Here is a 93,299-nt window from a genome sequence, read left to right as displayed (position 1 = left end):
CTCCTCGCTCGTTCCTCGCTGCGATGCTCACGCCCCTGTCCGCTCGACATCGCCGGTTCGCTCCCGCGGGGCGCTCCGCTCCTCGCTCGTTCCTCGCTGCGATGCTCACGCCCCTGTCCGCTCACTGATCCGGCAGGACCACGACGCGGCGGTTCGGCTCCTCGCCCTCGGACTCGCTGCGGACGCCGGCGACCGCGGCGACGACGTCGTGCACGACCTTGCGCTCGAACGGGTTCATCGGCGCGAGCCGCTCGGGCTGGCGGCTGTCGGCCACCCGCCGGGCGGTCGCACCTGCCAGCGCGGTGAGATCGGCCCGCCGCCGCGCGCGGAACTCCCCGATGTCGAGCATCAGCCGGCTGCGCACCCCGGTCGACTGGGCGACGGCCAGGCGGGTGAGCTCCTGCAGCGCCTCCAGCGTGGCGCCGTCCGGCCCGATCAGGTCGTCCAGCCCACCGCCCACGATGGCGACGGAGGCCCGGTCACCCTCGACGTCGAGGTCGATGTCGCCGTCCACGTCGAGGATGTCCAGCAGCCGCTCGAGGTAGTCGCCCGCCACGTCACCCTCGCGGACGAGCAGGTCCTCGTCGGCACGCCCGGCCGCGCCGCGCGCGCGTACCGGTTCGGTCTCGACCGGCTCCACGAGGGCGTCGTCGCTGCCGGCGTCCGCGTCCGGCAGCACGGGCGGCCCCGCATCGGACGACGGAGCAGGAGCGGGGCTCAGGACGGCACCGGAGGTGGCCTCGGCGGTCACGAGGCTGTCGCCCGGACCGGGATCGGTGCCGGGCTGGTGCTGCGGGGACGTCATGGGGGGTCCTCCAGGTCGGTGCGGCGGCGGGACGTGCCCGGTGGGTCGGAGGGGCCGACGGTCGGCCGGCGGGCCGGCGGTCGGCTCAGCGGCGCTTGCGCTTGCCGCGGTTGGCCGGCGCCTGGCCACCCCGCCCGGCGGCTGCCCGCGGTCGGCCCTGCGGGCTCCGGCGGGCCGGGGTACCGGCGGCCTTGCCATCGGGCCTCCCGTCGCTGCTGCCGCCGGCGGATGCCGCGTCGGCGGGGGACGGCGTCTCTGACGGCGCCTCGTCGCCGGCCGCGGCGGTGTCCCCGGACGCGGCGGTGTCGCCGGCCGCGGCGGTGTCGCCGGACGCGGCCGCCGGGGGCTGCGGGCGGCCGGCCTTGGGCCGGACCGGCTTGGCGCCCGGCTTGGGGGCGAGGGTCTTCGGGTCGACGACTGGCTTGCCGGCCTCGGCCTTGGCCTTGGCGGCGGCCGAGCCGGGCGGGGGCATCTTGCGGAGGATGAAGAACTGCTGACCCATGGTCCAGAGGTTGTTCGTCATCCAGTAGAGCAGGACGCCGATCGGGAAGAAGAAGCCCGTCACGAACAGCGACAGCGGCATGCCGTACAGAAGGAACTTCTGCACCATCGCGGCCTGGCCCTCGACCGGGCCGGACCGCCGCATGATCTGCTTCTGGGTGAAGAAGGTCGTGAAGCACATCGTCACGATCAGCACGAACGCGACGACCCGGATCTCGGTGTACCCGACCCCGGGCAGAGCCAGGATCGCGTCCTCCTTGGCGCCGGTCATGTCGAACGACGCGGAGATCGGCGCGCCGAACAACTCGGCCACCGAGGCCTGCTGCGTCAGCTCCGTCGACCAGCTGTAGAGGCCCTCCTTGCCCGGTGCGAGCCGGCGCAGCACGTGGAACAACGCCAGGAAGATCGGGATCTGCGGCAGGATCGGCAGGCAGCCGGCCAGCGGGTTCACGCCGCGCTCGCGCTGCAGGGCCATCACGGCCTGGCTGTAGCCCTGCCGGTCGGCGCCGTACTGCTGGCGCAGCTTCTGCAACTCCGGCGCGATCTCCTGCATGGCCCGCTGCGACTTGACCTGCTTCACGAACAGCGGGAACAGGATCAGACGGACGGTGACCACCAGGAAGGCGATCGACAGCGCCCAGGTGATGCCGCCGGCCGGGTCGAGGAACGTGGAGAACAGCGTGTGCCACTGCTTCATCACCCACGCGATGGCGGTGTAGAGCCAGTCAAGCAACGGAGGACTCCTCCTGGGTGGCCCGCCGGCGGGCCTGCGGGGTGGCGGTCGGTGGGCTATCGGGACCGGACGTCGGCGCCGGAGTGCTCGACGAGCGGGCGGCGTGCGCGGTTCCGGCCCGCTCCCCCGGGGACGGGTCCGCCGGCGGCGGGACGGCCGACGGCGGAGCCGGCGGGACGAGGTCGACGCCGCCCGGGTGCCATGGCGCGCACTTGGCCAACCGGCGCACGGCGAGCCAGCTGCCCCGGGCGGCGCCGTGCCGCTCGATCGCCTCGACCGCGTAGGCGCTGCAGGTCGGGTGGAAGCGGCAGCGTGGCGGGAGCGCCGGGCTCACCGCCCGTTGGTAGAACCGCACCACTGCCAGCAGGCCCCGTCCGACGCGGGAGGGCCCATCGCGACGGCCGCGGCGGCCCGGCGCCGCGCTCACGGCCGGGCTCCCGTCCCGTCCGGGCGCACCGGCGGTGCGGCGAGCACCCGGTCGAGCGCGCTGCGCAGGTCGCGGCGCAGGGACTCGAAGTCGGCGTCGGCCGCCTCCGGGCGCGCGCGCACCACCAGGTCGGCGGTCGCGGGTAGCCGCGGCAGCTCGTCGCGCACGAGGGCGCGCAGCCGCCGGGTGACGCGGTGCCGGGCGACCGAACCGCCCACCGTCCGGCCGACGACGAAGCCGGCGCGTGCCGAACCCGCGCCGCCGGCGGCGCCGCGTCCGGGCAGGAAGTGGATCACCATGGTGGGGCGCCCGACGCGTCGCCCGGACCGGACGACCGCGGTGAACTCCGGACGCCGGCGCAGGCGGGCCTGCGCGGGCAGCACCTCAGGCGGAGAGCTTCTCGCGGCCCTTGCGCCGGCGGCCGGCGATGATCGCGCGGCCGGCGCGGGTGCGCATCCGCAGCCGGAAGCCGTGGGTCTTCGACCGGCGGCGGTTGTTCGGCTGGAAGGTGCGCTTGCTCACGAGGTACTCCCACTGCAGACGTCGGCGGTGCCCGCCCGCCGGTGGACGGGCGCGCAGGGGGTGCCGGACGGACGGCGGGAGCCGCACCCCGGTGACCCCCGGAAGCTGATCGCCGCGGCCGGTCCACTCGCCTCGAGGGCAGGGACGCACCTGCTCCGACGTGCGGCTGCCGGCAGGCAGCACGGAACCGGCCACGGACTGCCCGCCAGCATAACCGAGGTCGGCGACGTCCCGGCGGCCGGCGGGGGACCGACCGGACATGCTCGCCCTCCGACCGGGTCGGCCGGCGGCGGCACGCCGCAGCCGGAGCGGCACCTCCTCGCGTCGACGCGCCGGGTCGAACCGCAGGATCGTTGCCGGGCTGTGGACAGGGCTGTTAGCGTCGCCGTCGCTCCGTGCCGGGCGAACCAGGATCCGGCGCGCGGGCCGACCCCGGTGGCCGAGCGGTCGCCGGCCCGCCCGATCCACCTCCGGATCGGCCCGTGACCTGCAGCGACGCCGGTCGCGCGGACGCATCCGGACGGAGGTCCGGTCACCTCCTCCCCGGCCGTGCACACCCTGTGAACACCGGTGTGGACGTACTGTGTCCACCTGTCCACAGGCGGTCACGGGCGGAGCCGGCAGTCCACGCGCACCGGGCGCGCCGGCGGGGACGGCGCGGGAGGTGGCGGGCCGGCGAGTGCCCGCCGCCTGCGTCGGGCACGGCCGCGAGCGGCCGCCGGGAGCGGGTCCTGCGGGGCCCGGCTCCTCCGGAGCCAGAGCCGGGCGCGACCGCCGCGCAGTGACCGGCCGCCGACCGGGGCCGACAGCAGGGGAGGACGACACCGCATGGCCGACGCCACGCTCGACCTGACGGCGGTTTGGGACCAGATCCGCGCGCGGCTGGCGACGAGTCTCTCGCCGCAGCAGAACGCCATGCTCAACCTCACCCGGCCGTTGGGGCTCTTCGAGGACACCGCGGTGCTGGCCGCCCCCAACGAGTTCACCCAGACGGTGCTCGAGTCACGGATGCGCCGCGTGCTCGCCGAAGCGCTGTCCGAGCGTTTCGGCCGGGACATCCGCGTCGCCGTCCAGCTGGAGGACCTGCCGCCCGAGCCGGCACCCCGCGAGGAGCAGCCGGTGCGGCGTCCGTGGTCGGCGGTCGAGACGTCCCTCACCGAGGAGGACCGGGCCATCCGCGACCGCGCCGACGACGGGCGCAGCGCGTTCGGCGTCCGCACCGACGCCGGCAGCCCACCGTGGGACCGCGAGCTGCCGGATGCGTCGTCCGCCGGGCACGAGGACGCCGCCGCCCTGCGCCGAGCCGACCGGCCGGCGTCGGTCGACCGCGGCGCCCCGGAGGACTGGGGCGGGACGGCGTGGTCCGGCGCGCAGCCGACGCCCGCGGACCCCGACAGCGCGCCGGTCGACAGCGGCCCCGGTGTCGGCGTCGCCGCCGTCCTGCCGTTCGACACCGAGCCGGCGGCCGCTCCCGAGCCCCTCCTCCGACCCGAGCGCGGCACCGGCCGCGAGGGCGCGGGCTTCGTCGAGCGTCGTCCGGCCGGCCAGGACCCGGGGCTGAACCCCAAGTACGTGTTCGACTCGTTCGTCATCGGCAACAGCAACCGCTTCGCGCACGCCGCGGCGGTGGCGGTGGCCGAGGCGCCGGCCCGCGCGTACAACCCGCTGTTCATCTACGGCGAGTCCGGCCTCGGCAAGACGCACCTGCTGCACGCGATCGGCCACTACGCCGCCCGGATGTTCCCCAACGTGCGGGTGCGCTACGTGAGCACCGAGGAGTTCACGAACGAGTTCATCAACCTGGTGCACTCCGGCCGGGCCGAGGACTTCCGCCGCCGCTACCGCGACATCGACTTCCTGCTCATCGACGACATCCAGTTCCTGGAGCGCGCCGAACGGACGCAGGAGGAGTTCTTCCACACCTTCAACACGCTGCACAACGCCAGCAAGCAGATCGTCATCACCTCCGACCGGGCGCCGAAGAAGCTGACCACGCTGGAGGACCGGCTGCGCACCCGCTTCGAGTGGGGCCTGATCACCGACGTCCAGGCGCCGGACCTGGAGACCCGCATCGCGATCCTGCGCAAGAAGGCGTGGGGCGAACGGTTGCAGGTGCCCGACGCGGTGCTGGAGTTCATCGCCAGCAAGGTGCAGACCAACATCCGCGAGCTCGAGGGCGCGCTGATCCGGGTGACCGCGTTCGCGTCGTTGAACAAGCAGCAGGTCGACCTGCCGCTGGCCGAGCTGGTGCTCAAGGACCTGATCAGCGACGAGCAGGGCCCGCAGATCACCGCGGCGATCATCATGGCCGCCACCGCCGAGTACTTCAGCGTGACGATGGAGGAGCTGCAGGGTGCCAACCGCAGCCGCACGCTGGTCAACGCCCGGCAGATCGCCATGTACCTGTGCCGGGAGCTCACCGAGCTGTCGCTGCCGCGGATCGGGGCCTCCTTCGGCGGCAAGGACCACACCACCGTCATGCACGCGGTCAAGAAGATCACCAACCTGATGAGCGAGCGCCGGGCCACCTACACCCAGGTCACCGAGCTGACCGCGCGCATCAAGAGCCGCGCCCGGTCCTGACCCGTTCCCGACCGCAGCTCGGGTGGTCCTCCGGCCCCGGAGGCCGTGCCGGCCGCGGCCCGCGAGGAACGCACCGGATGGTCCTCGGCGCGGCGGCGACGCTGCGTGAACCCCGCCGGGGGCGCCGTGCACCGGCCGCCCACGGACTTGTCCACAGGTGGGGATGTCGACGGCGAGTCGTCGACGGCCAGTCCGGCGCGGTCGCGCCGAGGTTGCCGCCCCGCCGGCGGTCGACTGGTCGAGAAGTTGTCCCCAGGGATGTGCACAGTCTGGGGACGGACGGATGCCCGCCGGGTCACCTCGTGTCACGACCTTGCCGGCCGCCGTTCACCGCCACGTCGCCGGCGGTGGCGGGCAGCAGGCCGCTGACCTGCGACGACGTCGCCCTGCGAGGTCTCGCGCACGCAGCGCCCGGGTCGCCTGGCCGCTGGGCTCGGCGCCGCGTGCAGAGCCTGGGGACCGGCCGTGAGTTCACCGGGGACAGCGGGTGGACGGCGCAGCCACCCGGTGCACAGCCGTCGAGATGTCCACGTGTCGACAACAGGACGACGCCCACCGCCCACATCCGGCCAACAGCCCGATCCGGCGGCCGACCTGCGCAGAGGGCCCCGTTCCCCAGCTTCCACACCGGTGATGACGAGGATGAAGGAGAGATCCCGAGGCTTTCTCGAACAGCAGGCAGGGTGGGGACGGTGCGCCCGGAGGGGCCGCTGGGCGTGCTGGCACGGTTCCTCCGGCATCTACCGGTGGACGGGGGTTGCCCGACGGACCGGGGCTGCGGGCACGATGTGCTGCGCACGGGCAGCGCTGCGTCAGCGACCGGACCCGGCACACGGAGAAACGAGCGACGGGTGGGGTGGGTCGAGTCATGAAGTTCCGGGTGGCACGTGAGGTGCTCGCAGACGCCGTCGCCTGGACGGCGCGCAGCCTGCCGCCGCGGCCGTCGGTGCCCGTGCTGGCCGGCATCATGCTCGACGTCGACGGCAGCCAGCTGTCGGTCTCCGGCTTCGACTACGAGGTGTCCGCGCGCGCCGAGGTCGACGTGACCGCCACCGAGGCGGGCAAGGCGCTGGTGCCCGGCCGGTTGCTGGCGGAGATCACCCGCGCGCTGCCGCCGCACCCGGTCGAGATCACCGCCGAGGGGCCGCGGCTGGCGCTGGTCTGCGGCAACGCCCGGTTCAGCCTGCCGACGCTGCCGGTCGAGGACTACCCCGCCCTGCCGGCCATGCCCTCGTCGGCGGGCGTCGTCGACAGCGACGTCTTCGCCGAGGCGGTCGGCCAGGTGGCCGTCGCTGCCGGCCGTGACGACACCCTGCCGATGCTCACCGGCGTCCGGCTGGAGATCGAGGACGACCTGATCACCCTGGCCGCGACCGACCGCTACCGCCTGGCGGTACGGGAGTTCGGCTGGCGACCGGAGAGCCCGGGGACGTCGGCGGCCGTGCTCGTGCCTGCGCGGACCCTGGCCGATGCGGCGCGGACGCTGACCAGCGGCCCGGAGATCGTGGTGTCGCTGTCGTCCGGCGGCAGCGGCGAGGGCATCCTCGGCCTCTCGGGCAAGGACCGGCAGACCACGACCCGGCTGCTGGACGCCGAGTTCGTCAAGTACCGGGCGATCATGCCGACCGAGTCGGCCGCGCACGCGGTGCTCCCGGTCGCCCTGTTCACCGACGCGGCGAAGCGGGTCGCGCTGGTCGCCGAGAGGGGCACCCCGCTGCGCTGCGAGTTCACGCCGGGTCAGGTCACCCTGCGTGCCGGGGGCACCGACGACGAGGGCCAGGCCGAGGAGCGCTGCGACGTCGAGTTCGACGGCGACCCGCTGACCATCGGCTTCAACCCGTCGTTCCTGCTCGACGGGCTGGCCGCGGTGCACACCGAGCGGGCGCGGATGGACTTCACCAGCCCGCTCAAGCCCGCCGTCCTCTCCGGGGTCGACGAGCCGGCCGCCGACGACCAGCCCGCCGCGCCCGCGGAGCGGGCGGGCAGCTACCGGTACCTGATCATGCCGGTGCGCCTGCCGGGCTGATGGCCCCGTCCCGAGGCTCGCCCCGAGCCGGCGGGGGGTGAGGAGGCCCGCCTCCTCACCCCCCGCGACGCTCGACGCGGGGCCCTGGGATGGGCCGAAGGGGGCCGAGGTGTCACGGCGGCGACGCTCGGGCACCGCGCAGGGACGGACGTCACGACTCGCTCGGGAGGGGACTTCGCCGTGCAGCTGGGATTGATCGGGCTGGGCAAGATGGGCGGCAACATGGCCGAGCGGCTGCGTCGCGCCGGCCACGAGGTGGTCGGCTACGACCGCGACCCGGGGAAGCGGGACGTCGACAGCCTCGAGGCGCTGGTCGACGCCCTCCGGTCCCCGCGGGTGGTCTGGGTGATGGTGCCTGCCGGTGTGCCGACGCAGCAGACCATCCGCCGGCTCAAGGACCTGCTCGGCGACGGCGACGTCGTCGTCGACGGTGGGAACTCCAAGTTCACCGAGGACCAGGTGCACGCCGACGACCTCGCCACCAAGGGCATCGGCTTCATCGACGCCGGCGTCTCCGGCGGCGTCTGGGGGCTGGAGAACGGCTACGCCCTGATGGTGGGCGGCAGCGCGAACGACGTCGCCACCGTGCAGCCGATCTTCGACGCGCTCAAACCGCCGGCGCCGACCGACGAGTCCGGCGAGGAGCTGCCCGGCGCCGGGTTCGTGCACGCCGGCCCGGCCGGTGCCGGGCACTTCGCCAAGATGGTGCACAACGGCATCGAGTACGCGCTGATGCAGGCCTACGGCGAGGGCTACGAGCTGCTGCACGCCTCCGAGCTCATCGAGGACGTCCCCGGCGTCATCGCCTCGTGGACCCAGGGCACGGTCATCCGCTCCTGGCTGCTGGACCTGCTGGTCCGCGCGCTGCGGGAGGACCCGGGCCTGGAGAAGATCTCCGGCTACGCCGAGGACTCCGGTGAGGGCCGGTGGACCGTGGAGCAGGCCATCCAGCACGCGGTCCCGATGCCGGCGATCGCCGCGTCGCTGTTCGCCCGCTTCTCGTCCCGGCAGGAGGACTCGCCGACCATGAAGGCGGTCGCCGCGCTGCGCAACCAGTTCGGCGGGCACGCGGTGCAGGCGGTGCGGACCCACGAGGTCGAGGAACCCGCATGACGGAGGACCCCGTCCTCCCCGCCCCTCGCAGGCCCGGGGCGGTGCACGGGACGGGGCCTGTCCCGGAGCAGAGCCGTTCGAGCACGTCACCCGGGCCAGGTGGCCGCTGAGGTGTGGGTCCGGCACCTCCAGGTCGTCTCCTTCCGCAACTGGGCGCAGGCGGACCTGGCCCTGCGCCCCGGTCCGGTCGTGCTCGTCGGGCGCAACGGCGAGGGCAAGACCAACCTGGTCGAGGCGGTCGCCTACCTGGCGACGATGAGCAGCCACCGGGTCGCCACCGACGCCCCGCTGGTGCGGCACGGCGCGGACCAGGCCGTGGTGCGGGCGGCGCTGCGGCGCGGCGACCGGGAGCTGCTGGTGGAGCTGGAGATCAACCCGGGCCGGGCCAACCGGGTGCGGGTCAACCGCGCCCCGCTGCAGCGGCCGCGCGACCTGCTCGGGCTGGTGCGCACGGTGCTGTTCGCCCCCGAGGACCTCTCCCTGGTGCGCGGGGACCCGACCGAGCGGCGCCGCTTCCTCGACGAGCTGCTGGTCACCCGCACCCCGCGGCTGGCCGGCGTCCGCAGCGACTACGAGCGGGTGCTCAAGCAGCGCAACGCCCTGCTCAAGACCGCGCGGATGGCGCGGGGCCGTGCGATCGAGACCCTCGACGCGTGGGACGGTCACCTGGTGGCCCTGGGCGGTGAGCTGCTCGCCGCCCGGCTCCGGCTGGTCGCCGACCTCGCGCCGCACCTGGCGTCCGCGTACGCCGCCGTCGCCGGGGAGGGCGCGGTGACGGCCACGCTCGGCTACGCGAGCACGGTCCCCGCGGCCGGCGACGGCAGCCCGCGCCCGTCCCGGGGCCCGTCCGGGGCCGCGCCCGTCCCGGCGCTGCCGGACGCCGACGCGCTGCCGGACGCCGACGCGCTGCCGGACGCCGACGCGCTGGCAGCGGCGCTGCGCGACCGGCTGGTCGAGCGGCGGGCCGACGAGCTCGACCGCGGCGTCACGCTGGTCGGGCCGCACCGCGACGACCTGGTCATCCACCTCGGCCCCGGGCCGGCCAAGGGCTTCGCCAGCCACGGCGAGTCGTGGTCGCTGGCGCTGGGGCTGAAGCTGGCCACCTTCGCGCTGTTGAGGGCCGACGGCGAGGACCCCATCCTGATCCTGGACGACGTCTTCGCCACCCTCGACGCGGGACGCCGGGCGGCGCTGGCCACGGTGGCCCGGTCGGCGGAGCAGACGCTGGTCACCGCGGCGGTGCTGGACGACGTGCCCGAGGAGCTCCGCGGCGTCCGGGTCGAGGTGGGCGGCGGCGCGGCGACCGTGCGGGACGGGACGGCCTCCGACGGCGGCGGGTCGGACGGGTCCGTCGCCCCGAGCTCGGCGGCCGGCGCCCCCGGCGGCGGGCCGGAGGAGGAGGGCAGGTGACCGAGGAACGACCAGCGCGGCCCAGCGACATCGCCCGGGCCGCGCTGGAGGCGGCGCGCGCGGCGTCGGCGGCCCGGCCGCGGCCGACCCGGCGGCGCGTCGCCGGGCCGCGGCGCAGCTGGACCGGCGCCCATCCCGGCGCCGACGATCCGCAGCCGCTCGGCCGGCTGGTCGACCAGCTGGTCACCGAGCAGGACTGGTCGGCGCACACGAAGGTTGGGTCGGTGTTCGGCCGCTGGGACGCCCTCGTCGGACCCGACATCGCCGCGCACTGCCGGCCGGAGACGCTCACCGAGGGGGAGCTGCTGGTCGTGGCCGAGTCGACGGCGTGGGCCACGCAGCTGCGGCTGCTGGCGCCGTCCATCCTGGCCAAGCTGCGCGGCTCGGTCGGCGGGGACGTGGTGACCCGGTTGCGCGTTGTCGGACCGACGGCGCCCAGCTGGAAGAAGGGTCCCCGGTCGGTCCGCGGCCGTGGACCGCGCGACACCTACGGATAGGGGCCGGCGCGCCGGCCGGCCCGGAGGACGATGCAGCGATGAGCCCACGCGACCGGTTCGACGACGGACCCGACGACGGCCGCGGCTGGCAGGAGCCGGCCCACCTCGGTCGGGACGACGACGGTGCGGCTCGCGAGCCGGAGGGCGCGGGACCGACGCGCGACGACGAGGAGATCGACCGGCCGAACTTCGCTGACCGGCGCCGGCACCCCCGCGAGGACATCTCCGCCCCCGGCTGGGAGCCGCCCGGCTGGTCCATGCCGCCCGCCGACCCGTCGACCCGGCCCGCTCCGCCCCCATCCGCCGAGCACCCGGAGGAGCCGCCGCCCGCGACCGGGCAGCCGGTACCGCCGCCGTCGGACCGGACCGGACCGCCGTACCCGGACCCGTCGCCGGCCGGGCAGCCGGGGACCCCGCCGCCCGGGTCCGGGTGGGGCGCCGGACGACCCCGCGGCGCGGCCGCGGAGGTCTTCCGCGACCAGGGCGACCCCTTCGGCACCCAGGCCTGGGCCGCCCACCACGGCTGGACGGTGTCCGACGGCAGCGCACCGCAGGACGCCGTCCTCGCCGAGCTGATCGCCTCGGCGCCGGTGCAGCGGGCGAGCCGCGACCACCGGCCGGGCAACGTGCTGCGCGGCCGCGCCGACACCCTCGACCTGGTCGCCTTCGACGTCGTCTACGCCTCGGGCGGCTACCTGGTGCCGCAGTACGCGATCACCGCCGCGCCGCTGCTGCTGCCGCTGCCGTACCTCCGGCTGTCCCCGGCCCGGTTCTGGCGGCACCGCACCGGCGGGCTGGTGCCCGTGCCGACCGGCGACGCCGAGTTCGACGCCCGGTGGGTGCTGCTGACCGCCGAGGACGGCGAGCCGGTCCGCCGGTTGGCGGCCGATGCAACCGTGCGCGGCCTGCTGCTCGGCACCGACGACGGCGACGAGTTCTGGGCCGCCGCCGGGCACGTGGCCGCGATCCGGCCCGACGCCCACCGTCCGCTGCTCGTCGAGCACCACGCCCGGATGCTGACCGCCGTCGTCCGCGCCGTCACCGGCGGCGCCTGACGAACCACGCGGTGCTCCCGGGGCGCCGACGAGACCAGGAGGACGGGATACGGGGCGGCCGGCGGCGGACCGACGGATGACGGGCCGGCGGGCGGCGGGATCAGGCCGCCGCGCGCCGCTGGTCGGGTCCGGCCGACCGCGCACTGCCCCGCCCGGCCGCGGTGCCCGCCTCGGCCGCTCGGCAGATGTTGCGCAGCATGCCGCCGAAGACGATGCCGTGGAACGGGGCGACGCTCCACCAGTAGAGCTGGCCGAGCAGGCCGGACGGGTGGAAGGTTGCCCGCTGCCGCAGCCGTGCGCCTCCCCGCTCGTCGTGTTCCACGTGGAACTCGAGCCAGGCGAGGCCGGGCACGCGCATCTCCGCCCGCAGCCGCAGCAGGGTCCCCTCGTCGAGCTCCTCGACCCGCCACCAGTCGACGGCGTCGCCGAGCTGCAGGTCGGCGGGATCGCGGCGGCCGCGGCGCAGGCCCACGCCACCGGCGAACCGGTCCAGCCAGCCGCGCACCTCCCAGGCCAGCGGGAAGGAGTACCAGCCGCTGTCACCGCCGATGGCCTCGACCACGCGCCACAGCTCCGCGGGCGAGGCGCTCGTGCTGCGGGTCCGCTCGTCGACGTACAGGCTGCCGCCGGCCCAGTCCGGATCGGTGGGCAGCGGCTCGGACGGTGCGCCCGGCACGGACGCCGACGACCACCGCGTCTCGACCTGGCGATCCTTGATCTTCTGGAGGGCCAACCGGACGGCGTCCTCGAAGCCGAGCAGACCCTCGGGCGGGTCCGGCACGTGCTCGGCGATGTCGTGCTCGACGCACACGACGTTGTTCTTGAGCGACTCGACGAGGTTGCGGCCGAGCGACGCCGGCACCGGGGTGATGACGCCGACCCAGTGGCTGGACAGGCCCGGGCTGAAGAACGGCACCGGGATGATCCGTCGCCGGGGCAGTCCGGAGACGGCGGCGAACCGCTGCATCATGTCCGCGTAGGTCATGACGTCGGGCCCGCCGATGTCGAAGCAGCGGTGGACGTCGGCCGGCAGCTCGGCGCAGCCGACGAGGTAGCGCAGGACATCGCGGATGGCGATCGGCTGGATGCGGCTCTGCACCCACCGGGGCGTGATCATGACCGGCAGCCGCTCGGTGAGGTAGCGCAGCATCTCGAACGACGCCGACCCCGAACCGAGGATGACCGCGGCGCGCAGCACCACCGTCGGCACCCCCGAGGCGAGCAGGATCTCGGCCACCTCGGCTCGTGAGCGCAGGTGCTTGGACAGCTCCTCGCCGTCCGGGGTGAGGCCCGACAGGTAGACCACCCGCCCCGCGCCGGCCCGCTCCGCGGCCTCCGCCATCACCTCCGCCGTCCGCCGGTCGGTGTCCTCGAACGACGAGCCGCTGGACAGCGCGTGGATCAGGTAGTAGACGACGTCGACGTCCCGGCAGGCCTCGGTGACCTGGTCGGCGTCGGTGGCGTCGGCCTCGACCACCTCCACGCGGTCGATCCACGGGTGGTCGCGCAGCTTGCGCGCCGTCCGGCTCATCACCCGGACCCGGTAGCCCCGCTCGAGCAGCAGGGGCACCAGCCGGCCCCCGATGTAGCCGGTCGCGCCGGTGACCAGGCACAGCTTGCCGGTCGGCTCGGGCAGGGGTTCGCGCAGCGGACGGTCGCCGGTGCGGGCGACGGGGTCCGGCCCGGCGGAAGCATCGCTCATGCACCGAGTCTGCGGCCGCGCCGGCCGGCGCGCCCGCCCGGTCGCCTGCGCGGGCCTCCGGCGGGGTGCGGCTCGACAGCGGACCGGCCGACGACCAGCATCGGTGCAGGGCGGGCAGCGACCTGGGTCCTGCCGCACGGGCCGGGGAGGCACGGCATGTCCGACACCGGGGTCACCGAGCAGGAGACCGGCGGTCACCCGAGCCTCCGGCGCGTGATGGGCCCGGGGCTCCTGCTCCTGTTCATCGTCGGTGACGTCCTCGGCACCGGCATCTACGCGCTGACCGGCACCGTGGCCGCCGAGGTGGGCGGCGTGGTGTGGCTGCCGTTCCTGGTGGCCTTCCTGGTCGCGCTGGTCACCGCGTTCAGCTACCTCGAACTCGTCACCAAGTACCCGCGGGCCGCCGGCGCCGCGCTGTACACGCACAAGGCCTTCGGCATCCACTTCGTCACGTTCCTCGTCGCCTTCGCGGTGATGAGCTCGGGCATCACGTCCGCCTCGACGGCGTCCCGGGCCTTCAGCGCCAACTTCGGCAAGGTCGTCGGCCTCGACCTCGGCGAGGGGATCGGCATCACGCTCGTCGGGCTCGCGTTCATGGCGCTGGTCGCCGCGGTCAACCTGCGCGGTGTCGGCGAGAGCGTCAAGGCGAACGTCGTGCTCACCTGCGTCGAGCTCAGCGGATTGCTGATCATCATCGTCATCGGCGCCTGGGCGCTGGGCATCGGCGAGGGGGACTTCTCCCGGGTCACCGAGTTCGACACCGGCGACCGCTCGGTGCTCGCCGGGGTGATCGCGGCGACCGGCCTGGCGTTCTTCGCGATGGTCGGCTTCGAGGACTCGGTCAACATGGCGGAGGAGTGCAAGGAGCCGCGGCGGATCTTCCCCAGGGTGCTGCTGCTCGGCCTGGGCATCACCGGCGTCATCTACGTGCTGGTGTCGATCTCCGCGATCGCGCTCGTACCCGCCGACCGGCTCAGCGAGGGCGAGACGCCGCTGCTGCAGGTGGTCGAGGCCGGCGCCCCGGCCTTCCCGGTCGGGCTGTTCGGCCTGATCACCATGTTCGCCGTCGCGAACACCGCGCTGATCAACATGCTGATGGCGAGCCGGCTGGTCTACGGCCTCAGCAACGAGCGCGTGCTGCCGTCGGTGCTGGGCCGCGTGCACCCGCACCGGCGCACGCCCTGGACGGCGATCCTGTTCACCACCGCCCTCGCCTTCGGCCTGATCACCTTCGTCGGCGAGGTGCCCGACCTGGGCGGGACGACGGCCCTCCTGCTGCTGTGCGTGTTCACGGTGGTCAACGTGGCCGTGCTGGTGCTGCGCCGGGACGAGGTGGACGCCGGCCACTTCCGGACGCCGACCGTGCTGCCCGTCGTCGGCGCGCTCGCCTGCGCGTACCTGGCCACGCCGTGGGCGGGCCGGCCCGTGGTGCAGTACCAGATCGCCGGCGTCCTCCTCGGCATCGGCGTCCTGCTGTGGGCGGCCACGGTGCTCGCCGGGCGGCGCGCGGGCCGGGGGTCCCCGCGGCTGGACCCGACCCACGTCAGCGGCGAGGGCCCCGAGGGGTCGCGCGACTGAGGAAGGACCCCGTCCTCCCCACCTCGCGCCCGCGCGGGGCGGGACCGGGACGGGGCCGACGGCAGGTCCGCGGGGCACGGCGGCGGCGCCGCCAGTCCGCCGAGGACGGCGTGTCGGTGCGGGGGGCGGCACCCGTGGTGGTGGAGCGCGCCGCAGCGGCGCAGACACGGCGTGAGGGCGTGCACGACGGCATTCCTGTCGGCCCACCCGGTAAACTGGGGTGCAGGAACCGCCAGCAACCGGCTCAGCGCCCTTCTGCGCCGTTCTGCCCCTGTCGCCGCCCACCGCCGCGCGCCGGCCCGGGGGCCGGACGCGGGCACCGGTTGCGCGAGAGGAAGGCCCCACGTGGTCGCTCGACCCCAGCCCGACGCTGCCTACTCCGGCAGCTCCATCACCGTCCTCGAAGGGCTCGAGGCGGTGCGCAAGCGCCCCGGCATGTACATCGGTTCGACCGGTGAGCGGGGCCTGCACCACATGGTGTGGGAGGTCGTCGACAACTCCGTCGACGAGGCCCTCGCCGGCCACTGCGACACCGTCAGGGTGACGCTGCTGGCCGACGGCGGGGTCCGGGTGGAGGACAACGGCCGCGGCATCCCGGTCGACATGCACCCGGTCGAGAAGCGCCCGACCGTCGAGGTGGTCATGACCATCCTGCACGCGGGCGGCAAGTTCGACGGCAAGAGCTATGCGGTCTCCGGCGGCCTGCACGGCGTCGGCGTCACCGTCGTCAACGCGCTGTCGACCGCCCTCGACGTCCGCGTCTGGCGCGACGGCACCGAGTGGCACCAGCACTACGACATGGCCAAGCCGGGCCCGCTGGAGAAGGTCGGGCCGACGAAGAAGCGCGGCACCCAGATCACCTTCTGGGCCGACGGCGACATCTTCGAGACCACCTCCTACTCGTTCGACACGATCAGCCGCCGGCTGCAGGAGATGGCCTTCCTCAACAAGGGCCTGACCATCGTGCTGCGCGACGAGCGGCCCGGGCACTCCAAGGCCGAGACCGGCCTGGTCGACGGCGCCGCGCCGGTCGTCCCGGTGTCGGAGGCGGCGCCCGCGCCCGGCACCGAGGACAAGGCCTTCGAGCCGACCGAGATCACCTACCGCTACGACGGCGGGCTCGAGGACTACGTCCGGCACATCAACGCCAAGAAGTCACCGATCCACAGGTCGGTCATCGGCTTCGGCGCCGAGGGCGTCGGCAGGAACGACATGCGCATGTCGGTCGACATCGCCATGCAGTGGTCCGACGCGTACTCCGAGTCGGTCTACACCTTCGCCAACACGATCAACACGCACGAGGGCGGCACGCACGAGGAGGGCTTCCGCGCGGCGCTGACCTCGATCGTCAACAAGTACGCCGTCGACAAGAAGCTGCTCAAGGAGAAGGACGAGAAGCTCACCGGCGAGGACATCCGCGAGGGCCTGGCCGCGATCGTCTCGGTCAAGATCGGCGACCCGCAGTTCGAGGGCCAGACGAAGACCAAGCTCGGCAACACCGAGGTCAAGGGCTTCGTGCAGAAGGTCTGCAACGACCAGCTGACCCACTGGTTCGAGGCCAACCCGACCGAGGCTAAGCTGGTCATCACCAAGGCCGCCTCGGCCGCCCGCGCCCGGCGCGCCGCGCAGGACGCCCGCAAGCTGGCCCGCAAGAACCTGCTGAGCAACAACTCGCTGCCGGGCAAGCTGGCCGACTGCCGCTCGACCGACCCCCGCAACTCCGAGGTCTACATCGTCGAGGGTGACTCGGCCGGCGGATCGGCCAAGTCCGGCCGCGACTCGATGTTCCAGGCGATCCTGCCCATCCGCGGCAAGATCATCAACGTCGAGAAGGCGCGCATCGACCGGGTGCTGAAGAACACCGAGGTCCAGTCGATGATCACGGCCTTCGGCACGGGCATCCACGACGAGTTCGACCTGTCGAAGCTCCGGTATCACAAGATCGTGCTGATGGCCGACGCCGACGTCGACGGCCAGCACATCCGCACCCTGCTGCTGACCCTGCTGTTCCGCTTCATGCGGCCGCTGGTCGAGGCCGGGCACGTCTACCTCGCCCAGCCGCCGCTCTACAAGATCAAGTGGGGCGGCAAGTGGGGTGACGAGTACGCCTACTCCGACCGCGAGCGCGATGCCCTGCTCAAGGCCGGCAAGGAGGAGGGTCGCAAGGTCCGCGAGGACATGATCCAGCGGTTCAAGGGGCTCGGTGAGATGAACGCCACCGAGCTGTGGGAGACCACCATGAACCCGGAGACCCGCATCCTGCTGCAGGTCACCCTCGAGGACGCCGCCACCGCCGACGAGCTGTTCAGCGTCCTCATGGGCGAGGACGTCGAGGCCCGCCGCAGCTTCATCACCCGCAACGCCAAGGACGTCCGCTTCCTGGACGTCTAGGAGGACCCGTCCGCCCCGCCCTCGGCCCGCTCGGGGCGGGACGGACGGGGGCCGCCCTGCCCCGCCGCGAGCGCGCGGCGGGACCCCGCAGGGGCCGTACCCGAAGCACGTACGACAAGCCGCCCGAGGCGGGAGGTGGATGGATGCGCCGGCCACTCGCACGCTCCTGGCCTGCGGCTCCATCCACCTCTGTGCACCGACCTGTGGAGACCTGAACCGTGACCGAGACACCTGCCCGCGACCGGATCGAACCGGTCGACCTCCAGCAGGAGATGCAGCGCAGCTACATCGACTACGCGATGTCGGTGATCGTGGGCCGCGCACTGCCGGAGGTCCGCGACGGTCTCAAGCCAGTGCACCGCCGGGTGCTCTACGCGATGTACGACCAGGGCTTCCGCCCCGACCGCGGCTACGTCAAGTGCGCCCGCGTCGTCGGCGAGGTCATGGGTAACTACCACCCGCACGGCGACGGCGCGATCTACGACGCCCTCGTCCGGCTGGCGCAACCCTGGTCGATGCGCTACCCGCTGATCGACGGGCAGGGCAACTTCGGCTCCCCCGGCAATGACCCAGCGGCCGCGATGCGCTACACAGAGTCACGGCTGACGCCGTTGGCGATGGAGATGCTGGCCAACATCGACGAGGAGACCGTCGACTTCCAGCCCAACTACGACGGCAAGAACACCGAGCCGCTGGTCCTGCCGGGGCGCATCCCCAACCTGCTCATCAACGGCTCGGCCGGCATCGCCGTCGGCATGGCCACCAACATGCCGCCGCACAACCTCCGCGAGGTCGCCGAGGCCGTGTACTGGGTGCTCGAGCACCCGGACGCCGAGCCGGAGGAGGCCCTCACCGCCTGCATGGAGCGGATCAAGGGCCCGGACTTCCCGACCCACGGCCTCATCGTCGGCCGCGACGGCATCGAGGACGCGTACCGCACCGGCCGCGGCTCGGTGCGCATGCGGGCCGTCGTCACCGTCGAGGAGGACGCCAAGGGCCGCGTGCAGCTGGTCGTCACCGAGCTGCCCTACCAGGTCAACCCGGACAACCTGGCCGAGGCGATCGCCGAGGCGGTCAAGGACGGCCGGCTGCAGGGGATCAGCGAGATCGCCGACGAGTCCAGCGACCGCGTGGGCCGCCGGCTGGTCATCACCCTGCGCCGCGACGCCGTGGCCAAGGTCGTGCTGAACAACCTGTACAAGCACACCCAGCTGCAGACCTCGTTCGGCTGCAACATGCTGTCCATCGTCGACGGCGTCCCGCGGACGCTGCGGCTGGACGAACTGGTCCGGCTCTACGTCGACCACCAGATCGACGTGATCCAGCGGCGCACCCGCTACCGGTTGCGCAAGGCCGAGGAACGCGCGCACATCCTGCGCGGCTACGCCAAGGCCCTCGACCAGCTCGACGCGGTCATCACCCTGATCCGCAACAGCGAGTCGGCCGAGGCCGCCCGGACCGGGCTCATGGAGCTGCTCGACGTCGACGAGATCCAGGCGACGGCCATCCTCGACCTGCAGCTGCGCCGGCTGGCCGCCCTCGAGCGGCAGCGGATCGTGGACGAGCTGGCCGAGATCGAGCTCCGCATCGCCGACCTGCAGGCGATCCTCGACTCCCCGGAGCGGCAGCGGCAGATCATCCACGACGAGCTGGCCGAGATCGTCGAGAAGTACGGCGACGACCGCCGCACGAAGTTCGTCGCGAACGACGGCGACGTCTCGGTCGAGGATCTCATCGCCGAGGAGGAGGTCGTCGTCACCATCACCCGCACCGGGTACGCCAAGCGGACCAAGAGCGACCTGTACCGGTCGCAGCGCCGCGGCGGCAAGGGCGTGATGGGCGCGACGCTCAAGCAGGACGACATCGTCGACCACTTCTTCGTGGGGTCCACCCACGACTGGATCCTGTTCTTCACCAACAAGGGCCGGGTGTACCGCGCCAAGGCCTACGAGCTGCCGGAGGCCAACCGCACCGCGCGCGGCGCGCACGTGGCCAACATCCTGGCGTTCCAGCCCGACGAGCGGATCGCCCAGGTCATGCAGATCAAGGACTACGGCGTCGCCCCGTACCTCGTGCTGGCCACGGCGAACGGCCAGGTGAAGAAGACCCGGCTCACCGAGTTCGACTCCCCGCGCAGCGGCGGTGTCATCGCGATCAACCTCCGCGACGGCGACGAGCTGGTCAGCGCCGCCCTCATCGGGCCCGAGCACGACCTGCTGCTGGTCACCCGCAAGGCCATGTCCATCCGGTTCACGGCCGACGACAACGCGCTTCGCCCGATGGGCCGGGCGACCGAGGGCGTCCGCGGGATCTCGCTCGCCGACGACGACCGGCTGCTGTCGATGATCGTCGCCGAGGAGAGCGTCGACGTCCTGGTCGCGACCGAGCGCGGCTTCGCCAAGCGCACCGGCATCGAGAACTACCCGAACCAGGGGCGCGGGGGGAAGGGCGTGCTCACCGCCGACCCGAAGGCGCGCAAGGGCGCCCTCGTGGGTGCGCTGGCGGTCCGGCTCGGCGACGAGCTCTACGCGATCACCTCAGGCGGCGGGGTCATCCGGACGCCGGTCAACGGGGTCCGGCACAACAAGGACCGCGCCACGATGGGTGTCAAGCTCATGAACTTGCCGGAGGACGTGAGCATCGTGGCGATCGCCCGTACGACGGACAACGACGAGCCCTCCGCCTAGGGTGGGTGCGATGACAGGCGGGTCGTCCCGGGTTCGGCCGTCGCAACGGCCCCGGGATCTCCGGCTGTCCGGTGATGGATCCGACCGGTTCGCCAGCGGCTCGACCCGCTGCGTGCCGGTACCGAGCGAGCGGCAGGGGCCGCCGGGGAACGGGAGACTCGCATGAGCGACCGGACGCAGGGTTCGGTGCGCACCGGGTCCCGGGCCGGCGACACCGGCACGGACCAGGACAACGACGCTGCGGCCGGGGGATCGTCGGCGTCGTCGACCCAGGCCATCCCCACGACGGGCAGCCAGCGGGCGCAGAAGGCAGCCTCGGCCGGGAAAGAACCGTCCGGGACGGCGTCCCGCGAGCAGTCCGGCGGGCAGAAGGCGGCTCCGTCGGCCGGCTCCCGCCGCCAGGCAGCCCCGGAGCCGTCGTCCACGGGCGACCGCCCGGCGAGCGGGAACGCCGGCAAGGCCGAGGCCGCCGGGTCCGGCGCTGACCGGTCAGGCCCGGGGCAGGGACGCGGTGCCCACGCGGCCGCGGTCCAGTCCGCAACGGCCCAGTCGGCGCCGGTGCAGCCGGGCACGGGGCAGGGACGTGCCGTGCACGCGGCCCCCGCCCAGCCCGGTGGGGTGCCGTCCGCCACGGCCCCGGTCGGCCCTGCGCGCGCGGCCGGGCCGACGTCCGGCGCGGCTGCCGCCGTCCAGCCGGGTGCCGCCCGCGGACCGGTGAAGGCCGGCGGCCGCGGGCCGCGGCGAGCCCGGCTGCAGCTGCGGCACATCGACACCTGGTCGGCCTTCAAGATCTCGCTCGTCCTGTCGATCGCACTGTTCTTCATCTGGATGGTCGCCGTCGGGGTCCTCTACGGCGTGCTCAGCGGCCTGGGCGTCTTCGACACGCTGAACGACCTCTTCGGCCAGCTCGGCACGGCCTCCGGGTCCGACGTCGGCGGCTCGGTCATCACGCCGGGCATCGTCTTCGGCGGCGCGGCGGTCATCGGTGCCATCAACATCGTGCTGCTGACGTCGCTGGGCACCGTCGGCACGTTCATCTACAACCTGTGCTCCGACCTGGTCGGCGGCCTGGAGGTCACCCTCTCCGAGCGGGACTGACGACAGGACCTCGTCGTCCCCGCGCCACCGCGGCCGGTCGTGCCCCCCGCACCGGCGGGCCACGAGCGGCCGCTAGACTGATCGAGGTTCACGGGCCTGTAGCTCAGGCGGTTAGAGCGCATCCCTGATAAGGATGAGGCCGGAGGTTCAAGTCCTCCCAGGCCCACCCGTGTGCCGGTGCTCCCGGCGCCGCGAGGCACGGCGGTCACCGCTCGGTGTGCCGCACCGAGCGCTCGAGGAGGTCCCCACGTGCTCAAGAAGCTGGCCCTGGCTGCTGCCGCCGCCGGCGCCCTGGCCGTCGTCCGCCGGCGCACCAGCGCCAAGGGCGAGGCGGACCTGTGGCACGAGGCCACCCGTGGCCCCGATGCGGTGAGCACCCCGACCCCCATGACCCCGACGCGGTGACCGGCCCGACCACCCGCTGACCCCGCGGGTGCGTGGTACCACCCACCCGCCCCACCCGGGGACGTAGCTCAATTGGCAGAGCACCGCCTTTGCAAGGCGGGGGTTAGGGGTTCGATTCCCCTCGTCTCCACCTCCGGTCCTCCTTCCGGTCGGTACGAGTCCTGCGGACCACCACGTTCCACAGGGGCGCACGTCCGGGGTGTCCTGCGGTACCGTCCTCGCCATCGGCACGGGTCCCGTCATCGACGGCACGTCGCCCCGCTGCCGCAGGCACGACATCCGGCGCCCGTCCGGACGCCGTTCGGGGAGTCGACGTGGGCATCCGATCGCGCTGCACGGTCCGCACGGCCCGTGGCCACCGACCGACCCTGCGCAGCGCTGCGCTCGCGGCGGCCCTGGCCGTCGCCGGTGTGTCCTTCGCCGCCCCATCTGCCGCCGCGGCACCCGAGCAGCGCAGCCGGGTCATCGTCCAACTGGTCCCGGGCAGCGACGCGGCCAGCGAGTCGCGTCAGGCGCTCGCGCGCGGCGGCGCCGTCCGGCACGTCTACGACGCGGCCGTGTCCGGCTTCTCCGGCGAGTTCACCGACGCGGAGATCGAGGCGCTGCGCCGCGATCCCGAGGTGGCGCTGGTCGAGCCCGACGGCGTGGTCACGGCCACGGCCGACACGCCGCTGTGGAGCCTCGACCGGCTCGACCAGCGTGCGCTGCCGCTGAGCGGCACGTGGACCGCCCCGGGCGACGGCGCGGGCGTCACCGCCTACGTCGTCGACACCGGCATTGCGCCGCACGACGAGCTGGCCGGCCGCATCGCCCCCGGCCACACGGCCTTCGGTGAGGAGTCCGGCACGTCCGACTGCAACGGCCACGGCACCCACGTCGCCGGGACGATCGGCGGCACCCGGTCCGGCGTCGCGTCCGCGGTCACCCTGGTGCCGGTGCGTGTGCTCGACTGCGCCGGTGCCGGCAGCTGGTCCGGTGTCATCGCCGGGCTCGACTGGATCGCCGAACACCACTCGGACGGCGCCCCTGCGGTGGCCAACCTCAGCCTGGGCGGGCCACGCAGCCGCACCGTCGACGCCGCTGTCTCGCGCATGGTCGAGGACGGCATCACGGTCGCCGTCGCTGCGGGCAACACCGGTGACGACGCCTGCTCGGTCTCGCCGGCGCGCGTGCCGGAGGTGCTCACCACCGGCGCCACCGACCAGTCCGACCGCCGTGCCCCGTTCTCCAACCACGGCCGCTGCGTCGACCTCTTCGCCCCCGGCGTCGACATCGTGTCGACCTGGGCCGACGGCGGCATGCACAGCCTCTCGGGCACGTCGATGGCCGCTCCGCACGTGGCCGGTGCGGCCGCGGTGCTGCTCGGCCTGCAGCCGTCGGCCTCGCCGGAGACCGTTGCCGACCGGTTGGTCGAGGCAGCCACCCCGGAGAAGGTCCTCGACCCCGGCGACGGATCGCCGGATCTCCTGTTGTTCGTGGGCTGACGGGTCGGTGCCGTCGAGTCGGTGCCGACAGGGACCGGTCGCGGCCGGGTGACGTGAGCCACCGCCGTCGCCCGCCGCGCGGCGGTGGGAGACTGGCCGTCGTGACCTCATCGACCCCCGCCGCACGGCGTGCCGTCCTGCACACCAACCACGGCGACATCACCGTCGACCTGTTCCCCGACCACGCGCCGAAGACCGTGGCCAACTTCGCCGACCTGGCGGAGGGCCGCCGCGAGTGGACGCACCCGGGGACCCGGCAGCGGACCACCGACCGGCTCTACGACGGGACGGTCTTCCACCGGATCATCGACGGCTTCATGATCCAGGGCGGCGACCCGCTGGGGCAGGGCGTCGGCGGCCCGGGCTACCAGTTCGACGACGAGATCCACCCGGAGCTGCAGTTCGACCGGCCGTACCTGCTGGCGATGGCCAACGCGGGGCCGGGGACCAACGGCTCCCAGTTCTTCATCACGGTGGCGGCGACGACCTGGCTCAACCGCAAGCACACCATCTTCGGCGAGGTCGCCGACCAGGCCAGCCGCGAGGTGGTCGACCGGCTGGCCAAGGTGCCGACCGCGCGCGGTGACCGCCCCGTCGAGGACGTCGTCCTGCAGTCGGTCGAGGTGCAGCGCAGCTGAGCGAGCACCAGCCGGCGCCCGCGACCACCACCTGCTACCGGCACCCGGACCGCCCGACGGGCATCTCCTGCACGCGGTGCCGCCGGCCCATCTGCCCGGAGTGCATGACGCCCGCGTCGGTCGGCTTCCAGTGCCCCGAGTGCGTCCGGGAGGGTGCGGCCACCGTCCGCGCCCCCCGGCGCACCTCCCCGCTGCGCAGCGCCGGCCGGCGCTGGGGCACCGTCACCGTCGGCCTCATCACGGTCAACGTCGCGATGTTCGTCGTGACCGCGGCCTCCGCGGCGCTGGTCGGCAACTCGCCGCTGGCCAACTACCGCTCCCCGGTCTTCGCCGCCCTGTCGCAGGTCCCGGTCCTGGTCGACCTCGGGCAGGTCTGGCGGCTGGTGACCGCCGCCTTCCTGCACATCGGCGCGCTGCACCTGGTGCTCAACATGCTCGCCCTGCTCGTCTTCGGCTCCGAGCTGGAACGGCAGCTCGGCCGGCGACGCTTCGCTGCGCTGTACCTGCTGTCGGTGCTCGGCGGAGCGGCGGCGATCCAGCTGTTCGGCTTCCCGGACGCGGCCGTGGCCGGGGCGTCGACGGCCATCTACGGCCTGCTCGGCGGCCTCGGCGTGCTAATGGTCGTCAACCGGCAGGACGTGCGCGGCATCCTCACCCTGCTGGCGATCAACGTGGTCATCAGCTTCCTGCCCGGCGTCTCGCTGCTCGGCCACCTCGGCGGGCTGGTGGCCGGCGCCGTGACGGCGCTGCTGCTGGTCCTGACCCGGCGCGCACCCGTAGTGCAGGCGGTCTCCCTGGCAGTCCTCGGTCTGGTCCTGCTCGTGCTCGCGCTCACCGTGACCACGATGGTGGTGGTCGGGTTCTAGCCCGTCCGAGGGGCCAGCCCGCGCAGCGTGCGGGCCACCTCCTCGGGGTCGGCGCCCAGGTCGCGCCGGCCCAGCAGCACGAGCACCCCCGTGTCGTCCGGCCCGGCGGCGGTGTCCAGCTCGAGCAGCCGGCTGCGCAGGCCGAACCGCCGCGTGGCGCGCACCCCGATCCTCACGTGCGCCCAGGGCAGGTGCCGCCGTCCCGTGCCGGTGCGGACGACGACCCCGTCGGCGTCGACCGCCAGCCGCGGCCGGGCGACGACGTCGCGCCCCGCCACCCCCAGGGCAAGCAGCGTCGCCGCGCCCACCAGCAGCCGGCCGGCGGCGTCCAGCGACAGCGCGGCCGCTCCGAGCACGACCGCCGCGACCACCAGCGTCGCCGTCCCCAGGGGGTGCGGTGACCAGGCCATGCCGCCGGCAGGCGAGCGGCCGCACACCGGTGGCTCGCACCCCTCGGGAGGAGCGGTCGACCGGTCGTCGTCCACGGACATGTCTCCTTGTCCCCAGGTGTGTGCACAGCTGGGGACAGACTCACACACCTGTAGTTACGCGGGTGGCCGGGTCGTCACATCCGCACCAGCACGGGCATCCGCGCAGGTCAGCGGTGGACGGCGAGAGCCCGTCGCTCCACACCCGGTGGACAACCCTGGGGGTGGACCGCCAAGTCGACCTGTGGACACCAGGTCGCGGTACGTGCACAGCACGACCGGGAGCCGGGGACGACGACGGCCCCCGTCCCCGGGTGGGGACGAGGGCCGTCGAGGATGTGGATCCGTGCGGCTGCCTGGCGCCGGTGCAGCCGCGCCGGGTCGCGGCTCAGCGCCAGCGCATCGACATGACCAGCCCGGCGACCATGGCGCCGAAGCCGATCGCGAAGTTCCACGGGCCGAGGGCGGACAGGAAGGCGATGCGCTCGTTCGCCACGTAGTAGACGACGATCCACAGCAGGCCCAGCAGCATGAGCGTGACCATCACCGGGGCGTACCAGCGGGGGCTGGGCCGGGCGGCGCGGGCGGACGCGGCCCGGGACTGCAGCACGCCCTCCGGCGGCGTGTACACCGACTTCTTGCGCACCTTCGACTTGGGCACCGTGCCTGCTCCCTCCGGGCCGGGTCGTCGTCCCCGGCTGTGACGCTTTCCAGCCTAAGCTGCGAGGGGTCCGAGGCGGTGGTGACGCCGCCGATCGGGGGACGGCCGGACCCGCGAGGGGCGGTGACGGGACCGTCCGCCGTCGTCGCGACGGCGGTCCGCCGTCCGTCCGCGTCCGTCCGGGGGAGGTGCCGTGCGCCGCTCGTTCCTGCGGGGTCGCCGGCCGTCCGGCTGGGGCGCCCTGGTCCCGGTGGTCGCGCTCGCGGCCGGACTGCTGTTCGCCACGTCGGGGCGCACCGCCGACGGCACGGACATCCGAGGGGAGATGACCGAGCTGTCCGGCCTGGTCGCCCAGCGCAACGCGGACATCGCCCGGCAGTCCGAGCAGCTGGCCCAGCTGCAGGCCGAGGTCGAGCGGCTGACGGAGCAGGCGGCCAGCCAGGACGGCGCGGTGGCCGCCGCACGCTCCTCCGGCGACGCGGGCGCGGTCGACGCGGCGCTGGTGGCGGTGTCCGGCCCGGGCGTGGAGATCACCCTCGACGACGCCCCGCAGCGCCCCGACGGCAGCCGGCCGGCCGACGCGCGACCCGACGACCTGGTCATCCACCAGTCCGACGTGCAGGCGGTGGTGAACGCCGTGTGGGCCGCGGGCGCCCAGGGCGTGGCCATCATGGACCAGCGGCTCATCGCCACCAGCGCCGTCCGGTGCGTCGGCAACACCCTGCTGCTGCAGGGCCGCACCTACTCGCCGCCGTTCGTCATCACGGCGGTCGTCGACGCCGACGCCGTCCGCCAGGAGCTGGCCGCCTCCCGGCAGGTGGCCATCCTGCAGCAGGCCGTGGAGGCCTTCGGCCTCACCTTCCAGGTGAGTGCGCGCCCCCAGGTCCAGCTGCCCGCCTACGATGGCTCACTCGACATGGAGTACGCGGTCGTCGGCTGACCCCGCGGGCCTGTCGGGCCGCGCCGGCGGCCACCGGGAACCCTCCAGACGGGAGAAGCACCGCCGTGTCGAGCTCCGCCGCCGCGCCGGATCCGGCCGCCGCCGACCGCCCGGTCCTCGTCGTCGACAACTTCGACAGCTTCGTATACAACCTGGTGCAGTACCTCGGGCAGCTCGGCGTCCGCTGCATCGTGCGGCGCAACGACGCCGTCGACGTCGACGAGCTGCCCGACCTCGGTGTCGCCGGCGTCCTGCTCTCCCCGGGGCCCGGCACGCCGGCCCAGGCCGGCGTGACCGTGCCCATGGTGCGGGCCGCGGCGGAGGCCGGGACGCCGGTCCTCGGTGTCTGCCTCGGCCACCAGGCGATCGCGGAGGCCTACGGAGCAGTGGTGGTCCGCGCGCCCGAGCTGCTGCACGGCAAGACCAGCCAGGTCGTGCACGAGGGGGAGGGCGTCCTGGCGGGCCTGCCGTCCCCGTTCACGGCCACGCGGTACCACTCGCTCGCCGTCGACCCCGCGACGGTGCCGGCGGAGCTGCGGGTCACCGGGCGCACGTCGTCGGGCATCGTCATGGCGCTGCGCCACCGGGAGCTGCCGATCGAGGGCGTGCAGTTCCACCCGGAGTCGGTGCTCACCCAGTGCGGGCACCGGATGCTGGCCACCTGGCTGGCCGCCTGCGGGCTGGCCCCCGACCCCGCGGTCGTCGACGCCGCCGCGGCGACGGTCACGCGGCTGGCGCCCGCGCCCGCCTGAGCTCCCCGGCCGGCCGGGGGTCCGTGCCGGGGGTCCGTGCCGGGGGTCCGGCCGCCGGGCTCGCGGCCGGGCTCAGGGTGTCGGTGTCCCGGTCGGCGTCGCGGTCGGGGTCGCCGGGCCGGTCGGCGCCGGCGTCGTGGGCGTGGCCTGCGTCGGCCGCGTCGGCTGCGTGGTCGCCGTCGGTACCGGGACGGCGACCAGCAGGGTGATCTCCTGGTCGGCCGTGACGGCGCTGCGCGGGCCGGGACGGGTCTCGACGACCGTGTCGGCCGGGACGTCGTCGCGCTCGACGCTCTCGGTGACGATCTGGTTCTCGGAGAAGCCCTCGGCCACCAGGAGCTGGCGGGCCTCGGCCTCGCCCACGTCCGTCACATCCGGCAGCGGCAGGCTGCCGGTGGAGATCCGCAGCGTGAAGGCGGTGTCGGGAGAGGCCTGCGACCCCTCGCCGGGCTCGACCTCGACCACCCGGCCGGCGTCGTCGAGGGAGGGCACCTGCTCGGTGCTGATGCTGCCGGTGAAGCCGGCCGCCTGGAGGTTGGCCCGGGCGCCGTCGGCCGTCAGGCCGATCACGTTGGGCACCGTGAGCGTGTTGGGCCCGCCGCTGACCCGCAGGGCGACGGTGGAACCCTCCTCGACCCGGGCGCCACCGGCGGGCGTGCTACCCACCACGACGCCGACCGGGGCGTCGCTGGCCTCCGGGGTCACCTCGCCCACCCGCAGGCCGGCCTCCTCGATGGCGGCCACCGCGGCGGCCTGCTCCTGGTTGACGACGTCGGGCACGGTGACCTGCTGGGCGGCCGCCTCGGTGCCCGGCTCGCCGCGGAGCGACAGGGCGAGGGCCACCACCCCGGCCACGAGGAGCACCCCGACGACGGCGAGCACCGCGAACAATCGGCGGCGTCGGCGCCGCTCGGCGTCCTCGTCGTCCCACGCCTCGTCGCGGCCGTAGCCGTACGAGCCGGGCGTGGCGGCGAGGATCGTGGTCTTGTCCTCGTCGTTCATCACCGGGGTGGCCTCGACCCGCTGCCCGGCCAGCGCCCGGAGCAGGTCGTTGCGCATGTCCGCGGCCGACTGGTAACGGTTGGCCGGGTTCTTGCTCATCGCCTTGAGCAGGATGGCGTCGAGCTCGGCCGGGATCTCCGGGTTGATCGACGAGGGCAGCTTCGGATCCTCGCGCACGTGCTGGTAGGCGACCGCGACCGGGGAGTCGCCGGTGAACGGCGGCGCCCCGGTGACCAGCTCGTAGAGCATGCAGCCCACCGAGTACACGTCGGACCGGGCGTCCACGCCCTCGCCGCGCGCCTGTTCGGGGGAGAGGTACTGCGCGGTGCCGATGACCGCGGCGGTGGAGGTCATCGTGGCCGCCGAGTCGGACACGGCGCGGGCGATGCCGAAGTCCATCACCTTGACCGCGCTCTGCGGCGTGATCATGACGTTCCCGGGCTTGACGTCGCGGTGCACGATGCCGTTGCGGTGGCTGAAGTCCAGGGCACCGCACACGTCGGCCGACACGCGCATCGCCCGCTCCGCCGACAGCCGGCCCTCGCGGCGGAGCACGTCGCGCAGCGTCTCGCCCTCGACGTACTCCATGACGATGTAGGGCGTCGCGCCGGTGCTGGTGCGGTCCTCACCGGTGTCGTAGACCGCGACGATCGACGGGTGGTTGAGCGACGCCGAGGCCTGCGCCTCCCGGCGGAACCGCACCTGGAACGACGGATCACGGGCCAGGTCGCTGCGCAGCACCTTGACCGCCACCTCGCGGCCCAGCCTCAGGTCGCGGCCGCGGTGCACCTCGGCCATGCCGCCGCGTCCGAGCACCCCGCCGATCTCGTAGCGCTCGCCGAGCACCTGCGGGGTGGTCATCGGGAGTCCTCTCGGGCGGTGCGGTGCGTCGTCCGGGGGTGCGCCGGTGCCGGCCGGGCGGGTGCGGACCAGGCCTGCCGTGCGGACACGGGGCCATCGGGCAGCCTATCCGCTGGACGACGCGGTTCCGGGACGGCGCGGGGGTGTCGGCTCACCCGGCCGGGCTCCGCGCCGCCTGGCCTCCTGCTTCCTCGGGCGCCGCGCTGCCCGGTGCCTGGCCGGCCGTCGTGGACGGCGGCGTGTTCGCCGGGCTGCCCGGGGCCTGGTCGGTCGTCGGCGTCGACGAGGTCTGCGCGGCGCTGGTCCGGGTCGCCGTCGCGGTCGGACCCTGCGGCGCGCTCGTGGTCGGTGCCGCGGCCGAGGTCGAGGGCTCCGCGGTCGGCGGAGCCGGCGCCTCGGACGTCGCCTCGGGCGCCGGGGCGGGCGCCTCCGGGGCCTCCTCCGGCGGGTAGGCCTCCTCGGCGACGTAGAGCACGACCTCGGTGCCCGGGGGGACGGTGCCGGAGCCGGGGGAGAGGGCCGCCACGTCGCCCGCCTCGAGCGGCTCGCCGGCGCCCACCAGCTGGTCCTCACCGGCGGCCTCGCGGGACACGGTCAGCCCGAGGTCGGTGAGCGCGGTCTCGACGGCGTCGACCGGCTCCCCGACGTAGGCGGCCGCGTCGAGGGCGACGCCGTCGGCCGGCGCGCTGGTCGCGGTGCCCGTCGGGTCGGAGGCCGGGGTGGTCCCGCTGCGCTCGTCGGCGTCGCCGCCGAACGCCAGCCAGGCGCCGCCCCCGAGCAGGAGCACCAGCAGGACGACGGCGGCCCAGATCCAGGGCGGGCGCCGGGACGGAGCCCCGTGGGCCCGCCGCGCCCGCCGGACGTCGCCCGCGCCGGTCCCGGGCCCGGTGACGGGACCGCGGTCGGCGACGGCGTCCTCGTCGTCGGACGGGGCGCGCAGCGGTGGCATGGGCCGGTCGGCCTCGGTGCCCGGCGTGGCGGCCCCGGCGGCCGCGCCCGGAGCAGCCGCGGCCGCTCCGGTGGGGGTCGCGAACACCTCGGTCCGGCCGTCGGCGGCACCCACGACCGGCGTCGGCGTCGTCAGCGTCGGGGTGGCGGAGAGCGCCCCGCCGTTGGCCACCCGCCGGATGGCCTCGGCGAAGGCGGCGCCGTCCGGGAAGCGGTCGGCCGGGTTCTTCGCCAGAGCCCGCTCGACCAGCAGGCGCACCGCGGGCGGGATGTCACCGGGCAGCGGCGGCGGCGGCCGGTTGATGTGCGCCAGGGCGATGGCCACCTGGGAGGTGCCGTCGAACGGCCGGACGCCGGCCAGGCACTCGTAGGCGACGACGCCCAGGGAGTACACGTCGGAGGCCGCGGTGACCTCCATGCCCTGGGCCTGCTCGGGCGAGAGGTACTGCGCCGTCCCGACGACCATCCCGGTCTTGGTCAGCGGGGTGGCGTCGCGGGCCTGGGCGATGCCGAAGTCGGTCAGCTTGACCACGCCGTCGGGCCGGACCATCAGGTTGCCCGGCTTGATGTCGCGGTGCACCACGCCGCCGCGGTGGGCGGCGGACAGACCTTCGGCGGACTGCTGCAGCACGTGCAGCGTCCAGTCGACCGGGAGCCGGCCCTCCTGGTGGAGGATGGTGACCAGCGGGTGGCCGTCGACGAACTCCATCACGAGGAAGGCCAGCTGCCGCGTGCCCGTCTCGTCGAGCGTCTCGCCGTAGTCGTAGACCGAGGCGATGTTCTGGTGGGTGAGCGCCGCGGTGTGCCGCGCCTCGTTGCGGAAGCGGGCCAGGAAGCTGGGGTCGCCGGTGTACTCGGCGCGCAGCACCTTGGCCGCCACCGTCCGGTCGAGCACCCGGTCGCGGGCGCGCCAGACCTCGCCCATCCCGCCGGTGGCGATGTGGGCGGTGATCTCGTAACGGCCGGCGAGCAGGCTGCCGGTGGCCAGTGCCATCAGCCCCCCTGCCCGGCGAGCAGGGCGGCCATGACGTCGCGGCCCATCGGTGCGGCCACGCCGCCGCCGGTGCCGCCGCCGTTGGCGACGAAGACGGCCACGGCGATCTGCGGGTCGTCGGCCGGCGCGAAGCCGATGAACCAGTTGTGGTCGGGCACGCCCTCGGCGACCTGGGCGGTCCCGGTCTTGCCGGCCACCTGGATGCCGGGCAGCCGCGCGGCCCGGCCGGTGCCGTTGTCGACGACGCTGCGCATCATCTCGGTCAGCTGCTCCGCCACCTCCGCGGAGACGGCGCGCTGCCGCTCCTCGGGATCGGTCTGGTCGATGACCGACAGGTCCGGGGCGCGGACCTGTTCGACCAGGTAGGGGGACATCAGGACGCCGCCGTTGGCGATCGCGGCGGCGACCATGGCCGCCTGCATGGGGGTCAGCTGCACGTCCTGCTGGCCGATGGAGCTGACCGCCAGCTGCGCGTCGCCCTCGATCTCGCCGAGCGTGCTGGCCTCGACCTGCAGCGGCATCTCGAAGCCCTCACCGTCGATGCCGAAGGCCTCCGCGGTCTCCCGCAGCCGCTCCTCACCCAGTGCGACACCGAGTTCGGCGAAGGCGGTGTTGCAGGAGATGGTGAGTGCCTCGATCAACGGCTGGTCCGCCCCGCCGTTGCAGCTGGAGCCGTCGAAGTTCTCCAGGGTCGCCGAGCTGCCGGGCAGCTCGTAGACGTCCGGCGCGGGGACGGCGGTGTCGGGCTCGTAGCCGTCGGCGAGCGCGGCCGCGGAGACGACCACCTTGAACACCGAGCCGGGCGAGAAGCTGCCGCTGATCGCCCGGTTGAACAGCGGCTCGGGGTCGGCGGCCTGCAGCTGGTCCCAGTAGGCGCGGATGGCGTCCGGCTCGTGGCTGGACAGCTGGTTGGGGTCGTACGTCGGGGTGCTGGCCTGGCCGAGCACGGCCCCCGTCCGGGGGTCCAGTGCCACGATCGCGCCGGTCCGGTCGCCGAGCGCGGTCATCGCGGCCTCCTGGACGGCGGCGTCCAGGGTGAGCAGGACGTCGCCGCCGGCCGGGTCGCGGCCGGTGAACAGGTCGGACAGCCGGCGCAGGGTCAGCCGCGGGTCGTTGCCGGAGAGCACGTCGTTGGCGGCGTACTCGGTGAGGGCGTTGCCGTAGACCAGGGAGTAGTAGCCGGTCACCGCGGCGTACTCCGGGCCCTGCGGGTACTGGCGCAGGTAGGTCAGCCGTCCGTCGGTCGGCACCGACAGGGCGACCTCGGTGCCGTCGACGATGATCGAGCCGCGCTCGCGGTTGTACTCCTCGGCGAGCACCCGGGTGTTGCCCTGGTCGCGGCGCAGCTCGTCGGAGCGAACGACTTGGATGTAGTTGACGTTGACGATGAGCAGCGTGAACAGGACCAGCACGCTGATCGCGACGCGGCGCAGCGGGGCGTTCACGGCCGCACCACCTCGGTGGGCGCGTCACCCAGCTTGGGCAGCGGAGCGGCGGCGGGCGTGGCCGGCCGGCGGGCGGCGTCGCTGATCCGCACGAGCAGTGCGACCAGGCCGAAGTTGGCGACCAGCGACGACCCACCGTAGGCGAGGAACGGCGTGGTGAGGCCGGTGAGCGGCAGCAGGCCGGTGACCCCGCCGAGGACGACGAAGGTCTGCCAGGCCAGCGAGAAGGCCAGGCCCGCGGCCAGCAGCTTGCCGAAGGAGTCGCGCACGATCAGCGACGTCCGGAGGCCGCGCTCGACGAGCACCAGGTAGACGATGATCACGGCGACCAGGCCGAACAGGCCCAGCTCCTCGCCGATCGCGGCGGCGATGAAGTCGCTCTTGGCGACCGGCACCTGGTCCGGGCGCCCGCCACCGAGCCCGGCGCCGAACAGGCCACCGGTGCCCAGCCCGAACAGCGACTGCACCAGCTGGTAGCCGGCCCCGTCGCGGTAGGCGAAGGGGTCCAGCCAGGTGTCGACCCGGGCCTGCACGTGGCCGAAGATCTGGTAGGCGACGAGGGCGCCGCCGGCGAACAGGCCCAGGCCGATGAGCAGCCAGCTGGAGCGCTCGGTGGCCACGTAGAGCATCACGACGAAGATGCCGAACAGCAGCAGCGAACTGCCCAGGTCGCGCTCGAAGACCAGCACCAGGATGGAGATCACCCAGGCCAGCAGGACCGGACCGAGGTCGCGGCCGCGGGGCAGCTCGATGCCGATGACCCGGCGGCTGGCCAGCGCCAGCACCTCGCGCTTGTCGACCAGGTAGGCGGCGAAGAACACGATCAGGCAGATCTTGGCGAACTCGCCGGGCTGGATGGAGAAGCCGGCCACCCGGATCCAGATCTTGGCCCCGTTGACCTCGGAGATCGACGCGGGCAGCAGCGCCGGGACGGCCAGCAGCACCAGGCCGACCAGGGCCAGGGTGTAGGCGAACCGGGACAGCGACCGGTGGTCGCGGACGACGACGAGCACCGCGACGAACAACGCGACGCCGATGGTGGCCCAGAGCAGCTGGACCGGGGCGTCCTCGCGCGTGACGGGGGAGTCGACCTGCGTGGCGGCGAGGTCCAGCCGGTGGATCACCGCCAGACCGAGGCCGACCAGGAGGGCGACCGTGGGCAGCAGCAGCGGGTCGGCGTAAGGCGCGAACCGGCGGACGACGAGGTGCGCCACGACCCACAGCGCGGCGATCCACGTGCTGAACGTGGCCAGCTCCGGGCTCAGCGACCCGGTCACCGTGAGGTCGACGACGCACTGGGCCACCACCGTGATCAGCACGGCGAAGCCGAGCAGCGCCAGCTCCGTGCCGCGCCGCTTCGGCGGCGCCGTCCCGGCCGCGGGGGCCCGCGGGTCGGTGGACGGCCCGGTCATCGACGCACCTCCGGTGGGGTTCCGGAGCCTGCGGCGCTCACCGACGCACCTCCGGTGGGGTTCCGGAGCCTGCGGCGCTCATCAGTCGGCCTCCCGGCAGTCGACCCCTGGCTCGAGGGACGGCGCCGCGCGGGTCGGCGCGGGCGCCGTCTCCGATGGTGCCGTGTCCGGGGCCGGAGCGTCGGTTGCCGGCGGTGCCGGGAGCGTCGGGTCGGTGGCGCCATCGGGCACCGGCGCGGTGGCGGTCGGGTCCGCGGCGGTGGGCGACGGGGGCGCGCTCGTCGCGGCGCTGTCGTCGTCGGTCCGGGCCCGGCACAGCGGCAGCCGCTGGTCGCGCAGGGCGTCGAGGATCCGCTGGGCGTCGCCGGCGTCGGAGGCGGTGATCCCTCCGCGCACCCGGTTGCGCGCCGCCGGGGTGAGGTCGGTCACGGCGAGCGTGGTCGCCTCGTCGAGCCGGTAGAGGTCGAGCCCGACGACCGAGACGTCGAGCCCGCGGAAGACGCCGACCTGCTCGTGGTCGCCCGAGCCGGTCACGCCGACGAACCAGTGCCCGAGCGCCCAGGCGTAGGTACCGATGCCGCCCCCCACCACCACGAGGAGCACGGCCGCCGCCCCCAACAGGATGCGCAGCGGGCGGCGGCGGGCGGCCGGGCCACCGCCCGATGGCGGTGTCGTCTGCGGTGGGGGTGACGGAGGTGGGTCGGCGAGCGCGGCGCGCCCGGCGGCCGACCGGCGGTCGACCTCGCGCTGGCCGACGTAGCCACCGGCGGCCCCGTCGACGACGGGGTCGATGAGGGCCGGGCCGCGGCCGCCGTCCTCGACGACGTCGGCGACGATGACGGTGATGTTGTCGGGCCCGCCGCCGCGCAGCGCCAGCTCCACCAGGCGGTCGGCGGTGGCCTGCGGGTCGGGGTCCTTGAGCGCCTCGGCGAGGGTCTCCTCGCTGACCACCCCGGACAGGCCGTCGGAGCAGAGCAGGTAGCGGTCACCCTCCCGCACCTCGCGCATGGAGAGGTCCGGTTCCACGTCCTGGCCGTTGAGGGCGCGCAGCAGCAGCGAGCGCTGCGGGTGGCTGTTGGCCTCCTCGGGCGTGATCCGGCCGTCGTCGATCAGCGTCTGCACGAACGTGTCGTCGTGCGTGATCTGCGACAACTGGCCGTCGCGCACCAGGTAGGCCCGCGAGTCGCCGACGTGGCAGAGCGCCAGCCGCCCGCCCGCGAACAGGATCGCGGTGAGCGTGGTGCCCATGCCCTCCAGCTGCGGCGACTCGCGGATGACCTCGCGCAGGTGCTCACTTCCGTCGAACACCGCCTGGCGCAGGGCCTGCAGCAGGTCGCCGGTGGGCGTGTCGTCGTCCAGGTGCTCCAGCGCGGCGATGACCACCTTGCTGGCGACGTCGCCGGCCGCGTGGCCGCCCATGCCGTCGGCGACGGCGAGCAGCCGGGGCCCGGCATACACCGAGTCCTGGTTGTTGCCGCGGATGAGGCCGCGGTCGGAGCGGGCGGCGTAGCGCAGGACGAGGGTCACCGCGAACCCGCCCGTCCGCGGGGCCCGGCAGCCGTCATGTGCGCAGCTCCAGCGCCGTCTGTCCGATGCGGATCGGCTGACCGGGGTTGACCAGCAGCGGGCCCTGCACGCGCTGCTGGTCGAGGTAGGTGCCGTTGGTCGAGCCGAGGTCTTCGACGTACCACTGGCCGCCGCGGTTGGTCAGGCGGGCGTGCCGCGAGCTGGCGAAGTCGTCGGTGAGCACGAGCGTCGAGTCGTCGGCGCGGCCGATGAGGATCGGCTGGTCCCCGAGCGTGATCTTGGTCCCGCTGAGCGGCCCGGCGGTGACGACGAGCGTCTTCGGCCCTCGCTGCCGCTTCTTGCCGGTCGCGGCGCGGGGGGGCACGGCGGTCACCCGGCCGGCCCGGCCGCCGAACAGGTCGGCGCGGACGACGCGGAACGCGGCGAAGATGAACAGCCAGAGCAGCAGCAGGAACCCGAACCGGAAGACCTGCACGACGATCTCGGTCACGCGGCCACCCCCCGCCCGGTTGCGGTGCCCGCCTCGCCGGCCGGCGCGGTGCGTGTCCTGCTCTGGTTCGCTCGCGCCGTCACGCGCCGTCCTGCCGGTAGACCAGGACCGAGTGGCCGATGCGGATCACGTCGCCGTCCGACAGTGCGTGCCGGGTGATCCGCCGGCCGTTGACCAGGGTGCCGTTGGTCGAGCCGAGGTCCTCGGCCCAGGCGGTGCCCTGCTCGAGGACGACGTCGACGTGCTTGCGGCTCACCCCGGTGTCGGGCAGTCGGATGTCGGCCTCGGTGCCGCGGCCGATGACGTTGCGGCCGGTGGTGAGCTCGTGCCGGGTGCCGGGACCGTCGACCACCAGCACGTGCGTGGCGCCGGTCCGCGTGCCGGCGCGGCCGACCACCGAGGGGGACTGCCGGCCGGTGTCGGACGCCACCCGTCCGCGCAGCGGGGGCAGCGGCGGGAGCGACGGGTGCCCGGTCGGTGACGCGGGGACGTGCCCGGACGCCGGCCGGGCGGGGTCGGCGACCTGGGAGCTGACCTCGAACACGCCGGTGGGCAGGTCGTCGTCGCGCTCGAGGCGGACGGTCACCTTGTCGAAGACCTGGTACCCCTCGTCCTCGATGTGCTCGGTGACCATGTCGGCGAGTTCGACGGCGAGCTGGTCGGACCACTGGGCCAGGTGGCCGTAGTCGGCCTCGCCGAGCCGCACCACGTAGACGTTCGGCGCGAGCACGCGGCCCTCGCCCAGCACCGAGCGCTGCTCGTCGGCCTCGCGCTGGAGCGCGTTGGCGATCTCCGCCGGGTGCACCTTGCCCTTGAAGATGCGGGCGAACGCAAGGCCGACCATGCCCTCGAGGCGACGCTCGAAGCGCTGCAGCACACCCACAGTCGCTCCTTCGCGTCGGCATGGTCGGTTGTGCACCCGTGATCGTAGCCGTGCGACCGGGTCCCGTCCGGGTGCGTAGCCGCGACGCACCGCCGACCGCCGTCCGCACGCCGGTCCGCGGGGGCTCAGGACCCGACCGCGTGTGCCCGGCTCGCGACGGACCCCCACCGGGTCCCCGCTCACCGGCTGCTAGTCTCGGTGATCGCCAGGGCAAGTGGCGGAATGGCAGACGCGCACGGTTCAGGTCCGTGTGTCCGGAAGGACGTGGGGGTTCAACTCCCCCCTTGCCCACCCGTTCCTGGGGGATGCCCCAGGACTTCCCGGCGGCCGTGGCCGTCCCCCGCCCCGAGGGAAGCTCCGATCCCGTCTCGATCCCCGGCGCCATCGGGATGGTTCTGCTCGTCCCACGTGCTGTCCTGCCGCGCCGGCTCCGCCGCGACCTCGCCGAGCGCCTCCGGGAGCCCGCCCGCGTCCGCGTCGGCCGCGGTGGTCTTCCTAGCTGCTGGCCGGAGGAACGCCCTCCGCTGCGCCGCCCACGGTGCCGAGGACGTCGGCCAGGTGGTCGGTGTAGCTGCGAGGCGGCCGGCCGAGCAGGGCCGTGGCGACGCGGGGGCTACCGGCGAAGCCGTGGTCCCGGTACCAGTCGAACATGGTGGCCAGGCAGCGTCCGGCGTAGGTGCCGCGGTCGGGGGATGCGGGCGCATCGACGGCGACGACGTCCCGCCCGCTGACGGCCGTCACCCGCTCGGCCAGGTCGGCGGCGGTCAGCGGCTCCGGGCCCGCCACCTCGAAGGTGCCCGAGTCCAGCCCTTCCTCGGTCAGCAGCACGGCCGCGCACTCGGCGACGTCCCGCACGTCGACGAACGACTGCGGCCGGGACAGGCCCCACGCACTGCGCAGCTGCCCGGTCTCGACGGCCTCCCGCACGGCGGCGTCGAGGTTGTCGGCGTAGGCGCACGGCTGCAGCACCCGCCAGGCGACTCCCACCGCGTCCAGCTGCTCCTCCGCGGCTGCCTTGCCGGCGTGGTGCGGCATGACGCGCAGGCCCGGTCGCAGAACCGAGTGGTAGACGACCCGCCGGACGCCCGCGGCTCTCGCTGCCCGGAACAGCCGCGGCGCCCCCGCGACCTCGCCCTCGTCGAAGTTGGGCCAGATGGCGTACACCGACTCGACGCCGTCCAGAGCCGCGCCGAGATCGCCCTCGAGATCACCACGGACGACCTGCGCGCCGTGCGCCTCGAGGGCCGCCCGGGCGCGATCGGAGCCGACCAGCGCCCGGACCGGCACGCCCCGTGCCGTCAGCGCCCCGGTCACCGCCAGGCCCGTCGTGCCGCCGGCCGCCGTCACCAGAATCATGCCGATACCTTAGGGCTAAGGTAAATCGGCGACCAGCAGCTCGGGGGACGGGACGAGCGTGACCATCACGCGGCTGGCGGGCCGTGACCGCGCGTCGGCGCGGCGCGGCCCCGAGGGGAGACCTCGGGGCCGCGCCGCCGTCCGGGCCGGGTGGAGCCTGCGGGTCAGGACCGCGCCGCCCCGGCGCTCTCCTGCAGGAAGGCCGCCGAGTCGTAGTACGTCCGGACGCCGGTCAGCGCCTCGTCGTCGCCCTCGATCACGGTGACCCCGCGGTAGCGGAACTGCTTGCCGTTGCGCAGCGTGCCCTCCGACGTCCACTCCAGCGCCGCGCTGCGCTCGCCGACGATGCTGTTGGTGAACGTGGTCTCCAGCTCGCCGAAGACGTTCCGGTAGTCCTCCCAGAACGTCTTCGCGCCGTCCTTGCCCGTCGTCTCGTGGTGCTCGTCGAGTTTGATCAGCTCGGCGTCGTCGCCGGTGAGGTCGACCATGGGCTGGACGTCGCGATCGCTGTCGATCCGGTGCAGCGCCTCGGTGAAGCGGTTGGTCATGGTGTGCATGGCGGCCTCTCGATCGTTCCGGTCGGTCGCCTGCCCCTACCCGGCCGGGCTGCCGGGCACCCACCCGCGGCCACGGGTGGTGTCAGGAGCCGAGCTGCCGGCCGCGGTCGCCGTCGAGGCCCAGGCGCTGCGCGCTGGTCTGCGCCAGGAGGACCAGCCCCCACGGACCGATCACCCACACCGGCCACGGGTAGCCGAATCCGCCGATCACGCCGGTCATGACGTAGATGGCCAGCACGGTGATCGAGGTGGTCAGCCAGGCGCGCCAGGCGTGGGCCAGGTCGCGGTGCCCGGGCCGGCTCCACGGGCTGCCGCCGCACGATCGCATGGCCACCGGGTGCGGTCGCGGTGCGGTGGGCGGCCGGGTCGCCGGAGCCGGCGTCGCGGCGGGCCGCGCGGACGGCAGGTCGGCGGTCAGCTCGGCCAGCTCGCCGTACGTCTTCGCCGCGTAGGCCCGGGCCAACCGCTCGTCGTACTCGTCGAGGGTGAGCCGCCCGGCGGCCATGTGCTTGCCCAGGAGGTCGGCCGTGGCGGTGCGGTCGGCATCTCCGGCACGCAGGTGGGGCTCGGGCATCGCGGCTCTCCTCCTCGGGTGCTCCAGTGTGGGCCCCGGGGTTGCCGGTGGTCCACCGCACTCCACCCGGATGGACGCCCGCCGCGGCCGCCGTGTTCCCACTCGTCGTCGGAAGGCTCAGGTGCGTTCCACCCGGGTGAGCCCGCGGCCGGGCCGCCAGGAGGCGATCACCAGGGCGCTGCGCTCGGCGTTCAGGCCCGTGAGGACGACCTGGTCGAGGTCGATGCGGAAGAGCTCGTAGTCGCCGTCGGCCGGGGTGCCGGTCGCCGCGGCGAAGCGGGCGCGACCCGCGACGTCGACGACCTCCACGGCCTGTCCGGACACCTTGGCGTCCGCCGACCAGCCGTCCGGCTCGTCACTGCCGCTGTGCAGCGCCATGCGGGGGTCGCGGCGCAGGTCGGCGAACTTCACCGATCGGGGCATGCCGGCCAGCCACAGCTCGCCGCCGGCGATCGCGGCCTCGATGCCGCTGACCCGCGGTGCACCGTCGGCACGCAGCGTCGCAAGGATCTTGTGCCGGTGGGCGTCGAAGGCCGCCCGCACGCGCACGGCGAACTCCGGCTCCTCGGTCTCGACGTCGGCGAAGGAGGCCATGGCCGGATCGTGCACGGCAGCACCGACGGATGGGGCGGCCGCGCTCGGCCCGCCGCCGTCGGCCGGCAGGCTTCGGCCCCCCTGCCGCGTCGGCCGGCAGGCTTCGCCCCGCCGCCGGGCCGCCGTGTCAGCCCGCCGCCGGGCCGCGGTGTCAGCCCGCCGCGGGAGCCGCCTCCCCGGCCAGCAGCCGGCCGATCACCATGCGCTGGATCTGGTTCGTGCCCTCGAAGATCTGCATGACCTTGGCCTCGCGCATGTACCGCTCGGCCGGGTGGTCGCGGGTGTACCCGGCGCCGCCGAGCACCTGGACCGCGTCCGTCGTCACCTTCATCGCGGCGTCGGTGGCCACGAGCTTGCTGATGCTGGCCTGCCGCGCGTACGGCTTGCCGGCGTCCTTGCGACGCGCGGCGGCGAGGTAGGTGGCCCGCGCGGATTCCACGGCTGCGGCCATGTCGGCCAGCAGGAAGGCCACGCCCTGGTGCTGGACGATCGGCCGGCCGAAGGCCTCCCGCTCGGTGGCGTACCGGACGGCGAGGTCGAGGGCCGACTGGGCGAGCCCGACGGCCACGGCGCTGACGCCCAGCCGCCCGGAGTCCAGTGCCCCCAGCGCGATGGCCATGCCCCGGCCGGGTTCGCCGATGAGGCGGTCACGGGGGATCGGGACGTCGTCCAGCCGCAGCGCCGCGGTCGTCGACGCGGTCAGGCCCATCTTCTCCTCGGGCCGGGCGGCGCCGAACCCGGGCAGGTCGGGGGTGAGGTGGAAGCAGGAGATGCCCCGGGGGCCGTCCGCCGGCGTCCGCAGGAAGGTCGTGTAGAAGTCGGCGTGCCCGCCGTGCGTGACCCACGCCTTCTCCCCGCGGGCGATCCAGCCGTCGTCCGTGGCCGTGGCCGAGGCCTTCATGGCGGCGGCGTCGGAGCCGGCGTGCGCCTCGGAGAGCGAGTACGCGCCGAGAAGGGTGCCGCCGACCATCTCGGGCAGCAGGTCGCGGCGCTGCGCCTCGGTGCCGTACCGGGCGATGGGCGAGCAGGACAGCGTGTGCACGCTGACGCCGAGGGCGACGCTGGCCCACCGCATCGCCAGTTCCTCGAGCACCTGCAGGTAGACGGCGTAGGGCTGGCCACCGCCGCCCACCTCCTCGGGGAACGGCAGGCCCATCAGCCCGGCGTCCCCCAGCGTCCGGAAGACCTCGCGCGGGAAGCGCTCCTCGCGTTCGTACTTCGCGGCGCGCGGAGCCAGCTCACGGTCGGCCAGGTCGCGCGTCAGCGCGATGAGGTCCTGCGCCTCCTCGGTGGGCAGTTCGCGGTCGACCGGCACGGCTCCTCCTCGACGCTGAGACGGCACGGACGACGGTACCGGCGCCGGCCCGCGGCGATCCGTCGGAGCGAGGGCGCCGGGTCCCGGCCGATCGGCTCCGCCGTCGGCTCCGTCGGCTCCGTCAGCTCCGTCGGCTCCCGCGGCGCAGCGGAAGCCGGGGGCCGCCGTCCGACGACCGCGTGCACGACCCGGCTCGACGGGTTCGCCGGTTCCCGATCCGCGCCTCACAGCCGGAGCGGGGTGGGGCCGCGGGGCAGGACCTCCGAGCCGTCGGGGCGGTAGGTGTGCCAGACGGCGGTGCCGGGGTTGCGGCGCAGGCTGAACCCGCCCTCGTGGACGGCGGTGTGATGGGCTTCGCAGACGAGCGCGCCGTTGTCGCAGGAGGTCGGGCCGCCGTGCGCCCAGTGCACGACGTGGTGGACGTCGCACCAGGCGGGCGGCGCGCTGCAGCCGGCGAAGACGCAGTGGCCGTCGCGCAGCTCGACGGCCCGGCGGATGGCCTCGCTGGCGGTGCGCCGGGCGCGGCCGACGTCGAGCGGCAGTCCGTCGGGGCCGGTGATGACCCGGACCACCGACGCGTCGCAGGCCAACCGTCGGGCGGTCTCGGGAGTGATCGGCCCGGCGAAGGCCAGCCGTCCGCCGGCGATCCCGAGGGCACCGGTCGCAGCGCACAGGCTCTGCCAGTCGATGGTCACGCGCACCTGCGCCCGCTCCCCGCGGACGGCGGGCAGGTTACCGCCGATCAGCGCCTGCCGCGCCAATTCGACCAGGGCGTCACCCTGCCGCTCGGCGTGCGTGCGGGTGTCTCCGGCCGGGCGATCGCCGCCCATGATGGATTCGAGCACGGTGTGCACCGTCTCGGCGCCGGCCGCATCGAGGTGGCCGGACAGGTGGTGCCGGCCACCCGAGGACGACGCGATGCGGAAGACCCGCGGCCGGCCGGCGTCGTCGTCCAGCGTGCCGTCGGGGTCGACCCCGATCACCCACCGGCGCACCACCTGGGCGGTGTCCTCCGGGCCGAGCCGGCGGGCCGCCTCGGCGAGCAGCCGGTCGGTCTCGCCGTGGTCGACGCCGATCCCTGCTGCCCGCGCCATCCGGGCCGGGGTCACGCCCTTGGTCACCTCCGCCACGTGCGCGGGCGTGACGTCGCCGTCGTCGTAAGCGGCGGCCAGCTCGGGCAGCCGGCGCAGCCGCCGCCCGGCACGGACCAGTGCGTCCGAAGCGACGCCGGACAGGCGGCAGTGCCCGGTCAGCCAGCTCTTCATCGAGCGCATGCCGTCGACGGCGTGCACCTGCTGCGCCTCCCCGGCGGCCACCATGCGGGTCTGCAGCGCCGTGAGCCGGTTGATCGCGGCCTGCACGGCCGGCAGCCCGTCGCGCAGCTCCTCGCCGGTCAGCGCCTCGACGTCGAGTCCGGCGGGATCGGCAGCAGCCAGCTCGTCGAGCAACGAGCGCAACTGCGACACGGCCGACCCCTCCTTCCGAACAGGTGTTCGACGACGGGTGCACGCTAGCGGACAGCACTGACGGAACCGGTCCGTCACGGGCTTCCGACCAGCATGATCTCGGGATGACGACGAGGAGGCCCCACGGCCCGGGCGAGGACACCCGGCAGCGGGCGCCCTCCGGCCGCCCCACCGCCGAGCGCGTCGTCGCGCCCGGTCTCGCTTCCGCGCGGTCAGCCTCCGGGCACGCGCAGGGGTAGCGGGTGCCGGTCCGGGTAGCCCGCCGTCCGTGAGCCGCTCCGACCGGGACACCGCCCGCGCCGTGCTCGACCGGTACGGCACGACTTACGCCCAGGAGGCGGGCATCCGGCTCGAGGACGCGCCGGCCCCGCTGTTCCGGCTGCTCGTCCTCGCCGACCTGCTCTCGGCGCGGATCAGCGCGGACATCGCCGTCGCCGCGGCACGCGAGCTCGCCGAGGCCGGCATGACCACCCCGGAGAAGATGCGCGACGCCGACTGGCAGGAGCGCGTGGACGCGCTCGGCCGCGGCTCCTACCGCCGCTACGACGAGCGCACGGCCACCCAGCTCGGCGAGGCAGCCCAGCTGGTGCTCGACCGGTACGGCGGCGACCTGCGGAAGCTGGCCGAGGAGGCGGGCGGCGACGTCGACCGCGCGGCCGAGCTGCTCCAGGAGGTCAAGGGCATCGGCGCCACCGGTGCGGCGGTGTTCCTCCGCGAGGTGCAGGCCGTGTGGCCGTGGGTGCGCCCCTACCTCGACGACCGCGCCCGTGACGGCGCGGAACGGGCAGGCCTGCCCCGGGACGTCGGCGCGCTCGCCGATCTCGTCGGCCCCGACGACCTGGCCCGCTTCGCGGCCGCTCTCGTGCGCGTCTCGCTGCTCGGCAAGGACGAGGACCCGCTCGGGAACGGCTGAGGGCCGGGCGGCCGCCGGAGCCGGGTTCGGACGGAGGCTGTCCCCGGCGCCCGGCTGTGGTGGAGTGTGCCGGTGAGCGACGTTCCCGCCCTCCCCGTCGACGACCGGCCCTGGCCTGCGATCGAGCCCACCGAGGTGCAGCTGTCCGCAGGAGCGGCTCGGCTCGCGGTCGACCTGTGCGGCGGCGGCCTGCGCGAGCTCGTCGTCGGCGACTGGGCGGTGCTCGACGGCTACCCGGCGGGCACCGTGCCGGACGGCCGCCGCGGTGGCGTCCTGCTGCCCTGGCCGAACCGGATCCGCGACGGCCGGTGGCGGTGGGAGGGGCAGGACCTCCAGCTGGACGTCGCCTCGCCGGAGAAGCCGACGGCGATGCACGGCCTGCTGTCGTGGCAGCCGTGGACCGTGGTCGCGGCCGACGGCGCGGCCGTGACGGTCGGCACCGTGGTCGAGCCGCGGTCCGGCTACCCGTTCCGCCTCGCCACGGCGATCGACTACGCACTGGCGCCCGACCGGCTCACCGTCACCGTCCGCGTCCGCAACGAGGGGAACGGCGCGGCGCCCTTCGGCGCCGGCATGCACCCGTACCTGTCCGTGGGCGCCACGGCGGACGGCGACGTCGACGACGCGGAGCTCGCCGTGCCGGCGCGCACCGCGCTCGACCTCGACGGCGGCCTGCCCACGGGCGGCCGCTCGCCGTTCGAGGGTGCCGTCGGCCGGCTCGGCGGCCGAGCCCTGGACGACGCGGTCACCGATCTCGTGCGGGACGGCGACGGCTGGGCGCGCACCACGCTCCGCGGCGCCGCGGGGACGCTCGAGCTGGCGGTCGACCCCACCTGGCGGTGGTTGCAGCTCTACACCGGCGACACGCTGCCGGAGGGCCAGCGGCGGCGCAGCGTGGCGGTCGAGCCGATGACCTGCCCGCCCAACGCGCTGGCCGACGGTGTCGACCTCGTCGTCCTGGCCCCGGGCGAGGCGTGGGCCGGGACCTGGAGCCTGGCCTGGACCGCGGCGTGAGCCGTGCGCTCACCGTCGTCGAGCTCTGGCGGTACCCGGTCAAGTCGCTGCAGGGCGAGCGGCTGGACGCGGCCCGGCTCGGCGCGGAGGGCGTGCAGGGCGACCGGCAGTGGGCGCTGTTCGACCTCGACACCGGTTTCGGGCTGACCGCCCGCCGGGTGCCCGACCTGCTGTTCGCGGCGGCGCGCACGCGTCCCGACGGCGGCGTCGAGGTCGTGCTGCCCGACGGCACCGTCGCCGCCGACGACGCCGCCCTCTCCGCCTGGACCGGCCGCCGGGTCGCGCTGCGGTCGGTCGCCGACGCGCCCGGCGCCCGCCGCTACGAGAACCTCGACGACGCCACCGACGAGGCCGGTCCGTGGCATCCCTTCGACGGCGCGGCCGGCGCGTTCCACGACGACCCGGGCACCCGGGTGTCGCTGGTGTCCACGGGCACGACCGGCGGCTGGCACCCGCGGCGGTTCCGGTCCAACGTGCTGCTCGACGGCGTCGGGGAGGACGTGCTGGTCGGTCGCCGGATCGGGCTGGGTGACGCCGTCCTGGCCGTCGTCACGCACATCCCGCGCTGCGTCATGGTCACCCGTCCCCAGCCGGGCGCCGTCGGCCGTGACACCTCGGTGCTCAAGACCATCCACCGCGAGCGCGGGGGAACCCTCGCCGTCGGCGCGCTGGTCGAGCGGCCCGGCACCGTGCGCCGCGGGGACGAGGCGACCGTGCTGGACTGAGGTCCGTGCGCACGATCGAGCTCCGTCCCGGCGAGGACACCATCCGGCTGGGCCAGCTGCTCAAGCTGGCCGACGTCGCCGACACCGGCGCGCAGGTCAAGGACGTGCTGCTGGCCGGTGCCGTCCGGGTCAACGGCGAGCCCGAGGAGCGCCGCGGCCGGCAACTGCGCCGCGGCGACGTCGTCTCCGTCGACGGCATGGACGACGTCCGCGTCGGATGAGGGCGGACCCCTCCCGCGGCGTGTCCGGGGCGGGACGCCGACGGGGGCGGGCCGTTCCACGTGGAACCGCTCCTTCTGCGACGCTGGCCGGGTGACGCGGACGCCCTACCTGTCGGCCCGGCTGCAGGGCTTCGGGACGACGGTGTTCGCGGAGATGAGCGCTCTCGCGGTCGCCACCGGCTCGATCAACCTGGGCCAGGGCTTCCCGGACTACCCCGGCCCGGCGCCCGTGCTCGAGGCCGCCCGCGCGGCCATCGGCACGGCGCACGACCAGTACCCGCCCGGACCCGGCCTGCCGGAGCTCCGGCACGCCGTCGCCCGGCACCACCGCCGGTTCACCGGGCTGGTCTACGACCCGGACGGCGAGGTGCTCGTCACCGCCGGGGCCACCGAGGCGCTGACCGCCGCGCTGCTCGCCCTGCTCGAGCCGGGCGACGAGGTGGTGCTGTTCGAGCCGATGTACGACAGCTACGCCGCCGCCGTGGCCATGGCCGGCGGCGTCGTCCGCGCGGTGCCGCTGCGCGCCCCGGCCCCGGACGCCGGGACGGCGACCACCGATCCGTGGACCTTCGACGCCGACGAGCTGCGCCGGGCGGTCACGCCGCGCACCCGGCTGCTGCTGCTCAACACCCCGCACAACCCGACCGGCAAGGTCTTCGGTACCGACGAGCTGCGGACCGTCGCGGCGTTCGCCGCCGAGAGCGGGCTGCTCGTCCTCACCGACGAGGTCTACGAGCACCTGGTGTTCGGCGCGGCCCGGCACACCTCGATCGCCACCCTGCCGGGCATGCGGGAGCGCACGCTGGTCGTGGGCAGCGCCGGCAAGACGTTCAACACGACCGGCTGGAAGATCGGCTGGATCTGCGGGCCGCCGGCCCTCGTGGCCGCCGTCCGCACGGCCAAGCAGTTCCTCACCTACGTGAACGGCGGGCCGTTCCAGCCGGCCGTCGCGGTCGGCCTCGACCTCCCCGACGAGCACTTCACGGGCATCGCCCGCGACCTCGAGCGCCGTCGTGACCTGCTGGTCCACGGGCTCGCCGCCGGCGGGCTGCCCGTCGTCTGCCCGCAGGGCACCTACTTCGCCACGGTCGACGTCCGGCCGGTGCGGCCGGACGGCGACGGGCTGGCGTTCTGCCGCGAGCTGCCCGCCCGGGCCGGGGTGGTCGCGGTGCCGTCCGGGGTGTTCTACGACCCGGCCGACGCGCACCTGGGCCGGCACCTGGTGCGGTTCGCCTTCTGCAAGCGCGACGAGGTGCTCGGCGAGGCCGTCGAGCGGCTGAGGAGGATGGCATGACCCGGATCGCCGCCGTGCAGCACGACATCGTCTGGGAGGACCGCGAGGCCAACTTCGCGCGGCTGGCCCCGCTGGTCGCCGGCGCCGTCGGTCTCGGCGCCGAGCTGGTGCTGCTGACGGAGACCTTCTCGACCGGCTTCTCGATGACGCCCGGCATCGGCGAGCCCGAGGGCGGGCCGTCGGCGCGGTTCCTGGCCGCGCAGGCCGCCGAGCACGGCGTCTGGGTGGCCGGCAGCTGCCCGGAGGTGGTCGCCGACGGGGGAGCGGACGCCGGGCTGCCGTACAACTCGTTGGTCATGGCCGGGCCCGACGGGTCGGTGCACCGCTACCGCAAGCTGCACCCGTTCACCCACGCCGGCGAGCACGAGCGCTTCCGCGCCGGCGACAAGCCGGTCACCGTGGAGATCGCCGGCCTGCGGGTCACCCCGTTCATCTGCTACGACCTGCGCTTCGCCGACGTCTTCTGGCACGCCGCCCGCGACACCGACGTCTTCCTCGTCCCCGCCAACTGGCCCAGCCCGCGGCGGCTGCACTGGCAGGCGCTGCTGCAGGCCCGGGCGATCGAGAACCAGGCGTACGTGGTCGGCTGCAACCGGGTCGGGACGGCCGGTGACGGCACCGAGCACGTGGGCGACAGCCGCGTCGTCAGCCCCATGGGAGAGCTGCTGGCCACCGCGGCCGGCGTGGAGACGGTGCTGGTCGCCGACGTCGACCCGGCCGAGGTGGCCGCCACCCGCGACCGCTTCCGCTTCCTCGCCGACCGCCGCTGACCGGAGTGGACCTGCGGGTCACCCGCACGCATCCACTCCGGCTCAGCTCTCGTCGGCGACGACCTGCTCCCGCTGCACCCGCTCGGTCACCCGCTCCTCGCCGGTCACCTGCTCGATGCGCAGGCGCACGCGTTCCACGGGCACCACCTCGACGCCCACCACGGGTCGTTCGGCGTGCAGCACGATCTCGGCCGGCAGCCCGCCGCCGGGCGCCTCACCCGTCGGTCCGCCCGGGGCGAGGGACTCACCCGTCACCGCAGGCCCGGCGACGTCGCCGCCGGCCGGGTCCTCCCCGACCGGCACCTCCTCCAGCCGGAACTCCTCCCGCCGCAGCGGGACGGTGACCTGCACCTCCTCGGTGATGACGTACTTCACGAGCCGCACCCGGCGGTCGGGCACCGACTCGGTCCGCACCCGGAGCTGCTCCTCGCCGCGCACCATCCCGCCCGCCCGGGCCGCGGCCGTCCCGGCCTCCTCCCCGGCCGTCCGGTCCGGTTGCGCGGCCGCGCCCTCCGCGCCGGGCTCGCCGGCCGGTGTCCCGTCGTCGCCGCGCCGGGCAGCGGCCACCTCGGCGTCGGTGACGGCGACCGGGCCGGGCGGTTCGGCGTCGGTCGCACCGCGCACGGCGCCCACGGGCACCACACCGGTCTCCGTGGGTGACCACGGCCGGTCGCGCCCGCCGCCGCCCTCGTCCTCCGGCGTCGGTGGGCCGCTCCCCGGAGTCGCGTCCCGGACCGCCGGGTCGGCAGCCGTGGGCGGTCCGCCGGACGTCGCGGTACCCGGTGACCCGGTCGGCGCGGCACCGGGTCCGGACGGCGCCGCACCGGGCGCGGTGCTCGGCCCCGCCGCCTCGGTGCCCGCGCCGGTCCCCTCGGTGCCCGCGCCGGTCCCCTCGGTGCCCGTGCCGGTCCCCTCGGTCCCGGGGGGCGGTCCGCCCAGCCCGTAGTGCCGCCGCAGTTCGGACTCCGAGGCCGCGTCGAGGTGGTCGGTGTCGACGTGCGGGGCGTGCTTGACCGCGTCCTTGCGGACGGGGAGCCGGAGCACGCCGTCGGCGAAGGCCGCCTCGGCCGCCGGGACGACGGAGTGCCGGGTGCCGAAGAGCCCGGTGCTCACGGCCACCCAGGTCGGCGCGCCGGTGACGTCGTCGACGAAGAAGTGCTCGACGGTGCCGATCTTCTCGCCGTCGGCGTCGTAGGCGGTGCTCCCCACGGCGGCGGACAGCTCACGGTCGTTCAACACGGGCGCGTGCCTCCCTGTCGGGGCCGGCGGCTGCTTGGCCGTCGAGCGCCGACGGTGCCCTGTCGGGTGCCGTCGGGCGTCGTCGGGCGCCGGTCGGGACCGGGCGTGCCCAGGCGGGCGCGGGCGTGAACATGCCACGTCAGCGGGCCGGGGGAAAGCCTCCGCCGCGGGTGCCCGGCCCCGGCCGGACCGGTCACGCGTCAGCCCGTCGCCGTGCGGGCCGTTCGGCCGTCAGGCCGTCCCGGGCAGGACCGGTGGCGCGTCAACCGGACCGGCCGGGCCCGTCGGGCGTCGACCGGCGACCGCGGGCAACCGCAGGTCGGCGACCACCGCCCGGTGGTCGCTGCCGGCCAGGCGCGCGAACCCGACCCCGGCCACGGTGATCCGCGGGTCGACCAGCACGTGGTCCAGCGTCAGCCGCGGCATCGGCAGCCGCAGCGGCCGCCAGGTCCAGGCGAGCGCCCGCCCGGCCGCCTGCGCGGCGTCCAGCCATCCGGCGGCCAGCACCCGCCGGAACGCGGCGTGGTCGGCGGTCGCGTTGAAGTCCCCCGCCAACACCCGCAGGGCGCCCGGCCGGGGGACGGGCAGGGCGGCGAGGTCACGGGTCCAGTCGCGCACGGAGCGCGGCCCGGTGGCCGGTGCGGCGGAGTGCACGGCGGTCACCTCGACCGGTGGGCCGCCGTCGAGCGTCCCGGGGACCAGCCGGGCGGTCGGCTGCTCGTACGTGCCCGGCACGGCTCCGGCGGCCTCCAGCGGGAGCCGGCTCCACACGGCGCCGGACGCCGACTCGACCGAGCCGGCCCGGGCCCGGCGCACGCACGCGTGGGGGAGCAGGTCACCGAGCCCGGCCGCGGCCAGCCGCCGCTCGGCGTCCGGGGTCAGCTCCGCCACCGAGAGGACGTCGACGCCGCGGTCGCGCACCAGGTCGACGACCGCCTCGGCCGACGCGAGCCCCAGCCGCAGGCTGACCGTGGCCACCCGCAGCGGCGTGCCGGCGGCCACCCGCCCGGCTCGAGCCTGCCCGGCTCGAGCCCGCCCGGACCGAGCCCGCCGGGTGCGCGGTCGCAGGTCGTGCGGTCGCCGGGCGCGACCGAGCGCGGCGGCGGCGAGCGCCGCCGCCGCGCCGGCGCCCAGCGCCGTGGCTCCGGGTGATCCGGCCCGCAGACCGGCGAGCACCGGCAGCACCGCGGTGCCGGCGGCGTACGGCGTGAAGGCCATGGCGGGGACGAGCGGGAACCCGCGCTCCGCCCCGGCGAGCCGGACCACCGCCCACGCCACCCAGGGCCACGCCGCGGCGAGGGCGAACCGGCGGCGGTCCGGATCGGCAGGCATCGCCGCCCACCGTAGCCAGGCGGCCGGCGCCGCCCGCCGGGTTCGCCCCTCCGCCGCGGGCCGGCACGCGGACGCCGAGTGCCGTGGTGGGCGCCGCGGCCTGGGCATAGCGTCGGGCAGGGCGGGGCGGAGCCGACGCGCCGCGGGACGGAGGACGGGCGATGGTCGGAACGCACCTGGAGGTCGAGCGCAAGTTCGACGTGGACCCGTCCTTCGCACTGCCCGATCTCACCGCCGTCGACGGCGTCGCGTCGGCCGACGACCCCGTCGAACACCGGCTCGAGGCCGTGTACCACGACACCGCCGACCTGCGGCTGCTGCGCGCGGCGATCACCTTGCGGCGGCGGACCGGCGGCGCGGACGCCGGGTGGCACCTCAAGCTGCCGGCCTCGGCGGGCGCGCGCCGCGAGCAGCACGAGCCGCTCGGCCGCGCGCAGAAGACGCCTCCCCGGGCGCTGCGGGACCTGATCGCCGGTGTGGTGCGCACCTCGCCCACGGCGCCGGTGGCCACCCTGCGCACCCAGCGGCTGGTGACCGTGCTGCGGGACGCGGAGGGGCGCGCGCTGGCGGAGGTCGCCGACGACTCGGTGACGGCCAGCGCGCCCGCCGGCGCCCCCGGGGAGCCCGCCGAGGAGCTGCAGTGGCGCGAGGTCGAGGTCGAGCTGGTCGGCGACGCCGAGGGCGGGAACCCGGCCGATGGTGGTACGGCGGGCGGTCACACGTCGAGCCGTCAGGCGGCGGACGGCGACGCGGTCACCGGCGGGGCACCCGACGGCGAGGCGCTGCTCGCCGCCGTCGGGGACCGGCTGCTCGCCGCCGGCGCACGTCCGTCGGCGGCGGCCTCCAAGCTCGGGCGGGTGCTTGCCGCGCGGCTGGCCGCCCGGGCCGACGGCGTCCGGCCCGCGGCGGCGCTGCCCCAGGGCGCAGCGACGGGCAAGGCGAAGAAGGCGGCGGCGGAGGCGGCCGCGCGACGGGGGGCGACCGGGGCGGACGTCGTCCTCGCCGCCGTCACGGCGCAGCTGGTGACCCTGCGGGACGCCGACGTGATGGTCCGCACCGACCAGCCCGACGCCGTCCACAAGCTGCGCGTGGCCTGCCGCCGGCTGCGCAGCATCCTCGCCTCCTTCCGCACGGTGCTGGACCGGGAGGCCACCGACCCGCTGCGGGCGGAGCTCAGGTGGCTGGGCGAGCAGCTCTCCGATGCCCGCGACCACGAGGTCGCGCTCGCGCACCTGCGCCAGGTGGTGACCGCCGAGCCGGCGGAGCTGGTGCTCGGCCCGGTCGCCGCCCGGCTCCAGCAGACCGGGATCCGGGAGGCGCAGGAGGGTGCCGAGCGCGCCTCGGCGGCGCTGTCCGACGCCCGCTACCTGCGGCTGGTCGACGACCTGCACGCCCTGGTCGCCGATCCTCCGCTCGCCGACCGGGCGGGCGCGCCCGCCGCGCCGGTGCTGCGGCGCGCGGTGCGCCGCAGCGGCAGGCGGCTGGGCCGACGGCTCGACGCGGCCCGCGGGGCGGACGACGCCGGGCGGGGGCACGCCCTGCACGAGCTGCGCAAGGCCGCCAAGCGCGTGCGCTACACCGGGGAGGTGGCCGCCGGCGAGCTCGGCGGCCGGGTGCAGGCGCTGGTCGACTGCATGGAGCAGGTGCAGGACGTCCTCGGCGAGCGGCAGGACACGCAGGTCACCCGCGAGCTCTGCCGGCGGCTGGGCATCGCCGCCGCCGGTGCGGGCGAGAACGCCTGGACCTACGGCCGGCTGCACGGGCTGGAGGAGGCACGGGCCACCCGCGCCGAGGCCGCCTTCTGGGCGATGGAGCCCGCCGTGCACCGGGTGCTGGCCAAGGCGACGAAGAAGCGCTGACACCGGCGGGAACGTCCGGCGCGGTCCGCGCGTCCGACACCACGGGGCCGTACCGTCGACGGCGCCGTTCCTGTCCCGCCCCGGAGGTCCGCCCTGTCGATCATCGGCCTGCTGGGGTTCGGCACCGTCGTCCTGCTCGCCATGCTGCTGCTGCACGGTTACCTGTGGTTCCGGCTGGTCCGCAGCACCACCGTGCCCGGTCGGCTGCGCCGGCGGCTCACCGCGCTCACCGTGCTGCTCGCTCTGCTGCCGGCGGCCGCCGTCCTGCTCGGGGACTCGCTGCCCCTGGACGCCGCCGCCGCGGTCGAGTGGATCGGCTTCAGCTGGCTCGGCGTCGCGTTCTACGCCTTCCTCGCGCTCCTCGCCCTGGAGCCGGTGCGCCTCGCCGTGCGCCTCCTCGGGCCTGCGGCGTCGGGTGGCGCCCGGACTCCGCCCGACGGCGACGAAGGGGCTCCGATCGCCGGTGGGACGGCGCCCGACGCCGGTCCGGTCCGGGAGGACCGCGAGGCGCACGGAGGTGCGGTCCGGGAGGACCACGCGGACAGCCACGTCGACACCGTCGCGGATCCGTCCCGGCGCCGGCTGCTGGCCCGCGGCCTCGCCGTGACCGCCGGCGTGGTCGCCCTCGGCACGGCCGGCACCGGGGCGTACCTGGCCAACACGACCCCGGTCGTGCGGCGGGTACCGGTCACCCTGCCCCGGCTGGACCCGCGGCTCGACGGGCTGCGCATCGTCACCTTCTCCGACGGCCACCTGTCGGCCACCTACGGCGGACGGCGCTTCGAGCGGCTGGTGGAGGTGGTCAACGCCCAGCGCCCGGACGTCGTGGCGATCGTCGGCGACCTGGTCGACGCGGGCGTCGACGAGCTGCGCGAGGACGTCGCACCGCTGGCGGACCTGGTGAGCGAGCAGGGCGTCTACTTCGTCACCGGCAACCACGAGTACTTCGTCGACACCCTGCCGTGGATGAGGCACCTGCCGACGCTCGGCGTGGACGTGCTGCGCAACGAGCGGGTGCCCATCCGCCGCGGTGGGGCCTCCTTCGACCTGGCCGGCATCGACGACCGGATCGCCGCGGACTTCGGCGTCCCGGGCCACGGCGCCGACCTCGACGCCGCGCTCGACGGCCGGGACGACGCCACGCCGGTGGTGCTGCTGGCGCACCAGCCGGTCATGGTGGAGCAGGCGCGCCGGGCCGGGGTCGACCTGCAGCTGTCCGGTCACACGCACGGCGGCCAGCTGTGGCCCTTCGACTACGCCATCCGGCTCGACCAGCCCGCGGTGTCGGGCCTGTCGCGGGTGGGGGACACGCAGCTGTACGTCACGTCCGGCGCCGGCTACTGGGGCCCGGCGATGCGCATCGGGGCCCGGCCGGAGGTCGCCGTCGTGGAGCTGCGCGCGCCGCGCGCGTGACCGGCGCGCCGTCCGCGCTCCGCCGGCGGGGGACGGCCCGGGTCAGAGCGCGCGGCGGAGCTCGTCGAGCACCTCCGACGCGACGACGTCGAGCTCCCGCGCCCCGTCCTCCTCCGCCCAGCGCAGCAGGATCTGCGTGTAGGCCGCCATCAGCGCCGGCACGGCGACCTGGGCCTGCGTCCGCGACGTCCCCTCGTCCGGGCCGTGCCGGAGCGCGTCGAGCACCAGCCCCGCGGTGGCCCGCTCGAACTCCGCGGCCTTGACGCGCAGCGACGGCGTCGCCGCGATGATCCGCCACCGGTCGAGCACGGCCTGCCGCATGTTCGTGTCGAAGTGCCGCAGCCACAGCCGGATCGCGCCGCGGACCCGCTCGGCCAGCGGCAGCTCGGCCGGCAGCCGGGCCAGCACCGCCGCGAGCTCCTCGCGCGTGGGCAGGCTGATGAGCACGTTCTCCTTGCTCGCGAAGTGCGCGTAGAACGTCGGCACCGTCACGCCGGCCTCGGCGGCGATGGCCGAGACGCTGACCGAGTCGAACCCCTGCTCCTGGAACAGCCGCATGGCCGTCGCGGCGATGCGCTCGCTGGTGTCCCGTTTGCGCTGCTCACGACGGTTCGCGGGGGCCACGCGAACAATGTTGCGGTGCGCAACCCGTCGCGGCCACAGGCGCGACCGATCTGCGGACGTTTCCGGTCCGGAAGGGTGGGGATGCCGGGCCGGTCAGCCGACGAAGGCGCCGGTCTCGGCCAGCCGGCGCGGGGTCACCGTCTTGAGGCGGGCCACCGCCCGGGCGAGCGGGACCAGCTCGATCTCGGTGCCCCGCAGCGCGACCATCTGGCCGTGGCCGCCCTCGTGCGCGGCGACGGTGGCGTGCAGGCCGAAGCGCGTGGCGAGCACCCGGTCGAACGACGTCGGCGTGCCCCCGCGCTGCACGTGGCCGAGCACGGTGGTGCGCACCTCCTTGCCGGTGCGCCGCTCGAGCTCCTCGCCGAGCTGCTGGGCCACGCCGGTGAACCGCCGGTGCCCGTACTCGTCGACGCCACCGTCCCGCAGCGGCATGCTGCCCGGCAGCGGCGTGGCGCCCTCGGCGACCACACCGATCACGTGGGAGTCGCCGCGCTCGAAGCGGGCGGTCACCAGCCGGGCCACCTCGTCGACGTCGAAGGGCTCCTCGGGCACGAGCGTGACGTGCGCCCCGGCCGCCAGCCCGGCGTGCAGGGCGATCCAGCCCGCGTGCCGGCCCATGACCTCCACGAGCAGCACGCGCTGGTGGGACTCGGCCGTGGTGTGCAGCCGGTCGATCATCTCGGTGGCGATGCTCACCGCGGTGTCGAAGCCGAACGTGAGGTCCGTGCAGTCGATGTCGTTGTCGATGGTCTTCGGGATGCCGACCACCGGTACACCCGCTTCCGACAGCAGGTGGGCCGCGGTCAGCGTGCCCTCGCCGCCGATCGGGATCAGGACGTCGACCCCGTGCGCGGCCAGGACGCCCTTCATCTGCGCGATGCCGGCGTGCAGCTTCTCGGGCGCCACGCGGGCCGAGCCCAACGTCGTCCCCCCGCGGGTCAGCAGCCCGTCGACCGCGGCCACGTCCAGGGGCGTCGTCCGGTCCTCGAGAAGACCGCGCCAGCCGTCGCGGAAGCCGAGCACCGTGCTGTCGTACTGGGTGGTCGCCGTCCGCACGACGGACCGGATGACGGCGTTGAGGCCGGGGCAGTCGCCCCCGCCGGTGAGGACACCGATGCGCACCGGCCGCTCTCCCTCGGGTGGTGGTGGCCAGGACCCGGCCGACGATACGTCATGACGTCTAGATGTCTCGGGTCCGCAGCGTGTCGGCTCCGTCACCCCGCGCCCCGGACACGGCCCACCCAACGGCAGCCGACCCAACGGCGGCCGGCCCACGTGCGGTCGACCGGGCCGTCTCCCGCCTCCGTGGGACGTCTTGGACGACATGACGTCCAGACGTCTCCTCGGGCAGTACCTTTGGCCTGTGGCGAGCCCCGTGGCAGGACCGAAGTACCTCTCGGTCCGCGAGCACCTCCGGCGGCGGGTCTCCGGGCTGCCGGAGCACACGTTGCTGCCCCCCGAGCCGGTGCTGTGCGCCGAGTACGGGGTCAGCCGCATCACGCTGCGCCGGGCGGTCGACGGGCTGGTCGCCGACGGGCACCTGGTGCGCGAGCAGGGGCGCGGCACCTACGTCACCCGGCCGGCGATCCGGCACGAGTACCGCGAGAGCTTCGTGCACCGCATCGCCGGGTTCAACTCCGTGATGACCGAGCAGGGCGCCCAGGTCGGCACCACGGTGCTGACCCAGCGGGTCGTGCCCGCCCCGGCCTACGTCGCCGCCGAGCTGTCGCTGGACACCGCCACCGACGTCGTCGAGCTGGAGCGGCTGCGCAGCGTCGACGGTGCGCCGAACCACGTGGCGCACAGCTTCCTGCCCGCCGCGCTCTACCCGAAGGCCGCCGAGCAGGACTTCAGCGAGGGCTCGCTGTACGAGTACCTGCGGCGGGAGTACGGCGCCGACCTGGCGCACGCGCGCATCGTCGTCGACGTGGGCACGGCCGCCCCCGAGGAGGCCGACCTGCTGCGGGTCATCGCCGGGTCGCCGCTGCTCGTGGTGCGCACGACCGTGCGCGACAGCACCGGCCACCCGCTGGTGCACAGCTTCTCCCGGTTGCGCCCGGACGTCAGCCAGGTGGAGTTCGAGGTGTCGGTCGGCGGGCGCTGAGGCGGGATGGGCACGACGGCGGCGTCCGGGGAGCGCGAGGTGGCCGAGCCACCCGAGCGGGTCTGGCGCGCGCTGGCCGAGCTGGCGCCCTACTGCGCGGTCTGCGACGTGTCCTACGTCGTCCGCGGCGAAGGCCGGGGAGCGACGTTCTCCTGCGTGCCCGGCCGCCGCGAGGACGGTGCGCCGGTCGCCGACGGCGCCGCGCGCGGGGAGATCGTCGAGTGGGAACCGCCCCGGGTCGTCACCAGCCTGCTCCGGGTGCACGCCGAGACCTGGACGACGCGCATCGAGCTGGCGCCGACGGGCACCGGGGGCACCCGGGTGCGCATGGCCCTCTCCCGCGCGGCCTCCGGCGGCACCCCGCTGCGCCGGGTGCTGCGCGGGCCGGCCGACCGGCGCCTCGTGCGGCGCACCCTCGCCGCCGAGCTCGACCGGTTGCCCGAGCACATCGCCCAGCGCGCGGACTGACCGGTCGGCCGGCCGCGCGATCGGGACGGCACGCAGTGCTGCGCCGCGCCGTCCCCCCTCCGGGCGACGGGTGCGTCAGGGCACGTCACCGCGGGTATCGACGTTCTTGCCACAGCGGCGCGTCGTGTCCGGCACGGTGCCGGCGCCCGGCGCCGCAGAGCGGAGGAGAGCACCGTGTTGTGGGACATCCTGGGCCTCATCGTGGTGGGCCTGATCATCGGCGTGCTCGCACGGCTCATCACGCCCGGCAAGCAGCGGTTGAGCATGCTGGGGACGATCGCCCTCGGCGTCGTCGGCGCGCTGATCGGCGGCATCATCGCCAGCCTGATCGGCACCGGCGGCATCTTCGAGCTGAACGTCATCGGCTTCGTCATCGCCGTCGTCGCCGCCGTGCTCCTGGTGGGGACCGCCGAGGCGCTCAGCGGCGGTCGCAGCCGGCGCGCCCTGCGCTGACGTCCGGCGCCCGGCTGCCCCGGGGAGCCCTCACAGCTCGACGGACTCCCCGGGGGCCAGCCGGCTGAACGGCGTGGGCGTGCCGGGCCCGCGCTCGCCCAGCAGGCCGCCGACGACGCCGAGACCGGTGTCGTTGAGCAGCCCGTCGTGCACCGCGTACGCCTGGTCGGCCTGCACCGCCCGCACGAAGTCGATGACGTCGGCGGTCCGCGACCAGGGGGCGTGCATCGGCACCAGCAGCGTGGCCACCGGCTCGTCCGGCACGGTCAGCGCGTCGCCGGGGTGGAACACCGTCTCGTCGACCAGGAAGCCGACGTTGAGGATCCGCGGGATGTCGGGGTGGATCTCGGCGTGCAGTTCCCCGTGCACGTGCACGTCGAACCCGGCGATCTCCACCGCGTCGCCGTGACCGACGACGTGCACCCGGTTGCCCAACCCCTCCAGGCGCTCGGCCACGGACCGGTTCGTCCAGACCTCGAGCGCGGGATCGGCGTCCAGGGCCTTGCGCAGCCGTTCGGGCTCGAAGTGGTCCGGGTGCTCGTGCGTGACGAGGACGGCGTCCGCGCCGGACAGGGCGGCCGGGTTGGTGAACGCGCCCGGGTCGACGACGAGCCGTCGCTCGTCCTTGCCGAGCGTGACGCACGCGTGCCCGTGCTTCTGGAGCTCCATGGGCCCATCCTGCCGGGATCCCCCCTTCCGGGTGAGTCCGGTTCCCGGGACCGTCAGGCGCCGGTCCGCCCGTGCCGACCGTTGGGGCATGACCGCTCCGACCGCCCCCGCCCTCGTCTTCGCCGCCGCACGCAGCCGGGCCCACGGCCCGACGACCGCGCTGTGGCACGCGGTCGAGGTGCACCGCCCGCCGTCGGAGGTCGACGGCGCCTGCGAGCTCACCGTGTGCGGCTCGCTCGCCCGGATCAGCACCGAGCAGCAGTGGCCGGTCGTCGCCCGCGACGTCTGCCCGGCCTGCAGCACGCTGGCCCGCTGACCCCCTGCCGCCGGGACGTGGGGGACGCCCCGGCGGCAGGTGACCTGCTACCGGACGCCGGCCCGCCGGCGCCGGACGGTCACCCGCCGACGAAGGACGGCGCCCGCTTGGCCACGAAGGCCTCCACCGCCTCCCGGTGGTCGGCCGTGCGACCCAGCTCGGTCTGCAGCCGCGCCTCGCGCGCCAGGGTCTCCCGCAGCGAGTCGGTCGCCGCGGCCGCCAGCACGGTCTTGACCGCCCGGTGAGCGGCGGTCGGACCGGCCGCGAGCCGCGCGGCGAGCGCTTCCGCCTCGGCCAGCACCTGCTCCGGGGCGACCACCCGGTGCACGAGCCCCCACGCCGCCGCCGTCTCGGCCGGGAAGGGCTCGGGCAGCAGCAGCAGTTCGGCCGCCCGTGAGGCGCCGACCGCGTGGACCAGCCGGTACGCCAGCGCGGAGTCGCTGCCGAGCCCCACCCCGGTGAACGCCGTGGTGAACTTCGCGCCCGCCGCGGCGACCCGGAGGTCGCCGGCGAGGGCCAGCCCCAGCCCGGCGCCGGCGCACGCTCCGTTGATGCCCACCACCACGGGCACCCGCAGGTCGGCCAGCGCGAGGACCAGGGGGTTGTACTCCTCCTCCACCACCGACAGCGCGTCGCCTCCGCCGGCGCGCAGCTCCGCGACGTGCTCGGCGAGGTCCTGGCCGACGCAGAACGCCCGCCCCGTGCCGGTCAGCAGCACGGCGCGGACGGCGTCGTCCTCCGCCACCTCCCGCACCCGGTCGAGCAGCTCGCGCCGCGACGCGTGCGAGAGCCCCGGGCGCTGCAGGGTCAGGGTCGCGACACCGGCCGCGTCGTCCCGCGTGACGAGCTCGCCGGTCGTGGTCTCGGACATCGTCGTCCCGCCTCTCCGCCGGACCGCCGCCGGGCCCGGCCGTCGGCCACCTTGCCATGCCCGTGCTCTTGATCCGGCGGGGCCGGGCGGTGCCGGCGCCCCGGATCGATGTGTATCCGGAGCCGGATGTGGACAACCGTTGGTGGGAGTCCATCAGAGGGTTCCCCCGGGCGGCCCGGGAGCGGCCCGGCCGCCCGAGCCCACTGCCCGAGGAGCCGCCCCCGTGGTCGAACCCGGAGGACGCCGCCTGGGCGACCGGTACGAGCTCGTCGGGCTCATCGCCGCCGGTGGCATGGGGCAGGTGTGGCGCGCCCGCGACGCGCTGCTCGGCCGGTCCGTCGCGGTCAAGGTCCTCCGCAGCGAGTACACCGGCGACGGGACCTTCCTGGCCCGGTTCCGCGCCGAGGCGCAGAACGCCGCCGCGCTTAGCCACCCGCACATCGCCGCCGTCTACGACTACGGCGAGGTGCCCGCCGCCGACGGCAGCGGGGAGACGCTCGCCTACCTGGTGATGGAGCTGGTCGACGGTGAGCCGCTGTCGGACCTGCTCCGCCGGGAGGGTCGGCTGGACACCGCGACCACGCTCTCGCTGCTCTCGCAGACCGCAGCCGCCCTGGCCCAGGCGCACCGCGCCGGGATGGTGCACCGCGACGTCAAGCCCGGCAACATCCTGGTGACCCGCGACGGCGACGTGAAGATCACCGACTTCGGCATCGCCTGGTCGGCCCGCAGCGTCGCGCTCACCCGCACCGGCCAGGTGATCGGCACCCCGCAGTACCTCTCGCCCGAGCAGGCCGAGGGTCGGCACGCCACCCCGGCCAGCGACGTGTACGCGCTCGGGCTGATCGGCTACGAGTGCCTCACCGGGCATCCGGCGTTCGACGGCGACAACGCGGTGACCATCGCGCTCAAGCAGGTGCGCGACGAGCCCGAGCCGCTGCCCGGCGACCTCCCCGACCGGGTGCGGCGCCTGGTGCGCCGCGCGCTGGCCAAGGACCCCCGTGCGCGGATGGCCGACGGCGCGGCCTTCGCCGCGGCCGTCGAGGACGTCCGGGCGGGCCGCCCGATCGGCGACGTCCCCGACACGGTCGCGGTCACCGCCGCGGCGGCCGGACGCGGGGAGGGCGTCGGCGGCCCGCGGTCCGCCCGGCCCCCCGCGCGGCGGGCCCGGCGGAGGGTGCCCGTCGCGCTCGGCGTCCTCGGCGTGCTCGCCGGGGCGGGCCTGGCCACCGGGGTGGTGCAGGCGGTCACCGGGGACGTCCCCGACTCGACGGCCGTCGCAGCCGAGCAGCGCGACGGCGTGGCCGTCGTGCTGGTCGCCGAGGACTACGTCGGCCGCCCGGTCGACGACGTCGCCGTGCAGCTGGCCGCCCGCGGGCTCGCCGTGCAGCGCGAGGAGGAGGTCTCGGCCACCGCGCAGCCCGGCACCGTCACCGCCGTCGACCCGGCCGGGACCCCGCTCGTCCCCGGCGACCGGGTCGTCGTCCGCTTCGCGGTCCCGCCGGCCGGCCCTCCGCCGACCGTGCCGGAGCCGGCCGGTGACCCCGCACCCCCGCCGGCTCCGGAGCCCGATCCACCGGCCGCACCGGCTCCCGAACAGGTGTCCGAGGACGCCCCCGAGCCGACGCCCGAGCCGACGCCGTCCGCCGGCATCCCCACGGATCCGGCTCCGCCGACGGAACCCGACGGGACCACCGACCCGTCCGGGACCACCGACCCGTCCGGGACCACCGGGCCGACGGACCCGACCGAACCCACGGAGCCGACCGAGTCGACCGACCCCACTGCGCCCGAGCCGACGGACGGGACCGCCACCGAGCCGACCGACCCGACCACGACCGCGCCGGCGGGCGGGACCGCGACGGACCCGGCGGACGCGATCGCGACGGAGCCGGCGGACGCGAACGAGCCCACTGCGTCGCTCGGCGCCGAGGAGCCGACGGGCAGCGCTGGCGCCACCGGTCCGGGGCGCACCGGCGGGCCGGGCGGGAGCCCGGCGGTGACCGGCGGCACGCCGGCCGGGACCGGCACCGCTCCTGCGGGGGCGTAGCACCGGGCGCGGAGGGACCGGGCGGCGACCTGCGCCGCCGGCCGGTCAGCCGCCGGCCGCGGGCCCTCCCGGCCCGGAGGGGGCGCCGGTGTCCCGGCGGCGGCCGAGCCACAGCGCCCCGCCCAGGCAGAGCAGCGCCATCGTGCACAGGAAACCGGCGTTGCTCGCGACGACGGGCAGCACGACCAGCAGCCAGAAGATCGCCAGTCCCGCCACGCCCGCCGCGACACCGCGGACGGCCGTCGCCGACCGCGCGCCGTCGCCGCCGGCGACACCCGCGACCAGCGTCAGCAGTCCGATGACCGCGGTCAGCGTGGCGAACGCCGACCACAGCGGCGCGAGCGTCCAGAGGTCGACGGCGCCGGTGGACAGGCCGCCGAGCAGCAGCACCACCGACAGCGCGGCCAGCCCCACCGCCGCCAGCATCCCGCGGTCACCCGGGACGCGAAGTCTGCGGCGGGCGCGCGGCGGCTTCGGCGTCGCGCCGCTTCCCAGGCCGGGAACGAAGTCGGTGGTCCGCGACGGGTCGTCGTGCCGACCCCCGGGCTGCGGACGGTCGACCAGCGTGTCGGGCCAGGACGGCGGCTGCGGCGCCGACGGGGTCGCCTGCCCGGGTGCCGGCGGCAGCGGAGGGCGGGCCCCGGACGCGGTGCTGCCCGTCGGGGGTGGGGGCAGCGGCGGAGGTGCGACCAGGGGGACCTCGGGGTGCTCGGACGGCGCTCCGGGTCTCGTCGCTGCGTGCGGCCCGGCCGGCCCGCCGAGGCCGGCCGGTGCCGTCTGACCCGGGTTCACGGTCGGGCCCGGCACGGGCTGGCCCGGCACCGGCTGGCCCGGCACGGGCTGGCCCGGCACCGGCTGGCCGGCCGGCGGCGGAGGGGCGGCGGCCGGGCGCTGCTCGCCCGTCGGCTGGGCGATCGGGATCTCCTGCGTGGAGGGCTGCCCGGACCCGGCGGGCTGCTGGGGATCGGACGGCGCACTCACGGGGCCTCCTCGCGGCGCTCGGGGTCCGCGGGTGCGGACCTCTCCGCCTGCACCGTAGCCGCGCGGTGGCCGGCCAGCGGGGAGGCGCCGGCCCGTCCGCGTCCGACCTGCCCGGACGGGTGGCACCCACCTAGGGTCGGGCGGGTGGGCACGCGCGCCGGCATCGTCGTCACCGGGACCGAGGTCCTCACCGGTCGGGTCGCCGACCGCAACGGCCCGTGGCTGGCCGAGGAGCTGCGCCTCCGCGGTGTCGACGTCGGCCACGTGGTGGTCGTCGGCGACCGCCCGGACGACCTGCGTGCCGCCCTCGCCTTCCTGACCGGGGCCGGCCTCGACCTGGTCGTCACCACCGGGGGGCTGGGTCCCACGGCCGACGACCTCACCGCCGAGCTGGTCGGCGACTTCCAGGGGCGTCCGTCCGCCGTCGACCCCGCGTTGGAGGAGCGGATCGGGGCGATCGTGGAGCGGCTCATGGCCCGCCGGGGCTGGCGGGCCGACCCCGTGGCGACCGCTGCCGGGGTGCGCAAGCAGGCGCGGGTGCCCATCGGGGCGACCGTGCTCGAGCCGGTCGGCACCGCGCCGGGACTCGTCGTCCCCCCGGTCGAGGGCCGCGCCGGTCCGCCGGTGCTCGTGCTGCCCGGGCCGCCGGCCGAGCTGCGGGGCATGTGGCCGGCCGCGCTGGCCACGGACGTCGTGGCGCGGGTGCTCGCCGGCGGGGCCGAGCTGCGCCAGGAGACGGTGCGGCTGTGGGGGACGCTGGAGAGCCAGCTGGCCGCGGTGCTGCGCGAGCACGACGCCGAGCTGGCCGGGTTGGAGATCACCACCTGCCTGCGCGACGGCGAACTGGAGATCGTGACGCGCTTCCCGGCCGAGCGGCAGCGGGCCTACGACGGCCTCGCGGCGCTGCTGCGCGGCAGCTTCGGCGACACGCTGTTCTCCGCCGGCCCGACCGTCGACGACCTGGTCGCCGGAGCGCTGGCCGAGCGCGGGCTGACCGTCGCCACCGCCGAGTCGTGCACCGGCGGCCTGCTCGCCGCCCGCCTCACCGAGCGGGCGGGGTCGTCGGCCTACGTGCTCGGCGGCGCGGTCGTCTACGCCGATTCGGCCAAGGAGCAGGTCGTCGGGGTCGGGGCCGACCTGCTCGTCGCGCACGGGGCGGTCAGCGCGGAGGTCGCGGTCGCCCTGGCCGAGGGCGCGCGCGACCGGTTCGGCGCCGACCTCGGCGTGGGCATCACCGGCATCGCCGGGCCCGGCGGCGGGTCACCGGCCAAGCCGGTCGGCACGGTGCACCTGTGCGCGGCGGGTCCGGACGGGCGGCAGTCGCGCGCCGTCGTCCTGCCCGGGTCGCGGACGACGGTGCGGGACCGGTCCGTCACGCTCGCCCTGCACCTGCTCCGCCAGCTGCTCCTCGGCGGCCCGGTGGCCTGACCCCGGACCGGGGGCCGGCCGGCGGGTGTGCCCGACCCGCGGCGCGGGCACGCAGGATGCGTGACGACCGTGACGCTGCACGCAACCGGGCCGGTCGACCCCGCCGAGGTGTGGGAGCGCTACGCCGTCCCGGCGCGCTGGCCGCAGTGGTCGCCGCAGATCACCGGCGTGGACACGCCGGCCGCCCGGCTCCGCGCCGGAGCCGGGGGGCGGGTGCGCGGCCCGCTCGGCCTGGCGGTGCCCTTCGTCGTGGCGACCGTCGACGAGACCGACCGCCGGTGGTCCTGGCAGGTGGACGTCGGCCCGGTGCGGCTGCGGCTGGTGCACTGGGTGGCGCCCGGTCCGGACGGCGGCACGACGACGGGTCTGCGCATCACCGGGCCCGCCCCGCTGGTCGTCACCTACGCGCCGCTCGCCCGGCTCGCGCTGCGCCGCCTGGTGACCGCCGACCTCCCCGCGCCGCCAGCACGCTGATCGACGTCCCCGACGGGCGGACAGCGGCGGCGGCGTGACCTGCGGCGTCGGACGCGACCGTCGTCACGGTGGCGTGCGAGCCGGTCCGGGCTACTACCCTGAGCACCGGTTCGGGTGCGGGTCGCCGTCGGCGTAGCGGGTGCCCGCGTGCCGTGAGTCACGTCGCGAACCGGTGATCCGCACGCAGGGGACGGAGAGCGGGCAGAGTGCACCCAGACGAGCACGGGGCGCGGTCGGCGCAGCCCGATCCGCTGGCCGCGGTACCCGACGCCGTCGCGCACCTCGACCGCTCCTGGCGCTTCACCTACCTCAACGCCTCCGCCGAGCGGCTCCTCGACCGCCGCGCCGAGGACATGCTGGGCCGCACCCTTCTCGAGTGCTTCCCCACGGCTGCGGGCCGGTCGCTCGCGCGCCGGCTCGCCCAGGTCGTGCGCCACGGCGAGCCGCGCGTCTTCGAGCACCTGCACAGCCACCAGCAGCGCTGGTACGAGCTGCGGGCGTTCCCCGACCCGAACGGCATCTCGGTCCTCTTCCGCGACATCGACGAGCGGCGGCGGCGCGAGGAGCGGCACGCCGCCGCGCTGCACGAGCTCGCCGGCGTCCTCGAGGCGCTGCCGGCGCCGACCGTCCTGGTCGACCACGACCTGCGGATCCTGTCGGCCAACCGCGCCTGGCACGCCAACGGCGAGCTGCTCCGCCGGGAGGGCAAGCAGCCCGGCCAACTGGGTGACGACTACCTCGAGGCGATGGCCCTGGGCCTGTCGCCCGACGACCACGCCGTCCTGACCGCCGGCCTGCACCGGCTGCTCGCGGGCACCCCGGACGGGGCCCATCGGACGTTCGACCTCGACTACGAGGGCCGCTTCGGCACGACGACGTTCTGGTTCCGGCTGCAGGCCTCCCGGGTGGAGGGCTCCGACCGGGTGGTCGTCTCGCACACCGACATCACCGAGCGGGTCCGCAGCGAGCAGGCGCTGCAGTGGCAGGCGGGCCACGACGAGCTCACCGGGCTGCCCAACCGCCGGCGGATGCTGCGGCTGGTCGACGACGCGCTCGACGAGGCCGCCGGACGGCGCGACGGCCGCAACAGCACGGCCCTGCTCCACCTCGACCTCGACGGCTTCAAGACGATCAACGACTCCCTCGGCCACCACATCGGCGACGTGCTGCTGGCCCAGGTCGCCACCCGGCTGCTCGACCAGGTCCGTCCCGGTGACGCCGTCGGCCGGCTGGGCGCCGACCAGTTCCTGGTCCTGGCCAGGGATTGCGACTCCGCAGAGGCCGCGGCCCTCGCCTTCCGCCTGCAGTCCTCGTTCGCGCTGCCCTTCCCCGCCGAGGGCCTGTCCGTCCCGCTGTCGAGCAGCATCGGCGTGGCCGTCGCCCACCTCGGCACGCACGACGCGCAGACCCTGCTCGGTGACGCCGACGCCGCGATGTACGCCGCCAAGAGCGCCGGCCGCGACCGCGTGCACCTGTTCTCACCGGGGCTGCGCGAGGCGGCCCGGTGGCGGCTGGAGGTGGCCACCCGCCTGCGCGACGACGCCATCGACCAGCTCGTCGTCCACTACCAGCCGGTGGTGCGGCTGGACACCGGGCTGGTCGAGGGGCTGGAGGCGCTGGTCCGGTGGCAGCACCCGCAGCGCGGCCTGCTGCTGCCCGACGCGTTCCTGTCGGTGGCCGAGGAGACCGGTCAGGTCATCCCGATCACCCGGCGCCTGCTGCGGGAGACCACGGCGCAGGCCGCGGCCTGGGCCGCCGAGGGCATGGACCTGCGCATGTCGGTCAACGTCAGCGCCCGCCACTTCGCGACCGAGACGCTGGTGCGCGACGTCCGCCTCGCCCTGCGCGACTCGGGCCTGGCACCCGAGCAGCTCGTGCTGGAGCTGACCGAGACCAGCGTCGCGGAGGACCCGACCCGCGCCGAGGACCAGCTCACCGTGCTGCGCGGTATCGGCGTGCGGATCGCCATCGATGACTTCGGCACCGGGTGGTCGTCGCTGGCCCAGCTGTTCGCGCTGCCGATCGGCACGTTGAAGATCGACCGGTCGCTGCTGGCCGCCGCCGAGCGCGCCGCCTCGGGCGACACCGGCGCGGTGCTGGCCGCGATCGTCGCGCTCACCCGGACGCTGGGCATCCGCTCCGTGGCCGAGGGCGTCGAGACCGTCGACCACCTGCGGATGGTCCGCGCGGCCGGCTGCGACCTGGCTCAGGGCTGGCTGCTCGGCCGGCCGATGCCCGCGGACGAGGTGCCCGGCTGGGTGCGCCGGGTGGAGGCGGCCGGCGGCGATCTGTGCCGCATCGCGGAGGTGGCCGCGGCGTCGGGGGCGCCGGCCGGCGGGGTCCGTCGTCCCCATGGCCGCTGAGCCGCCGGCCGTCGGCGGCGCCGGCCGCACCCGCCGGGTCGCGCGGCGCGCGACGACCCCCGCCGGTCCGCCGGTCGCCGACCGGCAGACTGCACCCGTGCTGGACGATCTCGACGACACTGCCGTGCTGGCCGACCCGGAGGACGAGGTCGACCTCGACGAGGGCCCCGGGACCGAGCCGCTCGGTGCCCGGGCTGCGGGCCCGTCGAGGCCGGTGCTCGACCTGCTGATCTGGGACGCGCCCAACATCGACATGACCCTGTCGACGGTGATCGGCGCCCGCCCGACCGCGGCCTCCCGCCCACGGTTCGACGCCATCGCCGCCTGGTTCGTCGAGGGGGCCGGCGATCCCGCCGCGCCCGACGCCCCCGAGGTCGAGGCGTGCGTCTTCGCCAACATCCCGCCGGTGGTGGGTTCGCTGCAGCGCTGGGTCGAGGCGCTGCGCGGGTTCGGCTTCGCGGTCTTCGCCCGACCGAAGGCCCAGCCGGACGACGACATCGACCAGGACATGCTCGACCACATCGAGGTGCGCCGGCACAGCCACCGCCTGCGCCGCCTCGTGGTCTTCTCCGGGGACGGCCGGAACTTCGCCGAGCCGCTCGAGGAGCTGGCCCGCTCCGGGGTGCAGGTCGTCGTGGTCGCCTTCAGCGAGGTCGCCGGGTACGCGATCGGGTCCGACGTCCTGGACTTCATCGACATCGAGGACGTGCCGGGCGCGTTCGCCGCTCCGCTGGACCGGGTGCGCCTGGACGCGCTGCCCCCGGACGGCGCGTGGCTGCGCCCCACCCGCAGCCTGCGCGAGTTCGTCAGCAGCTACACCGCGCGCCGCAACGGCTGACCCACCGGGTGCCCGCCGTGGCACGGCGGCGTGCGCGGCCACTGCCGCGGCACTGCGCCGTGCGCGGCCACCCGCCGCGGCGGGGAGACTGGGGCGGCACGGCGGCCCGACCGGGCGGCGCGTCGTCCGACCCGGGCCGTCAGGGGGCCGCCGGGGCGATTACCGTCCCCTGCGCGCGGCGCATGCCGCACGCGGGGCCGAGCGGCAGGGACAGGAACGGAGTGGACCGATGACGAGCGTGCCCGGCATCGACCATCCGGAAGAGCAGAGCGAGGCGCACGTGTCGCTCACCGGACGCGGTGTCTCGGTGTCCGCGCGTGTCGAGATGGTGCAGAACGACACGGTGGTGCTCCGGCCGTCGGCCGGCGACTTCGTGGAGCAGGCCGTGGTGTCGGTCGGCAGCGTCGTCGAGCTGTTCTGGAAGGGGCAGGACGACTTCCGCACCGCGCCCGCCGAGGTGACCGCGGTCGAGCAGGGTGCGGTGCTGCGCTGGCGGTTGCGGATGACCGGACCGGCCGAGGTCAGCCAGCGGCGGACGGCGGTGCGCGGCCGGGTGGTGCTGCCGCTGGAGGCCGGCCTCGGCAGCCTGGAGCTGACGGGCGAGACCGCCGACCTGAGCGAGAACGGCGCCCGGCTGCTGCTCGAGGGCTTCGGCATGCTGCCCGAGGCCGGCTCCACCATGGACCTGCGGATCGACCTGGAGTCGGGCCCGCTCCAGGTGAAGGCCGAGGTGGTGCGCGTCCAGGCGCGCGGTGCCCGCTGGTCGATGTCGGTCCGCTTCCCCGACATCGCCGAGAAGGACCAGGACCGGGTGCGCCGCCGGGTGTTCCAGGCGCTGCGCGAGGAGCGCGCCCGGCTCAGCGACTGACGGCGGTACGGCAGGGCCGGCCCAGGCCGGTCAGTCGTTGCGCCAGGCCCCCGGCCGTCGCGGCTCGGGCAGCCGGCCACGCCGAGACCACGGGCCCCCGCCGGACGGTCCGTCGTCCCGCCCGGACGGCAGCCGGGCCCACACGTGCTTGCGCCCGGGACGGCGCTCCCAGCCGTAGTCGAGGGACAGCTGCGCGACCAGGTGCAGGCCCATGCCACCGAGGGCCGGGTCGCGGTCGACCGCGGGGACCGGCGGCCGGTCGGGTGCCTCGTCGCTCAGGTCGAGCAGCCAGGCGCCCGGACCGGCGACGACGAGCGCGCGCACCTGCCCGCCGCCGTGCCGCAGCGCATTGGAGGCCAGCTCCTCGAACACGAGGAGCATCCCGTCGCGCGCGTCCTCGGTGGAGCCCAGCGCGACCGACGGGTGGGCGATGCGGGCCCGCAGGTCCGACCGCACGCGCGAGACGACGTGCATCGCCTCCAGGTGCCAGTGCCAGACGTCGCCGGGGACGGAGGGCACGGGCAGGCAGGGCCACGGCTCCGTGGGCGGGTGCCCGGCCGTCGCCTCCGCCATCGCCTCCCCCTCGTCTCCGCCGCGCACGGTTCCGCCCGGCCGGCCGGCTGCGCCCGGCCGTCCCCATCCTGACCGAAACCGTCGCGTTGCGCGAAAGGGTGGACGGCGAGGGGGGGTGCCCGCCGGGCACACTGGGCCCGTGCAGCAACTGTGGCGGGAGCTGAGCCGCGTGGTGCTGGCCGAGCGGTCCCTGTCGGAGGTCCTCACCGAGGTCGTCGGCATCGCCGCCGGGGCGATCCCGGGCGCGGAGGCCACGTCGATCACCCTCATCCGGGGCGAGGAGCCCTTCACCGCCGCGCACCACGGCGACATGGCGCTGGCCGCCGACGAGCTGCAGTACGAGCGCGGCTACGGACCGTGCATGGACGCCGGGCGGGGCGGTATCACGCTGCGGGTCGACGACATGCGCACCGAGCGGCGCTGGCCCGACTACGCGTCCCACGTCCTGCGGGTCGGCGTCCGGAGCTCGCTGTCGGTGCCGCTGCCCTACCAGGGCGCGGCCATCGGCGCGCTCAACGTCTACTCCACGCAGCCCGGCGCCTTCTCGGGCGAGGAGTCGCTGGCTGCCGGGCGCGAGGTCGCGGAGGCGGTCGCGGTGGCGGTGGCCAACGCCGAGGCGCACGCGCAGGTCGTCGAGCAGGCGCGCAACATGCGGCTGGCCATGGAGTCGCGCGCGGTCATCGAGCAGGCGAAGGGCGTGCTGATGGCCCAGCGGCACGTGGACGCGGACGCGGCCTTCGACATCCTGCGCGAGGCCTCCCAGCGCTACAACCGCAAGCTGCGGGAGATCGCCACCGGCATCGTCGCCTCCACCCAGCCGCGCTGACCGGAGTGGATCCGCCCGGGTCACCCGCACGGGATCCACTCCGGTCAGAGGGAGCAGAGGCGGCCGACCAGGAACTCGGTCGCGGCGGCGGGGTCGACGGTCTCGGCCACCTCGACCGCCGTGGGCGCGCGGGACACCGACCTCCGGTCGACCAGCGTCTGCCCGCGGCCGGCTCCGAGCGTGGTGTCGACGACGACGTCGCGGCGGACCGTGCCCAGCGTCCCGGGGACGATCGCCTCGGTGAGCGCCAGCGCGTCGTGGACGACGATCCCCGGGGTGCCGTGCCCGTCGCGGGGCTCGTCGACGTAGTCGCCGAGGATGGCCGCGGCCCGCTCGCCCACCGGCCCCGCGGCGGCGAACCGCTCGATGCCGGCCGCGGTCAGCACGGTGGGGCGGGTGACGTCGAGGCCGACCAGCACCGTCGGCAGCGCGGACGAGAGCACGACGTGCGCGGCCTCGGCGTCGGCCCAGGCGTTGAACTCCGCGACCGCGGTGACGTTGCCGCCGGCCGCGGCCGATCCGCCCATGACCACCAGCCGGCCGATCCGGGAAGCCTCCGCGGGGAAGACCCGCAGCAGCAGCGCCAGGTTGGTCAGCGGGCCGATCGCGGCGACCGTCACCGGTTCGGCCGAGCGGGTCAGCAGGTCGGCCAGCGCGACGACGGCCGGGCGGGGGTCCACCGTCGCCGGCGAGGGCGGCAGCACCACGCCGCCGAGCCCGGCCTCCCCGTGCACGTGCCCGGCGCGCCGCGGCTGCGGGTGCACCAGCGAGTCGGCGGCGCCGGCGGCCACCGGGACGTCGGACCGCTCGGCCAGGTGCAGCACCCGAAGCGCGTTCTCCGTCGTCCGCGCCAGGTCGACGTTGCCGTGCACCGTGGTGACCAGCCGCAGGTCGACCTCCGGGCTGGCCACCGCCAGCAGGATCGCCAGCGCGTCGTCGATGCCGGGGTCGGTGTCGATCACCAGGGGGGTCGGCGCGGGCACCGGCGCATCGTGCCAGGACGGCGGCACGGCAGGATCGCCGCATGTCCTCCGTGCTCCTCGCCAGCTGCGCGTCGGCCGCCGGGACCGACGAGGACGAGCCGCTGCTGCTGGCCGCCCTCGCCGAGGCGGGCGTGGCGGCGGCGGTCGCCGACTGGGCGGATCCGCGCGTCGACTGGGCGGCGGCCGGGGCCGTGGTCGTCCACTCGACCTGGGACTACGCCCCCCGCCGCGACGACTTCCTCGCCTGGGCGCGTGCGGTGGAGGCGGCGACCGCGCTGTTCAACCCCGCCGACGTGCTGACCTGGAACACCGACAAGCGGTATCTCACCGAGCTGGCCGCCGCGGGGCTGCCCGTCGTCCCCACCGCCTGGTCCGGCACCCCGGCGACCCTCGACGCCGCGCTGGCGGTCGGTGAGGACGTCGTCGTCAAGCCGGCCGTGTCGGCCGGCGCCCGGGACACCGCCCGGTTCCGGCCGGGGCAGCGGACGGCGGCCCGCGACTTCGCCGCGGCCGTCCTCGCCGGCGGGCGGGTGGTCATGGTGCAGCCCTACCTCGAGCGGCTGGACGACGAGGGCGAGACCGGGCTGGTGTACGTCGACGGCGCCTTCAGCCACGCCTTCCGCAAGGACGCGCTGCTGGCCGGCGGGCCGCTGGGCGAGGGCCTGTTCGCCGCCGAGACGATCACCGCGCGCACTCCCACGGCCGCCCAGCGGGAGGTGGGCGACCGCGTGCTCGCCGCGGTCGCGGCCCGGACCGGGGCGCCGCCGCTGTACGCCCGGGTGGACCTCGTGCCCGGGCCGGACGGCGGCCCGGTGCTGCTCGAGCTGGAGCTGACCGAGCCCAGCCTCTTCCTCACCACCGACGACGGCGCGGCCGCGCGCGTCGCAGCCGCCCTCGCCGCCCGGCTGGGCTGACTGTGGACCCGGCTCAGCGGGCCGCCGCGGCCTCACCCGGGCGGTCGTCGTCCAGGGGCTCGCCGCGCCGGCGGGCCGGCCGGGTCAGGAGGTACAGCAGCACGCCGACCGCGAGCAGGATGCCCGCCCGGAGCCACGTGCCGGCCTCCTGCTGCCACAGCAGCAGCACGCAGGAGCCGATGGCCAGCACGGGCACCGCGCGGGGCGTCACGAAGTGCCGGTGGTCGACGGTGTCGCGCTTGAGCACCAGGACGGCGGTGTTCACGCTCAGGAAGACCAGCAGCAGGAGCAGCACCACGGTGGTGGCCAGGTCGGCCAGCGTGCCGGTGAGCGTGAGGGCGATCGCCACCGCGGTCGTGACGACGATCGCCACCCACGGCGTGCGGCGGCCGGGTAGCACCCGCCCCAGCGACCGGGGCAGCAGGCCCTGCTCGGCCATGCCGAAGACCAGCCGGCTCGACATGATCATGGCCAGCAGCGCGCCGTTGGCCACGGCGGTGAGCGCGACGGCGCTGAACAGCCAGCCGGGGACGCCGGCACCGGCCGCGCGGACGACCTCCAGCAGCGGGCCGGAGGAGCCGGCCAGGGTGTCGGCCGGGACGACCGCCGCGGCGGCGAGCGCCACGAGCAGGTACACCACGCCGGCGGTGGCCAGCGCGCCGAACAGCGCCCGCGGATAGGCCCGCGCCGGGGAGTGCACCTCCTCGGCGATGTTGGCCGACACCTCGAACCCGACGAAGGAGTAGTAGGCGATCAGCGCCGCGGCCAGCACCGCCGAGCCGGCGGGGACGCCGTCGGGGAAGTCGATGACCCGGCCCAGGTCGCCGTCGCCTCGGCCGAGCACGACCGCGCCGAGGACGACGACGAGCAGCAGCCCGCTGACCTCGACCACCGTCATCACCACGTTGGCCCGCACCGACTCCGAGATGCCCCGCGCGTTGACCAGGGCGAGCGCGACGAGGAAGACGACCGCGGTGACCGTGGTGGGTGCCTCGACGAACACCGCCAGGTAGTCGCCGGCGAAGGCGAGCGTGAGACCGGCCGCGCTGGTCACCCCGGCGGCGAGCATGCAGAAGCCGACCAGGAAGGACACCTCCGGACGCCGGAACGCCTTCTCCGCGTACACGGCGGCCCCGCCGGCGCGCGGGTACTTGCCGACCAGCTCGGCGTAGGAGGCGGCGGTCAGCAGGGCCAGCCCGAGGGCGACCACCAGCGGCACCCAGAGGGCGCCGCCCACCTCCGCGGCCACCTCGCCGACGAGCGCGTAGATGCCCGCGCCCAGCACGTCGCCGAGGATGAACAGGTAGAGCAGCCGGACCGAGACCGCCCGTTTGAGCCTCGTGTCGCCGTCGGTGTCGCCGTTCGTGTCGGCGTCCTTGGCGGCGTCGCCGCCGGTGCTGGTGTCGCCGCCGGAGCTGGTGTCGCTGCCGGTGCCGGCGCCGGCGCCGGCACCCGTGGGCCGGGCGGGATCGCTCACCGGGCGAGTCTGTGCAGGGAGCGGCGGAGCGGCAATTCGGCACGGGTGCGTCACCCGTCCGGGTGCACGACACGCCGTCCGCGCCCGAGGCGTCTTCGGGTGACCGTGCGCCTCCCGGCCGCTTTTCCCGCGTGCGGACCACCCGCTTGTCGACAAGTGATCACGGCGGGGGAGCGGTCGTCGGCCGCGCGCGAGGGGGTGCGCAACGGTTGGGTCACGCGCCTCCCGGGAGTCCCCGCGGAGCGGCGCCGCGGGGCCGTCCGCTCCTTACCTTTCCTCCTGACCGCGGCACCTTCCCCGGCCGCGGTCACCGACTCCAGGAGGACGTGCATGGGCTCCGAGCAGGCCACCGCACCCGCGTCGACCGCGCCGGCCGCCCCGGCGGCGGGCGACGCAGGGCTGAGCCTCGCCGGGCTGATCGACGTGCTCGACCGGGCCGACGTGCTCGTCCGGCAGGGCCCTCGCCCGCGGCGCTCGGCGGCGTACCGGTCCCCGGCCGCGCGCGGCATCCCACGCGCCGTCCCGCTGCGGCAGGTGCCGCCGGCGCCCAGCGCCCGCATCCCGGCCTCCGGCCTCCCGGCCCCGGGCGAGCGCAGGCCGGCGCCCGGCACCCCGGCCGCCGGCGCCGGCGCCGATCCCGGCGCCGCCCCGGGCGCCGCCTGGCGGCCTCCGCAGCCGACGCTGCCGGGTGGTCCGGCGGCCGCCGCCCCGGCGGATGCCCCGTCCTCCCTCCTCGGGCGGCTGCGGCTGCGGTTGCGGACGCTGCACCGCCGGGCGGCGCTGTGGGGCGCCGGGCCGGACGGCGCCCACCTGGCGTGGGGTGCGCCGCCGCCGCGGCGGACCTACCGCGCGACGTGGGACGACCCGCCGGTCCGCGCGGTCGACGCACCGGTCGTGCTGCGCGAGCTGCCCAGCACCCCCACGGTCGCGGCGCCGTCGGTCCGGGAGCCGGTGCTGCCGCCGGCCGCGATCCCCGGCGCGCCCTCCACCGCGCCCTCCACCGCGCCCTCCAACGGGCTCCCCGGCGCGGAGCCGGCCCCGGCGCGGGCACCTAGGGTGTCGGGGTGTTCACCACACGGCCCGAGCTCGCCGGCACGTTCGGCATGGTCGCCACCACGCACTGGCTGGCCACGGCCGCCGGCATGGCGACCCTCGAGGCGGGGGGCAACGCCTGTGATGCCGCCGTTGCCGCCGGCTTCACGCTGCACGTCGTCGAGCCCCACCTCAACGGCCCAGGGGGCGAGGTCCCCGTCGTCCTCGCCCGCGGGGGGTCCGGCTCGGACGCGGGGCGACCCGTCGTTCTGTCCGGTCAGGGGGTCGCCCCCGCCGGAGCCACCGTAGAGGCCTTCGAGGAGCTCGGGCTGGACCTCGTCCCGGGCACCGGCCTCCTCGCCGCCACCGTCCCCGGCGCCGTCGGCGCCTGGCTGACCCTGCTGCGCGACCACGGCACCCAGCCGTTGGACGCCGTCCTCCGCTTCGCCATCGAGTACGCCGAGACCGGCCACCCCCTCGTTCCCCGGGTGGCCGCGACCGTCGCCTCGGTCTCCGAGCACTTCCGCACCCACTGGCCGACCTCGGCCGCCACCTGGCTCTCCTCCGACGGTGCACCTCCGGCCGCCGGCCGTCCGTTCCGCAACCCGGTCCTCGCCTCGACCTACCGTCGCCTGCTCGACGCAGCGCACGGACCCACCCGAGAGGCACAGATCGACGCGGCCCTGGCGGCCTGGTACTCCGGATTCGTCGCCGAGGCGATCGACAGCTTCTGCCGGTACCCGGTGAGGGACGACTCCGGTCGTGATCACCCCGGGTTTCTGACCGGGCAGGACCTGGCCACGTGGACGCCGGGCTACGAGCCGCCGGTCACGCTGGACTGGCGCGGGTGGACGCTCGCGAAGGCCGGGCCGTGGTCGCAGGGTCCGGCACTGCTCCAGGCGCTGGCGATGCTGGACGGCGTCCCGGCGGTGCGGTCCGCGCGCGGACGGGGTGCCGCAGCCGGGGACGGGGCGGCCGGCCCGGACGGCCCCGGGGGCACGGGTCCGGACGCCGACACCGTGCACGCCGCCGTCGAGGCCGTGAAGCTGGCCATGGCCGACCGGGAGGCCTGGTACGGCGACAGCGGCGACGTGCCGGTCGACCGGCTGCTCTCCGCGGACTACGCCGCCGAGCGGCGGACGCTGATCGGCGAGCGGGCCAGCACCGAGCTGCGGCCCGGATCGCCGGCGGGGGCGCCGCCGCTCCTCCCGCGCCGGATCAGCACCGACCGGCCGGGCACCGCGCCGTCGCTCGCCGCAGCCGGGGCGGCCACCGCAGCGGGCGTCGGCGAGCCCACCGTCGACGCCCGCGGGACCACCCGGGGCGACACCTGCCACATCGACGTCGTCGACCGCTGGGGCAACCTGGTCTCGGCCACGCCGTCCGGCGGCTGGCTGCAGAGCTCACCGGTCATCCCCGAGCTGGGCTTCCCGCTCGGCACCCGGGCGCAGATGTTCTGGCTCGACCGCGGCCTGCCCAACTCCCTCGCCCCGGGCAAGCGGCCGCGCACCACGCTCACGCCCTCGCTGGCCCTGCGGGACGGCGTCCCCGTCATGGCCTTCGGCACCCCCGGGGGAGACCAGCAGGAGCAGTGGCAGCTGTGCTTCTGGCTGGCCCACACCGTGCGCGGGCTCGACCTGCAGGCCTCCATCGATGCGCCCGCCTGGCACACCACGAGCTTCCCGTCGTCGTTCTACCCGCGCCAGACGACTCCGGGCGAGGTCGTCGTCGAGTCGCGCATCGGCGAGGACGTGATCGCCGAGCTGCGCCGCCGCGGGCACACGGTCACCGTGTCCGGACCGTGGTCGCTGGGCCGGCTGTCGGCGGTCAGCCGCGATCCGGAGACCGGCGTGCTGCGCGCGGCGGCCAACCCGCGTGGCATGCAGGGTTACGCGGCCGGCCGCTGACACCGGCATCCCCGCGCGGCGCTCAGCCGCGGCGCAGCAGCGCCCAGACGTGCTTGCAGCCGTCGCGCACGTACCAGCCGTGCTCGGTGGCCAGCTCCGCGATGAGGTAGAGCCCCAGGCCGCCCTCGCTGGGGTCGCGGTCGACGGCGGGCACCGGCGGCCGGTGCGCCGCCTGGTCGGAGACCTCGACGAGGAAGGCGTCGCCGGTCGTCCGCACCGCCGCCTCGACGCGGCCACCGCCGTGGCGCAGCGCGTTCGACGCCATCTCGTCGAGGGTGAGCACGAGCTGGTCGAGCAGGTCGGCGGCGCGGTCGCCGAGGGACCCGGTGGCGGTGACGTGACGGCGGACGTCGGCGCGCACGCGGGGCAGTTCGGCGACGTCGCCAAGCTCCCAGCGCAGGGCCGGGCCGGCGGGCGGTGGGCTCGCGGTCGGCCAGCTCGGCCCGGCCGCGTCCCCTGTCACCGTGCGGTCTCCCTCGTCTGCGGGGCCACCGTCGGGTCGGCCGGCCTGACACCTTCCTATGGGCTGCCCGCCGCGCGCCCAAACCCTGCTGGGTCGGGCGTCACCCCCGGGCGGGTGACCGTCGGGTCCGCGGCACAGCATCCGTGGCCAGTTGACCACGGATGCCCTCCACCAGCAGGGCGGCGGGCCGGTGCCGGGGGGCGTCGCGGGCCAGGACGCCCCGGCGGGACGGCGCGAGCGAGGTGAGCCCGCTGGACGCCGTCCCGGGGGTGGACCCGGAGCCGCTGGCGATGGTCCGATCGGGATCAGCCGCCGACGAAGACCGGGTCCCACGTCCCCAGGACGAGGCCCAGGCCGACCGCGGCGGCGCACACGGCCACCGTGGCGGCGACGAAGACGGTGTCGCGCGCGTGCAGGACCGAGCCGCGGGCGTTCGTCCGCCGGACGCCGCTGTCGAAGCCGCGGGCGTCCATCGCCGTCGCCAGCCGGGTGGCCCGCCGCACCGCCCCGACCAGCAGGGTGAAGCCCGCGCCCGCCAGGAGCCGCACGGCGGCGACCGGGTTGCGGCCGGCGTCCACCCCGCGCGTGCGCCGGGCCAGCCGGATCGCCTCGAACTCGGCGACCAGCAGCGGCGCCAGCCGCACCGCGGCCAGCGCGCCGAAGGCGAAGCGGGTCGGCACGCGCCAGTGCAGCGTGAGCGCGTCGGCCAGCCGCACCGGGTCGGTCGAGGCCACCAGCAGCACGCCGGGCAGCGCCAGCCCGACGACGCGCAGCGCCAGGCCGACCCCGGTGACGACGCCCGCGTCCTCGGCCAGCAGCACGTTGACCACGGCGACGCTCGACGCGCCGACCAGCACCGGCCAGGTGCGCCGCCACACCACCCCCGGGCGGACGAGCCCGGCCGCCGGGAACAGGCACAGCTCGGCGGCCAGCACGACGGCGGGGGTGACCACGTCCAGGCTGGTCAACAGGGTGAGCGTGACCACGCCCACAGCGGTCAGCTGCGCCACCGGGTTGATCCGCGCCAGCCGGACCCCGGGCACCGGTCCCAGCGCCAGCGACGCGGTCACCGCCGTCCCCCGTCGGGGGCCGGCGCGCCGCGCCGGGCGGGCAGGACCAGGCGGTCGTCGGCGAGGACGTCGACCAGGTCGGCGTCGTGGGTGACGACGGCGACCGCGCAGCCACGCGCCCGTTGCTCGGCGAGCAGTGTGACCACCTCCCGCCAGGTCGCGGCGTCCTGGCCGAAGGTCGGCTCGTCGAGCACCAGCACCCGCGGCGAGGTGGCAAGCGCGGTGGCCACCGACAGCCGCCGCTGCTGCCCGCCGGAGAGGGTGAACGGGTTGGCGTCGGCGAGCGCGGTCAGGCCGAGCCGCTCCAGCAGGGCCTCGGCGGTGGCCCGGGCGGCCGTCGCGTGCCCGCCGGACCGCAGCGGCCCGAGGGCCAGCTCGTCGTGCAGCCGCCCGGTGAGGAACTGCTGCTCGGGGTGCTGGAACACCGTGCCGATCCGGGTGACCAGCTCGCCGGCCCGCCACCGGTGCGGCGCCCGGACGCCGCGGCGCACGCCGGCGGCGAGCTCCGCGGCCGCCTCGACGCGGCCGGTGGTGGGCGCGCGGAGGCCGGCCAGCAGCAGCGCCAGCGTCGACTTACCCGTGCCGTTCGGGCCGGTCAGGGCCAGCGCCCGACCGGCCCGCAGCGCGGCGTCCGTGGGACGCAGCGCGGGGGTGGTAGCACCCGGGTAGGTGAAGCCGGCGGCCTCCGCGGCGAGCAGGACCGGTCCGTCCGGGGCCGGCGGCAGCCGGAGGCCCGCCGCGCGCGGCGCCGGCCGCCAGTCCGGGCCGTGCTCGACCAGGCTCCCGCCGACGAGCTCCACCACGCGGTCGACGAGGGGCAACCACGGCGCCGCGTCGTGGTCGACGACGAGCACGGTGGCGCCCCGGTCGGCGGTCGCCCGCGCCACCGCCGACCGGACCAGCGCGGCGCCGTCCGGGTCGAGCTGCGCGGTGGGCTCGTCGAGCAGCAGCAGCCCGGGCCGGCGGGCCAGCGCCCCGGCGAGCACCAGCCGCTGCTTCTCCCCGCCGGAGAGGGCCTGGGTGGGCCGCTCGCGGTCGTAGCCGAAGCCCACGTCGGCCAGCGCCTCGTCGACCCGCGGCCAGATGGCCTCCGGCGGCAGGCCGGCGTTCTCCAGGCCGAAGGCCACGTCGTCCCCGGCGCGGGTCATGACCAGTTGGCTGTCGGGGTCCTGGGCGAGCAGGCCGAGCCGGTCGCGGGCGGCGCGCGGGTCGACGCCGTCGACGGTCAGCCCGCCGCGCAGCTCGGTGCCCTCGTGCTCGAGCAGCCCGGCGACGGCGGCCAGGAGCGTCGACTTGCCCGACCCCGAGGCGCCCGTGAGCAGCACCCGCTCGCCCGGTCCGACGACGACGTCGACGTCCGTGAGCGCCCACGCGTGCCGGGACGCGTGCCGCACGCCCAGCCCCCGCGCCACCACCCGGGCGGGCCGGGGGCCTCCCGGCGCCCCGCCGGCGGCGGGCACGGGCCGGGTCCCCGCGGGACCGGGTCGGCGCACGGGAACGGCAGGTTCAGACGCGGCTGCCACCGGCGGCGAAGGAGCTCAGCGCGCCGGTGCGCGCCACGGCACGGACCAGCGCCCGGCCGCCGACCCCGGCGATCGCGGCGGTGCTGGCCACCACGACGGCGGTGTACGTGGCCTTCCAGGTCCCCGACCAGAGCGGGTAGTAGTACAGGAGGTCGAGCACGGCGGCCATCAGGCCGGCGAGCGCCGCGGCCAGCAGCGCCGGGAACCAGCCGAACCGGCGGTAGCCGAAGACGGCGAACCCGGCCTCACCGGCCAGACCCTGCAGCAGGCCGTAGACGAGGACGACGCCGCCCCAGGCCGAGCCGAGCAGCGCGGAGACGGTCGCGGCGACGAGCTCGGCGAACAGGGCCGCACCGGGCTTGCGCACGATCAGCGGCGCGACGACCGCGGGCATCAGCCAGATCCCGTACAGCACGGCCTGCGCGGGCGGGAACGCGTCGAAGGCGGCGCCGGTCGCGGCCCACAGCAGGCCCCAGGCCCAGAAGACGACGCCGAAGGCGACGCCCAGGACGGCGGTGACGACGATATCGACGGTGCGCCAGCGCTTCCCCGCGGGCCCGGTCGACGACGGACGGACGGCCTGCTCGGCCATGGATGCCTCCCAACTCCCTGCGCCGGCATGACCCGGATCAGGTTCGAGGGTCTGCGGTGTCCCGCACTCTCAGCGCCGTGGCGCTCCCCTGTGGTGTCTTCGGTTGTGCCGCCGAGCCTAGCCCGTCCGCGATCACGGCGCCGGGGCCGTCCCCGGAGGTCAGCGCACCGCACGCGCGGCCGCCTCGACCAGCGCGTCGATGCGGCGGGCGTGCGCCCCGCGCCAGTAGACGCGCCCGCACGAGCGGCAGCGGGAGAACCGCTCGTAGGTGCGCCGCGTCCCGGGTTCGAGCCGGTCGGCCACCTCCTCCTTCGCCACGTCGACCAGCGGCCCTCCGCAGGCCGTGCAGCGGGTGAGCGGCGCGAGCGACGGCGCGAACCGGTCGAGGACGTCGGCCAGCTGGGCCTCGGTCCCGCTCCCGCGGACGAGCGCGCCGCGCGCGGTGCCGTCCCGGCCGAACGCGCGGCGCATGAGCAGCCGGCGGTCCTGGGTGAGCAGGACCCGCCGCTCGGCGACCGCGGTGGCGACCAGGTCGGGGTCGTCCGCGTCGGCGGACCAGGCGGCGTCCTGGCCGAGCAGCCGCAGCCGGCGGGTCAGCGCGCCGAGGCCGACGTCGAGCAGGAAGCCGCCGGGCGGCGTGGGCTCCGGGCGCGGCGCCGTCCCGACGTCCACGACGGCGCCCGGCCCGGGTCGGTCGTCCGGTCCGGCGGCGGCGCCGTCCACCCGCAGCTCGCCCGCCTCGGTCAGCGGCACCCCGGCCGCCTGGACGACGTGCCCGACCGTGGCATCCGGATCGTGCGCCAGCCGGCGCACCCGGCCGGCCCGGTCGCGGCCCGGGAGCAGGAAGGCCAGCGGCCCGGCCACCCGCACGAGGACGTCGCCGGTGTCGGTCACGCCCCCGGGCTACCCCTTCCCGGCGGTGATGGCCAGACCGACGCCGTCCGGGCCGCGGGGCCCCGCGCCGCGCGCGGTCGGGCGGCCGGCTCCGGCACGATCGACGCCGTGGAACCGATCGAGCTGGCCGCCGGTCCGCTGCGGTTGCGGCCGTGGCGGTTGGAGGACGTCGACGACGTCTGGGCGGCGATCCAGGATCCCGAGCTGCAGCTGTGGAACGGCCAGGGCGAGGCCTCGCGCGAGGACGCCGCGGGCTTCGTCGCCCGGCGCCGCGAGTGGTCGTCGGGCACCGCCGCCTCCTGGGCCGTGGTGGACGGCGACACCGGGGAGCTGCTCGGCTCGGTCTCGCTGCACTCGATCGACCCGCTGCAGGGCGACGCGCAGATCGGGTACTGGACGGTGGCCGCGGCCCGCGGCCGGGGGATCGCCGGCCGCGCCGTCGACACGGTCTGCCGCTGGGCCTTCAGCAGCCTGCCCGTCGACCGCATCGAGCTCTGCCACGCCGTGGAGAACTCCGCCTCCGGCCGGGTCGCGGAGAAGGCCGGCTTCCGCCGCGAGGGCCGGCTGCGCCGGTCGTTCCGGTACGGCGACGGGCGCAAGCACGACGAGCTGCTGTGGGCCCGGCTGGCGGACGACGACGTCCCGCCCCCGGGCGCCTGACACCTCGGCACCGTCCGGCAGCCCCCGCTGCACGCGGGCGGCGCCACCGGACGCCGCCCGGTGCCGCCGGAGCTCTGGCTCACCCCTTGACATCCGCCCCACTGACATCTGAGATGTCAGTGTGCCCAGCCTGTCGCCGGTCGGCCGCACCCTGCTCCGGGACCAGGCACTGGAACGACTCCGGGCGGCGATCGTCACCGGGGAGCTGGCGCCGGGCAGCGTCATCAAGGACGCCGAGCTGGCCAGCCGGCTGCGGCTGTCTGTCGCGCCGGTGCGCGCGGCGCTGACGCGGCTGGCCGACGAGGGGCTGGTGGAGGCCAAGCCGCAGAGCCACACCCGCGTGACCCAGCTGGCCGTGCCCCAGGTACGCGACGCCGCCGCCGTCGTCCGGGCGATGCACGAGCTCGCCGCCCGGGAGGCCACCGGCCGGCTGACCGGCGACGACGTGGCGGCCATGCGTGCGGCGAACGACCGCTTCACCGTCGCCGTGGCGGCCGGGGACGTCGACGCGGCCCTGGTCGCCGACGACGAGCTGCACGGCGTGCTGCTGGCCCGGCTGGGCAACGCCGCCGCGACGGCCACCGTCGACCGGTTCACCCCGCTGATCCGCCGCCTCGAGCGCAGCCGCTTCGCCGCCGACGGCGCCCGCGGCTCGGCGGAACGGCACGCGCGGCTCATCGACGCGTGCGCGGCGGGCGACGTGGCCGCCGTCGTCGGCCTGACCACCGAGATCTGGACGGCGCTGCTCGACGAGCTCGCCGACGCACCCACCGACCCCGAGGAGCACCCGTGAGCCTGGCCGACTTCCCCCGCTACCCGCTGCTGTTCGGCCCCTCCCCCGTGCACCGGCTCGACCGGCTCACCGCGCACCTCGGCGGAGCGGAGGTCTGGGCCAAGCGGGAGGACTGCAACTCCGGCATCGCGTACGGCGGCAACAAGACGCGCAAGCTCGAGTACCTCGTCGCCGACGCCCTCGCGCAGGGCTGCGACACGCTGGTGTCGATCGGTGGGGTGCAGAGCAACCACACCCGGCAGGTCGCCGCCGTCGCCGCGCGGGTCGGGCTGCACTGCGTGCTGGTGCAGGAGAGCTGGGTCGACTGGCCCGACGCCGTGTACGACAAGGTGGGCAACATCCTGCTCAGCCGGCTGGCCGGCGCCGACGTCCGGCTGGTCAAGGCGGGTTTCGGCATCGGCGTCAAGGAGAGCTGGGAGGCCGCGCTCGCCGAGATCGAGGCCCGCGGGGGCAAGCCGTACGCCATCCCGGCGGGCGCCTCGGACCACCCGCTCGGCGGGCTCGGCTTCGCCGGCTGGGCGCACGAGGTGGCCGCGCAGGAGGCCGAGCTCGGCGTCTTCTTCGACACGGTCGTCGTCTGCTCGGTGACCGGGTCGACGCAGGCGGGCATGGTCGCCGGGTTCGCGCAGCTGGCGGAGGACGGCGGCCGGCCGCGCCGCGTGCTGGGCGTCGACGCCTCGGCCAAGCCGGCCGAGACCCGCGACCAGGTGCTGCGCATCGCCCGGCGCACGGCCGACGCGATCGGGCTCCGGCGGCCGATCACCGCCGACGACGTGGAGCTCGACGAGCGCTACCACGCCGGCACCTACGGCATCCCCGACGGGACGACGATCCGGGCGATGGAGCTGGCCGCCCGCACCGAGGGCATGGTCACCGACCCGGTCTACGAGGGGAAGTCGATGGCGGCGACCATCGACCTGGTCGGCCGCGGGGAGATCGACCCGTCGTCCACGGTGCTCTACGCCCACCTCGGCGGGCAGCCGGCGCTCAACGGCTACAGCGCCCTGTTCTCCTGACCGGAGGTGGACTGCGGGAGGCGAGGATTCCTCGCGCTCGGCACTCCGCCGGCCGGTTCCGGGGCGGGCGAGCGGGTTGCGGGCCCGGCCTACGCTCGGGGCATGCTCTTCTCCCGGGCCAAGACGCAGCTGGTGTCCGCCGACGACGCGCTGAGGGGCCGCGCCGAGCCGCTCCCGCACGTCCCCGAGGTGCACGCGGTGAACGGCAACCGCATCCAGCCGCCCTTCCCCGAGGGGATGCAGACCGCCGTCTTCGGCGCCGGGTGCTTCTGGGGAGTCGAGAAGGTGTTCTGGGAGACGCCCGGGATCTACTCGACCGCGGCCGGCTACGCCGGCGGGCACACTCCCAACCCGACGTACGAGGAGGTCTGCTCGGCCCGGACCGGGCACACCGAGGTCGTGCTCGTGGTGTTCGACCCGGCGCAGATCTCCTACGAGCAGCTGCTCAAGGTCTTCTGGGAGGACCACGACCCCACGCAGGGCATGCGGCAGGGCAACGACGTCGGCACGCAGTACCGCTCGGCGATCTACACGCAGTCCGCCGAGCAGGAGGCCGCGGCCAAGGCCAGCCGTGACGCCTTCCAGGAGCGGCTGACAGCCGCCGGCTACGGCGAGATCACCACCGAGATCGCCCCGCTGCGCGACTTCTTCTACGCCGAGGACTACCACCAGCAGTACCTGTTCAAGGTGCCGCACGGCTACTGCCCGGTGCACTCCACCGGGGTCTCCTGCCCGGTCGGCCTGCCGGGGGTCTGACGCCGTCCCCCGGTAGCGTCGCGACCCGTGGAGGTCCTGCGGACGCCCGAGGAGCGCTTCACCGACCTGCCCGGGTTCGGCTACCCGCCGTGGTACGTCGAGGTCGACGACACCGCGGGCGGCCGGCTCCGGGTCGCCTACGTCGACGAGGGGCCGCAGGACGGCGAGACGGTCCTGCTGCTGCACGGCGAGCCGTCGTGGTCGTACCTCTACCGGCAGCTCGTCCCGGTGCTCGTCGACGCGGGCCTGCGGGTGGTCGCCCCGGACCTGGTCGGGTTCGGGCGTTCCGACAAGCCCGTCGAGCGCGCGGCCTACACCTACGCCCGGCACGTCGGGTGGATGCGCGAGGCGCTGCTCGACCGGCTCGGGCTGCGCGGGGTGACCCTCGTCGGGCAGGACTGGGGCGGGCTGATCGGCCTCCGGCTGGTCGCCGAGCACCCCGGCCGCTTCGCCCGGGTGGTCGTCGCCAACACGTTCCTGCCCACCGGTGAGCAGCCGGTGAGCGAGGCGTTCCTCACGTGGCAGCGGTTCGCGGCGACGTCGGACCGGTTCGACGTCGGGCGGGTCATCGCCAACGGCACCGTGTCGCAGCTCCCAGCCGGCGTGCTGGCCGCCTACGACGCGCCCTTCCCCGACGACCGCTACAAGGCCGGCGCGCGGGTGTTCCCCGCCCTCGTGCCGACGAGGCCCGACGACCCCGCGGCTGCCGCCAACCGGGCCGCGTGGGAGGTGCTCGCCCGCTGGGACGCGCCGTTCCTGACCGCGTTCTCCGACGGCGACCCGATCACCCGCGGCGGCGACCGGGTGTTCCAGGAGCGGGTCCCCGGCGCGCGGGGGCGGCCGCACGTGACGCTGGCCGGCGGGCACTTCCTGCAGGAGGACGCCGGCCCCGAGCTCGCCCGCGTCGTCGCCGACCTCGTCGCTGCGACCCCCGACCCCTGACCGTCGGAGACGGCCATGTCCGACGCCGAGGACGTGCTGGCGGCGCTGCGCCGGGAGCCGGACGTCGACGCGCCCGACCTGGTCGCCGTCGACGCCACCGACCGGCTGCTGCTCGACACCGCCGCTGACCTGGTGCGGAGCTGCGGTCCCGGCGAGGTCGCCGTCGTCGACGACTCCTACGGCGCGCTCACCCTGGGCGCTGCCGCGGCCGGGGCCACCGGTGTCCGGGTGCACCAGGACCTGCTGGTCGGCGAGCGGGCTCTCGTCCGCAACGCCGAGCGGACCGGGCTGACCGGCGGCTTCCGCCCGGTGCCGCTGACGTCGGAGCTGGCGGACGGCGCGCGGCTCGTCCTGGTCCGGGTGCCCAAGGCGCTGGACGCGCTGCGCGAGGTCGCCGAGGTGCTCGCCGCGGGCGCGGCCCCGGACGTGACCGTGCTCGTCGGCGGCCGGGTCAAGCACATGACGCACGCCATGAACGACGTCCTCGCGGACTCCTTCGGCGACGTGTCCGCCACGCTGGCGCGGCAGAAGTCGCGGGTGCTGGTCGCCCGCAGCCCGCGACCGGGGCGCCCGACGTTCCCGCGGGAACGCCACCACCCCGACCTCGGGCTCACCGTCCGCGCGCACGGAGCGGCGTTTGCGGGCACGAAGGTGGACGCCGGCACCCGTGCGCTGCTCGCGGTGCTCGACCGCGCCGCGCCGGAGGCCCGGACCGCCGTCGACCTGGGCTGCGGCACCGGCGTGCTGGCCGCCGCGCTGGCCCGCGCCCGGCCGGGGCTGTCCGTCACGGCCGTCGACCAGTCCGCGGCGGCCGTCGCCTCCGCCGTCGCCTCCGCGGCCGCCAACGGGCTGGCCGACCGGGTACGCGTGGGGCGCGACGACGCCGGCGACTCGCTGCGGCCGGCGAGCGCCGACCTCGTCGTCTGCAACCCGCCGTTCCACCTGGGCCCGGCGGTGGTGACGACCGCCGCCGACCGGCTGTTCGCCGGAGCAGCGCGGCTGCTGCGGCCCGGCGGCGAGCTGTGGACGGTCTGGAACGGCTCCCTGCCCCATCGCGGCGCGCTGCGGCGGCTGGTGGGCCCGACCCGGCTGGTGTCCCGCGGGCCGCGGTTCGTCGTCGCCGTCTCCACCCGCCGCTGAACGCCGCCGGCTGCCGGAGGGCGGGCGGACCGGCGGGGTGGCCGTCCGCGGGTCGCCGGGGCCGGCGGGGCGGGGGAGGCCACCGGTGCGGGCGGGGCGGCGGCCCCGCCGCGGCCGCCGGTTCGCCTGGAGCGGGAGACCGGCCCTGCCGAACCTGGGCTCACGGGTGGGTGCAGCCAGCACCGACCGACCTCCGCGCAGGAGCTCCCATGGCCCGCACCGTCTGGTCCGACCGCCCGCTCGGCGTCAAGCTGGGAGCCCTCGTCGCGTCGGGTGTGCTCACGCTCGGCGCCTTCGCGGCCATCACCGTGCAGGCGCTCGGGGGCGCCGGTGAGCGCGCGGACGACCTGCTCGCCGGGGCGGAGGTGACCGGCGACGTCCTGATGGCCGACATGATGCACGACGCCGTCCGGGCCGACGTCCTGCAGGCCCTGCTCAGCGGCGGGCGAGGCCCCCTCTACGAGGGCGCGGCGGCCGACCTGGCCGAGCACGACGCCACGTTCCGGGAGATCCTGGCCGAGGCCGCCGCGGACGACGTCGGCCCCGAGGTCACCGCCGCCGTCGAGGCCGTGGTGCCCGCCGTCGACGACTACCTGGCCTCGGCGGCGGCCATCGTGGCGACCGCCGGCACGGACCCGCTCGCCGCGCAGGCGGCGTACCCCCGGTTCGCCGCCGACTTCGCGGTGCTCGAGGACGAGCTGCCGCTCATGGAGGAGGCCGTGGCGGCCTTCGCCCGGGAGGCGGCGCAGGCCAGCGCCGACCAGCGGCGCGCGGCGACCGGGCAGGCGCTGGCGGTGGCCGCCGGAGGAGCGCTGCTGCTCGTCGCGCTCGGCTGGGTCGTCACCCGGTCGGTGGTCGGGCCGCTGCGCCGGGTCGGCGCGGTCGTCACGGCGATGGCCGACGGCGACCTGCGCGGGTCGACCGGCGTCACGAGCCGCGACGAGGTCGGCACGATGGCAGCGGCGCTGGAGGCCGCGATGTCCTCCGTGCGCGCCGTCGTCGGGACGATCGGCGACAGCTCCGCGACCCTGGCCGCGGCCACCGAGCAGCTGTCGGCGTCGGCCCGGGACCTGTCCCGCCTGGCCGACGAGTCGTCCGCGCACAGCGGTGCGGTGTCCGGCGAGGCGGGCCGCGTGTTGGCCGGTTTCGAGACCGTCGCGGCGGGCTCGGAGGAGTTGGGCAGCTCCATCCGGGAGATCGCGCAGAACGCCAGTGAGGTGTCCCGGGTCGCCGCCCAGGCGGTGACGGTGGCCGACGCGACGACGTCCACGGTGGCCACGCTGGGCGAGTCGTCGCTGGAGATCGCCGACGTGGTCAGGGTGATCACGGGCATCGCCGAGCAGACCAACCTGCTGGCGTTGAACGCGACCATCGAGGCCGCGCGGGCCGGGGAAGCCGGGAAGGGCTTCGCCGTCGTCGCCAACGAGGTCAAGGAGCTCGCCCAGGAGACGGCCAAGGCCACCCAGGACATCACCGCCCGCGTCGAGGCCATCCAGGCCGACACGGAGGGCGCCGTCCGGGCGATCGGCGAGATCTCCTCGATCATCGGGCTGATCAACGACTCGCAGGCCACCATCGCCGCCGCGGTCGAGGAGCAGACCGCCACGACCACCGAGATGAACCGCAACGTCTCCGAGGCGGCGGTGTCGGCGGGCCGGATCAGCGAGAGCATCACGGCCGTCGCCGGGGCCACCGACGCCACCACCCGGGCCATGACCGATGCGCGGGCGGCCATCGACGAGGTGGCACGCATGGCCGGGTCGCTGCAGAGCGCGGTCGCGCGCTTCCGGTACTGAGCCGCGGCCACCGGAGCCGGCAACCGGGCGTCCGCCACCGGGAGCCGGCCGGCGGGGCTCCGCTGGTCAGCGGCCCGGGGCTCCGGGCAGGCTGTGCGGCATGACGACGTCGCGCTCCCTGCCTCCCGCGCTGCGCCGGGCCCTGCCCTGGGTCGCCGGGTGGCTGGCGTTGCAGGGCGGGCTGGCGCTCGGCGGTCGGCTGGTGGCCCGCCGCAAGGACGAGGGGGACGAGAGCACGGCGGGCATCCGGCGGGTGCGGGCGCTCGGCGAGGTCGTGCTGCGCCCGCACAACGACCACCTGTCGCGGGTCCGCGTGGACCTGCTGATGGCCGGCGGCCACCTCGACCTCACCGGTGTCCCGCGCGTGCCCGGTGGGGTCGACGTCACGGTGCGCGCGCTGCTGGGCGGCCTGGCCGTGACCGTGCCGCGCGACTGGCGCGTCTGGACCAGCACCCGCGGGATCGGCGGCGTGGGCACCGACGCGCACCTGCACCGCACGGACGACGAGCGGTTCGCCGACCTGCGGGTGCACGCGCGGGTGTTCCTCGGCGGGGTGGGCCTCGAGACGGGCGACCCGGCGGTCGGCGTCCCCCGGTGACGCGAGCGGAGGAGATCCCTGCGGGTCGCCCGCACGGATCTCCTCCGCTCGCCCCTCGAGGCCCGCTCACGAGACCATCCCGCGCACCCGGAGCGCGGAGATCTGCGCGAGCTGCTCGGTCACCTCGGCCTGCTCGGTCTCCTCGTCGTTGTCCAGCCGGCGGTGCAGCTCGGCCAGCATCTCCTCCGGCGTGCGCCCCGCCGCCCGGATGAGGAACACGTGGTCGAAGCGCTCCTCGTAGGCGCGGTTGCCGTCGAGCAGCGCGGACCTGGTGCCGGCGTCCGCCCCGGCCATGGCGCTCTGCTCCTGCCGTGACGCCTCCGCCTCCGGCGAGGACCCCTCCACCCGGTCGCCGATCCGCGGGTGCGCGGCCAGCGCCACCGCCACCTCCGCCCAGGGCAGGCCGCGCGCCACCTCCTCCGCCCGCCGGACCAGCGTGTCGACGTCGGGGTAGGGCCGGCCGGCCACGAGCTCGGCGGCGAAACGGGGCGCGGCGTTGCACGCCCGCAGCGCCTGCACCGCCCGGTCGGCAGGCTCGTCGTTGAAGGTGTCGAGGGCGCTCACCCCGGCAGGATGCCAGCCCGCCCTCGTCCGCCGCCCGCCCGTGGACGTCGGGAGGTGTCACACGGTCGGGTGCCGGCCGGAGGCGGCGCGCCGGACCGACTCGCTAAGCTGGCGGGCCGGTGGCGCGGGGGAGCCGAAGGCGCTGCCGTGGTCCGCCCGCTCCGCGGCCGCGCCCGTGCGGCCGGAAGAGAGGTCCGATGTCCGCGCTGCCCGCAGCCAGGCTCCCCACCGAGGCCGAGCTCGAGTTCGACCGCCAGGTCGACGCCCTCGCCACCACCGGCCTGCCGGCCCTGCTCGACCTCAAGGAGACGTGCTTCCGGGCGTGGCTGGAGCCGCTGCGCGACCAGCTGCCCGCCGACGACGGAGGGAGCACCGGCGTCCCGTTCGTGGTCGTGCTGCCGGACCTCCCGGTCGTCGACGTGCTGGGCGCGGTGCACACCCTCGGCGGCTCCGGGTTCACCACCATGGACGCCGCCGACCTGGCCCGGTTCCGGCCGCTGCCGGAGATCGACGTGCCCTCCGGGCCGTACCTGCTGCTCGACGTCGACACGGGGCCGGAGACGTTGGACCAGACCCCCGCCGACGTGCTGCCCCGCATCACCGGGGCCGGCCGCTCGCCGCTGACCGTCGCCGAGGGCCTGTCGGTGCTCGTCTCCGACCCGGGCGTGCTGCGTGCGCGTAACTGCTTCTCGCTGGCCGGGTCGCGGTGCGGCGACAAGCGGGTGCCCGCGCTGTGGGTGAGCGCGCGACGGCCGCGGCTGGGATGGTGCTACCAGGGTGCGCCGCACACCTGGCTCGGGACGGCGTCCTGCGCCGGTCGGCGGGGTGCGGCACCGCTGGGGTGAGCCGGAGCCGGGCGCCGCTGGCAGGCCGGTGACCCCGGTCGTGGACAATGGGTTGTAAACAGTCATCCGCTGCAGGAGCGGCGAGCACGACGGCCGGTCCGGCACCGGCCCGACCGGTCGAGGGGCATGTGGACGGAGCGCCGCGCGCAGCGACGGAGCCGGTCGCGTCTGCCGGTGCCCGCATGGCGGGCGGTGGACCGTCCCGCGCGGCCCGGCACGCCGCAGCCGTGGTCGAGACCGACGAGCAGCTGCTGTCGCTCGCTGTCGAGTACGTCACCGCGGGCCTCGACGCCGACGACCTGACCGTCGTCGGGGCCCGGCCCGGTCTCGAACGCCGGCTCACCGAGGCGCTGGGCGAGCGGGCCGGCGCCGTCGACTTCGATCCTCGCATCTGCCTGTTCTCCTCCCGCGCCCCCGAGGTGTTCAGCCACACCGGCCGCCTGGCCGAGCGCGCCACCACCCGCGGATCGGGGCGGCTGCGCCTGCTCGCCCAGGTCGACTTCGGGGCCGCGCCGCGCGACGTGCGCGAGGGGCAGTGCTTCGAGTCGGTCGCCAACGCGATGCTCGGCACGGTGCCGGTGACCGCCCTGTGCCTCTACGACGCGCGGGAACTGCCCGCCGCGCTGGTGCGCAGCGCCGGCGTCACCCACCCGCTCGTCGCCGGCGACGACTGGCGGGCCAGCCCCGACTTCGTCGATCCGGTCGAGTTCGTCCGGGGATTGGACGTGCCGCGCGAGCCGATCGAGGACACCCCGCCGCTGCTCGCCGTCGACCGTGCCCCGACCCTGCCGGAGCTGCGGCACGCCATCGGCGCCACCCTGTCCGCGAGCGTGCCCGACCGCGACCAGCGCGACGACCTGCACCTGGCGCTCAGCGAGATGGCGGCCAACGCCTTCCGGCACGGCGCCCCGCCGGTCTCGGCGCGGCTGTGGGCGTCGGCCGGACGGCTCGTCTGCGTCATCGCCGACTGCGGGCCCGGACTCCCGGACCCCCTGTACGGGTACTGGCCGGCGCACGGCGACGACCTGGGCCGGGGCGGCATGGGGCTGTGGCTGGCCCGCAAGTTGTGCGACCACGTCGACGTGCTGCCGCGCCGGGCGGGCTTCGCCGTCCGGCTCAGCACCGCGCTGCGCTAGGCCCCGACACGGCGAGCGGCTCCGCCGTGGCCGGCTGCGGCGGCGAGCGCCCCTGCGGTGGCGGCTCCGCGATGGTCGTGCCGGAGCGGCTTGACGTGCCGGATCGCTCACTGCTGAGGTATCCGCCGTGGACGGGGGAGCGGAGCGCCGGCGCCGATCGCTCCCCGGACCGGTCCGGTGACCGCCGCCGAGGATGCGGTCGAGGACGCCCTCGACCGCATCCTTGCGCAGTGGCGGCGGGAACGGCCCGATCTCGACTGCTCGCCGATGGGGATCATCGGCCGGATCACCCAGCTGCAGCGCGAGGTGCACCTGGCCCAGCGCGCGACCTTCGCCCGGCACGGCCTCGACGCGCCGTCCTTCGACGTCCTCGCCGCGCTGCGCCGCGCCGGCCCGCCCTACCAGCTCACCCCGACGGCGCTCATGCGCACCGCGCTGGTCACCTCCGGCGCCATCACCCAGCGGCTGGACCGGCTCGAGGAGAGGGGCCTGATCACCCGGCGGCGCAGTGCGGACGACGGCCGCGCGGTCGTGGTCAGCCTCACCTCCGCCGGGCGGGCCGCCCTCGACGCCGCGCTGCCCGATCACCTCGAGACGGAGCGCACGCTGCTCGACGGGCTCGACGACGACGACCGGGCGCAGCTGGCGGGCCTGCTCCGCCGGTTCCTGCTCACCCTCGGCCGGGTGCCGCAGGATCCCTGACCGGCGGTGCGGCCGCGACGGTCGCTCAGGGCAGCGGGTCGAGGTCCTCCGGGCGGAGGTCCGGCCGGACCCGCACGTAGCGGAGCGGGTGCCGGAAGACCCCCGCGGTCAGCGCGGCGTCGGCGCTCACCTCGACGACGACCGAGGGGACCACCCGGGTGAGCGGCACCGACAGCCGGCCGCCGCCGAAGCGCCCGGTGCCGATCCGGTCGGGCCACGGGTGGTCCGGCCCGGCGGGCTCGAGGACGGCGGCCAGCTCCCGGGCCTGCTGCGGGGACAGCGGGCTGGTGCGGCCGACCACCACGAGCTCGCCGTCCCGGTACGTGCCGGCGACGAGCTGGCCGGGCCGCTCGAGCGGACCGATGACGCCGCCGGCGACCACCTCGGTCGACTCCCACGACTTGACCTTCAGCCATTCGCGGCGACCGGGCCGGTACGGCGTGGCGGCGCCCTTGGCCACCAGGCCCTCGACCCCGGCCACCCGCCAGTCGTCGAACCAGCGGCGGGCCTCGGCGGGGTCGGCGGTCACGGGGGAGAGCTGCAGCGGCGGCGCCCAGCGGGCGGCCAGGTCCTCCAGCGCGGCCCGGCGCTCGCGCAGCTTCTCGCCGCGCAGGTCGACCCCGCCGGCCGCGAGCAGGTCGAAGGCGACGAAGGAGGCGGGGTGCGCGGTCATCTGCGGGCCGAGCCGGCGCGGGTTGGCGACCATGCGCTGCTGCAGCAGGCCGAAGTCGAGCCGGTCACCGTTCCAGACGACCACCTCGCCGTCGACGACGCTGCCGGGCGGGAGCTGGGCGATCGCGGCGGTGGCGACGTCCTGGAAGCGGTCGGTCAGGTCGCGGCCCTGCTTGGACCACAGCCGGGTGGACGTCGCCCCGCGCACCACGACCAGCCGGTAGCCGTCCCACTTGGGCTCGTAGCGGCAACCGCCGGGCAGCGCGCTCGCCGCGGGGATCGACCGCACCGGCTTGGCCAGCGCGACCGCCACCGGGCCGCGCAGCTCCGGTGGCAGGTCGGGCAGCCCGGGGGCGGTCAGCGGCACCGGTACAGCGTGGTGGCTCGGGCGCGTCCGCGCAGGTCACCGGCGTGCGCCGTCACCCGATCGGGCCGGTCCGGCTCCGGAACGGGAGGGGCGCGCACGGGGCGGGGAGGGCGCTCGCGGGTGGCCGCGCCCGGGGACGGCGACGGGCTCGCCGCGGTTGCCACGGACGGACGGCGGGCCGCTGCCGTGCCGGGTCAGCCTGCCGGGTCAGCCGGTGAGCACGCAGTCGGCGCAGGTGCCCGCGCCGGGCAGCCGGTAGAAGAGGCAGCACGAGCGGCGGACGAACGAGCCGTCGTCCCGCCGCCGCCCGGTGCCGGCCAGCGGGCCGTCGGTGAGGACGGCGTCCAGCACGTCCGCCGCCCGCCGCGCCAGCTCCGGCCGGGCGCCCGCGGCGGTGCGCAGCGCCCCGGCCACGGCCGAGACGACGTTGCCGCTGAGCACCTTCCGGGAGAGCCGGAAGCGGTCGTGCACCGCCGCGTCGAGCGGCTCGACGGCGGGGGTCAGCCAGTGCCGGCCCAGTGCGCCGGCCACCTCGTCGGCGCCGCTCACCGGCACCGCGTCCGCGCCGGGGAGGGCGAGCGGCAGCGGGTGGCTGCCGGTGGGGCGCAGGTGCACCCGGTCGGGCGCGGCCACCGGCAGCACGCCGGTCACCAGCGCGGCGCCGAGCAGTGGCGAGAGCAGCCGCGCCACGAGCCCGAGGTGCACGATCGAGGCCGCCACCCGCGGCTCGACGACCGGGGCGCCGGGCACGGGAGCCAGCAGTTCCCGGGCCTGCCGGACCCGGTCGCGGAGCACGACCGGCTCGCCGACGACGTCGGCCCAGCTGACCCAGTCCGGACCCGGCGTCGCGTCGACGGCCATGAACGGGCCCAGGTCCCCGGCGGCCGCGAGGGCCACCGCCGCGGTGGCGCTCACCGCGACGTCCCGCCCCGGCGCCCGGCCCCGCGCCCCGCCTGCGGGCGCGTGCCGGCCCGGCGCCCGGCCCGCGGGCGCGCACCGGCCGGGCGCCGGTCAGCCCTCGTCGTCGTGCTTCTCCGGGGCGGCC

88 protein-coding genes, 3 tRNA genes and 1 riboswitch are annotated in these 93,299 nt (G+C 75.7%); of the genes, 51 read left to right on the top strand and 40 right to left on the bottom strand.

Features of this window, described 5'->3' with window-relative positions; all coding sequences use genetic code 11:
* Positions 1–121: 121 nt before the first annotated feature.
* From OF117_RS18080 to rpmH, 5 genes are all read right to left on the bottom strand, one after another.
* On the bottom strand, positions 122–577 hold the full coding sequence (locus OF117_RS18080) for a protein jag (protein ID WP_411969465.1): 456 nt from the start codon (positions 575–577) through the stop codon (positions 122–124).
* A gap of 313 nt (positions 578–890) precedes the next feature.
* Positions 891–2,039 carry a membrane protein insertase YidC gene (gene yidC, locus OF117_RS18075; protein WP_263554236.1) on the bottom strand — a complete coding sequence of 383 codons (1,149 nt, stop codon included), beginning with the start codon at positions 2,037–2,039 and terminating at the stop codon, positions 891–893.
* A complete protein-coding gene (yidD, locus tag OF117_RS22300) occupies positions 2,032–2,394 on the bottom strand; it encodes a membrane protein insertion efficiency factor YidD (RefSeq protein WP_263554235.1) in 363 nt (120 codons plus the stop codon). The genes yidC and yidD overlap by 8 nt, the downstream gene beginning before the upstream one ends.
* Before the next feature lie 68 nt (positions 2,395–2,462).
* The gene (gene rnpA / locus OF117_RS18065; RefSeq protein ID WP_263554234.1) at positions 2,463–2,849 is read right to left on the bottom strand and encodes a ribonuclease P protein component; all 387 of its coding nucleotides are present in this window, start codon (positions 2,847–2,849) and stop codon (positions 2,463–2,465) included.
* Between the two features lies 1 nt (position 2,850).
* Positions 2,851–2,988, bottom strand: a complete 138-nt coding sequence (rpmH, locus tag OF117_RS18060; RefSeq protein ID WP_089305879.1) for a 50S ribosomal protein L34 — start codon at positions 2,986–2,988, stop codon at positions 2,851–2,853.
* An 828-nt stretch (positions 2,989–3,816) separates the two neighbouring features.
* Between rpmH and dnaA the strand changes: the two genes are divergently transcribed.
* From dnaA to OF117_RS18030, 6 genes are all read left to right on the top strand, one after another.
* Positions 3,817–5,571, top strand: coding sequence for a chromosomal replication initiator protein DnaA (dnaA, locus tag OF117_RS18055; protein ID WP_263554233.1), 1,755 nt, complete (start codon positions 3,817–3,819; stop codon positions 5,569–5,571).
* Positions 5,572–6,439: 868 nt separating this feature from the next.
* The gene (gene dnaN, locus OF117_RS18050) at positions 6,440–7,597 is read left to right on the top strand and encodes a DNA polymerase III subunit beta (RefSeq protein WP_263554232.1); all 1,158 of its coding nucleotides are present in this window, start codon (positions 6,440–6,442) and stop codon (positions 7,595–7,597) included.
* A gap of 180 nt (positions 7,598–7,777) precedes the next feature.
* A complete protein-coding gene (gnd, locus tag OF117_RS18045) occupies positions 7,778–8,710 on the top strand; it encodes a phosphogluconate dehydrogenase (NAD(+)-dependent, decarboxylating) (protein WP_263554231.1) in 933 nt (310 codons plus the stop codon).
* A gap of 99 nt (positions 8,711–8,809) precedes the next feature.
* Complete coding sequence (gene recF / locus OF117_RS18040) at positions 8,810–10,120, top strand: DNA replication/repair protein RecF (RefSeq protein ID WP_263554230.1); 1,311 nt, start codon at positions 8,810–8,812, stop codon at positions 10,118–10,120.
* Entirely contained in the window at positions 10,117–10,617 is a 501-nt protein-coding gene (locus OF117_RS18035; protein ID WP_263554229.1) for a DUF721 domain-containing protein, read from the top strand. Before recF ends, OF117_RS18035 begins: the two co-directional genes overlap by 4 nt.
* A 38-nt stretch (positions 10,618–10,655) precedes the next feature.
* Entirely contained in the window at positions 10,656–11,672 is a 1,017-nt protein-coding gene (locus tag OF117_RS18030) for a hypothetical protein (RefSeq protein ID WP_263554228.1), read from the top strand.
* Between the two features lie 100 nt (positions 11,673–11,772).
* On the opposite strand, the gene OF117_RS18025 is transcribed toward OF117_RS18030, so the two are convergent.
* Positions 11,773–13,374: an SDR family oxidoreductase gene (locus tag OF117_RS18025; protein ID WP_263554227.1), complete on the bottom strand. Its 1,602-nt coding sequence runs from the start codon at positions 13,372–13,374 to the stop codon at positions 11,773–11,775.
* Positions 13,375–13,530: 156 nt separating this feature from the next.
* On the opposite strand from OF117_RS18025, the gene OF117_RS18020 reads away from it, so the two are divergent.
* The 10 genes from OF117_RS18020 (at position 13,531) to OF117_RS17975 (ending at position 24,521) form a co-directional block, all read left to right on the top strand.
* On the top strand, positions 13,531–14,952 hold the full coding sequence (locus OF117_RS18020; RefSeq protein WP_263554226.1) for an APC family permease: 1,422 nt from the start codon (positions 13,531–13,533) through the stop codon (positions 14,950–14,952).
* 345 nt (positions 14,953–15,297) lie between these two features.
* The gene (gene gyrB, locus OF117_RS18015; protein ID WP_263554225.1) at positions 15,298–17,343 is read left to right on the top strand and encodes a DNA topoisomerase (ATP-hydrolyzing) subunit B; all 2,046 of its coding nucleotides are present in this window, start codon (positions 15,298–15,300) and stop codon (positions 17,341–17,343) included.
* 218 nt (positions 17,344–17,561) lie between these two features.
* The gene (gene gyrA / locus OF117_RS18010; protein WP_263554224.1) at positions 17,562–20,030 is read left to right on the top strand and encodes a DNA gyrase subunit A; all 2,469 of its coding nucleotides are present in this window, start codon (positions 17,562–17,564) and stop codon (positions 20,028–20,030) included.
* A gap of 588 nt (positions 20,031–20,618) precedes the next feature.
* Positions 20,619–21,128 carry a DUF3566 domain-containing protein gene (locus OF117_RS18005; protein WP_263554223.1) on the top strand — a complete coding sequence of 170 codons (510 nt, stop codon included), beginning with the start codon at positions 20,619–20,621 and terminating at the stop codon, positions 21,126–21,128.
* A gap of 92 nt (positions 21,129–21,220) precedes the next feature.
* Positions 21,221–21,294 (top strand) — tRNA-Ile (locus OF117_RS18000).
* Between the two features lie 83 nt (positions 21,295–21,377).
* Positions 21,378–21,533 (top strand): DLW-39 family protein, encoded by a 156-nt coding sequence (locus tag OF117_RS17995; protein WP_263554222.1) that lies wholly within the window; start codon positions 21,378–21,380, stop codon positions 21,531–21,533.
* Between the two features lie 57 nt (positions 21,534–21,590).
* Positions 21,591–21,663: transfer RNA gene (locus OF117_RS17990), tRNA-Ala, on the top strand.
* A 184-nt stretch (positions 21,664–21,847) separates the two neighbouring features.
* Entirely contained in the window at positions 21,848–23,017 is a 1,170-nt protein-coding gene (locus OF117_RS17985) for a S8 family peptidase (RefSeq protein ID WP_263554221.1), read from the top strand.
* A 101-nt stretch (positions 23,018–23,118) separates the two neighbouring features.
* Complete coding sequence (locus OF117_RS17980; protein ID WP_263554220.1) at positions 23,119–23,655, top strand: peptidylprolyl isomerase; 537 nt, start codon at positions 23,119–23,121, stop codon at positions 23,653–23,655.
* Between the two features lie 104 nt (positions 23,656–23,759).
* The gene (locus tag OF117_RS17975; protein WP_263554219.1) at positions 23,760–24,521 is read left to right on the top strand and encodes a rhomboid family intramembrane serine protease; all 762 of its coding nucleotides are present in this window, start codon (positions 23,760–23,762) and stop codon (positions 24,519–24,521) included.
* Here OF117_RS17975 and OF117_RS17970 read toward each other — a convergent pair.
* Together OF117_RS17970 and crgA are read right to left on the bottom strand one after the other, a co-directional pair.
* A complete protein-coding gene (locus OF117_RS17970) occupies positions 24,518–25,006 on the bottom strand; it encodes a PH domain-containing protein (protein WP_263554218.1) in 489 nt (162 codons plus the stop codon). The two genes, OF117_RS17975 and OF117_RS17970, sit on opposite strands and share 4 nt — an antisense overlap.
* 331 nt (positions 25,007–25,337) lie before the next feature.
* Positions 25,338–25,610: a cell division protein CrgA gene (gene crgA, locus OF117_RS17965; protein WP_263554217.1), complete on the bottom strand. Its 273-nt coding sequence runs from the start codon at positions 25,608–25,610 to the stop codon at positions 25,338–25,340.
* Positions 25,611–25,803: 193 nt separating this feature from the next.
* Between crgA and OF117_RS17960 the strand changes: the two genes are divergently transcribed.
* Together OF117_RS17960 and OF117_RS17955 are read left to right on the top strand one after the other, a co-directional pair.
* Entirely contained in the window at positions 25,804–26,550 is a 747-nt protein-coding gene (locus OF117_RS17960; protein WP_263554216.1) for a DUF881 domain-containing protein, read from the top strand.
* A 65-nt stretch (positions 26,551–26,615) separates the two neighbouring features.
* Positions 26,616–27,302 (top strand): aminodeoxychorismate/anthranilate synthase component II, encoded by a 687-nt coding sequence (locus tag OF117_RS17955; RefSeq protein ID WP_263554215.1) that lies wholly within the window; start codon positions 26,616–26,618, stop codon positions 27,300–27,302.
* Positions 27,303–27,374: 72 nt separating this feature from the next.
* Here the strand turns inward: OF117_RS17955 and pknB are convergent, their stop codons facing one another.
* The 7 genes from pknB to OF117_RS17920 all read right to left on the bottom strand — a co-directional run bounded on the left by pknB (position 27,375) and on the right by OF117_RS17920 (position 36,864).
* Positions 27,375–29,165, bottom strand: a complete 1,791-nt coding sequence (pknB, locus tag OF117_RS17950; RefSeq protein WP_263554214.1) for a Stk1 family PASTA domain-containing Ser/Thr kinase — start codon at positions 29,163–29,165, stop codon at positions 27,375–27,377.
* A 151-nt stretch (positions 29,166–29,316) separates the two neighbouring features.
* On the bottom strand, positions 29,317–31,107 hold the full coding sequence (locus OF117_RS17945; protein ID WP_263554213.1) for a serine/threonine-protein kinase: 1,791 nt from the start codon (positions 31,105–31,107) through the stop codon (positions 29,317–29,319).
* Positions 31,107–32,552, bottom strand: a complete 1,446-nt coding sequence (locus OF117_RS17940) for a peptidoglycan D,D-transpeptidase FtsI family protein (protein WP_263554212.1) — start codon at positions 32,550–32,552, stop codon at positions 31,107–31,109. Before OF117_RS17940 ends, OF117_RS17945 begins: the two co-directional genes overlap by 1 nt.
* Positions 32,549–33,964, bottom strand: coding sequence for an FtsW/RodA/SpoVE family cell cycle protein (locus OF117_RS17935; protein WP_263554211.1), 1,416 nt, complete (start codon positions 33,962–33,964; stop codon positions 32,549–32,551). Before OF117_RS17935 ends, OF117_RS17940 begins: the two co-directional genes overlap by 4 nt.
* Before the next feature lie 81 nt (positions 33,965–34,045).
* Entirely contained in the window at positions 34,046–35,491 is a 1,446-nt protein-coding gene (locus tag OF117_RS17930) for a PP2C family protein-serine/threonine phosphatase (RefSeq protein WP_263554210.1), read from the bottom strand.
* Positions 35,492–35,525: 34 nt separating this feature from the next.
* Positions 35,526–35,981 carry an FHA domain-containing protein gene (locus OF117_RS17925; RefSeq protein ID WP_263554209.1) on the bottom strand — a complete coding sequence of 152 codons (456 nt, stop codon included), beginning with the start codon at positions 35,979–35,981 and terminating at the stop codon, positions 35,526–35,528.
* A gap of 79 nt (positions 35,982–36,060) precedes the next feature.
* Positions 36,061–36,864 (bottom strand): FhaA domain-containing protein, encoded by an 804-nt coding sequence (locus tag OF117_RS17920; protein ID WP_263554208.1) that lies wholly within the window; start codon positions 36,862–36,864, stop codon positions 36,061–36,063.
* Between the two features lie 208 nt (positions 36,865–37,072).
* Between OF117_RS17920 and OF117_RS17915 the strand changes: the two genes are divergently transcribed.
* A tRNA-Leu gene (locus OF117_RS17915) sits at positions 37,073–37,155 on the top strand.
* Between the two features lie 204 nt (positions 37,156–37,359).
* On the opposite strand, the gene OF117_RS17910 is transcribed toward OF117_RS17915, so the two are convergent.
* From OF117_RS17910 to OF117_RS17885, 6 genes are all read right to left on the bottom strand, one after another.
* Entirely contained in the window at positions 37,360–38,220 is an 861-nt protein-coding gene (locus tag OF117_RS17910) for an SDR family oxidoreductase (RefSeq protein WP_263554207.1), read from the bottom strand.
* Between the two features lie 164 nt (positions 38,221–38,384).
* Positions 38,385–38,777, bottom strand: a complete 393-nt coding sequence (locus OF117_RS17905; protein ID WP_263554206.1) for a nuclear transport factor 2 family protein — start codon at positions 38,775–38,777, stop codon at positions 38,385–38,387.
* An 82-nt stretch (positions 38,778–38,859) separates the two neighbouring features.
* Positions 38,860–39,351 carry a DUF1707 domain-containing protein gene (locus tag OF117_RS17900; RefSeq protein WP_263554205.1) on the bottom strand — a complete coding sequence of 164 codons (492 nt, stop codon included), beginning with the start codon at positions 39,349–39,351 and terminating at the stop codon, positions 38,860–38,862.
* A 117-nt stretch (positions 39,352–39,468) separates the two neighbouring features.
* On the bottom strand, positions 39,469–39,945 hold the full coding sequence (locus OF117_RS17895) for a pyridoxamine 5'-phosphate oxidase family protein (RefSeq protein WP_263554204.1): 477 nt from the start codon (positions 39,943–39,945) through the stop codon (positions 39,469–39,471).
* 151 nt (positions 39,946–40,096) lie between these two features.
* Positions 40,097–41,260 carry an acyl-CoA dehydrogenase family protein gene (locus OF117_RS17890; RefSeq protein ID WP_263554203.1) on the bottom strand — a complete coding sequence of 388 codons (1,164 nt, stop codon included), beginning with the start codon at positions 41,258–41,260 and terminating at the stop codon, positions 40,097–40,099.
* Between the two features lie 224 nt (positions 41,261–41,484).
* Positions 41,485–42,726, bottom strand: coding sequence for an HNH endonuclease signature motif containing protein (locus tag OF117_RS17885; protein ID WP_263554202.1), 1,242 nt, complete (start codon positions 42,724–42,726; stop codon positions 41,485–41,487).
* Positions 42,727–42,994: 268 nt separating this feature from the next.
* Between OF117_RS17885 and OF117_RS17880 the strand changes: the two genes are divergently transcribed.
* From OF117_RS17880 to OF117_RS17855, 6 genes are all read left to right on the top strand, one after another.
* Positions 42,995–43,639 (top strand): hypothetical protein, encoded by a 645-nt coding sequence (locus OF117_RS17880; protein WP_263554201.1) that lies wholly within the window; start codon positions 42,995–42,997, stop codon positions 43,637–43,639.
* A gap of 72 nt (positions 43,640–43,711) precedes the next feature.
* Positions 43,712–44,653, top strand: coding sequence for an aldose 1-epimerase family protein (locus OF117_RS17875; RefSeq protein WP_263554200.1), 942 nt, complete (start codon positions 43,712–43,714; stop codon positions 44,651–44,653).
* A complete protein-coding gene (locus tag OF117_RS17870) occupies positions 44,650–45,378 on the top strand; it encodes an MOSC domain-containing protein (protein WP_263554199.1) in 729 nt (242 codons plus the stop codon). Before OF117_RS17875 ends, OF117_RS17870 begins: the two co-directional genes overlap by 4 nt.
* 5 nt (positions 45,379–45,383) lie before the next feature.
* Entirely contained in the window at positions 45,384–45,599 is a 216-nt protein-coding gene (locus OF117_RS17865) for an RNA-binding S4 domain-containing protein (RefSeq protein ID WP_263554198.1), read from the top strand.
* Positions 45,600–45,690: 91 nt separating this feature from the next.
* Positions 45,691–46,893, top strand: a complete 1,203-nt coding sequence (locus OF117_RS17860; RefSeq protein WP_263554197.1) for a pyridoxal phosphate-dependent aminotransferase — start codon at positions 45,691–45,693, stop codon at positions 46,891–46,893.
* Entirely contained in the window at positions 46,890–47,663 is a 774-nt protein-coding gene (locus OF117_RS17855; protein ID WP_263554196.1) for a carbon-nitrogen family hydrolase, read from the top strand. The genes OF117_RS17860 and OF117_RS17855 overlap by 4 nt, the downstream gene beginning before the upstream one ends.
* A 42-nt stretch (positions 47,664–47,705) precedes the next feature.
* On the opposite strand, the gene OF117_RS17850 is transcribed toward OF117_RS17855, so the two are convergent.
* Together OF117_RS17850 and OF117_RS17845 are read right to left on the bottom strand one after the other, a co-directional pair.
* A complete protein-coding gene (locus tag OF117_RS17850) occupies positions 47,706–48,902 on the bottom strand; it encodes a DUF2382 domain-containing protein (protein ID WP_263554195.1) in 1,197 nt (398 codons plus the stop codon).
* Between the two features lie 231 nt (positions 48,903–49,133).
* A complete protein-coding gene (locus OF117_RS17845; RefSeq protein ID WP_263554194.1) occupies positions 49,134–50,234 on the bottom strand; it encodes an endonuclease/exonuclease/phosphatase family protein in 1,101 nt (366 codons plus the stop codon).
* Positions 50,235–50,395: 161 nt separating this feature from the next.
* Between OF117_RS17845 and OF117_RS17840 the strand changes: the two genes are divergently transcribed.
* A complete protein-coding gene (locus OF117_RS17840; RefSeq protein ID WP_263554193.1) occupies positions 50,396–52,093 on the top strand; it encodes a CYTH and CHAD domain-containing protein in 1,698 nt (565 codons plus the stop codon).
* Between the two features lie 141 nt (positions 52,094–52,234).
* A complete protein-coding gene (locus OF117_RS17835; RefSeq protein ID WP_263554192.1) occupies positions 52,235–53,506 on the top strand; it encodes a metallophosphoesterase in 1,272 nt (423 codons plus the stop codon).
* Positions 53,507–53,548: 42 nt separating this feature from the next.
* Here the strand turns inward: OF117_RS17835 and OF117_RS17830 are convergent, their stop codons facing one another.
* Both OF117_RS17830 and OF117_RS17825 read right to left on the bottom strand, forming a co-directional pair.
* On the bottom strand, positions 53,549–54,130 hold the full coding sequence (locus OF117_RS17830; protein WP_263554191.1) for a TetR/AcrR family transcriptional regulator: 582 nt from the start codon (positions 54,128–54,130) through the stop codon (positions 53,549–53,551).
* Between the two features lie 93 nt (positions 54,131–54,223).
* The gene (locus OF117_RS17825; RefSeq protein ID WP_263554190.1) at positions 54,224–55,252 is read right to left on the bottom strand and encodes an ATP-dependent 6-phosphofructokinase; all 1,029 of its coding nucleotides are present in this window, start codon (positions 55,250–55,252) and stop codon (positions 54,224–54,226) included.
* Between the two features lie 241 nt (positions 55,253–55,493).
* Between OF117_RS17825 and OF117_RS17820 the strand changes: the two genes are divergently transcribed.
* The 3 genes from OF117_RS17820 to OF117_RS17810 all read left to right on the top strand — a co-directional run bounded on the left by OF117_RS17820 (position 55,494) and on the right by OF117_RS17810 (position 57,155).
* On the top strand, positions 55,494–56,234 hold the full coding sequence (locus OF117_RS17820) for a GntR family transcriptional regulator (RefSeq protein ID WP_263554189.1): 741 nt from the start codon (positions 55,494–55,496) through the stop codon (positions 56,232–56,234).
* Between the two features lie 6 nt (positions 56,235–56,240).
* The gene (locus OF117_RS17815) at positions 56,241–56,702 is read left to right on the top strand and encodes an SRPBCC domain-containing protein (RefSeq protein WP_263554188.1); all 462 of its coding nucleotides are present in this window, start codon (positions 56,241–56,243) and stop codon (positions 56,700–56,702) included.
* 174 nt (positions 56,703–56,876) lie between these two features.
* Positions 56,877–57,155 (top strand): GlsB/YeaQ/YmgE family stress response membrane protein, encoded by a 279-nt coding sequence (locus OF117_RS17810; protein ID WP_263554187.1) that lies wholly within the window; start codon positions 56,877–56,879, stop codon positions 57,153–57,155.
* Between the two features lie 30 nt (positions 57,156–57,185).
* On the opposite strand, the gene OF117_RS17805 is transcribed toward OF117_RS17810, so the two are convergent.
* Positions 57,186–57,824: an MBL fold metallo-hydrolase gene (locus OF117_RS17805; protein ID WP_263554186.1), complete on the bottom strand. Its 639-nt coding sequence runs from the start codon at positions 57,822–57,824 to the stop codon at positions 57,186–57,188.
* An 88-nt stretch (positions 57,825–57,912) separates the two neighbouring features.
* Here OF117_RS17805 and OF117_RS17800 point away from each other — a divergent pair, with 88 nt between their 5' ends.
* Complete coding sequence (locus OF117_RS17800; RefSeq protein WP_263554185.1) at positions 57,913–58,140, top strand: hypothetical protein; 228 nt, start codon at positions 57,913–57,915, stop codon at positions 58,138–58,140.
* Positions 58,141–58,219: 79 nt separating this feature from the next.
* On the opposite strand, the gene OF117_RS17795 is transcribed toward OF117_RS17800, so the two are convergent.
* Complete coding sequence (locus OF117_RS17795) at positions 58,220–59,011, bottom strand: enoyl-CoA hydratase-related protein (RefSeq protein WP_263554184.1); 792 nt, start codon at positions 59,009–59,011, stop codon at positions 58,220–58,222.
* Positions 59,012–59,234: 223 nt separating this feature from the next.
* Between OF117_RS17795 and OF117_RS17790 the strand changes: the two genes are divergently transcribed.
* Complete coding sequence (locus OF117_RS17790) at positions 59,235–61,061, top strand: protein kinase domain-containing protein (RefSeq protein ID WP_263554183.1); 1,827 nt, start codon at positions 59,235–59,237, stop codon at positions 61,059–61,061.
* A gap of 45 nt (positions 61,062–61,106) precedes the next feature.
* On the opposite strand, the gene OF117_RS17785 is transcribed toward OF117_RS17790, so the two are convergent.
* A complete protein-coding gene (locus OF117_RS17785; protein ID WP_263554182.1) occupies positions 61,107–61,487 on the bottom strand; it encodes a hypothetical protein in 381 nt (126 codons plus the stop codon).
* A gap of 699 nt (positions 61,488–62,186) precedes the next feature.
* Between OF117_RS17785 and OF117_RS17780 the strand changes: the two genes are divergently transcribed.
* From OF117_RS17780 to OF117_RS17760, 5 genes are all read left to right on the top strand, one after another.
* On the top strand, positions 62,187–63,470 hold the full coding sequence (locus OF117_RS17780; protein ID WP_263554181.1) for a competence/damage-inducible protein A: 1,284 nt from the start codon (positions 62,187–62,189) through the stop codon (positions 63,468–63,470).
* Positions 63,471–63,530: 60 nt separating this feature from the next.
* Positions 63,531–63,944 carry an SRPBCC family protein gene (locus tag OF117_RS17775; protein ID WP_263554180.1) on the top strand — a complete coding sequence of 138 codons (414 nt, stop codon included), beginning with the start codon at positions 63,531–63,533 and terminating at the stop codon, positions 63,942–63,944.
* 206 nt (positions 63,945–64,150) lie between these two features.
* Positions 64,151–66,307, top strand: coding sequence for a putative bifunctional diguanylate cyclase/phosphodiesterase (locus OF117_RS17770; RefSeq protein WP_263554179.1), 2,157 nt, complete (start codon positions 64,151–64,153; stop codon positions 66,305–66,307).
* A gap of 97 nt (positions 66,308–66,404) precedes the next feature.
* Positions 66,405–67,145, top strand: coding sequence for an NYN domain-containing protein (locus tag OF117_RS17765; protein WP_263554178.1), 741 nt, complete (start codon positions 66,405–66,407; stop codon positions 67,143–67,145).
* Positions 67,146–67,374: 229 nt separating this feature from the next.
* On the top strand, positions 67,375–68,013 hold the full coding sequence (locus OF117_RS17760) for a flagellar brake protein (RefSeq protein WP_263554177.1): 639 nt from the start codon (positions 67,375–67,377) through the stop codon (positions 68,011–68,013).
* A 30-nt stretch (positions 68,014–68,043) separates the two neighbouring features.
* Here the strand turns inward: OF117_RS17760 and OF117_RS17755 are convergent, their stop codons facing one another.
* A complete protein-coding gene (locus tag OF117_RS17755; protein WP_263554176.1) occupies positions 68,044–68,586 on the bottom strand; it encodes an ATP-binding protein in 543 nt (180 codons plus the stop codon).
* Positions 68,587–68,725: 139 nt separating this feature from the next.
* Between OF117_RS17755 and OF117_RS17750 the strand changes: the two genes are divergently transcribed.
* Positions 68,726–69,412, top strand: a complete 687-nt coding sequence (locus OF117_RS17750; protein ID WP_263554175.1) for a GAF and ANTAR domain-containing protein — start codon at positions 68,726–68,728, stop codon at positions 69,410–69,412.
* 44 nt (positions 69,413–69,456) lie between these two features.
* On the opposite strand, the gene OF117_RS17745 is transcribed toward OF117_RS17750, so the two are convergent.
* Entirely contained in the window at positions 69,457–70,395 is a 939-nt protein-coding gene (locus tag OF117_RS17745) for a nucleoside hydrolase (RefSeq protein WP_263554174.1), read from the bottom strand.
* 41 nt (positions 70,396–70,436) lie between these two features.
* Between OF117_RS17745 and OF117_RS17740 the strand changes: the two genes are divergently transcribed.
* Positions 70,437–71,309 (top strand): RimK family alpha-L-glutamate ligase, encoded by an 873-nt coding sequence (locus OF117_RS17740; protein ID WP_263554173.1) that lies wholly within the window; start codon positions 70,437–70,439, stop codon positions 71,307–71,309.
* Positions 71,310–71,322: 13 nt separating this feature from the next.
* Here the strand turns inward: OF117_RS17740 and OF117_RS17735 are convergent, their stop codons facing one another.
* Together OF117_RS17735 and OF117_RS17730 are read right to left on the bottom strand one after the other, a co-directional pair.
* Entirely contained in the window at positions 71,323–72,786 is a 1,464-nt protein-coding gene (locus OF117_RS17735) for an APC family permease (RefSeq protein WP_263554172.1), read from the bottom strand.
* 842 nt (positions 72,787–73,628) lie between these two features.
* Entirely contained in the window at positions 73,629–73,787 is a 159-nt protein-coding gene (locus OF117_RS17730; RefSeq protein ID WP_263554171.1) for a hypothetical protein, read from the bottom strand.
* 63 nt (positions 73,788–73,850) lie between these two features.
* Between OF117_RS17730 and OF117_RS17725 the strand changes: the two genes are divergently transcribed.
* The gene (locus OF117_RS17725; RefSeq protein WP_263554170.1) at positions 73,851–75,725 is read left to right on the top strand and encodes a gamma-glutamyltransferase family protein; all 1,875 of its coding nucleotides are present in this window, start codon (positions 73,851–73,853) and stop codon (positions 75,723–75,725) included.
* Positions 75,726–75,747: 22 nt separating this feature from the next.
* On the opposite strand, the gene OF117_RS17720 is transcribed toward OF117_RS17725, so the two are convergent.
* The 5 genes from OF117_RS17720 to OF117_RS17700 form a co-directional block, all read right to left on the bottom strand.
* A complete protein-coding gene (locus OF117_RS17720; protein WP_263554169.1) occupies positions 75,748–76,188 on the bottom strand; it encodes an ATP-binding protein in 441 nt (146 codons plus the stop codon).
* A 305-nt stretch (positions 76,189–76,493) separates the two neighbouring features.
* Positions 76,494–77,258 (bottom strand): energy-coupling factor transporter transmembrane component T family protein, encoded by a 765-nt coding sequence (locus tag OF117_RS17715; protein ID WP_263554168.1) that lies wholly within the window; start codon positions 77,256–77,258, stop codon positions 76,494–76,496.
* Complete coding sequence (locus OF117_RS17710) at positions 77,255–78,718, bottom strand: ABC transporter ATP-binding protein (RefSeq protein ID WP_263554167.1); 1,464 nt, start codon at positions 78,716–78,718, stop codon at positions 77,255–77,257. Before OF117_RS17710 ends, OF117_RS17715 begins: the two co-directional genes overlap by 4 nt.
* 46 nt (positions 78,719–78,764) lie before the next feature.
* Entirely contained in the window at positions 78,765–79,373 is a 609-nt protein-coding gene (locus OF117_RS17705) for an ECF transporter S component (protein ID WP_263554166.1), read from the bottom strand.
* Positions 79,370–79,473, bottom strand: a riboswitch (TPP riboswitch). It overlaps the preceding gene by 4 nt.
* Before the next feature lie 59 nt (positions 79,474–79,532).
* Positions 79,533–80,267 (bottom strand): Mut7-C ubiquitin/RNAse domain-containing protein, encoded by a 735-nt coding sequence (locus OF117_RS17700; protein WP_263554165.1) that lies wholly within the window; start codon positions 80,265–80,267, stop codon positions 79,533–79,535.
* Positions 80,268–80,375: 108 nt separating this feature from the next.
* On the opposite strand from OF117_RS17700, the gene OF117_RS17695 reads away from it, so the two are divergent.
* The 8 genes from OF117_RS17695 (at position 80,376) to OF117_RS17660 (ending at position 87,968) form a co-directional block, all read left to right on the top strand.
* Entirely contained in the window at positions 80,376–80,927 is a 552-nt protein-coding gene (locus tag OF117_RS17695) for a GNAT family N-acetyltransferase (protein ID WP_263554164.1), read from the top strand.
* 121 nt (positions 80,928–81,048) lie between these two features.
* Complete coding sequence (locus OF117_RS17690) at positions 81,049–81,720, top strand: GntR family transcriptional regulator (RefSeq protein WP_263554163.1); 672 nt, start codon at positions 81,049–81,051, stop codon at positions 81,718–81,720.
* Positions 81,717–82,736 (top strand): 1-aminocyclopropane-1-carboxylate deaminase, encoded by a 1,020-nt coding sequence (locus tag OF117_RS17685; protein ID WP_263554162.1) that lies wholly within the window; start codon positions 81,717–81,719, stop codon positions 82,734–82,736. Before OF117_RS17690 ends, OF117_RS17685 begins: the two co-directional genes overlap by 4 nt.
* A gap of 102 nt (positions 82,737–82,838) precedes the next feature.
* Complete coding sequence (gene msrA, locus OF117_RS17680; RefSeq protein WP_263554161.1) at positions 82,839–83,492, top strand: peptide-methionine (S)-S-oxide reductase MsrA; 654 nt, start codon at positions 82,839–82,841, stop codon at positions 83,490–83,492.
* 27 nt (positions 83,493–83,519) lie between these two features.
* Positions 83,520–84,434 carry a haloalkane dehalogenase gene (locus OF117_RS17675; protein ID WP_263554160.1) on the top strand — a complete coding sequence of 305 codons (915 nt, stop codon included), beginning with the start codon at positions 83,520–83,522 and terminating at the stop codon, positions 84,432–84,434.
* A gap of 15 nt (positions 84,435–84,449) precedes the next feature.
* On the top strand, positions 84,450–85,574 hold the full coding sequence (locus tag OF117_RS17670; RefSeq protein ID WP_263554159.1) for a class I SAM-dependent methyltransferase: 1,125 nt from the start codon (positions 84,450–84,452) through the stop codon (positions 85,572–85,574).
* 209 nt (positions 85,575–85,783) lie between these two features.
* Positions 85,784–87,370 (top strand): methyl-accepting chemotaxis protein, encoded by a 1,587-nt coding sequence (locus tag OF117_RS17665; RefSeq protein WP_263554158.1) that lies wholly within the window; start codon positions 85,784–85,786, stop codon positions 87,368–87,370.
* A 100-nt stretch (positions 87,371–87,470) separates the two neighbouring features.
* Positions 87,471–87,968, top strand: coding sequence for a hypothetical protein (locus OF117_RS17660; protein WP_263554157.1), 498 nt, complete (start codon positions 87,471–87,473; stop codon positions 87,966–87,968).
* A gap of 66 nt (positions 87,969–88,034) precedes the next feature.
* Here OF117_RS17660 and uraD read toward each other — a convergent pair whose 3' ends face one another.
* Positions 88,035–88,532: a 2-oxo-4-hydroxy-4-carboxy-5-ureidoimidazoline decarboxylase gene (uraD, locus tag OF117_RS17655; protein WP_263554156.1), complete on the bottom strand. Its 498-nt coding sequence runs from the start codon at positions 88,530–88,532 to the stop codon at positions 88,035–88,037.
* 197 nt (positions 88,533–88,729) lie between these two features.
* Between uraD and OF117_RS17650 the strand changes: the two genes are divergently transcribed.
* The 3 genes from OF117_RS17650 to OF117_RS17640 all read left to right on the top strand — a co-directional run bounded on the left by OF117_RS17650 (position 88,730) and on the right by OF117_RS17640 (position 91,215).
* The gene (locus OF117_RS17650; RefSeq protein ID WP_263554155.1) at positions 88,730–89,377 is read left to right on the top strand and encodes a DUF5701 family protein; all 648 of its coding nucleotides are present in this window, start codon (positions 88,730–88,732) and stop codon (positions 89,375–89,377) included.
* Positions 89,378–89,424: 47 nt separating this feature from the next.
* Entirely contained in the window at positions 89,425–90,513 is a 1,089-nt protein-coding gene (locus tag OF117_RS17645; RefSeq protein ID WP_318014268.1) for a sensor histidine kinase, read from the top strand.
* Positions 90,514–90,690: 177 nt separating this feature from the next.
* Positions 90,691–91,215: a MarR family winged helix-turn-helix transcriptional regulator gene (locus tag OF117_RS17640; RefSeq protein ID WP_263554153.1), complete on the top strand. Its 525-nt coding sequence runs from the start codon at positions 90,691–90,693 to the stop codon at positions 91,213–91,215.
* 25 nt (positions 91,216–91,240) lie between these two features.
* Here the strand turns inward: OF117_RS17640 and OF117_RS17635 are convergent, their stop codons facing one another.
* Both OF117_RS17635 and OF117_RS17630 read right to left on the bottom strand, forming a co-directional pair.
* Positions 91,241–92,254 carry an ATP-dependent DNA ligase gene (locus OF117_RS17635; protein WP_263554152.1) on the bottom strand — a complete coding sequence of 338 codons (1,014 nt, stop codon included), beginning with the start codon at positions 92,252–92,254 and terminating at the stop codon, positions 91,241–91,243.
* A 207-nt stretch (positions 92,255–92,461) separates the two neighbouring features.
* On the bottom strand, positions 92,462–93,169 hold the full coding sequence (locus OF117_RS17630; RefSeq protein ID WP_263554151.1) for a (2Fe-2S)-binding protein: 708 nt from the start codon (positions 93,167–93,169) through the stop codon (positions 92,462–92,464).
* Positions 93,170–93,299: the final 130 nt, after the last annotated feature.

The organism is Geodermatophilus sp. YIM 151500 (assembly GCF_025716945.1).
GTDB lineage: Bacteria > Actinomycetota > Actinomycetes > Mycobacteriales > Geodermatophilaceae > YIM-151500.
This window is presented reverse-complemented; position numbering and strand designations above follow the sequence as displayed.

What these genes read in the sequence shown, in the direction of transcription:
- dnaA (WP_263554233.1), top strand. Translation starts at nt 3,817, where the DNA reads ATGGCCGACGCCACGCTCGACCTGACGGCGGTTTGGGACCAGATCCGC.
- dnaN (WP_263554232.1), top strand. Translation starts at nt 6,440, where the DNA reads ATGAAGTTCCGGGTGGCACGTGAGGTGCTCGCAGACGCCGTCGCCTGG.
- OF117_RS18030 (WP_263554228.1), top strand. Translation starts at nt 10,656, where the DNA reads ATGAGCCCACGCGACCGGTTCGACGACGGACCCGACGACGGCCGCGGC.
- OF117_RS18025 (WP_263554227.1), bottom strand. Translation starts at nt 13,374, where the DNA reads ATGAGCGATGCTTCCGCCGGGCCGGACCCCGTCGCCCGCACCGGCGAC.
- OF117_RS18020 (WP_263554226.1), top strand. Translation starts at nt 13,531, where the DNA reads ATGTCCGACACCGGGGTCACCGAGCAGGAGACCGGCGGTCACCCGAGC.
- OF117_RS17975 (WP_263554219.1), top strand. Translation starts at nt 23,760, where the DNA reads ATGACGCCCGCGTCGGTCGGCTTCCAGTGCCCCGAGTGCGTCCGGGAG.
- pknB (WP_263554214.1), bottom strand. Translation starts at nt 29,165, where the DNA reads ATGACCACCCCGCAGGTGCTCGGCGAGCGCTACGAGATCGGCGGGGTG.
- OF117_RS17945 (WP_263554213.1), bottom strand. Translation starts at nt 31,107, where the DNA reads ATGGCACTGGCCACCGGCAGCCTGCTCGCCGGCCGTTACGAGATCACC.
- OF117_RS17935 (WP_263554211.1), bottom strand. Translation starts at nt 33,964, where the DNA reads ATGACCGGGCCGTCCACCGACCCGCGGGCCCCCGCGGCCGGGACGGCG.
- OF117_RS17910 (WP_263554207.1), bottom strand. Translation starts at nt 38,220, where the DNA reads ATGATTCTGGTGACGGCGGCCGGCGGCACGACGGGCCTGGCGGTGACC.
- OF117_RS17905 (WP_263554206.1), bottom strand. Translation starts at nt 38,777, where the DNA reads ATGCACACCATGACCAACCGCTTCACCGAGGCGCTGCACCGGATCGAC.
- OF117_RS17900 (WP_263554205.1), bottom strand. Translation starts at nt 39,351, where the DNA reads ATGCCCGAGCCCCACCTGCGTGCCGGAGATGCCGACCGCACCGCCACG.
- OF117_RS17895 (WP_263554204.1), bottom strand. Translation starts at nt 39,945, where the DNA reads ATGGCCTCCTTCGCCGACGTCGAGACCGAGGAGCCGGAGTTCGCCGTG.
- OF117_RS17855 (WP_263554196.1), top strand. Translation starts at nt 46,890, where the DNA reads ATGACCCGGATCGCCGCCGTGCAGCACGACATCGTCTGGGAGGACCGC.
- OF117_RS17845 (WP_263554194.1), bottom strand. Translation starts at nt 50,234, where the DNA reads ATGCCTGCCGATCCGGACCGCCGCCGGTTCGCCCTCGCCGCGGCGTGG.
- OF117_RS17840 (WP_263554193.1), top strand. Translation starts at nt 50,396, where the DNA reads ATGGTCGGAACGCACCTGGAGGTCGAGCGCAAGTTCGACGTGGACCCG.
- OF117_RS17835 (WP_263554192.1), top strand. Translation starts at nt 52,235, where the DNA reads ATGCTGCTGCTGCACGGTTACCTGTGGTTCCGGCTGGTCCGCAGCACC.
- OF117_RS17815 (WP_263554188.1), top strand. Translation starts at nt 56,241, where the DNA reads ATGGGCACGACGGCGGCGTCCGGGGAGCGCGAGGTGGCCGAGCCACCC.
- OF117_RS17805 (WP_263554186.1), bottom strand. Translation starts at nt 57,824, where the DNA reads ATGGAGCTCCAGAAGCACGGGCACGCGTGCGTCACGCTCGGCAAGGAC.
- OF117_RS17800 (WP_263554185.1), top strand. Translation starts at nt 57,913, where the DNA reads ATGACCGCTCCGACCGCCCCCGCCCTCGTCTTCGCCGCCGCACGCAGC.
- OF117_RS17795 (WP_263554184.1), bottom strand. Translation starts at nt 59,011, where the DNA reads ATGTCCGAGACCACGACCGGCGAGCTCGTCACGCGGGACGACGCGGCC.
- OF117_RS17785 (WP_263554182.1), bottom strand. Translation starts at nt 61,487, where the DNA reads ATGCTGGCGGCGGTGGGGCTGGCCGCGCTGTCGGTGGTGCTGCTGCTC.
- OF117_RS17760 (WP_263554177.1), top strand. Translation starts at nt 67,375, where the DNA reads ATGACGAGCGTGCCCGGCATCGACCATCCGGAAGAGCAGAGCGAGGCG.
- OF117_RS17755 (WP_263554176.1), bottom strand. Translation starts at nt 68,586, where the DNA reads ATGGCGGAGGCGACGGCCGGGCACCCGCCCACGGAGCCGTGGCCCTGC.
- OF117_RS17740 (WP_263554173.1), top strand. Translation starts at nt 70,437, where the DNA reads ATGTCCTCCGTGCTCCTCGCCAGCTGCGCGTCGGCCGCCGGGACCGAC.
- OF117_RS17705 (WP_263554166.1), bottom strand. Translation starts at nt 79,373, where the DNA reads ATGGCCGAGCAGGCCGTCCGTCCGTCGTCGACCGGGCCCGCGGGGAAG.
- msrA (WP_263554161.1), top strand. Translation starts at nt 82,839, where the DNA reads ATGCTCTTCTCCCGGGCCAAGACGCAGCTGGTGTCCGCCGACGACGCG.
- OF117_RS17670 (WP_263554159.1), top strand. Translation starts at nt 84,450, where the DNA reads ATGTCCGACGCCGAGGACGTGCTGGCGGCGCTGCGCCGGGAGCCGGAC.
- OF117_RS17665 (WP_263554158.1), top strand. Translation starts at nt 85,784, where the DNA reads ATGGCCCGCACCGTCTGGTCCGACCGCCCGCTCGGCGTCAAGCTGGGA.
- OF117_RS17660 (WP_263554157.1), top strand. Translation starts at nt 87,471, where the DNA reads ATGACGACGTCGCGCTCCCTGCCTCCCGCGCTGCGCCGGGCCCTGCCC.
- OF117_RS17650 (WP_263554155.1), top strand. Translation starts at nt 88,730, where the DNA reads ATGTCCGCGCTGCCCGCAGCCAGGCTCCCCACCGAGGCCGAGCTCGAG.
- OF117_RS17645 (WP_318014268.1), top strand. Translation starts at nt 89,425, where the DNA reads ATGGGTTGTAAACAGTCATCCGCTGCAGGAGCGGCGAGCACGACGGCC.